This is a genomic window from Cellulosimicrobium cellulans, from assembly GCF_024124905.1.
Taxonomy (GTDB): domain Bacteria; phylum Actinomycetota; class Actinomycetes; order Actinomycetales; family Cellulomonadaceae; genus Cellulosimicrobium; species Cellulosimicrobium cellulans_G.
Window position 1 is genome coordinate 1 of record NZ_JAMXST010000006.1, and the last position, 115,343, is coordinate 115,343.

Consider the following 115,343-nt stretch of genomic DNA (forward strand, 5'->3'; position numbering starts at 1 on the left):
AGGAGTTCTGCAGGCTCTGGCCGGAGCCGGTGCGGATGGTCACGGTCCAGTCGGACGCGCCGGAGACCTGGAACGTGGTGTTGAAGCGGTCGCCCCAGGAGTCGCCCCGCGTCACGGTCACGGTGCACGTCTCGCCGCCGCCTCCCGAGCCCGACGAGCACGTGGCCGTCGGGAGCGTGGTGTTGCCGTTCGAGTACAGCGTGATGCCGAAGGCGTCGCCGTTCCCGTTCGGTGTCGCGGTGAGGGTGCCGCTCGTGCCGGAGACGGCCGCGTTCCAGGAGTTCTGCAGGCTCTGGCCGGAGCCGGTGCGGATGGTCACGGTCCAGTCGGACGCGCCGGAGACCTGGAACGTGGTGTTGAAGCGGTCGCCCCAGGAGTCGCCCCGCGTCACGGTCACGGTGCAGGAGCCGCCCGGGTTCTCCCCCGGGCCGCCGGGCGTCCCGCCGCCGCTGTTGAGCTGGTCGAGCACGGCGGTGTAGGCGGCCTTCTTGTTCCCGTTGCCGTCGAACAGCAGCGGGGTGCCGGACGCGCGCCACGAGTCGGTGTCCCGCACGCCCCAGACGGTGATGCCGGTGCAGCGCGACACGGCCATGCACGCCTGGACGACGCCGCGGTACTGCTCCGCCTGCGACGAGCCGGAGCCCTCGATGTCGAGCTCGGTGATCTGCACGTCGACGCCGAGGTCGGCGAAGTTCTGGAGGGTGGTGTGGTAGTTGCTCGGCACCGGGTTGCCCGAGTTGAAGTGGGCCTGGAAGCCGACGCAGTCGATCGGCACCCCCCGCGCCTTGAAGTCGCGGACCATGTTGTACACGGCCTGGGTCTTCGCGTGGCTCCAGTTGTCGGTGTTGTAGTCGTTGTAGCAGAGCTTGGCGCCGGGGTCGGCGGCGCGGGCCGCGCGGAACGCCGCCTCGATCCAGTCGTTGCCGGTGCGCTGCAGGTTCGAGTCGCGACGCGCGCCCGAGCTGCCGTCGGCGAACGCCTCGTTCACGACGTCCCACGCGTAGATCTTGCCGCGGTAGTGCGTCGCGACCTGCGTCACGTGGTTGAGCATCGCCTGGCGGAGCGCGGAGCCGGACATGTTCTGCATCCAGCCCGGCTGCTGCGAGTGCCAGGCGAGGGCGTGCCCGCGGACCTGCTTCCCCCGGCTCGTGGCCCAGTTGACGATCTGGTCGCCCTGGGAATAGTTGAACTGGTTCTGCGACGGCTCCGTCGCGTCCATCTTCATCTCGTTCTCGGCCGTGATCGTGTCGAACTCGCGGTTCGCGATGGTCGAGTACGTCGAGTCGGACAGCCTGCCCGCCGCGAGGGCGGTGCCGAAGTAGCGGCCGGACTCGGCGGCCGCCGCCTCGAGGGTGGAGCCGGCAGCCTGCGCGGAGCCCGCGCCGACGCCGGTGGTGATGAGCACGGCAACGAGCGCGGCCAGGGCGGCCGACCTCCTGCCGTTCGTGCTGCGCAAGGGTAGTGCTCGGGTCATCGTCGATCCTCTTCCTCCCGGGTGGACCACCGTTGGCCCACCAGCGCGAACAACGTGCGCACGTGACGCTAGTCACACGGCGGCGGGATGGCAATCGTTATCGATACCGTTTTACATGCTGGGACGGAGCACCGGCTTCTGGCTCGCTGGAAGCGGCTCGCCCCCTGCGGAGCCTCGTAGCGCGGCCCGGTCGACCCGAGCGTCGCGACGTCGACCCTCAGAGGGCCGATCTCGGACGCTCGGGTCGATCTCGCATCGCCTCGGCGAGCCCGGCCAGGCGGCGCTCCAGGAGGCGGCGGTCGCCCTCGCGGTCGACGAGCGCGAGGGCGCGACGCAGGTCGACGGCGGCCTCCGCGGGTCGGCCGGCGCGCTCGAGCAGCTCCGCGCGGACCGCGGGCAGCAGGTGGTACCCCGCGAGCGCGGGCTCGGCGGCGACGGCGTCGATCGCCGCGAGGCCGGCCTCCGCGCCGTGCACCTCGGCGACGGCGACCGCGCGGTTGAGCGCGACGACCGGCGAACCGGTGAGGTCGAGCAGCACGTCGTACAGGCCCAGGATCTGCGGCCAGTCGGTCGCCTCGGCGTCGGGGGCCTCGTCGTGCAGCGCCGCGACGGCGGCCTGCACCTGGTACGCCCCGGGCCGCCCGACGGCGAGCGCCGCCTCGAGCCCGGCCACGCCCTCGGCGATCTCGTCGTGCCGCCAGCGCGCGCGGTCCTGCTCCGCGAGGGTGCGCGTCGAGCCGTCGGGGCCGACGCGCTCGTCCCGGCGGGCGTGCTGGAGCAGCAGGAGGGCGAGCAGCCCGCGGGCCTCCGGCTCGTCGTCGAGCAGCCGTGCGGCCAGGCGCGCGAGCCGGACGGCGACGTCGGCGAGAGCACGCCGTTCGGCCGATCCCTCGACCACGTCGGAGGGCTCCGCCCAGGCGTCGTACCCCTCCGTGAAGAGCACGTACAGGACGGAGAGGACGCCGTCGACGCGCTCCGCCCGGAACTCGGCGGGCGGCACCCGGAAGGTCATCCCGGTCGCGTGGATGCGGCGCTTGGCCCGGACGAGGCGCTGCGCCATCGTCGCCTCGGGGACGAGGAAGGCGCGCGCGACCTGGGCGGTCGTCATGCCGGTCAGCGACCGCAAGGTCAGGGCGACGCGAGCCTCGGCGGGCAGCGCCGGGTGGCAGCACGTGAACAGCAGCCGGAGGAGGTCGCCGTCGGGGTCGTCCAGGTCCCACGCGTCGTCGTCGAGGCCGAGGGCGACCTGCTCGACGACGGGGTCCGGGCCACCGTTCCGGGACCCGGCGTCGACACGCTCGCCCAGGCGGCCCGCGGCGGCAACGCGCTCCGCCTCGACCCGTCGCCGGCGCAGGACGTCGATCGCGTGCCGGCGGGCCGTCGTCGTGAGCCAGGCGCCGGGCCGCTCGGGGACGCCGTCGCGGTCCCAGGTGCGCAGCGCGGTCGCGAACGCCTCCTGCGCGGACTCCTCGGCGAGGTCGAGGTCGCCCGTGCTGCGCGCGACCGCGCCGAGGACGCGTCCCCACTCGGTGCGGAACGCGTCCTCGACGGCGCGGCGCGGGTCCGTCACGACCGGCAGGTCAGGAGCCGTCGAGGTCCAGCGGCCACGCAGGGTGCAGCGCGATCGCCCCGCCGTACGCCATGGGGTGCTCGGACGCGATGGCGATCGCCGAGTCCAGGTCGGGCGCCTCGAGGACGTCGAACCCGGCGATCGTCTCCTTGGTCTCGGAGAACGGCCCGTCGGTGACGAGGACCTTGCCGCCGCGCACCCGGACGCCGACGGCGTCCTCCACGGGCCGCAGCCGGTCGCCCAGCACCGCGGCGCCGCTGCCGTAGTGGCGCCCGACCCACTCCTCGATCGGGGGTGCAGCCGCAGCCTCCTCGGGGCGCAGGTCGGGGTCGTGCGGCGTGCTGAGCACGAGCATGAGGTAACGCATCACAGGTCCTCCGCCCTCGTCGTCGCGGGCCGGCGGAGCGCCGTCGGCCCGTAGAGCACCACGTCGGCGGCGTCGATCCCGTCGCCCACGCCGCGCCGTCCGTCACGGTAGCGCGCGAGGTCCGGCGGCTGCTCCCGGTTCGCGGCGAGGATCGTCTCCAGAAAGGTCATCGTGCCTCCTCGGTCGTGCGGCCCGTGCGGCCGCTCACCAGGACGACGAACGACCGTCGCCGAGATCGACACCTCACGCGGACGAGTTCTGGGGAGCGGACTGCGGCGGGCGCTGGGCGCGAGATCGACCCGAGCGTCCGAGATCGACCCTCGGGAGGTCGATCTGAAGGCGGACGGGTCGATCTCGCGGGGGTGCGGTTCGGCGACGGGCTCACCCGCCCAGCGGGGGGTAGGAGGCCTTCGGGAGGTGGTAGGCGAGGTCGACGGCGGTGTCGATCGCCTCGTCGAGGTCGAGGCGGTGCTCGGCGACGAGGCGGGCGAGGTGGCCGGCGTCGATCCGGCGTGCGAGGTCGTGGCGGGCGGGGATGGAGCAGAACGCGCGCGTGTCGTCGACGAACCCGCTCGTGTTGTAGAAGCCCGCGGTGTCGGTCGCCGCCTCGCGGAAGCGGCGCATGCCGTCGGGGGTGTCGAGGAACCACCACGGGGCGCCGAGCCGCAGCGCCGGGTAGACCCCCGCGAGCGGGGCGAGCTCGCGCGAGAACGTGTCCTCGTCGACGGTGAACGCGATCATCCGGAAGCCCGGGTGGTGGCCGAACGCCTCGAGGACCGGACGCAGCGCGCGGACGTACTCGGTGCGCTCGGGGATGTCGTAGCCCCTGTCGGGACCGTACGCCTGCACGACGCCGGCGCAGTGGTCGCGCAGGACGCCGGGGTGGAGCTGCATCACGAGGCCGTCCTCGGCCGACATCGCAGCCATCTGGAAGAGCATGTGCGCCGAGAACGCCCGCGCCTCGGCCGCGGTGGCCTCGCCGCGCAGCGCGCGGTCGAGGACACGGGCGGCGTCGGCGTCGTCGAGGGGCGTGGTGTCCGCGGTGCGGTGGCCGTGGTCGGTCGCGCGGGCGCCGGCCGCGACGAACGCGGCGCGGCGCGCCCGGAGCGCGTCGAGGTAGGACCGGTAGTCGACGACGTCCGTCCCCGCGGCCGCGCCGAGCTCGGCCACCTGGGCGGCCCAGTCGGCGCGGTCGACGTGCAGGAGCGGGTCGGGGCGGAACGTCGGCACGACGCGCTCGCCCCAACCGTCCGCGGCGAGGCGCGCGTGGTCGGCGAGCGGGGACTGCGCGGGGTCGGTCGTCGCGAGGAGCTCGAGGCCGAACTGCTCGAAGAGCGCGCGCGGTCGGAACTCGGGTCGCGCGAGGCGGTCGACCAGGTGGTCGTAGAGCGCGTCGGCGGTCTGTGCCGACGGGCGCACCGGGGCGCCGAAGACCTCGACGAGCGCGTGCTCGGTCCAGTAGCGCGTCGGGGTGCCGCGGAACAGGTGCCAGCCCGCGCAGAACCGGCGCCAGATCTCGCGCGGGTCCGTCTCGGCGGGCGCGGTGCCGTCGGGAGCGCCGGGCACGGGCGCGACGCCGAGGTCCTGGACGCCGCGCACGCCCGGCGCGCCGTGCGGCGACGTGCTCTGCGCGACGAGCATGCGCACGAGGTAGTGGTCGGGCGTGACGAACAGCGCGGCAGGGTCGCCGAACGGGGTGTCGTCGGCGAGCAGCGCGGCGTCGACGTGCCCGTGCATGGAGACGATCGGGAGGTCACGCGTCGCCGCGTAGACCTCGCGGGCGAGCGGTCGGAGCACGGGGTCGGCGGGGAGCGCGCGGTCGGGGTGCAGGGACCACGGCGCCGTCGCGGTGGTCGGGTCCAGGTGGGCCGTGCTCGTCACGGGTTCCTCCAGAGGCATCGTTGCGAACGTTTGCATCGTACGCCACGGGATCTCTCGGAGCGAAAGCCGCGGGGCCGCTACAATCGTTCGCAGCCCCGAGTCTCCCCGCGGGGCCCCGAGCGCCGAGGAGGCAGCCGTGGTCACCGTCCGTGACGTCGCCCGCGAGAGCGGGGTGTCGATCTCCACGGTCTCCCGCGCCCTCGCCGAGCCCGAGCGCGTCGCCCCGGAGACGCGCGACCGCGTCGTCGCCGTCGCCCACCGCCTCGGGTACCGGCCCAACCGCGCCGCGAGCGGGCTGCGTGCCGGTCGCACCGGGGCCCTCGGTCTCGTCGTGCCCGACCTGGAGAACCCGTACTTCGCGTCTGTGACCAAGGGCGTGCAGGCGCGGGCGCGCCAGACGGGCCACGCCGTGTTCGTCGTCGACGCGGGGGAGGACCCCGCGCTCGAGACCGAGCTCGTGACCGGGCTGCGGTCCCAGACGGACGGGCTCGTGCTGTGCTCTCCGCGCGCCGCCGAGGCCGACCTGGACGCCGCGCGGGGGGTCCCCGTCGTCCTCGTCAACCTCCGGCACGACGGCGTGCCCTCCGTCTCCTCGGACGACGCGCACGGCGTCGTCCTCGCCGTCGAGCACCTGCGGGCGCTCGGGCACCGCCGCGTCGCGTACGTCGGCGGGCCCGACCGGTCGTGGTCCGACGCGCGCCGCCGCGCCGGGCTCGACGCCGTCCGCGAGCGCTACCCCGACGTCGAGACCGTCACCGTGGGGTCGTTCCGCCCCCGTGTCGAGGGCGGTCGTGCGGCCGCCGACCTCGTCGTCGCGTCGGGGGCGACGGCGGTCCTCGCCTACAACGACCTCGTCGCCCTCGGCCTCGTCGCGCGACTCCGGGAGCGCGGCGTCGACGTGCCGCGTGACCTCAGCGTCGTCGGGTTCGACGACACGTTCGTCGCGACCCTCGCGTCGCCCCCGCTCACCACGGTCCGCACCGACCTCGCGCGCCTCGGTGCCCGCGCCGTCGACCGCCTGGTCGCGGCGCTCGGCACGCGTCGCGGGGCCGTCGCCGACGCCGACGGGTCGCCGGAGCCCGCGACGGCGCCCGACGACGTCCTCCCCGTCGAGCTCATGGTGCGCGACTCCACGACCCTCGCCCCCGCGAGATAGAGCCTCCGGTCTCGGCGTAGAGCTCGCCGGGCTCTACCTCGCGACGGGAGCCGCTATCTCGCGCGCCACCGGGGTTCCATGGCGCACGACCGAGACGGGGCCGCCTCGCGCGCCGAGTGGCGCGCGGGACGGCCCCGGGACCGGAGCGGGCCGGTCAGCCGCAGGACGGCTGGCCGTGCTCCGGGGTCGCGACGGTCTCCCGCTCGTCGGAGGTGTCGGACGGACGGGCGGTGACGGTCACGGATCCGGCCGTCGGGTCCTCCACGCCCCGGACGGCGAACGACTGGTAGGCGTTCTTGCCGGGAGCGACGTCCGTGAACGTCTTGGACCCGTACGGCGTGTCGAGGACGACGTCCAGCGGGACGGTGTCCTCGTTGAGCGCGCGGACCGCGACGTACGGCGTGCCCGCGAGGCACCGGACCTCGGCGGTCGCGGTGATCGCGACCTCCTCCTGGCCGGGCTCCTCGACGCTGGAGAGGCGCTCGATCCAGATGTTGCGGAACCGGGGGTTGAGGCCGGGGTCGCCGTGGTCCTGGAGCTTGATGTACCCCGACGTCGGTCCCTCCGCCCGGCCGTTGCCGGTCTTGCCGGTGACGGCGACGTCGTCGTGCACGACCTGCCCGTTCCACACGAGCGTGAGCCGCGCGTCCTCGGTCTTCGTGCCGTCGGGGCCGAAGCGGGCTCCGCGGAACGTGATGTCGTACGTCTGCCACGTGCCCATCGGCGTCGCCGCGTTCACGTCGGGAGCCCTCTGGAGGTAGATCGCCCCGGCGTGGTCGTTCCGCGGCGGGTCGATGCCGAAGGACTCGAGAACCTGCACCTCGTACCGCTCCTGGATGTAGACGCCGCTGTTGCCGCGCGCCTGGCCCGTGACGTCGGGCGCGTGCTCGGGCTGGTACCACTCGACGTGCATCCGGAAGTCGTCGAACTTCTCCTGGGTGCGGATGTCGCCGCCGAACGACTCGACGGAGCCGTCGGCGATCGGCCACGTTGCGGGACCGCCGCCGTTGACGGCCGCCCACTGGTCGAGGTCGTCGCCGTCGAACAGCGTGATGCGCTCGGTCGGGGTGACGGTGAGGCTGTCGAGGTTGACGTGCCCGATGTCGTCGTCGTCGTGCCGGATCGTGATGGTGTTGGCGCCCGCGCGCAGCGGCACGGTCTCGACCTGGGTGGCCCAGGTGGACCACGCCACGGTGCTGTCGAACCAGACCTGCTTGAGCTTCTCGCCGTTGACGTAGAGGCTCAGGTTCCTCGGCAGCGGCGCGGGGTCGCTGTTCTGGCCGTTGGCGTAGCGGATCGCGAGGTCGTGCAGGCCGGCCTCCTCGGTGCGGACGGCGAACGTCGTCTGGGCGCCCGGCTCCCAGTTGCGGTCGACGAACCCGGAGCCCGAGTAGCCGGCGTGGTTGCTGTTCCACCCGGCGCCGCCGCTGATGTCCGCGGCCTCGGCCTCGTAGACCGGCGGGGCGACGGAGCCGTCGGGCAGGCGGGTGAGGGTGTACCAGGCCTCGGTGCTCCACAGCTCCTGGCCGGTCTCGGACGCGAAGGGGCGCGGGGAGTGGACGTTCACGACCCGCCCGGGCTTCAGCCCGTCGATCTGGAGCGTGACGGTCTTGCGGTCCTCCGACACGGTCGCGGAGGCGACGTCGAGGTCCTCCTCGTCGACCTTCGGGCCGCCGTACTGCGGGGTCGCGACGTAGCGCCACTGCGCGGCGGTGTACTTCGACGCGAGGTCCTGCGCCGTCTCCTCGGAGAGCGGCTGCGTGTACTCGATCTCGAACCCGCCCTCGACGGCGCGCATCGCGAGCATGTCGAACGCGTCGTTGCCGTCGTACGTGAGCTTCTGCAGCCCGTACGAGAGCTTGCCCGCCTGGCCCCAGTTGCCCGACCAGCCGATGCCGCCGACGTAGATCGCGCCGTCGGGGCCGACGCTCGTCCGGCTGACGCCCGACTCGAGGCCCTGCGTCATGCGGAAGACGGCGCCCTGCTCCTGGCCCGCGACGTCCTCGAGGTAGGCGCGCTGCAGGCCGCCGTACGTCACGTCGCCGATCGCGAGCTGCCCGGCGAACACGCCCTCGGTGAGCACGACCGGGTTGCTCGGCGAGTTCGAGATCTCGCTGTGCGGCATCCACAGGACCGGCTCGGTGACGGGCTGGTCGTCGTAGGGGCCGTCGGGGTTGGTGAAGTGGTTGTAGAACGCGCCCTCCTCGACGCGCACCAGCTTGGACGTCGGGATGCGGACGCCCTGGTTGTCGGTGACGTACATCGCGCCGTCGGTACCCCAGCCCAGCCCGTTCGGGGTGCGCAGGCCGCCCGCGACGTACTCGACCTCGCCGGTCTCCTTGCTGATCTTCATGACCGAGCCGCGGTTCTCCGCGAGCTGCGGGTCGAGCGAGTTGCCGCCCGGCACCATGGCGATGCCGGTGGTGACGTAGAAGTAGCCGTCCTCGTAGAGGAGACCGAACGCGAACTCGTGGTAGTTGCCGCCGAACGGCCAGGTCGCGAACGTGTCGTACTCGTCGGCGACCTCGTCGCCGTCGGTGTCGACGAGCGCCGTGAGGCCGTCCTTCTCGGACACGTAGATCGTGCCGTCGACGTACTTGAGGCCCATCGGCTCCGTCAGGCCCTCGGCGACCTTCGTGTAGGTCACGTCGTCCGCGCCGGTGTCGCCCTGGACGTGGTCGATCAGGTAGACCTCGCCGCGCTGCGTGAGCCGGTCGCCGCCCCACGTGGAGATGGCCAGACGGCCGTCGGGCAGCCAGTCCATGCCCGTCACCTGCGGCTGGAAGCCCTCGGGGCGCAGGTCGGTGAGCGTGTAGTCGGGGTGCACCTCGGTGAGCGGCAGGCCGTCGCCCGGTGCCTCGGTGATGCCCTCGCACTCCTTGCGGCCGGGCGACGTGACGCGCGTGACGTCGGCGTCGGTGCTCAGCACGGAGTTCGGGACGAGCACGTAGCCCGAGGCGCCCGGCGGCCGCCACTCGAGCTTGAGCCGCTGGTCGAACTCGCCGTCGAAGTGGTCGATGCGCAGCGCGCGGTAGCCCGCGTCGAGCTGGATCGACCCCTCCTTGGACGTCGCGCCGTGACGGCCCGGGTGGTCGACGACGAGCTCGTCGTCGAGCAGCAGTCGCGCGCCGTCGTCGTTCGTGATCCGGAAGTCGTACGTGCCGGCCTCGGGGACGTTCAGGTACCCCGTCACCTCGGTGACGAACTTGTCCGTGAGGCCGAAGTCGGCCGCCGTGGTCCAGTCGATGGTCGGCATGATCTTGTCGACGTTGGGCGTCTGCCCGGGCTTGAGCGTGCAGTAGTCGTCGAGGATGACCTGGACGTCGAAGACGCGCAGGGTCACGCCGGGCTCCTGCGGGCGGATGTCCGCCTGCGTCGCGGCGGGTGCCACGGCGGGTGCGGCGGTCGGCACCGCGGCCTGGGCCGTGAGGACGCCGGACGGCACGGCCAGGGCGGCGAGCGCGGCCACGAGGGCACGCCGTCTTCTGCGGCGGGGCCGGGGCGTGCCGTGCGGGGGTGGTGCGTCGGTCGAGGGGTGTTCCATCAGCCTGCCTCTCCGTCGAGGACCGTGCGTCGGACTGCGCACAGGGCGCGCATCGGTGCGCTGTGCCGTCACTATCCGGGCGCGCACGACGTCCGGGCAACGAGTTGCCACTTGTTGCCCGGCCCGGCGGCGGCCGCACCGCGGGCGGGTACGGTCAGGCCGGGCGGCCGGTCGAGCCGCGCTCGACGAGCTTCGCCGGGAGCAGCGTGGGCCCGGCGGCCGGCGCGGGCGACGTGCGGAGCTGGGCCAGGAGCCGCTGGACCGCGAACGACCCGAAGTGGCGCAGCGGTGCGGCGACGGTCGTGAGCGGCGGGGTGCAGAAGTCCGAGCCGAAGATGTTGTCGAACCCGACGATGCTCAGGTCGCGCGGCACCTCGACCCCGAGCCGGCGCAGGCCGCGCATCGCGCCGATCGCGATGAGGTCGTTGTACGCGACGGCCGCCGTGGCGGGGTGCTTGACGAGCGACTTGGCCGCGGAGAGCCCGCCGGCGAGGGTCGGCGCGAACGGGCCGATCCGCCGCGCCTGCACGTCGGTCTCGCGTGTCGCCTCGCGGAACGCTCGCCAGCGCATCCCGTCGGCCCACGACGCCTCGGGCCCCGCGACGTAGGCGAGGCTCGTGTGCCCGAGCCCGGCCAGGTGCTCGACGGCGCTGCGCATGCCCTGGGCGTTGTCCGTCAGGACGCTCGGGACGTCGGTCATGTGCCGGTTCATGACGACGGTGGGCCGCTGCTTCGCGGCGACCCGGATCGAGGAGTCCGAGAGCCGGGAGGTCGCGAGGATCAGACCTTCCACGAGGGGCAGCGTCCGGTCGAGCGCGCGGCGCTCCGCCTCGTCGGACTCGTGGGCGTCGACCATGAGCAGCGTGTACCCGGCGTCGCGGGCCGTCTTCTCCGCGCCGCGGATGATCTCGAAGAAGAAGGGGTTGGTCACGTCGGCCACGACGATCGCGAGCAGCGAGGTCCGGCCGCTCGGCAGGCCGCGGGCCAGCGGGTTCGTCCGGTACCCGAGCTCGTTGGCGACCTGGCGGATCCGCTCCGCGGTCTGCGCGTTGACGCGGCCGGGACGCGAGAACGTCCGTGACACGGTCGAGGGGGCGACGCCGGCCGCCTGGGCGACGTCGTAGATCGTCGGGCTGGCACCATTGCCGGCTGAGGTCATGCGGTCGGACTGTAACGGGCGTGACAGCGCCGGACAACAACCGGTTGTCACCCTCGTGTCGCGGCCGTGCCCCGTGACCAGCCGATACGCACGCCGTGGCCGCCTCGTGCCGCCCCTCGCGCCGCCCGACCGCAGGTCTCGTGGCAACCCACGGCAACCGACGGCAACTCCTTGACGGGCCCCGAACGGCATCCTCCAATGGCTCCGTGATCTCGCGTGCGAACGCGTCCCTGCGCCCGACGGCGGCACGTCGGCGGCCTGGACCTCGACCCTCCGGTGCCGTCCCGGTCGTGCCCGCCGGACGGCGTCGATGAGCCGCACCGATCAGGCGCCGTCGGTCGACCTCGCCGTCGACCGCGCCCGTGACGGCGAGGCCGCCGTCCAGGTCGAGGCGGCCGAGAGCGAGCTGCGCCGCCTCGGCCTGGAGGACCTGCGGGTCCACCACCACGGCGACCTCGCCCGGGTCGAGGCTCCCCACACGGAGCTGCCGGTCGTGGCGGCCGAGCCCTTGCGCGGGGAGGTCCTGCGGGCCGTCCGGTCGGCGGGCTTCCGGCTCGTCGCGCTCGACCTCGGCACTCCGGCGGACCCCGGCACCTGACGCGCCGGCGCGCCCTCCGCGCGCCCTGCCCGGACCGCGCCGACGCGGCCGGGCAGCCGTCGACGGCCCCGTCACGGAACCGTCGCCGGGCGTCGCCCGGCGACGCCGACCGGTGGCAACCGACGGCAACCACGCCCTCCCGCGCGCCTCGTGCCCGCGCACGACCCGGCACCCGCGGTCCGGTGCGCCTGGTGCCGCGGTCGCTCGTCCAGCGCTGTCAGGTGCAACAAATGGCAACTCGTTGTCCGTGCCATGGCCCGCACCTACTGTCCATGCCAGGCGCACGGAGAACGAGCTCCGTGCGCAGGACCTCGACCACCGTCCCGTACGACCCCGCGTCCTCGCCTCACCGGCCCCGCGCCGCCCTCCGCACGAGCCCCTCCCCGGGCCGGAGGCTGCGCCCCGGTGGCCGCACGGTGCCGGCCGCGTCGTCGCCCGGGAGCCACGAGCAGAAGGGAGGGCGGCACGATGTGGACGCTCTCGGGCTTCGCCGACGAGATATCGCCCGACGTCAAGACGCAGTGCGTCGTCGCCTCCGAGCTCGGGCTGGGGTTCGTCGAGCTCCGCAGCGCGTGGGGGACGAACGTGCTCGACCTCGACGGCGACCAGCGGGAGCGCGTCGCAAGCCTCCTGCGCACGCACGACCTCCGCGTCTCCAGCATCGGGTCTCCCGTCGGCAAGATCTTCGTCGACGAGGACTTCGAGCCCCACCTCGACCGGATGCGGCACGCCGCCCGCGTCGCACAGGAGCTCGAGGCCCCGTACGTGCGCGTGTTCTCGTTCTTCGTCCGCCCCGGGACCGACCCGGCGTCGTGGCGCGACGTCGTCCTGCGCCGGATGGCGGCGCTCGCCGAGGTGGCGCGCGCGGCCGGCGTCGTGCTGGTCCACGAGAACGAGAAGGACATCTACGGGGACGTGCCCGAGCGCTGCCTGGACGTCGTGGAGTCGGTGGGCTCGCCGCACCTGGCGCTCGCGTGGGACTCGGCGAACTTCGTCCAGGTGGGCGTGCGGCCCTTCACCGACGGCTACGCGCTGCTGCGCCCGTACCTGGAGTACGTCCAGGTGAAGGACGCGCTCGCGGCGACGGGCGCCGTCGTGCCCGCCGGGCGCGGTGACGGTGAGGTCCCGGAGACCGTGCGGGCCCTGCGCGACGACGGCTTCGACGGGTTCTTCTCGCTCGAGCCGCACCTGAGCGACGCCCACAGCCTCGGCGGGTTCTCCGGGCCGGAGCTGTTCACCGAGGCCTGGGAGGCGTTCACCACGATCCTCGACGCCGAGGCGGTGCCCTTCCGATGACCGACGCTCCCCGCCCGGGCACCCCACCCACGACCAGGACCACGACCATGGAGGACCGCACGATGACGACTGCCCAGGAAGTGCGACCGGCCAGCCAGGAGGCACGCCCGCCCGTCGGGGCGGCCCGGCGCCCCGGCCCGCGCACGCGCGGCACGACGTCGGCCGGCAGCCGGGTGGCGGCGGTCGCCTCGGCGGCCTGGCGCCCCGCGCTGGTGCTGCTCGCGCTGTTCGCCGTGTGGTGGTTCGTCGCGTGGCGCGAGCTCGTGCCGGCGTACCTGGTCCCGTCGCCGGGAGCCGTCTGGGACACGATGGTCGAGGACTGGGCCATGCTCGCCGAGCACACCTGGGTGACCACGATGGAGACGGTCGTCGGGTTCGTGCTCGCCTCCGTGATCGGCGTCGCGACGGCGGTCCTGCTCGTCTACTCGCCGACGGCCGAGAAGTCGCTGTACCCGCTCATCCTCTTCGCCCAGGTGATCCCCAAGATCGCGATCGCTCCGATCCTCGTGGTCTGGTTCGGGTTCGGCGCCGCCCCCAAGATCATCCTCGCGGTGCTCATCGCGTTCTTCCCGGTCGTGGTCTCGGCCGTCGCCGGGCTGCGGTCGATCGACCCGGAGCTGCTGGAGATGTCGGCGACCATGGGCGCGTCGCGCTGGAAGACCTTCCGCAAGATCCGCTTCCCGGGGTCGCTGCCCCAGCTCATGTCCGGGCTCAAGGTCGCCGTCACGCTCGCGGTGGTGGGGGCGGTCGTCGGCGAGTTCGTCGGCGCCGACCGCGGCCTCGGGTACGTGCTGCTCCTCGCGAGCGGCAACCTCGACGCGCCGCTCCTGTTCGCCGACCTCATCCTCATGTCGCTCATCGGCGTCGTGCTGTTCCTCCTCGTCGAGCTGCTGGAGCGGCTCCTCATCCCGTGGCACGCGTCGCGGCGCGGGAACCTCGTCCTCGCGTCCTCCTGACACGCCCCTGACCCACCCCAGAGTTCGCCGCCTCGACGACGAGGCGGCGCGAGCAGAAGGAGTCTTCCCATGCGTGGTGCACGTCTGACAGTCTCGCTGGCCGCGGCCGGCGTCGTGGTGGCGGGGACGGCGGCCTGCGGGCAGTCGGCCGACCCGTCCGGGCCCGCGGAGGGCGAGGGCGGCCTCACCGAGGTCACCGTCACCCTCAACTGGGTGCCCTACGGCGAGCACGCACCGTTCTACTACGGCGTCGAGCAGGGCATCTTCGAGGAGGAGGGCATCGACCTCACGATCCAGCCGGGCAACGGGTCGGGGAACACGGTCCAGCAGGTCGCGCAGCGCAACACCGACTTCGGCTGGGCCGACACGCCACCGCTCGCGAACGCCATCAGCTCGGGCATGCCGGTGCGCAGCGTGGGCGTGTTCCTCCAGACCGGGCCCAGCTCGGTGGAGTTCTTCGCCGAGCAGGGCATCACCGAGCCCGCCGACCTGGTGGGCAAGACGGTCGGCGGCACGCCGGGCGACGCGATGTACGGGACGTTCCCGGCCTGGCTGGAGCTCAACGGCGTCGACCCGGCCGACGTGACCGTGGTCAACGTCGACGCCGCGGGCAAGATCGCCGCGCTCATCGAGGGCAAGGTCGACGCGATCCAGGGGTTCCACCACGACCAGGCGCCGACGATCGAGAACCAGACCGGCGAGGAGGTCGACGCGCTGCCCTTCGCGGACTTCGGCATGAACCTGCTCGGTACCGGCCTGGTGGCCAACGAGAAGCTCATCGCGGACGACCCGGAGCTCGTCGAGGCGATGGTGCGCGCGACGTCGCGGGCGTTCCTCGCGGCGTCCGAGGACCCGGACGCGGCGGTCGCGGCCATGGCCGCGGGCGCCGAGCAGGCGCCCGACGAGGCGGTGCTGGCGGCCCAGCTCGCCGCGACGATCGACCTGCTGAACCTCGAGGACGCCCCCGCCCCCGGCGTGAACACCGAGGAGCAGTGGACGGACACCCTGACGTTCCTGTCCGAGAACACGGACTTCGACGGCGGCACGACCCCGACCGACTTCTGGGACGGCGCGTTCGGGGCGGACCTGTGACCGCGACCGAGCTCACCGCCCCCGTCGACGCGGTCGGCGCCGACCCCATCATCGAGGTCCGCGACCTCACGATGCGCTTCACGTCGAAGCGGTCCGAGACCGTGGCGCTCGACGACGTCTCCCTGAGCGTCCAGCCGGGCGAGTTCGTCACGATCGTCGGGCCGTCCGGCTGCGGCAAGTCGACGCTGCTGAAGATCGTCGCAGGCCTCACGGCCTACACCGAGGGCGAGGTGCGCCTGTACGGGCAGCCCGTCACGCGCCCGCAGCGCGAGATCGGGTTCGCGTTCCAGCGCTCGGCGCTGCTCGAGTGGCGCGGGGTGCGCAAGAACATCCTGCTCCAGGCGGAGATGCGGGGAATGGACAAGCGCCGGGCGCAGGAGCGTGCGGACGCGCTCATCGCCCTGACCGGGCTCACGGGCTTCGAGAAGGCGCTGCCGCACGAGCTGTCCGGCGGCATGCAGCAGCGCGTCGCGCTGTGCCGGGCCCTGCTGCACGAGCCGCGCGTCCTGCTCATGGACGAGCCGTTCGGCGCGCTCGACGCGCTCACGCGCGAGCAGATGAACATCGAGATGAACCGCATCTGGCGCGAGACCGGCACGACCATCGTGCTCGTCACGCACTCGGTGCCCGAGGCGGTGTTCCTCGGGAGCCGGATCGTCGTCATGAGCCCGCGCCCCGGACGGATCGTCGAGACCCTCGAGCCCGGCCTGCCCGACGAGCGCGACTACGGCACGACGCTCGTCGACCCCCGGTTCACGGGTGCCGCCGAGCGGCTGCGCGACCTGCTCGGCGCCAGCCACGTCGCCGAGTGAGCGCGTCCGTGCGGTCGGCTCCGGAGGACGCCGGACCCGTCGTCGGCGTCGGGATCGTCGGGATGGGCAGCATCGGCGTGCTGCACGCGCGGGCGCTGCGTGATCTGGCGCCGCGGGCGCGGCTCGTCGCGTACTCCGGGGGCGCGGTGCTCGACGACGACGTGACGCCGGCCGGACCGGCGGCGCACGTGGCGCCGGACGAGGTGGTCCGCCACGAGGGCGTCGACGTCGTGGCGATCTGCACGCCGAGCGGGAGCCACGCGCGCCTCGCGCTCGCGGCGCTCGCGGCAGGCAGGCACGTCGTCGTGGAGAAGCCGCTCGCGGTGACCGTCGAGGACGCCCTCCGCGTCGAGCGGGAGGCGCGCGAGCGGGGCCTGGTCGTCTCGATGGTCTCGCAGCGCCGCTTCGAGCCCCCGCACCAGGCGCTCCGGCGCGCGCTCGACGACGGCGCCCTCGGGGAGCTGCGCCTCGTCGCGACGCACGTGCCCTGGTACCGCGACGACGACTACTACGCCGCGGCGCGGTGGCGGTCGTCCACGGCGGAGGGCGGCGGGTCGCTCATGAACCAGGGCGTGCACAACGTCGACCTCCTGCGCTGGCTGTGCGGGCCGGTCGAGTCGGTCACCGCGCAGGCCGGGACGCTCGCGCGCGGGGGAGTGCTCGGCGAGGCCCCGGGGGACCTCGCCGAGGACACGACCGTGGCGACGCTGCGCCTCGCGTCGGGCGCGCTCGGCGTCGTCACGACGACGACGGCCACGCCCCCGGGCTTCCCCGCGACCCTCGCTCTCCACGGGTCGCGCGGCTCGGTGGAGCTCGCGCAGGACGAGGTCCTCCGGTGGGACGTGCCGGGCGTCCCGGCGCCCACGTCGGGATCCTCGGCGGGCGGCGCGGCCGACCCGCTCGCGATCGGGCACGCCGGCCACCGCGTGCAGTGGGAGCGGGTGCTCGCGGCCCTGGACGGCACGGCACCGCCACCGGTCGACGCCGCCGACGCCGTGGAGACCGTCCGGCTCCTGTGCGCGATCCGCGAGGCTGCCGCGACCGGGCGGGTCGTCCGCCCGGCCGACCTCGCGGGGCCCAGAGTGCCGACGCCGGTGCGGTGACGCCGTCGGCACGCGCGCCGTCCTGCGAACCCCGCTGCGAACGTTTGCAGACATCTGCGTACGGAGACCTCAGTACCCAGATCCGCCGTGACTACAATCGTTCGCATTCCCTGCTCCCCGGGGCTCGTCCCCGGTCCGACCATCCGGTGACACCGTCGCCGACCCGAGACCCCGCTGGAGGCCGCGTGACAGCCCCGACCGACGTCCCGAGCCGACCCGGCCCGACGTCGTCCGCTGCGACGCCGGCGGACGCCGCGCGATCGGCGCGACCGCGTCTGCGCCGCGCCGCCCGTCCCGCGTTCCCGCCGGCGCCTGTCCTCCCGACGCAGGTCGGGATCGTCCATCTTGGGATCGGCGCCTTCCACCGTGCGCACCAGGCGGTCGTCACCGAGGATGCCGTGCGCGCCACGGGCGAGACCTGCTGGGGCATCCTCGGCGTGACGCAGCGCTCCGCGTCGGTCCGCGACCAGCTCCGACCGCAGGACGGGGTCTACACCGTGCTGACCGTCGGGCCCGACGGCGCGTCCCCGCGCGTGGTGGGGTCGGTGACCGACGTCGCGTGGCCGGCCGAGGAGACGCCGCGCGTCCTCGCGGCGCTCGCCGCACCGACGACGCACGTCGTGACGCTCACGGTCACCGAGAAGGGGTACGCGCGCCGGGCCGACGGTCACCTCGACGTCGACGCGGTCGCGGGCGACCTCGAGGTGCTGCGCCGCGAGGAGGCGGCGACGAGCTCTCCGGGCGGGGGCGCGCCGGGCGCGGGCGTCCCGGGCGACGCCGCGGGGGAGGACGCCCACGGCGTCGCGGCGGCCAGCGCCGTCGGGCTCCTCGTGCGCGGGCTCGCGGCGCGGCGTCGGGCCGGGGGAGCGCCCCTGACCGTGCTGAGCTGCGACAACCTCGCCGACAACGGGCACGTGCTCGCCCGGCTCGTGGGCGAGGCGGTCGACGCCGCACTCCCGGGCGCCGAGGGAGATGCGCTGCGCGCCTGGCTCGCCGCGTCGGTGACCTTCCCGTGCAGCATGGTCGACCGCATCGTGCCGGCCACGACGCCCGCGCAGCGCGACGAGGTCGAGACGCTGCTCGGCGCGCGCGACGAGGGCCTGGTCGTGGCGGAGCAGTTCCTCCAGTGGGTGATCGAGGACCGCTTCGCCGGGCCGCGCCCCGCGTGGGAGCGAGGCGGGGCGACGCTCACGCGCGACGTCGCGCCCTACGAGCGCGCGAAGCTGCGCCTGCTCAACGGGGCGCACTCCTACCTCGCGTACGCGGGCTCGCTCGCCGGGCACACGACGATCGCCGAGGCCGTCGCCGACCCGGCGCTCGCCGCGGGCGCCCGGGCGCTCCAGGCCGACGCGCTCGCGACGCTCGACGCGCCGGACGGCGTCGACCTCGCCGCGTACGCGCAGACGCTGCTCGACCGGTTCGCCAACCCCGCGACGGGGCACACGACGCGACAGGTCGCGGCGGACGGCACGCAGAAGATCCCGTTCCGCTGGGGCGCGACGCTCGCCGACCTCCTCGCGGCGCGCCCGGACGCCCCGGTGCCGCAGGGCGTCGTGGCGGCGCTCGCCGCGTGGGCCGGGTACGTCGTCGCGGAGGTGCGCGCGGGCCGCACGGTGGACGACCCGCGCGGCGACGAGCTGGGCGCGGTGGTCGCGGGCGCGCCCGACGACGCGGCGGCCGTCCGCGCGCTCGTCCGCCTCCCCGGCCTGCTGCCCGCGGTCCCGGACGCGCGCCTGGACGAGATCGCCGACGGGGCCGTCGCCGCGGCCGTCGGCGCGAGCACGACCGGCACGACCGGCACGACGAACGAGGAGGCTGCGCCGTGAAGATGGGGTTCCGCTGGTACGGGGAGGGGAACGACACGGTCACGCTCGACCACGTGCGCCAGGTCCCCGGCGTGGAGACGATCGTGTGGAGCCTGCACGGCAAGCAGGCCGGCGAGGTGTGGGAGCAGGCGGAGATCGACGCCGAGGTCGCGACGATCACCGGGCTGAGCGACGAGGCCCGCGCGCGCGGGATCACCCGGACCTTCGACGCCGAGGTGGTCGAGTCCGTCAACGTGCACGAGTCGATCAAGCTCGGCAGGACCGTCCTCGGGCGCAGCCGCGACGAGGCGATCGAGAACTACGTGACGACGATCCGCCGGCTGGGCCGGGCCGGGGTGAAGGTCGTCTGCTACAACTTCATGCCCGTCTTCGACTGGCTGCGCACCGACCTGTGGCGCCCGCTGCCCGACGGCTCGACCGCGCTGTTCTTCGAGCGGGCCGTCGTGGACGCGCTCTCGCCGCAGAGCCTCATCGCCGACATGGAGGCGAACACGCACGGCCTCACGCTGCCCGGCTGGGAGCCCGAGCGGCTCGCGAGCTTCGCCGAGCTCGACGCCGCCTACGAGGGCGTGACGCGCGAGGACATGTACGCCCACTACCGGTACTTCCTCGACGCCGTGATCCCCGCGTGCGAGGAGGCCGACGTCAAGCTCGGCGTGCACCCCGACGACCCGCCCTACGACGTGTTCGGCTGGCCTCGCGTCGTGTCGACGAAGGACGACCTCGCGCGCGTGCTGTCCCTCCACGACAGCCCGTACCACGGCCTGACGCTGTGCCTCGGCAGCTTCTCGGCGAACCCCGACCAGGACGCGGTCGACGCCGTGCGCACGTTCATGGACCGCATCCACTTCACGCACGTGCGCAACATCAAGCACCTGGGGAACGGCGACTTCACCGAGGTCGCGCACCGCGCGTGCGAGGGCAGCGTCGACACGACGGGCATCATGCGCGCGTACGCCGAGGCGGGCTACCAGGGCTACGTGCGCCCCGACCACGGCCGGCACCTGTGGGACGAGAACACGACGAACAAGCCCCGCCCCGGCTACGGCCTGTACGACCGCGCGCTCGGCGTCCAGTACCTGCTCGGCGCCTGGGACGCGTTCCGGTACGACGCCTGACGGCTCGGCACGAGCTGCGGGACGCTCTGCGTCACGCCATCGTGATGATGGTCTTGCCGGTCGGCCGCTCGGCGGGGTTGAGCGCGTCGGGCGCCTCGGCGAGCGGGCGGACCGTGCCGATGGTGGTGCGGAGCCGTCCGGTGCGCACGCGCGCGACGATCTCGGTGAGCTGGGCCCGGTCCGGCTCGACGACGAAGAAGATCGACCGGCCGTCCTCGGGCTGCCGGGCCGGGGGCTCGGCGATCGTCACGAGGGTGCCGCCGGCCTGGACGAGGTCGGTGGACCGGGCGGCGACGTCTCCGCCGATGACGTCGAACACCAGGTTGACGCGTCCGACGGCGGCGAGGTCGTCGGCACCGAGATCGACGAACTCGTGGGCGCCGTGGTCGAGCGCCGCCGCGCGGTCGGCCGTGCGGCCGGTGCCGATGACGTAGGCCCCGGCCTCGCGCGCGAGCTGGGACGCGACGGAGCCGACGCCGCCGGCGGCCCCGTGCACCAGGACGGTCTGCCCCGCCTGGAGGCGGCCGTGCTCGAACAGGCCCTGCCAGGCCGTCAGGCCGGAGACGGGCAGGCTCGCCGCGGTCACGAAGTCGACGTCGGCCGGCAGCGGCGCGAGGTTCCGGGCCTCGACGGCGACGTACTCGGCGAGTGTGCCGTTCCTGGTCCAGTCGGCGAGCCCGAGCACGCGCTGCCCGACGTCGAGGCCGGTGGTGCCGTAACCGAGGCCGGTGACGACCCCGGCGAGCTCGTGTCCGGGGATGCTCGGCGTACGGTCACGCCCGGCACGGTCCGTCCACGTCGCCGGCCAGGTGAGCTCCCCGGGCGTGAAGCCGGAGGCGTGGACGCGGACGACGACGTCGTTCTCCGACGCGTGCGGCTCGGGTTGCTCGGTCAGCGCCATCCCTGCGGTTCCGGCGTCGGGGTCGGTCACGATGATCGCCTGCATAGGTGTGCTCCTGTTCGGGTGGAGGTGTGCACCAGATAGACGACGCTGCCCGGTCCCGTGTCAGGTGGGGCGCCAGGTCCGCAGCTTGTGGGGGTTCCACTGGACGAGGACCGCACGCACCGCGCCGCCGTCGGTGACCAGCTCCAGGACGCCGCTGGTGTCCCCGTCCCGGTCGAAGGTGAGGACGACCCCGGACGGGGTCTCGCGCAGCCGGAGCGTGGTCGGCGCCTGACGGGCCAGGACCCCGACGACGAACCGCGCGACCTTCTCGGCTCCGCGCACGGGGTTGAGGGCCGCGCGCGCGACGCCACCGCCGTCGGAGAGCAGGGTCACGTCCGGGTGCAGCAGCCTGAGCAGCTCGGCGACGTCGCCGGTGACGGCGGCGCGCTGGAACGCGGCGGTGAGCGAGGGGTCGGGGACGCCGCTCACGTCGCCGCCCGCTGCGATACGAGCGCGCGCCGACGACGCGAGCTGGCGGACGGCACCCGGCGAGCGGTCGAGCACGTCCGCGACCTCGGCGACGGGGACGTCGAACACGTCGCGGAGGACGAACGCGACGCGCTCCGCCGGCGTCATCGACTCCATCACCGTCAGCAGGGCCATGCTCACGGACTCCGACCGCACGGCGAGCTCGGCGGGGTCGCCGTCCTGGAGGGTCGGGGTGGCGTAGCGCCCGTCGGCCACCGGCTCGGGCAGCCACGGGCCGACGTACCTGTCGTGGCGCCGCGGCGCGCTCTTCAGGACGTCCAGGCACACGCGGCTCGTCGTCCTCGCGAACCACCCCACGCGGTTCGTCACCGCCTCGCGACCCGCGTCGTCGAGGCGGTACCAGCGGACGAACGCCTCCTGCACGGCGTCCTCGGCGTCGGCGACCGTGCCGAGCATCCGGAATGCCAGGCCGACCAGGCGGTTCCGGTCCACGTCCCTCGGTCCTGAGGTCTGCGACATGACAGCCATCATCCGCCGGACCGGCGCCTCGAGGCGCACGCGAGGGACACCCGGAGGGCGGACCCCGCGGGGGTTCACGGTCCGTGCGGCTAGGCGTCCCCGGCGGCGGACCGCGCCTCGCCCCAGCCGTACCAGCGCTCGACCTCGATCCACGCGCTGACGCGCGGGCTGTGCCGGTTCGCGTACTCGTGCCCCGTGTAGTGGCGAGAGATCCGGTCGATGTCGGCCAGGCCCTCGTCGGGGCTCAGCTCCGTGACACGTCCGACGAGCGTCACGTGCGTGTACCAGTTCTCGTCGAGCACGGTGAGCGAGACGCGCGGGTCCTTCCGCAGGTGCCGGAGGCGCACGCGCGACTCGTCGAGGTTGACGAGCACGCGGCCGTCGTCCTCCCAGACGTACCACGTCGCCGCGGTGACGGGTGCGCCGTCGGACCGCACGGTCGCCATGACGGCGGCGTTCGGGCGGCGCAGCAGCTCGACGAGACGGGACGGCAGCGGGGGTCGGGACACGACGGCTCCTCCAGGTCGGGACGGCGGGACGTCCCGACGCTACGGCACGCGAGGTCTTGTCAGCGCGTCCGGGGCGCGCCGCGCCCGGTTCACGAGACGCTCGGGGACTCGTCCCGGGCGAACGCGCCGACGTCGGGGTCGTAGCTCACGGTCCGCGACTGGTCGAGCTCGACGAGCACCAGGGCGTCGAGCCAGCGGCCCGGGGCACCGCCGCTACCGCCACGGCCCGGCGCCGGGAGATCGGCGGCGTCCGGTTCGTCCTGCACGTCGTGCACGACGACGACCGGTGCGCCGGGCAGGGGCACGCGGTCCGGCGGCGCGACGAGCAGGACCTCGACGCTCCGCTCCGCTCCCGGTGGTCCGTAGGCGACGGTCGCGTCGAACCGCGGCCGTCCGTCGTCGGTCCACGAACCCAGGTACCGCCGGTCGACGAGCGAGCCCGGCGTGCGGACCCCGTCACGCCGCAGCGCGCGCAGTCGCTCCTGGACGGCTCGGGCCTCGAGCTGCGCCGCGGCCGTCGCGAGGACGGCGACCACGCCCCACGCCAGTGCCCCGACGGCCACGCACGCGAGCGCGAGGAGCGGCTCGAACTCGAGGTCCCGTGCGAGGGGGTGCGCGACGTCGGCGAGGTCCAGCCCGACGACGGTACCCACCCCGAGGGCGACGCCGAGGAGCGCGGTGGCCCACGTCAGGCGCGACGCGACGCGGGCGGACCCGCTTGCGCCGAGGGCGACGGTGTGGACGCCGAGCAGGAGGACGCACGCGGGGAGCGCGACGACGGCGAGCGCGACCACGAGCCACCACGGAGCCGGGCGGCCTCCCGGCAGGGCGCCCGCGCCGAGCAGGCGGCCGGCGAGCAGTGTGAGGGCGGCCCCGGCGACGACCGCCACCAGCGCACCCGAGCCGAGGACCAGCCAGGTCAGGTAGCGCGACTGCGCGCGGGGCGAGAGGGGGGTCTCGACGACGGCGCGGCCGCGCCGGTCGCGGACGGCGAACGCCGGGATCCCGGGGCTGAGGAACCCCGGGTTGCCGGGCAGGCCCGTCAGCCCGGCCGCCGGCTCCGAGGCCGAGCCCCAGCTCGGGGCGTCCACCGGCGGGGCGGAGGCCGGTCCGTCGCGGCCGTCGAGGTCGTCGCGCGATGCGGTCATGGCAGCCCTCCTCTCTGGTCAAGAAAATCTCAAGTGCAGGGTAGGGGATGGTGGGCGAGATGTCACCGCCCCGGTGCGCGGCGGGGTCCGTCCGGGTCTCCCGACGAGGTCGTTCGGGCGCGGCGGCGCGTGACATGATCGACCTCATGCTCACTCCCGCCACCGGCGCGGCCGGGTCGCGCATCGCCGGCCTCGGTCACTTCCAGCCCGAGAAGACGCTGACGAACGACGACATCGCGCAGCTCGTCGAGACCAACGACGAGTGGATCCGCTCGCGCACGGGGATCGTCACGCGGCACGTCGCCGACGACGACACGACCGTCGCCGACATGGCCACCGCGGCCGCGCGCCACGCGCTCGCCGACGCGGGCGTCGACCCCGCCGAGGTCGACCTCGTCATCGTCGCCACCGCCACCGCGACCGACCGCTCGCCCAACACCGCCGGCCGCGTCGCCTATCACCTGCGCACCGGCGTCATGCCCGGGCAGTCGACGCCCGAGGAGGCGTCCGAGCTCGACCTGCGCGGCGTCGTCGGGCCCGCGGTGCTCGACGTCAACGTCGCGTGCTCCGGGTTCGCCCACTCCGTCGGCCTCGCGGACCAGGCGATCCGCGCGGGCTCCGCCCGCACCGCCGTCGTCATCGGTGCGGAGAAGCTCACCGCGTTCACCGACTGGACCGACCGCAGCACGTGCATCCTCACCGCCGACGGCGCGGGCGCCGCCGTACTGCGCGCGACGGACGAGCCCGGCGTCGGTCCCGTGACCTGGGGCTCCGAGCCCGACCTCACCCCCGCCGTGCTCATCGAGGCGCCGCAGGAGAAGTTCGCCCAGGACGGCCGCGCCGTCTTCAAGTGGGCCATCACGCGCGCCGCCGACCGCGCGCGCTCCGTCGTGGAGCGCTCCGGCGTCTCGCTCGACGACATCGAGGTGCTCGTCGCGCACCAGGCGAACCTGCGCATCATCGAGCCCCTCGCGAAGTCGCTCGGGCTGGAGTCCAAGATCGTCGTCACCGACATCGTCGAGTCCGGCAACACGTCCGCCGCGTCCATCCCGCTCGGGCTCTCCAAGTGGTGGCACGCCGGCAAGATCCCCGCCGGCGTCCCGGCGCTCCTCTTCGGCTTCGGCGGCGGGTTCGCCTGGGCGGGCCAGGTCGTGGAGACCCCGACCCGCTGACACCGGCTCGCGCCGCGCCCTGGTCCCGGGCTCCGGGTCGCCTCTGGTCGGGTCGCTGGGTCGCCTCCGGTCGAGTTCCGCGAGGGGCGGGGCGGGTCTACCATCCGCCGCTCGTCCCTCGCGGCTCCCGCCAGACCCGCCACGACCCGCCCCACCCCTCGCTCCACCCGACCTCCCCGTCCGTCTCACCAGGGTGAACGCGGACGTGCGTGCCGCGACGGAGCGCGGTGGTGCGGGGTCAGCGCGACGCGCCGGGGTGGTCGGCGCACGCCTCCCGCAATGGGGTGAGGCTGGCTCGCGGCTCGCGGCTCGCGGCTCGCGGCTCGCGGCTCACCGCAGCAAGGTCCGGCCCAGCACCGACGACGAGATGCGAGTTGTTGCCCTCTCTTCCGTCCGTGGAGGGGCAACAACTCGCATCTCATGAGCCGTCGGCCGTCGGCTGTGACGGTCGGTGGGTGGGCGCGTCGCCCTCGACTCGGCCCCTGCACCGGGTCGTGGGGGTGATCGTCGTGACCCGTCCGGAGCACTGCGGGCCTGGGCCCGACCGATCGCCTGAGGCGAGACCTTCTGCGAGGGCCGACGCCGGAGCGGAGGGTGGGGCGGGTCGTGGCGGGTCTGGCGGGAGCCGCGAGGAACGAGCGGCGGATGGTAGACCCGCCCCACCCTCCGCGGAGGTGTCGGGCCGGAGGTGACCGGTCGACGGACATCCGTGGAGGTGCCGGGCCGGGGCGACCGGAGGGGCGTACCCGGCTGTCGGCCGCCCAGGTCCGACGCCGGGCGGCCGACACGGGGCCGTGGCTTCCCCTTACGGGTAGCTGACGACCTTCGCCGGGACGGTCTCGACGCCGCTGGCGCGGGGGCCGACGCCGTTGATGACGTGCTCGTACGTGCCCACCCCGCCGAGCGAGACGGTCAGCAGCGAGTGCATCCGCACGCCCGGGGTGACCGGGACCTCGAACCCGTTGTCGGAGACGATCGACGCGTCGGACGTGAACACGCAGTAGGAGCCCAGGCCCCAGGCCTCGTGGTGCTGCACGTGGTCCGCGACCTTGTACGCCGCCCACCCGCGGATGCCGTCGTGGTTCCACGCGGCCTGGTTCGGCGGGTCGTAGGGGAGCTCGTTCTGGTAGAAGATCGTGCGCCCCCGCTCGCCGTTCCACAGGGTGTTGTACTGCTGGTAGTGCTCGACGAAGAGCCCGTAGCCGTCGACGTCGTCGCCGTTGACCACGAGGCCGTGGTCGGCGGTGTTGACGTCCCAGCCGATGCCCTCGCCGTGGTCGCCGCGCCACGACCAGATGTGGTCGACGATCGTGTCGTCCGCGTTGATGACGATCGCGCTCTCCACCTTGCCCGCGTGGGCGCCGCCGACGCGCACGAACACGTCGTGGATCGAGATCGGGTCGTCCGCGTGGTCCGCGGTCGATCCCTCGGTGCCGACGGTGAGCATCGACGGGGACTCGGTCGCCCCGGCGTCGAACAGGAGGCTCGCGACGCGGACGCCGTCGACGTCGCCGACCTGGAGCGCGGTCTGCCCGGCGGTGGGCACGATCGTGGCGTAGCCGAGACCGAGCACGATCGTGTCGGCGCGGTTCACCTCGATCGTCTCGTCGAGCTCGTAGACGCCGGGCGTGAGCAGGAGGTGCAGGCCCTGGTCGAGCGCGGCGTTGATGTGCTCGGCGGTGTCGCCCGGGTGCGCGACGTAGAAGTCGTCGAGCGGGATCGACGTTCCGGGCGTGGAGCCGTTCTTCCACGTCGCGCCGCGCGTGCCCTCGCGCAGCGACGGGACGAAGACGGCGTAGTCGTCGCCGTCGAGGTAGAGGTACGGCTTCTCGCGGATCGTGCCCGTGGTGTCGAGCGTGGTGACGGCGGGCTCGGGGAACGTCGTCGGCGGGGCGTTCTCGGTGCCGGAGAACACCATGTTCCACAGCGTGCCGTCCCAGCCGCCCGTGAGCGTCGAGTCGCGCGTGTACCACTGCTGCTGGGTGTAGCCCCGCACCTGGCCGTCGACGATCGAGTCGGCAGTGAAGCCGCCGGACGCCCACCCGTAGCGCGACGAGTGCAGCATGAGGTTGCCCTTGACGTGGATGCGACGCATGGGCGCCGCCTGCGAGACGGCCCAGCGCATGTCGCCGCCGGTCGGGGTGACGGCGAGGTTCTCGATGGAGCGCCAGAAGTTCTGCGTCGCGTTCCCCTCGAACCACTCCGCGTCGGCCCAGACGCCGCCGGTGATGTTCACGTCGTCGGGGTTCTTGCCGAGGCCGTTGACCGCGGTGTTGAACCCGACGTTGACGTGCACCGGGTAGGTGCCGGGCTCGAAGAGGAACTGGTCGCGGCGCAGACCGAACTGGCTCTCCTCCTGCGCGGCGTACGCCGCGTCGACGGCGGCCTGGATCTGGTCGACCGGGGTACCGGGGCCGAACACGTGCACGTTCGGCCCGAGGTCCCCGCCGCCCTCGATCGGCTCGCCCGTGCCGGGGTTCGGTGTCCCGTCAGCCGTGGTCAGCACGCGCAGCTCCCAGATCGAGTAGCCCCACCCGGTCCCGCGCTCGGTGCCGACGAGCCGGACGTAGCGGCCCGAGCCGGTGACGTCGAGAACCTGCGTGCCGCCGGTCCCGTCGGTCACGGTGCGCAGCGTGCGCCACAGGGTGCCGTCGTCGGAGGTCTCGACGCGGAAGCCCTTGCCGTAGGCGCCCTCCCAGTCGATCTCGATCCCGCAGACGGGCTTGATCGCGCCCAGGTCGACCTGGAGCCACTGCGCGTCGGAGAAGTCGCTGCTCCAGCGCGTGTCGGCCTTGCCGTCCACGGCGAGGCCCGCGGCGTACGCGCCCTCGGTGGACGACGCCGTCGCCGCCTTCCCGAGCGCGGCGTTCGTCGTGCAGTCGTCGCCAGGCCCGCCCGGGTCGACCGTCCCGCCGTCGGTCCCGGGCGTGCCGAACACCTGGAGCTCCCACAGCGAGTAGCCGTAGCCGGTGCCGCGCTCGGTGCCGAGCAGGCGCACGTAGCGCCCTGTCCCGGACACGGGCAGCGTCTGCTGCCCCCCGGCACCGTCGGTGACGGTGCGCAGCGTGCGCCAGGTCGTGCCGTCGTCGGACGCCTCGATGCGGAAGCCCTTGCCGTAGGCGCCCTCCCAGCTCAGGGCGACGGACGAGAGCGTCGAGACCTGGCCGAGGTCCACCTGGAGCCACTGGCCCTCGGCGAACTCGCTGCCCCAGCGGGTGCTCAGGTCGCCGTCGACGGCCCGTGCGGCGGCGTAGTCGCCCTGCACGCTCGATGCTGTCGCGGGCTTGCCCTGGGAGAGGTTGACGGGTTCCGCCGCGGCCGCGACGGGCGCGGCGGCCGCCACGAGCGGGGCCGCGACGCACGCCGCGGTCAGGCCCGCGGCGAGGGAGGCCAGGTGGTGCCTGGCCGGGGTTCGGAGGTGCATGGTCCTGCCTTCTTCGGTCGGTGGGCCGTGCCGGGGCACGGCCGTGCCCCGGGTGCGGCGCCGTCGTGGTCGACGACGCCGCACCCGTCGGGCGGTGGAGTGTCAGCCGACGAGCTGGTAGTTCTCGTCGAGCACGGTGCCGCGGTGCGGCTTGTAGAGGTCGTACCCGCGGGGGTTGCACTGGAGCCCGCCGTTGATGCAGTGCTCCACGAGGCGCTCCAGCACCTCGGGCTCCCAGCCGTTGATGAAGTCGTAGTGCCACGACTGGTCGGAGCCGCTGACGAGCCGCACGTCGGACATGTCACCGCTGACGGGCCACGCGATCTTGAACTCGATCATCGGGACCGCGATCGGGTGCGTCATGGGGCACTGCCCGTCCACGGGGTACGCCATGTGCGCGCCGTGGCCCATGTGCGCCGAGGCGTCGGGGGACAGGTGCATGCCGTCCCAGCAGCTCGGCGCCTGGTAGCGGATGTTGAGCTCGGTGCCCTCGGGGCAGTACGCCGGGATGTCCCAGCTCTTCGAGATGTCGCCGCACTCCCAGCCCTCGACGGCGCCCGGCGCGGTCCGGAACTCGTCGTACGTCGCCATCATGTCGCCCGCGACGAACCGCAGGCCGGGCGGGAAGGGCTTGACCTTCGTGTAGTCGTCGATCCCCGACTTGTAGTAGATCGTCATGGGGATGTCGGGCTCGATCGGGACGCCGTTCTTCTCGATCGCCGGGAACCAGTAGGACGAGTGGTCCTGCGGGACGGTGCAGGTCGACTCGGTGTCCTCGAACAGGTCCTCGGGCACCGTGAACGCGTCGGTCACGCGGTTGCCGACGAACGTGTGCAGGTGCGACTTCCCCGGCTGACCCGGGAAGACGATCGGGTCGTCGGGCAGGAAGTGCGAGAACGAGCAGTTCGCCTGGAACTCGTGGTGCGTGACCTCGTCGTCCCACTCCGGCGGCTCCTCGGGGTCCGGCGCGTCGCCGTCGCCGAACACCTGGAGCTCGTACAGCGAGTAGCCGTACTGGGTGCCGCGCTCGGTGCCGACGACCTGGACGTAGCGTCCCGTCACGTCGACGTCGAACGACTGCACGCCGCCCGTCCCGTCGACGACGGTCGCGACGGTCGTCCAGGACTGCCCGTCCTGCGACACCTGGACCGTGAAGTCCTTGCCGTACGCGGCCTCCCAGTCGAGGACGACGCGGTCGAGGTCGTGCGGCTCGCCGAGGTCGACGCGGAGCCACTGGTCGTCGCTCGGCTGGCTCGCCCAACGGGTGGACCGGTCGCCGTCGACCGCGAACCGGGGCCCCAGGCCGCCGGACTCGGAGCTCGACGCCGCCGTCAGCGCGCCCTGGGAGAGCAGGGTGTCCGGGGCGGCCGCGGCGCTCGTCGTGACGACCACCGAGGTCGACGCGACGAGGACGCCGGTCATCGTCGCGGCGATCCGGCGTCGGCGCGTCCCGGGGCGGCGGATGCCGTGCCGGGGAGGCGATAGCGTGGTGGTGCGTGTCGTGCCGTGCATGCTTCCTCCTTCGAGGTCGTCGCGCGCTGCGGAGCCTCTCGGGCAGGAGCGCGCGACGCTGCGCGGATGATGGGCACGCCCGGCGTCTGTCACCGGGCGCCGTGCCGGGTGGGGGCGGTTGCCGCCGCCCCCACCCGGACGTCTGTGGGTGTCAGCGCTGGTAGACGCCGAGCTCGAACAGGGAGTAGCCCCACGCGGTGCCGCGCGCGTCGAGCTGGAGCCGCACGTAGCGGCCGGTACCCGCGACGTCGAGGCTGTCGACCCCGCCGTCGCCGTCGGTCACCGTGCGGACCGTCGTCCAGGACTGCCCGTCGTTCGAGGTCTGGATCCGGTAGGCCTTGCCGAACGCCGTCTCCCAGACGAGCTGGACGTGCTGGAACGCCTGGACCGAGCCGAGGTCGACCGTCAGCCACTCGTCGTCGTTCCAGCTGCTCGCCCAGCGCGTGCTCTGGTCGCCGTCGGTCGCCTGGCCGGGGGACCAGTTGCCGTTCCAGGGGTCGAAGCTCGACGCCGTCGTGGTCTTGCCCTCCGCGATGTTCGTCCCGGCGACGGGCGGCGCCACGACGCGGAACGAGCGCGTCTCGACCCCGACGTTCCCCTTCCCGTCCTCGGCCCACACGTAGAGCTTCCACACGCCGAGCCGCGAGGGCGCGGTGACCGAGAACGTCCCCGGGCCCGTGCTCGTGAGCTCGGTCCAGGCGAGGCCGCCGGCGCCGTCGATGTACTTGCTGTTGAAGAACGCGACGTAGTTGATCGGGTCGCCGTCGGGGTCGGTCGCGGCGAGGTCGACGTCCAGCGTGGCGCCGGCGGTCACGGACGTCGAGCCCGGGATCGCCATGCCGGTGATGCGCGGCGCCGTGTTCATGCCCGTGAGGTCGACGCCCCACGTCTTGGCGATCGCGTGGTAGCCGAGGCGCTTGTTGTTGCCGGGCGTGACGTTGAACCACACCCCGCCGAAGTCGCCCTCGACGCCGTAGTGGAAGAACGTCGCGCCGAGCGCCTTGCCCTCGTGCTCCATGAGGCACTTCCAGGACAGCGGCAGCGCGCGGCTCTTCTCGATGTCGGTGGGCTCGTCCGGGACGCCGTTCACGTCGTCGGGGACCTCCCACTCGCCGGCCGCGCCGCCCTCGGTGAGGACGTACGGCTTCCCGTAGTCCCCGGCCTCCCACGCCGCGGCGATGCTGCACACGTCGCCGTACGCGTTGATGGAGAGCAGGTCCAGGTCGGGCGCGTGGTCGCGGATGTACGGCCACGCGCCGGTCCACGCGTCGGTGTTCGACGTCGGGTGGTTCGGGTCGATCGCGTGGATCGCGACGCTCACCTCGTTGACGAACGACGCGTAGGCGTTGCGGATCTCCTCGAGGTCCGTGCCGGAGTAGCAGTTCTGCAGGCCGAGGATCGCCTCGTTGCCGATGTTCCACATGAGCACGGCCGGGTGGTCCTTGTACTCCTGGACCCAGCGCAGGATGTCGGCCTTGGTGTCGTTCTTGTACGTCGTGTCGGTGCGGTAGTCGATGCAGCCGCCCGAGCCCGGGCCGCCGCCGGGCATGAGCCAGAAGCCCGCGATGACGCGGACGTCGTGCGCGGCCGCGGCGTCGAAGATGGCGCGCGAGTCGGCGCCCGTGCCCCAGGTGCGGGTCGTGTTGCCGTTGATGTCGGCGAGGCCCTGCATGCGCGGCCCGGTCTCCTCGGCGCTCGTGCCGCCCCACGTGAACCCGCGCACCGTGTACGGCTGCCCGTCCACCTGGAGGTCCCAGTCGCCGTTCCCGCCGACGACCTCGACGACGCTCGGCCCCGAGTCCTTGACCGGCACCGTCGGGTGGCCGGGGTGCACGTAGTCGGGGAACGGGTCGGTCGGGTCACCGGGGTCGGTCGGGTCGACCGGCCCCGAGCCGCCCGCCTCGCCGAACACGCGGAACTCGTAGAGCGAGTGGCCGTAGCCGCCCGGGCGGGCGGTCGACAGGACGCGCACGTACCGCCCCTCGCCGTCGACGTCGAGCACGTCGGTGCCGCCGTCGCCCTGGGTCGTGGAGTAGAGCGTGCGCCAGGCGGAGGCGTCGTCGGAGACCTGGACCTGGTAGGCCGACGAGTAGGCGCCCTCCCAGACGAGCTCCACACGGTCGACGCTCGCGTCCTGCTCCAGGTCGACCTGGAGCCACTGGGGGTCGCTCCAGGCGCTGGACCAGCGCGTGCCGAGGTCGCCGTCGACGGCGTTGCCCGCGGCGTACCCGGCCCAGTCGTCCTGGACGGACGACGCGGTGGCGGGCTTGCCCTGGGACAGGAGCACCGGCTCGGCGCTCGCGGTCGTCGCCGGCACGACCAGCGCCGCACCCGCGAGGGCGCCGGAGGCCAGCGTCGCGAGCGCGGCGCGAGCCGCTCGGCGTCTGCGGGGCCGCCCGGGGGCGGTGGGGGATGTGGTGCGCATCGTGTTCGTCTACCTCTCCGTCCGCCCCAGGTCGGCGTCGACCCGGGGCACAGTTCGTCGTCGAGCCGTGCCCCCAGCCGCGGCGCCGCGGCTGAGGTGTGAAGCAGGGAGAGCGCTCTTACCCGAGGCCCGAGTTTTCACCCGCTCGCGAGGGCTGTCAAGCGCAGGACCCTCTCGAGACGACGGGAATAACGGTATAAATGCCACGAAAACGGGCGCTAACTCTGACAAACTGGTCAGTAAGAAATGTCCCGCCAGCACGGGGCGCGGGCAGGACCGACCGCGGCAGGAAAGCGCTCTTACCCCTGCTATCGTCGGGAGCGTGAGCGAGGACGTGCAGCACCGGGCGCCGACGCTCGACGACGTCGCCCGGGTGGCCGGCGTGTCGCGCGCGACGGTCTCGCGCGTCGTCAACGGCAAGCGCAAGGTCGCGCCCGCCGTCCAGGAGGTCGTCCTGGAGGCCGTGGCGACCACGGGCTACGTGCCCAACCGGGCCGCGCGCTCGCTCGTCACGCGCCGCACGGGGACGGTCGCCGTCGTGGTCTCCGGCGCCGAGCCGGCCCCCGACGACGGGCTGCACCTCCCGCGCCTGCTCGCCGACCCGTTCTTCGGCCGCGTCGTGGGGTCGTTCGTGCGGTCCCTGCGTCCCCACGACGTCCACCCCGTGCTCATGCTCGCCGACGGCGACGAGGCGAGGCGGCAGGTCGTGTCGTACCTCCGGTTCGGCAACGCCGACGGCGCGCTCCTGGTCTCCACCCACGCCGACGACCCGCTCCCCGAGCAGCTCCTGGCCACGGGCAGACCCACGGTGCTCTTCGCCCGGCCGCCGCGGCCCCTCCCGGTGAGCTACGTCGACGTCGCGAACGCCGACGGCGCACGGCTCGCCGCGCACCACCTGCTGGACCGCGGCTGCCGGACGGTCGGCGTCGTCTCGGGGCCCCTCGACGTGCTCGCTGCCCGCGACCGCCTCGACGGTTTCCGCGACGCGATGGCGCGGCGGGGGCACGCGTACGTGCCGAGCGTCGAGGGCAACTTCACGGTCGAGAGCGGCGAGGCCGCGATGCTCGAGCTGCTGCGCGCCGCACCGGGGCTCGACGGCGTCTTCGTCTCGAACGACGTCATGGCGCAGGGCGCGGTCCACGCGCTGCGCGAGCAGGGCCGTCGGGTGCCGGACGACGTCGCCGTCGTGGGGTTCGACGACAGCCCCGCCGGCACGCTCACGCGCCCGGCCCTGACCACGGTGCGGCAGCCCGTGGAGGAGATGGCGGCCGAGATGGCGCGCCTCCTGCTGGAGCAGGTCGAGACCGGCGAGCCGCGGGTCACGTCGCGGATCTTCGACCCCGTACTCGTCGTGCGGGACTCGGCCTAGACCGGCGCATGTCACGATGCCAGGGCGCTCGTGCTCGCCGAACCACCCTCTCGTCCCGACGCGCAGCGACGCTCGGCCGACGCCGTGCGCCGGTCAATCGAACGTGACGCCTGTCAGCTCCTCCGAGACGGACCAGAGGGCGCGGCTCCCGCGGGGTCGCGTAGCGGGGCCCAGAGCTTCTGCTCCCCGGGCGGTCCGCCGGCGTTGCCCGGCCACTGCGGTCCGTAGAAGGCACCACTCTTCGCGTCGGGGGACGTCGCGGCCATGAGAGCGGGCAGGGCTGCCGTCTGCGTCGTCCCGACGAGCAGTCCGTGCGAGGACAGCCACTCGATCATGCGTCGGCCACGTGTCGCGGAGTCACGGGCGAGCTCGGGCCGTGCTGCGAGCAGGCTCGTCGGGGCGACACCGGGATGGGAGACGTTGCTCGTGATGCCCCAGTCCTGTGCCGTGCTGCGCCGGTCGAGCTCGAGCGCGAACAGCCCGACGGAGATCTTCGACTGCCGGTAGGCGCCCATCCCGTCGTAGCCCTGCTGCCACTGGAGGTCGTCCCAGCGGATCCTGCCGCTGCGTGCGGCGACGCTCGCCTGCGACGTCACCCGGGCCTGCCCGGTCCGCAGGAGCGGGAGGAGGTGGCCGGTGAGGGCGAAGTGGCCGAGGTGGTTGGTCCCGAACTGCAGCTCGAACTCGTCGGTGGTGACCTGCCGTGTGGGCGGTGTCATGACGCCGGCGTTGTTGACGAGCAGGTGGATCGGCTGCCCCTCGTCGAGCAGCGTCTGCGAGAACGAGGACACGGAGGTGAGGGAGGACAGGTCCATCTCACGCAGCGTCAGGCGAGCTGTGGGGTGTCCGGCTCGGATCCGCGCCGCCGCGGCCGCGCCCTTGTGCGGGTTGCGGACCGGCATGACGACGTCGGCCCCGGCGGCGGCGAGCCGGGTCGCGATCTGGAGACCGACGCCGTCGCTCGCGCCGGTGACGACGGCGCGCCGACCCGTGAGGTCGGGGACGGTGATCTCGTGGCTCGTGCGGGGCATGAAGACTCCTCGTTGCTGGACGCGGTCGGGCGCGCGGCGGACGGCCCAGGCCAGGTTCACCCAGGCGCAGCACGCTATCCACGGCCTGATGATCCGTGGCTCGGCAGCCCCAGGCACGTGACGATGGACCCATGATCGACAGAGCGGGGCTCGCCGACTTCCTGCGCACTCGCCGCGCCGTGCTGCAGCCCGAGGACGTGGGTCTGCCGCGCGGGTCGCGGCGCCGCACCGAAGGGCTGCGGCGAGAGGAGGTCGCGAGCCTGTGCCACATGTCCACGGACTACTACTCCCGGCTCGAGCGAGAGCGTGGCCCGCAGCCCTCGGAGCAGATGGTCGCTTCGATCGCGCAGGGCCTGCACCTGTCGCGCGCGGAACGCGACCACCTGTTCCGGCTCGCCGGGCATCGTCCGCCCGAGCCCGGGGCAGCCGGCGATCACGTGGACCCCGGGCTGCTGCGGATCATCGAGCGCCTGGAAGACACACCGGCAGAGATCGTCACCGAGCTCGGCGAGACGCTGTGGCAGACGCCTCCCGGCGTCGCGCTCGTCGGCGACCTTCGCCAGTACACGGGCCCCTCGCGAAGCATCGGGTACCGCTGGTTCACCGACGCGTCGGTGCGTGACCTCTACTTCCCGGAAGACCACGCCTTCTACTCCCGGATGTACGCGTCGGGGCTGCGTGGGGTGCTCGCCCTGCGGGGGCCGCAGTCGCGCGCTGCCCACCTGGCCCGGCTTCTCCTCGACCGCAGCGAGGAGTTCCGCACGGTGTGGGACCGGCACGAGGTGGGCGTGCGTCCACGCCAGGTCAAGCGGTACCTCCACCCACTCGTCGGACCGCTCGAGCTCAGCTGCCAGACCCTGCTCGATCCCGAGCAGTCGCACTCGCTGCTCGTCTACACCGCAGCACCTGGGAGCCGGTCCGCGGAACGCCTGCAGCTCCTCACAGTCCTCGGAGCAGCCCGAGCCTAAGACGTCGTGCGACACGACCGGCCCGCCTGCTGGACGAGTCTGGGCCCGGCCACCAGGGCGCGGGAGGCAGAATGGACCCATGCCTCTCGCCCCGCGCTACGTCGCCGCCGACGACCGTTACGACACCATGACCTACCGCCGGACGGGGCGCAGCGGCCTCGACCTGCCCGCGATCTCGCTCGGCCTGTGGCACAACTTCGGCGACGTCAACCCGTTCGAGACGCAGCGCGCCGTGCTGCGCCGCGCCTTCGACCTCGGGATCACCCACTTCGACCTCGCCAACAACTACGGCCCGCCGTACGGCTCCGCGGAGGAGAACTTCGGCCGCCACCTCGCGCAGGACCTCGGCGCGTACCGCGACGAGCTCGTCATCTCCTCCAAGGCCGGGTACGACATGTGGCCCGGGCCGTACGGCGACGGCGGCTCGCGCAAGTACCTCCTGTCCTCGCTCGACCAGTCGCTGACGCGCACGGGCCTCGACTACGTGGACGTCTTCTACCACCACCGCCCGGACCCGAGCACCCCGCTCGAGGAGTCCATGCGGGCGCTGCACGACGCCGTCCAGCAGGGCAAGGCGCTCTACGTCGGCGTGTCGAACTACTCGCCGTCCCGCACGCGCGAGGCCGCCGCGATCCTCGCCGACCTCGGCACCCCGCTGCTCATCCACCAGCCCAGCTACTCGATGCTCAACCGCCACGTCGAGGACCCGGCGCACGAGGACCCGTACGACGGCGTCCAGAGCGAGTCGCTGCTCGACGTCGTGGGCGACCTCGGCGTCGGCACGATCGTGTTCTCGCCGCTCCAGCAGGGCCTGCTCACCGACCGCTACCTCTCCGGCTCCGCGCCCGAGGGATCGCGCGCCGCCCGCCCCGACTCGCCGTTCCTGTCCGAGCAGAACCTCGACGAGGCGTACCTCGAGAAGGCTCGCGCGCTGAACGAGATCGCCGCCGGCCGCGACCAGACCCTCGCCCAGCTCGCCCTCGCCTGGGTGCTCCGCGACGACCGCGTCACGTCCGCGCTCATCGGCGCGAGCAGCGTGCGCCAGCTCGAGAACAACGTCGCCGCGCTCGCGGCACCCCCGCTCACCCCCGACGAGAAGGACGCCATCGAGTCCGCCCTCGCGAGATAGAACCGAACCGCCGGTCGCGAGGTAGAGCTCGCGGGGCTCTACCTCGGGTCCGGAGGTTCTACCTCGCGACCATGGGCGGGGTGCGGGTCGGCAGACGACGACGCCGCGGCGGCGCGCTCCAGGAGGAGCTGGCGCTCGTGGCGGGTCGGGGCGAGGGCAGCGGCGCGTTCGAGGACGTCCGCGGCCTCGGCGTGCCGTCCCAGCCGGGTGAGCAGGTCGCCGCGCACGGCGCCGTAGAGGTGGTGGCGGGCGAGGCGCGGGTCGTCCGCGACGGCGTCGAGCACGACGAGCGCGGCGTCGGGACCGTCCGCGTAGCCGACGGCGACGGCGCGGTTGAGCTCGACGACGGGGGAGGGCGCGACGGACGCGAGCGCGTCGTAGAGGGCGACGATCGCCTCCCAGTCGGTGTCCGCCCAGGCCGTGGCCCGTGCGTGGCACGCGGCGATCGCGGCCTGGAGGGAGTAGGGACCGAGCGGCTTCCCGGCGCGGGTGCCCAGCGCGAGCGCGCGGTCGAGCGCGGCGAGGCCGTGGCGGACGAGGAGGCGGTCCCAGCGTGCACGGTCCTGGTCCTGGAGCAGCACGGGCTCGCCGTCGGGCCCGGTGCGCGCGGCGAAGCGTGACGCCTGGAGCTCCATGAGCGCGACGAGCCCGTGCACCTCCGGCTCGCCCGGGAGCAGCCCGGCGAGCACCCGCCCGAGCCGCATCGCGTCGTCGGCGAGCTCGCGCCGTACCCACGCGTCGCCCGACGTGGCGGCGTACCCCTCGGTGAAGACGAGGTACACGACCTCGAGCACGGCGGGCACGCGGGCGGCGAGCTCGTCGGCCTGCGGGACGTCGAACGGGACGTTCGCCTCGGCGAGCGTCCGCTTCGCGCGCGAGACGCGCTGCCCGACCGTCGCGGAGGGGACGAGGAACGCGCGCGCGATCTCGTCCGTCGTCAGTCCTCCCACGAGGCGCAGGGTGAGCGCGACGCGGGAGTCGCGCGGGAGCACGGGGTGACAGGCGACGAGCACGAGCGCGAGCAGGTCGTCGCCCACGGGGTCCTCGACGATCGCGTCGGGGGCCGGGACCGACCCCACGAGGACCGCGCCGCCGTCGCCCGGGTGCGCGACCGCCGTCGTCCCTCCGCCGGACCGCGCACCGGGCGCGGCGAGGTCCGCCGCGAGCCGCGCGTACTTCTCGTCGCGCGTGCGCTCGCGGCGGACCAGGTCGACGGCGCGGCGGCGCGCCACGGTCGTCAGCCACGCGCCGGGGTTGTCCGGGACGCCCTGCTCGGGCCACTGCTCGAGCGCGGCGACGAACGCCTCCTGGGCGACCTCCTCGGCGAGGCCGACGTCGCGCAGGGTCCGCGCGAGGCCCGCGACGAGCCGCGGCGACTCGATGCGCCACACGGCCTCGACGGTGCGGGAGACGTCGGTCATCGTCGTACCCCTGTCATACCCCTGCCCGGAGCAGGGGCTCAGGAGCCCTGCTGCGCGCGGATCTGCTCGGCGAGGCGCTCGTCCTTCGCGCGCTGCTCGGGCGTGTACTCGGCGCCGAAGTCCTCGACCTCGAAGATCGGCCGGATCTCGAGGACCTCCTCCAGGCCCATGTTCGGGTCGCTGGGGCACTTGCGGGCCCACTCGACGGCCTCCTCGAGCGAGGAGACCTGCCAGATCCAGTACCCGGCGACGATCTCCTTGGACTCGGTGAACGGCCCGTCGACGACGGACGTCTCGCCGCCGCGGAACACGACGCGCGCGGCCTTGGCCGTGGGCTGCAGGCCCTGGCCGTCGAGCATGATGCCCGCCTTGACGAGCTCCTCGTTGTACGCGCCCATCTGGGCGAGCATCTCCTGGGTGGGGGCGATCTTGTCCTCGTCGGCCCCGTTGCCCGTGATCATGACCATGACGCGCATGACGTTCCTCCTCGGTGAGTGCCTCCTCGACCCTAGTGTCGTGAAGGCGAGTTCACCCTGACGTCGGACGGCGCCCCCGGGTTTTCGACACGCGTCGCCGACGAGTTTCGCCGAGGCGTCAGCGGAAGCGCTGGACGGCGAGCGGTGCGGCCTCCGCGAGCCCCCGCACGGCCGGGTGGTCGGCGCCCGGCGCGGTCCCGGCGAAGACGTCGCGCAGCGCGCCGGAGGCGACGAACGTCCCGTCGGCGAGCACGTGCACGGTGGGGCACATCCGCTCGACGAGCTCGAGGTCGTGCGAGACGAGCAGCACCGCGGTGCCGAGCTCGGCCGTCGCGGCGCCGAGGCGACGCACGACGTCGCCGCGCATGGCCGGGTCGACGGCGGTGAGCGGCTCGTCGAGCAGGAGGGCGCGCGGGCGCGTGGCGAGCGCGACGGCGAGCGCGACGCGCTGCTTCTCGCCGCCGGAGAGCGAGTGGATCGTGCGCGGGGCGTACCGCGGCTCGAGCGCGACGTCGCCGAGCAGGTCCTCGACGGAGCGGCCGCTCGGGCGCCCGGCCCTGCGGGCGTCCTTGAGGGCCGCGGACAGCGTGCGGTCGACGGTCCAGCGCGGGTCGATCCCGATCCCGGCGAGGCCGTCCTGCGAGACGCGCCGCACGTCGGCGGTGAACTGCTTCTTGTCCCGGCGCGAGAGCTTGGTGACGGTGCGGCCGGCGTACGTGACGTGGCCCGCGGTCGGGCGCACGAGCCCGACGAGCGCCCGCACGACCGTGGACTTGCCGGCGCCCGACTCGCCGACGATCCCGACCGGCGGGGTGCCCGGGACGACGTCGAGGTCGATGCCGTGCACGACGTCGGGCCCTCCGTAGCCGGCCGCGAGGCCGGTGGCGCGCAGGATCGGGGTGGTCGTCGTGCTCATGGGTCACCTTCTGGTCGTCGGGGCCGGGCGGGCGGTCCGGGGCCCCGCTCGTCCGACGAACGACGCTACCGCGGAGTTCCGTGGCGTCGCTCACGGTGCCCGTCGCCGCCCCGGCGGCCCCGCGACGCGGGGCAGGGTTCGGGCTCGGAGCCCGGGGCGCGGTAGCCTGGGGCACTCGACCAGGATCCTCGAGCCCAGGTGGTCCGTCGACCCGCACCGCGGCACCCCTGCCGGTGTGCGGCGACCCGGACGGAGGACCACGTGACCAGGACGGTCGACGAGCCGGAGCTGCTGGCGCCCGGCGAGGCGGTGGACCTCGACAACTGCGCACGCGAGCCCATCCACGTGCCCGGCATGATCCAGCCCCGCGGCGTGCTGCTCGTCGTGCGCGAGCACGACGGCGTGCTGCTCCAGGCGTCGGCGAACGTCGCGCGGCACCTGGGCGTCCCGGCCGAGGAGCTGGTCGGCCGACCGCTCGCCGACGCGCTGGGCGCGGAACCGGCACGCCGCGTGCTCGACCACGCCGCCAACGTCGGCGACCTCGCGACGCGCAACCCCGTGACGCTGGACCTCGACCGCTGGGACGGGGCGCCCGTCGCCGTGGACGCCGTGCTCCACCGGCCCCCGCTGCCCGTGGACGCGGCCGAGACCGAGCCGGTGCTCGTCGTCGAGCTCGAGACGGCCGCGGGCGCGCGCCCCCTCACGTTCCCGAACACCTACCTCGCCGTGCGGCACGCGCTGCGCGACCTGGAGCGTGCCGCGACCCTCGACGAGCTGTACGACGACGCCGCCCGGCACGTGCGCGAGCTCACCGGGTTCGACCGCGTGATGATCTACCGCTTCGACGCCGCGTACAACGGCGAGGTGGTGGCCGAGGCGCGCCGCGAGGACCTCAACGCGTTCCTCGGGCTGCACTACCCGGCGTCGGACATCCCGCCGCAGGCCCGGGCGCTGTACGAGAAGAACTGGATCCGGCTCATCGCGGACGTGGACTACGCGCCCCAGCCGATCGTGCCGGCGCTCCTGCCGACCACGGGCGCGCCGCTCGACCTCACGTACTCCACGCTGCGCAGCGTCTCGCCGATCCACCTCGAGTACCTGCGCAACATGGGCGTGCGCGCGTCGATGTCGATCTCGCTCCTGCGGGAGGGCCGGCTGTGGGGGCTCATCGCGTGCCACCACTACGCCGGACCGCACGAGCCGCCGTACGAGGTGCGCACGGCCGCCGAGTTCCTCGGGTCGGCGCTCTCGGTCCGGCTCGTCGCGCAGGCCGAGGACGAGCGCGAGGCCGAGGTGCGGCGCGCGGAGGGCGTCCTCGCCCACCTCGCCGCCGACAGCCGCGACGAGAGCGTCCCGATCGGCACCGCGCTGACCCGCTCGGGCTGGCTGCGGCGCCTCGTCCGGGCCGACGGTGCGGTCGTCGTCGCGGAGGGCGGCCTCATCAAGGTGGGCAGCACGCCCGACGAGGACGGGTGCCGCGCGCTCGTCGCCTGGGTGCTCGGCCACGGCGAGGACCTCGTCGCGACCGAGGCGCTGGGCCGCGACGCGCCGGAGGTCGCGGCGCTCGCGCCCGACGTCGCGGGAGTGATGGGCATCGTGCTCCCCGAGGGGCAGGTCGTCGTGTGGGTACGCGACGAGGTGCTGCGGCACGTCGACTGGGGCGGCGACCCGTACAACAAGGCGATCGCGCAACGCGAGGGCGCGACGGTCCGGCTGAGCCCGCGCAAGTCCTTCGAGCGCTGGCGCGAGGTCGTGCGCGGCCACAGCGCGCCGTGGACGGCGGACCAGACCGACGTCGCGACGTCGCTGCGGGGCCACCTGGTGGAGGCGCTGTACCTGCGCGGACGCAAGGCCGTGCGCGCGACGGAGGAGCTGCAGCGCAGCCTCCTGCCGGCGCTGCTCCCGGACGTCCCGGGCTGGACGCTCCAGTCGCGCTACGAGTCCGCCGGCACCGGCCTGGTCGGCGGCGACTGGTACGACGCCCTCGTGCTCCCGTCGGGCCGCCTCGCGCTCGTCGTCGGCGACGTCACGGGCCACGGTCTCCAGGCCGCCGCGACGATGGGCCAGCTCGGCACGACGCTGCGCGCCGCGCTCGTGAGCTCGGGCTCGGCGGTCGAGGCCGTGGCACGGCTGGGCGAGGTCGCCCGCTGGACCCTGCCGGGCGAGGTCGCGACGCTCGCGGTCGCCCTCCTGGACCCGGCGAGCGGCGTCGTCGAGCACGTGTCCGTGGGGCACCCGCCCCTGCTCGTCGTCGGGCCGGACGGCACGACGACGTGGGCCGAGCGCGCGAGCGTCCCCCCGCTGGGGATCGTCGACCGCGTCCCGACCGCGCACGTGCTCCAGGTCCCGCGCGGGGGAGCGCTCGTGCTCTACAGCGACGGGCTGGTCGAGCGTCGCGGCGAGTCGATCCGGGACGGCCTCGACCGGCTCGCGGCGGTCTTCGCGGCGGGCCCGGACGCGGACGTGGACGGCATCGTCACGGCGGCGCGCGACCCGCGCTCCGCGGACGACGCGACGCTGCTCCTCGTGCGCCGCGACGCCTGAGCGCGTCGCGGCGGGTCGACGGGCAGCCGACAGCGGTCAGCCGACGGGGAGGAGCGCGCTGCGCACCGAGGCGCCGCCGCGGAAGACCGGGACGTCGAACCGCGCCCACACGTGCTTCTCGCCGGTACCGGCCCGGAACCAGCCGACGGCCGTCGACGCCCGCTGCGCGAGCACGAGGCCGAACCCGCCCGCGCCCGGTGAGCGCCGCCCGGCCACGACCGGCGCCGCCGGAGAGTGGTCCACGACGTCCACGACGAGCTCGCGCCCGTCGCTGAGCAGACGGACGCGCGTGGGCGGCAGGCCGTGCCGCAGGGCGTTGGTGGCGAGCTCGCTCGCCACGAGGACGACGCGCTCCGGCGTCGCCTCGAGCGCGCGGTCCGGCGGGAGCGGCCCGCCGGTGAGCAGGCGGTGCAGGCCCTCGCGCAGCGTCGCGAGGTCACCCAGTCCCCGCAGCGGCCAGGACCCGATCTCGACGAAGCCGACCGGGACGGCGGCGTGCTCGACGCTCACGCGCCGTCCTCGCCGGTGCTGTCGTCCGCGATCTCGAAGAGGTCGACCACTCCGCTGAGCTCGAGCAGGTCCCGGACGCGGCGCGGGACGCGCTCCAGCACGGGCGACCCCGAACCGGCGGTGGCGGCGTGGTAGAGCAGGCGCAGGCCGCCCGAGTCCATGAAGGTCACGTCACCGAGGTCGACGTGGATGCGATCGTCCGCCGACTGCGCGAGCCGCAGCAGCTCGTCCTCGCGGCGGGCCTGGACCGCGGCGTCGATCTCGCCTCGCATGGTCCAGCGCGTGCCGCCGCTCGTCGTCATGACGTCGCCGCTCGTCGTCGGGGTCACCGTGATGTGCTCCTCCTCGTCCCGGCACGGTGCCGGGCACCCGGGACACGGTACGCGGACCTGCCGACGCTCGCTCTGCGATCCGGCGCGTGGCGCCGACCTTTCCGGATCCGGTCCGTGCGTCGGCGCACGTCCCGGCCCGCGGGACGGCGACGGGCCCGGTCGACGTCGCGGGGACGTCGACCGGGCCCGCACGGTGGGCCGGACCTCTCAGCAGGTGCGCGCGTCGAACGCGACCTCGAGCGGTGCATACCCGTCGACCGTCACGACGGCCGTCCCGGCGGGGACGGACGCGGCGCGCGACGCGAACGACTGGTACGCGTTCGTGCCCGGGGCGACTCCCGCGAACGTCCGCGTGCCGTACGGCGTCGCGAGCGTCACGTCGAGCGGCGCGTCGCCGTCGTTCGTGGCGCGGACCGCGACGTAGACCTTCCCGGCCAGGCACCGCGTCTCGGCGACGGCGGTGACCGGGGCGCTGCCCGCGTCGGCGGTCCAGCGCAGGGCGTACGCCTGCTCCGTGCCGTTCTCGGCGGTGACGCGCACGGTCGTCGTGCCGGGGACGGCGTCGGCGGCCTCGACCGCGACCGTCGCCCAGGGGTCGTGCGCGACCGCCGTGACGGCCGGCACCCCGCCCGCGACGGGCACGTCGTACGCCGTCACCGCGGGGTCGAACCCGGCGAGGGGCTCGCCGTCCACGGTGATGCCCGACGCCGTGGCGTCGGTCCCCGTGCCGGGCACCTTGGCGAGGACCTCGATCTCGGAGACGACCAGGTGCGTGTTCGCCCGCGCCGTGAGGACGACGCGCACGGACGACGTCCGCACGTCCGCGGGGATCTCGACCGCGGGCGCGGGGCCGTCGGGCGAGGCGTCCACGGTGACGGGCGCGCCGACGTCGGTCCACGTGCCGCCCACGAGGGCCTGGAGCCGGACGGACTGCGCCCAGCTCGCGCTGGACCCGTCCTTCCAGAACCGCGTCACGACGCCCGTGACGTCCCGGTCGGCGGGGAGCGTGACCGTGAGCGTGTCGGACGTCCGCTTGGTGCCCGACACCCAGTTCGACCACGCCTTGTCGGTGAGGTTGCCGTTCACGACGCCGCCGACGGCGTAGCCCGGCTCGGTGAACGTCGCGCTCGCGGTCGTGCCCGCGGCGAGCGCGCCGTTGGCGGACGCCGCCTCGGTCACCTGGACGCGGACCGTGGCCGGGAGCGTGGCGCCCGCCCCGGCGTCGGCCGTGCCGGAGAGCTCGACGACCCCGACGGCGTCGTACGCGTCCGCGGGGGCGTCGTCCCAGACCACGGGGCGCGGCACCTCGGCCCCGCCCGCCGCCACCGCGGTGACGGTCGCCGGGAGCGTCGGCGTGCCGCCCGCGTACGCCTTGGCGCGCGCGGGGAGCGTGGAGGTGAGCTCGTCGACGACGACGGTCGCCGTCGCGGCGACCTCGCCGCCGGTCGGCGTGGCCACGGTGCCCGTCACCTCGACGGTGCCGGGCTCGGCCCACGCGTCGTCGTCCGGCACGTCCCACGTCACGGGGAGCGCGCCGCGCGCCCCGTCGCGGTAGACGGGCGTGACGGTCGCGGGGAGCTCGGGCGCGGTGCCCGGCGTCGTGAACGCCTCGACCGGCTCGGTGCCCAGGACCGTCTCGTCGACGACCCGCCAGCGCTGGTTCACGCCGGAGTTCGCGAGGTACGTGCCCACGGGGGAACCGTCAGCCGTGGCCTGGCCGCCGACCTCGAGGAGGGTCTTCGAGGACGCGTTGACGAGCGTGAAGGTGCCGTCGCCGGTCGTCGAGAGGATCCACTGCGCGGCGAGCGGGGTGTCCGCGACGTCGGCGGGCGCGTCCTGGAGGACGGCGGACGTGTCGGCCGTGACGGCGAGCTGGCGGCCCGTGGCCGCGTTCGTCACGGCGTAGCGCGTGCGGTGCGTGCCGGAGCCCTCGGAGGCGCCGAGCGCCGTGAGCTCCCACGCCTGCTCCGCGACCGGCGCGTCGGTGCGGATCACGACGCCCGTGCCCGACGCCGACGGCGCGAGCGAGCGGTCCGCCTGCACGCCGTCGAGACGGTAGGCGTGACCGTCCTGGACGAGCGCGGCGTCGTCCGCGACGCCGGAGACGCCGTCGACGACGAACGTCGTCACGGACTCGGCCGGCACGACGAGCGTCGCGCTCGGACCGTCCGCACCCGTCTCGACGGCCACCGGCTCGCCCTCGACGAGGTAGCCGGCCGTGCTCGTGACCACGGGGGTGACGGTCGCATCGGACCCGACCGCACCGAACTTCGACAGGTCGAGCGTCACGGCGCGCTCGGCCTTCGTGGCGTTCACGTGCACGACCGTCGCGGACGTGCCGTCGGCCGACACCGCGGCCGTGCTGCTCGCGTCGTCCGAGCGGATCAGCGAGTCGCCCGGCTCGATGTAGTGCGTGAAGTTCTGGGTCGCCCAGTACTTCGTGTTCGTGTAGATCGGGCACGTCTCGAGCGTGTCCTCGGTCGTGCAGTCGAACGGGATCTGGATCTCGCCCCAGTTCATGCCGTTCGCGCTCTCGCCGCCCGGCGCCATGTTGGCGTAGTCCTCGACCGGCTGCCAGAACACCCACGCGCTCGGCTCGAGCTCGCGCAGGTCGTCGACGATGTGCTGCGCGCTGCCGAGGCCGGACTCCATGGTCTCGAAGTCCTGGCCCGTCGAGCTCCAGTTCCCGCCGACCTCGCTCATCCACAGCGGCTTGTCCTCGCCCTTGGCGATGTCACGGACCGTCGTGCGCTGGCCCGTGCCGTAGGTGTGGACGTTGAGCTGCGACACCTGGTCGCGGACCGCCTGCGGGTACGCGTTCCAGTTGGTCGCGAACGTGCCGGGGTTCGTCTCGTCCATCGCCGAGATGACGGCGTCGGTCGAGGAGCCCTCGAGCGCCGCGGCGAGCGCCGGGACGACCTTCGCCTGGAGCGCGGGGCTCATGTGGGCGCCCTCCTGGCGGCCCCCGGTCGGGTTGCCGTCGCTGCCGAGCTGGGTGCCCCAGTAGTTCGTGTTGGGCTCGTTGAACGGGTCGATCGTGTCGACCTCGATGCCGTGCGCGTCCTCGAGGCGCTCGGTCACGCCGACCAGGTACGCCGCGAAGTCGTCGATGCTCTCCGTCTTGAGCTGGTCCGCGGTCGAGCTGAACCCGCCCGAGACGTACCCGCTCACGGTCATGAACCACGGCGGGGAGTTGCTGAACGTCTCCCAGTGCGTGACGTCGTCCTTGATGCGGTCGACCCACCAGCGCTGCGTCGCGTCGGCGTCCTCGTCCCAGTGGTCCGGGTTCTCGGGGTCCCACCAGTCCACGTCGGTGCGCGTCGTGCCCTCCGGCGCCTTCCACCAGCCGTCGACGGCGCCGCCCGCGCGCAGGTAGTCCGGTACGTCGGGAGCGTTCCCGCCGCCGACGTTGTAGCGCGCGATGTTGAGGTTGAGGCCCTCGTCGCCGAACACCATGTCCGCGAGCTTCTCGCGGATCTCGTCCGGGTAGCCGCCCGTGGCGTTGGCGAACCACACGAGGCTCGTGCCCCAGCCCTCGAACGGCGCGCCCGCGTACGACGGGTCGGGCGTGACGGTGACGCCCGCGACGTCGGCCGCGGCCGACGTCGTACCCGTCGCGGCGACCGCGCCCAGGGGCGAGGCCTGCGCGGGCAGGGCCGCGAGCGCGCAGCCCGCGACGAGCGCCCCGGCGCCGAGGCCCGCGACGACGCGGGCCCCCGTCCGGCGGGCAGCCGGGCCGCCCGGGCCCGTGCGGCGAGGACCGGGTGGTCCGCCCCGCGTGGTCGTGTCGGTCTCGGTCGGGCTCATCCCTGAGCCACCTCCTTCGCGTCGCTGCGAACCGGTTGCTGCACCGGGTGCGGGTCGTTCCCGCGGGGTCTGTTCGGCCGAGGTAGAGGCGTGGTCATGACCACGCCTCTACCTCGCGCTACCGGGGCCCTACCTCGGCGGGGTCGGCTCGGCCGGGCGGCGGACGACGGCGACGCCGCGCGGCTCGAGCAGGATCGCTCCGGTCTCCGGGGAGCCAGTGCCCGACGGCGCGAGGCGGCGGCCTGCGAGGACGTCGCCCGCGACGTCGGGCACCTCGACCGGGCGCGCCGTGCGGTTGACGAGGAACCAGAAGTCGTCGGAGCCGTCCGTCCGCACCGCGAGCTCGACGTCGCCGCGGACGGTGGCGGGCAGCTCGCTGCGCACGCCCGCGTCGTCGAGCAGGCGCGCGAGCACGGGGACGAGGCCGAGGCGCCCGAACCGCGTGGAGACGTACGCGGCGGAGCCCGCGCCGTCCCCGGACCGGACCGTCCGCCGCGTCACCGCGGCGCGGCCCGCCTGCTCACCGGTCTTGTACCAGCCCAGCACCTCGACGTCGGGGTCGACGACGTCCACCGGCTCGGTCCACAGGGTGCCCTCGAGCTGCTCGCCCGCGAGCTCGACCGTCGCGCTCTCGCCGTCCAGCAGCGGGGCGAACTCCTCGACGCGCACGCCGAGCAGGTCGCGCAGCGCGCCGGGGTAGCCGCCGAGCCACGCGTGGTCGTCCTGGTCGACGACGCCCGAGAAGTACGTGGTGACGAGGTGGCCCCCGCCCTCGACGAACGCCGTGAGGCGGTCCCGGAGGTCGACGGGGACCACGTGCAGCACGGGCGCCACGACGACGTCGTACGTCGCGAGGTCCGTCGCCGTGGGCACCACGTCCGCCCGCACGCCGAGCGCGAGGAACGCCGAGTACCAGTCGAGCGCCTCCTGCCGGTAGCGCAGCCGGTCCGTGGGGTGGGAGTCGAGCTCGCTCGCCCACCACGAGTCCCAGTCGAAGACGATCGCGGCCCGCGCGGGCTTCTGCTCGCTGCCCGCGACGGGGGCGAGGTCGCGCAGGGTCGCACCGAGCGCGACGACGTCGCGGAACAGGCGTGAGCGCTCGCCGGCGTGCGGGAGCATGCCCGAGTGGTACTTCTCGGCGCCCGCCGCGGACTGGCGCCACTGGAAGTAGCAGACCGCGTCGGCGCCGTGCGCGACGTGGGTGAGCGAGTCCCGCGCGAGCTCGCCCGGCTTCTTCGCGACGTTGACGGGCTGCCAGTTCACTGCGCTCGTCGAGTGCTCCATGAGGAACCACGGGCGGTGCCGGGCGATGCCGCCCGTGAGGTTCGCGGAGAACGAGAGCTCGTCGAGGGCCTGCGGCCCGGGGAGCACGTAGTGGTCGTTGGAGACGAAGTCCAGCTCGTCCGCCCAGGCGGCGTAGTCCATGCCCTTCGTCTCGCCCATGACCATGAAGTTCGTCGTCACGGGGACGTCGGGCGTGACGCGGCGCAGGATCGCGGCCTCCGCGCGCAGGTACTCCCGCAGCGCGTCCGACGAGAACCGCTTGAAGTCGAGCTGCTGCGTCGGGTTCGGGTGCGACGCGGCCAGGCGGGGCGGCAGGATCTGCTCCCACGCGCTGTAGCGCTGGGACCAGAACGCCGTGCCCCACGCGTCGTTGAGCGCGTCGAGGGTCGTGTAGCGCTCGCGCAGCCACGTGCGGAACGCGGCGGCGGCGTCGTCGGAGAAGTCGTCGACGTTGTGGCAGCCCAGCTCGTTGGAGACGTGCCACGCGACGAGCGCCGGGTGGTCCCCGTACCGCTCGGCCATGCGCTCCACGAGGCGCAGCGCGTGCTCGCGGAAGACCGGCGACGTCGGGCGCCACTGCTGCCGGGCGCCCGGCCACAGGGTCTCGCCCGTGCGGGTCTGGGGCAGGATCTCCGGGTGCTTCGTCGTGAGCCACGGCGGCGGCGAGGCCGTCGCCGTCGCGAGGTCGACCGTGATGCCGTTCGCGTGGAGCAGGTCCATGACCTCGTCGAGCCACGCGAAGTCCCACGTGTGCTCCGTCGGCTGGATCCGCGCCCACGAGAAGATCGCGAGCGAGACCACCGTGACGCCCGCCTCGCGCATGAGGCGCACGTCCTCCGCCCAGACCTCGCGCGGCCACTGGTCCGGGTTGTAGTCCGCGCCGTAGGACAGGCCCGACGGCGCGTACGCGTCGGACGCTCCGACGGCCGCGCCCGGGGGCGTGTGCGGCCCGGGACGGCGCAGCCAGCGGAACGGGGTGGGGGTGGACATGCAGGCTCCTCAGGTGCTCGCAGAGCGGTCGGTGGCGGGTGGGGCCACCGGCGGGTGGCCGCGTGGTCGTACCGGGGGCACGACCACGCGGCCGTTCGGGGCAGGGCCGCCGGGCGCCCCGGCAGGCGCCCGGCGGGGATCAGGTCACTCGTTGACGGTGAAGCCCTGCTCGGTGCCGTACTTCGCCGACGCGTCCTGCCAGGCCTTCAGGCCGTCGGCGAGGGTCGTGCCCGAGACGTACGCCTGGCCCACGGTGTCGTTGAAGATCGAGTTCGCGTAGACCTGGAACGGCAGGTACGACCAGCCCTCGACGACGTCGGCAGCGGACTGCGCGAGGACCTCGTTGATCTTCTGGCCGCCGAAGTACTCGGACTCGTAGCCCTGGAACTCGTCCGACTCCAGCTCGGCCGTCGTGGCCGGGAACGCGCCGCCGTCGACGCGCGCCTGCACGCCGTCGCCCGCGTTCGCGTACTCGAGGAAGCCGTAGGCGAGCGCCTGCTGCGAGCTCGCCGCGGTCACGGACAGCGCGGAGCCGCCGTTCTCGGAGCTGGCCGACGCGCCCTCCTCCCACTGCGGGAGCGGGGCCACGCGCCACTTGCCGGCGCCGTCGGGCACGCCGGACTCGAGGTTCGCGGGCATCCACGCGCCGATCGCGAGCGTCGCGATCGTGCCGTTGCCGAGGCCCTGGTACCACTCGTCGCTCCACGAGCTGACCGGCGCGAGCAGGTCCTCGTCGATGAGCGTCTGCCACGTCTCGGCGAACTGCGTGCTGCCCTCGTCCGCGAGGTCGATGGTCACGTCCGTGCCGTCGACCTGGAACGGCTGGCCGCCGGCCTGCCAGATGAGCGACGTCGTGAAGCCCGCGTCACCCGTGTCGTTGGTGATGTACACGTTCGGGTCGGCCGCGTGCAGGGCGCGCGCCGCCTCGACGAAGCCGTCCCACGTCGTCGGCACCTCGATGCCGTGCTGCGTGAAGACCTCCTCGTTGTAGAAGAGGGCCATGGGGCCGGAGTCCATGGGGAGGCCGAAGATGCCCTCGCCCTGCTGGACGGCGCTCCACGGCCCCGGCGTGAACGTGCCGTCGAGCTCGTCGGCGCCCAGCGCGGAGAGGTCGGCCAGCGCGTCGGAGAGCGCGAACTGGGGGAGCGCGTAGTACTCGACCTGCGCGACGTCGGGCACGCCCTTGCCGGCCGCGATCGCGTTCTGGAGCGCGGTGTACTGGTCGTTGCCGGTGCCCGCGTTGACGAGCTCGACGTCGACGTTCGGGTACTTCGCCTCGAAGTCGGTGACGACCTGCTCGAGCGTGGGCTCCCAGGCCCACACCGTGAGGCTGCCGCCCTCCTCGAGAGCCGCGGCGACGTCGTCGGCCGAGGCCGCGTCCCCGCCGGAGTCGTTGCCGCCGCCGGAGCTGCAGGCGGCCAGGGCGAGCGCGACGACGCCGGTGGCGGCGACGGCACGCAGGGTGCGGGTGGTGCGGACGGACATGGGGGTTCCTCTCACTTCGTCGTCAGACGGATCGGGTGGTGCACACGCGCTGCGGGCGGCAGGGCATGGGGTCGGGGTCCGGTCACTCCTTGACGGACCCGGCGGCGAGGCCGGACTGCCAGTAGCGCTGGAGGAGCAGGAAGGCGGCGACGAGCGGGAGGATCGTCAGCAGCGAGCCGGTGATCACGAGGTCGAAGATCGCCTCGCCGCCGGCGGTCGCGGCCTGCGCGTTCCACGCGTTGAGGCCGAGCGTCAGGGGGTACCAGTCAGGGTCCTTGAGCATGATCAGCGGCAGGAAGTAGTTGTTCCAGGTCGCGACCATGGTGAAGAGCAGGACCGTGACGATCCCGGGCGCGAGCAGCGGCAGCGAGACCTGGAAGAACGTGCGGCCCTCGCTCGACCCGTCCATGCGCGCGGCCTCGAGCAGCTCCGTCGGGATCGACTCGGCCGCGAAGACCCACATGAGGTAGAGGCCGAACGGCGAGATGAGCGACGGGATGATGACGGCCCACGGCGTGTTCGTGAGGCCCATCTGGCTGAACATGAGGAACGTCGGCACGGCGAGCGCGGTGCCCGGCACGGCGACCGCGCCGATGACGGTCGCGAACACGCCGCGCTTGCCCGGGAAGTCGAATTTCGCGAGCGCGTACCCGCCGAGCACGGCGAGGAACGTCGCGCCGCCGGCGCCGAGCACCACGTACAGGAGCGTGTTCGCGAACCAGCGGCCGAAGATGCCGTCGTCGTAGGTGAGCGTGCGCGCGACGTTGTCGAACAGCGCGAAGTCGCCGCTGAACCAGAGCCCGAACGAGGAGAACAGGCTCGACTGCGTCTTGGACGCGTTGACGACGAGCCAGAACAGCGGCACGAGCGCGTAGAGCAGGACGATCCCGGTGAGGACGGTCATGAGAACGCTGCGGCGCGGGCGGGCGACGCGGTGCGGGGCGCGCGAGCGCAGGCGCACGGGCTTGCGCGTCGTGGTGCGCGGCGTCGTGCGGGCCGCGGCGGGGACCGCCGGGGTCGAGGGGGTCGTGGCGGTCATCGTCAGGCCTCCTTGCGCATGCCGCGCAGCTGGACGACGTAGGCCACGATCATCGTGAGGACGCCCATGATGATGGCGACGGTCGCCGAGTAGTTGTACTGCTGGCCGGAGAACGACAGCGAGTACGCGTACAGGTTCGGGGTGAAGTACGTCGTGATGGCGTTCGGCGCGAGGCTCTGGAGGATGCTCGGCTCGTTGAAGAGCTGGAACGAGCCGATGATCGAGAAGATGGTCGCGATCACGAGCGAGCCACGGATCGCGGGGATCTTGATGGCCCGCACGACCTGCCACTGGGACGCGCCGTCGAGCTCGGCCGCCTCGTAGAGCGAGGTGGGCACGACGCGCAGCGCCGAGTAGAAGATCAGCATGTTGTAGCCCACGAACTCCCAGGTCACGATGTTGCCGATCGACAGCAGCACCCAGTCCGGGGACAGCGGGTTGGGGATCGCCGTGCCGAGCGCGTCGTTGATGTTGGCGACGAGGCCGAACCGCGTCCCGTACATGAACCCCCACATGAGCGTCGCGACGACGGCCGGGACGGCGTAGGGGAGGAAGATCGAGATCCGGAAGAAGTTGCGCCCGTACAGGCGCCCCGAGTCGATCGCGAGCGCGACGAGCAGGGCGATGCCGAGCATGATCGGGACCTGGACCACGAGGAACAGGCCGACGCGCGACACGCCCGACCAGAACTGCGGGTCGGAGAAGGCGCGCGCGTAGTTGTCGAACCCGACGAACTGGGTGCCGCCGACCATCTGGGTGCGGAACAGGCTGAGGTAGATCGAGTAGGCGATCGGTGCCAGGAACACCAGCGCGAAGACCGCCATGAACGGGCCCACGAAGCCCCAGCCGGTCCACGAGCGCCGTCGGCGCCGGGCCGGGAGGGACGAAGGTGCGCCGACCGGTGGCCGGTGCCCCGCCACGGGTGGGGACGTCGTCGTCATGCTGGGGTCCTCGTCATCGGGGGACGGCGACGTCGGTCGTCGCCGGTGTTTGCGTAAACATGAGCATGGCACGAGGTTCGGTGTTTACGCAAACATCGCCTACGCTGGTCGGTGACCGGCCACGATGCCGGTCCGGCACGGGTACTGTGCCGACACCACGAGGACGAGGACGAGATGACCGACGGGCTCGACGACGAGACCCCCGCCCTGACGCGCACCGGGGGAGCTGCCGTACGCACGGCGCGGCGCGTCTCGATGGCCGACGTCGCGCGCGTCGCCGGGGTCTCCGCGCAGACCGTCTCCCGCGTCTCCAACGGGCACCCGGGCGTCGTCGAGACGACCCGCTCGCGCGTGCTCGAGGCCATGACCGAGCTCGGCTACCGGCCCAACAGCGCCGCCCGCGCGCTCAAGAGCGGGTCGTTCCGCACCATCGGCGTCATCCTCTTCTCGCTCGCGACCACCGGCAACGTCCGCACGCTCGAGGCCATCGCGACGTCCGCCGCCGCCGAGGGCTACGCCATCACCGTCATCCCCGTCGCCGCGCCCACGCAGGACGGCGTCCACGGGGCGTTCACGCGCCTCGGTGAGCTCGCCGTCGACGCGATCATCCTGCTCATGGAGGTCCACCTCCTCGACGTCGCACGGGTCAGCCTGCCGCCCGGCGTCCAGGTCGTCGTCGCGGACTCCGACGCCGGCGAGAGCTACGCCGTCGTGGACACCGACCAGGCCGACGGCACGCGCCAGGCCGTGCGACACCTGCTCGACCTCGGGCACCGCACCGTGCACCACCTCGCGGGTCCTGCGCTCTCGTTCGCGGCCGAGCGCCGGACCTCCGCCTGGCGCGCCACGCTCGAGGAGGCGGGCCGCGAGGTGCCGGCGATCGAGCGGGGCGACTGGTCGCCGTCGTCCGGCTACGAGGCCGGGCTGCGCCTCGCGCAGCGCGACGACGTCACCGCGGTCTTCGTCGCGAACGACCAGATGGCCCTCGGGCTCGTGCGCGCCCTGCACGACACGGGCCGGCGCGTGCCCGAGGACGTGAGCGTCGTCGGGTTCGACGACCTGCCCGAGTCGAGCGAGTTCCTGCCCCCGCTCACCACCGTCCACCAGGACTTCGCCGAGGTCGGCCGTCGGCTCGTCGAGCAGGTGCTCCGGCAGGTCCGCGAGGGAGTCCACGAGGCCGGCACCCGCCTCGTCCCGACCCGCCTCGTCGAGCGCGCCAGCACCGCCCCGCCCCCGGAGTAGTCCCCTGGTCTGCCGAGGTAGAGCCGTGGTCACCGTGCTCGACGGCGTGTGGTCGAGTTGGGTGGGCGGGGTGGGTGGTGGTGCCGCGTCTACCATCCGCCGCTCGTTCCTCGCGGCTCCCGCCAGGCCCGCCACGACGCGGCACCACCACCCACCCCGCCCGCCGTCGTCTCGCCCTGGTGTCTGCTCACGCGGGCGGCTACCCTGCGGTGCCCGTTCGCCTGCGCCGCGGCGGACGACCCGATCGCGTTGCGCTGCCCGGACGTCGTCATTTTCCCTGCTCATCCGATGCGTGTTGGTTTCAATGACGTCGGCGCTGAACGGGCGCTGCTCGCCGGGAACGGAAAACAGACACCAAGGCGGGCCAACCGGTGTGCATCGAGCCCACCTGTTCACGAGTGGGCACGGGTGGGAACGGCGCCGACGCCTTAGCATCGCCGCATGCCAAAGCGCGAACGCAGCTCGAACGGCGCCCGTCCGCTCCCGTTTGAGTTCAACCTGCTGACGCCGGCGTACGAGCCGGCGCACCACGAGATCTACCTGAGCCTGCTCGACGCTGCGCTCGCGGAGCCGGACGTCCGGAATGTTGCACTCTCCGGGGCATACGGCACTGGGAAGAGCAGCGTCCTCGTCGGGCTAACCGAGGCCTACTCCCAGGAGGAACAAGGTGTCCTCGCCAGGCTCACAAGGATCACAACGGCCAAGAGGCACAAGTCGCTGAACATCTCGCTGTCGAGCATGGGTCTTGACACCACAGCGGATCTGACGAACCAGATCCAGAAAGAGATCGTCAAGCAGATCCTCTACACCGTCGCGCCTGCGAAGGCGCCACGCTCCCGCTTCGACCGGACCTCTCGCGGACGGAAGCGAGACGGCCTGCTCCTGGCGGCGCTCGTCGGCGCTGCGGTAGCCGCGGCTGCCACGCTCGGGCGGAGTATTGGCTCGAGCGTCGTGCACGGGTTCTCGAACCCTACGCTCGCGTTCGTAGTCACGTTCCTGCTCTCCGGCGCCATCGCCTACCTAGTGCGGCGGATGATGGGTGGCCGCGTGTCGGTAGACCAGGTGGCGGCAGGACCAGCGAGCATCTCGCTCTCGCGGGCCCCGACCGCAAGCTACTTCGATCAGTACCTCGACGAGATCGTCTACTTCTTCGAGGTCACTCAGTACGACCTCGTCATCTTCGAGGACATCGACCGGTTCGACGACACAGGGATCTTCGAGGCGCTGCGCTCGCTGAACACGCTGCTGAATTCCGCGCCGCAACTCCGCCGCAAGCCGGTACGGTTCGTGTACGCGATGCGCGACTCACTGTTCCAAAAGCTCGAGGATGACCTGAAGGAACCGACGGCCCATCCGGACGAGGCCGCCAAGTCGCACAGCGGATATACGGCGACAAAACCGCATGACGTTGCAGCTCAGGACGTCCAGCGGGCCAACCGGACGAAGTTCTTCGACGTCGTGATCCCAGTCGTCCCGTTCATCACTCGGGAGAACGCCCGGGACATCATGACAAGGGCCTTTCGCGCCGATGGATTCGGCGTCAGCGATCGCCTACTGAACATCGTCGCCCGGCACATCGCGGACATGCGGCTCGTGACCAACATCCGCAACGAGTTCAAGGTCTTCCACCATCATCTCATCGCCGGCCCTCACCCGGTCCCCGAACTGGACGCGGACAAGCTGCTTGCGGTGGTCGTCTATAAGAACGTGCATCTGCAGGACTTCGAGAAGATCCGATTCGGCACGAGCAACCTGGACGTTCTCTATGAGCTCGGCCGAGACCTCGTCACCCACAACGTCAAGGAGCGGACGCAGCGCATCCAGGACCTGCGCGCCGCACTTGCCAACCAGGACGCTGCGACGTACCGCAGCGAGATGCTCGGCCGCCGGCTTCACATTGTGATGGGCGACCTCAGCGCGCAGATCACATCACCGCCGTACAACCAGGCCGTGCCGCAGGATCTCCTCACGTCGACAGAATTCTGGCGCGACGTATCCGCAGGAGTCAGCAAAGCATCTGTTGCGACGCGCCACGGGTCGTGGCCAATAACACCCCAGCTCGCGGGGGTGTTGCTGAACGAGCCGCTGACAGCAGAGCGCTGGGACACGCAGGCGCGTCCACAGATGGAGCGTGAACTCGCGAACCTCGAGCGGACCGTAGCCACGCTTTCCCGCGCGACCTGGAAAGTGCTCTTCGGGTCCCCGAGAACGCCAACCGCGTCCGGGGAGACGTTCACGGACGCAACGCGGCGCATCCTCGGGTCCGAACTCGCCGCCGACCTCGTGCAGCACGGCTACCTGGACGAGTACTTCAGCCTGAACATCGCCCCGTTCTACGCTGAGCAGGTCTCCCTCAACGCAATGAACTTCATCCAGCGGAACATCGACAGGGGCGTTTCAGACCTGCTGTACGAGCTGACCGACGCTGACGTCAGCGCAGTCTTGAGCGACCGCCCGAACGCGCTCGAGGACGTGGGCGCCTACAACGTCACCCTGCTCGACCACCTGCTCACAAAGGCGCCGCACCATGCACGCACCGTCATCACGAATGTCGCGAAGATGGGCGCGGAGGAGATCGGGATGCTGTCCGCATACGTCGAGTACGGAAGCATGCCCGGAGAGTTTGTCGAGCAACTCACGCCGTTGTGGTCTTCGATTCTCGCCTACCTGACCGAGGACGTCCGCGTTGATGTCCCGCGTCTTCGGGGCATGGTCGACGCGGCGCTCAGAGCCTGGAGCGACGAGGTCACCTATGAGCTCGGCTCAAGCGTGCGCTCGTTCATTGAAGCCGACTACCGTCAGCTGACTTCCCTCTGTGGTGCCAGTTCAAACCGCAGGGCGGCCGAGCTCGCGGTGAGCGCGGGCGTCATCTTCGCTGACCTCGACCCCGTCGGGGAAGAGGCGCTTGCGCCCATAAAAAAGGCGCGGGCTTACCCAGTGACCGCCTCCAACCTTGCTCGTGCCACAGGGCTCTCATCGTTCAGTCTCGATCGCCTCGCCGCAAATGACGACGTCGTGCACGCGACCGTCCTGGACCGCCTCAGTGAATATCTGCATGCGACAGGGAGCGAGCCGACCGTCGAGGACCCCGCCACGTTTGCCGACGTCCTGGGTGACGTCGCGAACCTCGACGAGGCACTCATCGGTGCCGTCGTGGCGCGGGCGAACCCGGAGTGCGTGCTTGACGATCTGACTGCCTCGCCACCGAGCACTTGGTCGGCGCTGGCATCACACGGACGCTTCGTGCCGAACGTCGCAAACCTGAACGCGTACATCTTGAGCCGGTCGGTCGACGCCCCGCTGGTAAGTCTGATGGAGACGAAGGGCCCGATCGTTGACTGGGATGAGTCTGAGACCTCAAGGGCCGTCGTGGTCGCTATTGTGGGAGCCTCCGAAGCGATCCCCGACCCGGCACAGCGAGTCGACCTAGTGTCGGAAGCCCCGGTCGCACGGCGCCTCGCCGGAAGTGAGATCCCGGACGAGCGGACAAGCATTGTGAGGATGCTCCTCGAGCACGACCTCGTTGACGACGCGCCAGCAACCTTCGCGCCCACCGCGCTCTCTGACCCCGACGCCTTCGCCTCCGCTGTCGCGGCCTCCGAGGAGTTCCGCACCTTCATGTCACCGGCTGTGCTGACGGTCGACCGCGTCGACGCGCTCATGCGTCACGACGAGGTCGACGACACGATCAAGCGCGCAGTCGTCGCCGACCTGCGCTCGTACCTCGCCGGTGCGCCCGCCAGTGCATGTGTCGCGCTAGCGGAGTACAGCCTGAGCCATGACTTGGTGCTGGACGAGGCGGAGCTCGCGACTCTGCAAGGCAGCATCCCCCCGTCCCTGATGGTCCGGCTCCTTGCCGGGTCCGACCTCGCCGGGGGCGAGCTTGTCCCTCATCTGCGTGCTCTGGGCGGGGTGTACGCAGACCTGGTCGAGCACGACGGTGGCAAAGTACAGCTGCCGGAGAACGAAGTTCACGCGCAGATTGCCAACCGGCTGAAGGCCGCCGCAATCGTCTCGCGGGTCCGGAGAGACGGGAAGGGGAACCTGAACGTGTGGCGACACGTCGAAACGAGCTAGCGAGAGCCGCGCGCAGAGCCAAAGGACTGCTCACTGGGGCGCAGCGCCCGCGATCTAGCTATGCGTTCTGTGGTCGGACCGCCGTTTACGAACCAGACCAACACGGTTGGTGTACCTGGCCTCCGTGTAGATCCCCGCCGCGCAGACAAGCTCGGGCCGCGGCCAGTCGCTGGGTGGGAGTCGCCCGTCCGCCGCCCGCTCACTGCCGGGCGAGCGCAGGTCGAGGTCGGCGCCGACTGTGCTACGGGCGTCGGGCGCGACGGCGAAGTGCGCCGACTTGCTGCGGGGCTCAAGCCCAGTTCGTCGGAGCCGCGGTTGCTGTCGGCGCCACCTCGTGTTCGCTCCGGTACGCCCGACGAGTCGTCCACGGATCTCCTTACGCTCAGACCTACTCGCGCGCGGGTGGGCGCAGCGAAGGCGGATTGGGGTGACTCTGGTCGCCTGGGCTTGGCTGGGTGCGGGAGCATCACGTCGCGATAGCCGCAGCAGGCCCGATGCGCGGCGATGATCGCCGGTCCGGCGCCCTCCACGACCGCCGTCGCCCGTTCCAGTAGCGGCGCCATCGACTCTGGCGCGATCGGAGCCGTCGAGTCCTCTCCTCGACCACGGTTCTCCCTCGGCGGAGGGTTCAGTCCTCGGCGACCCAGGCGCTCGGGTCCTCGACGACGCCGCGCAGGACCTCGCGCGCGCCGCCGGTGAGGGCGGCGTGGTCGCCGACCGGGGCGGGGACCAGGACGACGTCCGTCCACGGGGCGGCGAGGACGCGCGTGCGCAGCTCGGCGTCGGCCGCGCTGCGCAGGTAGGGCAGGAGCGCGGGGTAGATGCCGCCGAGCAGGACGGTGTCGATGTCGACGAGGTTCACGTAGTCGGCGAGCGCGCTGCCGAGCGCGGTCCCGGCCCGCTCGACGGCGGCGAGCGCGCCGGGCTCCGCGGCGTCGAGCGCGGCCACGAGCGCCTCGGTGGGCGCGTCGACGGGCAGCCCCGCCCCGCGCAGGAGCGCGTCCTTGCCCGCGTACTGCTCGAGGCAGCCGGTCGCGCCGCAGCGGCAGCGCGGGCCGCGCGGGTCGACGACGACGTGCCCGACCTCGCCGGTCCAGCCGTGGCGTCCGTGGAACAGCCGGCGGTCGACGACGATCGCGGACCCGATGCCGACGTCTCCGGACACGTAGAGGTAGGTCGACGGCGCCGCCTCGGGCGCGGGGTCGGACGCGTCGTCGGCCACGACGCCGTGGCTCGCCTGGGCGAGCGCGGCGAGCTTGGCCTCGTTGCCGATCTCGACGGGGACGTCGGGGCCGAGCCCGAGGAGCGGGCCGGGGTCGAGGTGGGACCAGCCGAGGTTGGGGGCGACCTCGAGCCGCCCCGCGCGCGTGTCGACGAGGCCGGGCAGGGCGAGGCGGGCGCCCGCGACGGTCATGCCGTCGGCGCGGACGCTCGCGAGGAGGTCCTGCGCGATGCGGCCGAGCCGCGCGAGCACGTCGGTGGGGTCGCTGTCGTGGAGGTCGTCGGGGTCGACGTGCTCGGCGACGACGGCGCCCGTGAGGTCGAGCACGCGGCCGCCGAGGTAGTCGACGTTGACCTCCAGGCCGAGCCCGACGATCGAGCGCGGCGCGGGGGCGAGGGGGACCGCGGGCCGGCCGGCGCGCTGCGGGGTCGCGGGCGGGAGCTCGGCGACGATGGCCGCGGCGACGAGGCGGTCCACCAGCGTCGAGACGGTCGCGCGCGTGAGACCGCTCGACGCCGCGATGTCGGCGCGCGAGCACGGCTCGGCGGACTCGAAGACCGCGCGGGCGACGAGAGCGAGGTTGTGCTCGCGCAGCGTGGCCTGCCGGGCTGCTGGGGGACCCGTGCGGGTCGCGACGCTGCGGTTCACGGTCTTGACCTTACCGACCCGGGCGGATAAGTTCATCCGTACGACATAAATAGGCCGTCGGCGCGAGGACAGCGCCGCGGCCCTCTCGACGAGGAGACCACCGTGGCCGACGAGACCACCCGGCACGACGCAGACATCAACTTCTCCTTCGGTCTGTGGACCGTGGGCTGGACCGCGCAGGACCAGTTCGGCAGCGCCAGCCGTCCCGCGCTCGACCCGGCCGAGTCGGTGCGCCGCCTGGCCGACCTCGGCGCGTGGGGCTTCACGTTCCACGACGACGACGTCGTGCCCTTCGGCGCCGACGACGCCGAGCGCACCAAGCGCCTCGACTCCGTGCGCCAGGCGGCGCAGGAGACGGGCCTGGTCATCGAGATGGTGACGACGAACCTGTTCAGCCACCCCGTGTTCAAGGACGGCGGTCTCACGTCGAACGACCGCGGCGTGCGTCGCTACGCGCTGCGCAAGGTGCTGCGCAACGTCGACCTCACCGCCGAGCTGGGCGCCAAGACGTTCGTGATGTGGGGCGGCCGCGAGGGCACCGAGTACGACGGCGCCAAGGACCTGCACTCCGCGCACGAGCGCTACGCCGAGGGCCTCGACCTCACCGCGGCGTACATCAAGGAGAAGGGCTACGACCTCAAGATCGCGCTCGAGCCCAAGCCGAACGAGCCCCGCGGCGACATCTTCCTGCCGACGATCGGTCACGCGCTCGGCCTCATCGCCAAGCTCGACAACGGCGACATCGTGGGCCTCAACCCGGAGACGGGCCACGAGCAGATGGCCGGCCTCAACTACACGCACGGCCTCGCCCAGGCGCTGTGGGCGGGCAAGCTCTTCCACATCGACCTCAACGGCCAGCGCTCGATCAAGTTCGACCAGGACCTCGTGTTCGGCCACGGCGACCTGCTCTCGGCCTTCTTCACGGTCGACCTGCTCGAGAACGGCTTCCCGAACGGCGGCCCCACGTACACGGGCCCGCGCCACTTCGACTACAAGCCGTCGCGCACCGAGAACGAGGTCGGCGTGTGGGACTCCGCGCGCGCCAACATGGAGACCTACCGCCTGCTCGCGCGCAAGGCCGCGGCCTACCGTGCCGACTCCCGCGTCCAGGAGGCGTTCGCGCACTCCGGCGTGTTCGAGCTGGGCCAGCCGACCCTCGCCGAGGGCGAGTCCGTGGCCGACCTGCTCGCGGACCGCAGCGCGTACGAGGAGTTCGACGTCGACGCCGCGGCGAACCGCGACTTCGGCTTCGTGCGCCTCAACCAGCTCGCGCTCGAGCACCTGATCGGCTGAGGTGACGACCGACGCCAGGACGTCCGACGCCGGCGGCGAGCGCACGCTCGTCGCCGGCGTCGACACGTCCACGCAGTCCTGCAAGGTCGTCGTGCGCGACGCCGCGACGGGCGCCCTCGTGCGCACCGGCTCGGCCAAGCACCCCGACGGCACCGAGGTGCACCCCGACGCGTGGTGGGCCGCGTTCCGCGAGGCCGCGTCCGCGGCGGGCGGGCTCGACGACGTCGCGGCGCTCGCCGTCGGCGGCCAGCAGCACGGGCTCGTCGCGCTCGACGCGGAGGGGAACGTCGTCCGCGATGCGCTCCTGTGGAACGACACGCGCTCGGCCCCGGCCGCGCGCGACCTGATCCGCGAGCTCGGCGAGGCCCGCCTCGCCGAGGGCGTCCCCGACGCCCACGACCGGGTCGAGTCCGCGACCGAGGCGGGCGCCCAGGCGTGGGCCGACGCGATCGGGTCGGTGCCGGTCGCGTCGCTCACGGTGACGAAGCTGCGCTGGCTGCGCGACGCGGAGCCGGAGAACGCGGCGCGCGTCGCCGCCGTCGCGCTGCCGCACGACTGGCTCACGTGGCGCATCGCGGGGTACGGCCCGGTGGGCGACGAGTCCGCGCCGCTCGGCCCGGACCTCGACGCGCTCGCCACCGACGCGTCCGACGCGTCCGGGACGGGGTACTACGACGCGACCCGCGACGACGGGGACGACGGCCGGGGCGCGTACCGCCTCGACCTGCTGGAGCTCGCGTTCGGCCGGACCGACGTCGTGCTCCCGCGCGTGGTCGCTCCGTCCGCCGTGGCGGGCGTCGCGCACGCGTCGGTCGCAGGGAGCGCGGTCGAGGGCGGCACGCTGCTCGGCCCCGGCGCGGGCGACAACGCCGGTGCCGCGCTCGGCCTCGGCATGGTCGCGGGCGACGTCGCGGTGTCGATCGGGACGTCGGGCGTCGTGTCCGCCGTGACCGACGACCGCACGGCGGACGGCTCCGGCCTCGTCAACGGGTTCTCCGACGCGACGGGCCGGTACCTGCTGCTCGCGGTGACGCTCAACGCGAGCCGGGTGCTCGACGCGGCGCGCGCCGTCCTCGGCGTCGACCACGCGGGGCTGTCGCGGCTCGCGCTCCAGGCGCCTCCCGGCGCGGACGGGCTCGTGCTCGTGCCGTACCTGGAGGGCGAGCGCATGCCCAACCGCCCCGACGCGTCGGGCACGCTGCACGGGATCCGGCTCGGCACGTCGACGCCGGAGCACCTCGCGCGCGCGTACGTCGAGGGCATGCTGTGCGGCCTCGCGGACGGGCTCGACGCGCTGCGGGCGCTCGGCGTCCGGGTCGAGCGCGTGCAGCTCATCGGCGGCGGCGCGCAGTCCGAGGCGGTCCGGCGCATCGCGCCGCAGGTCCTGGGCCTGCCCGTCACGGTCCCCGAGCCGGGCGAGTACGTGGCCGACGGCGCCGCGCGCCAGGCCGCGTGGGTCCTCGCCGCGCACGAGGCGGGCGGCTCCAGGGAGGACGTCGCGCCGCCCTCCTGGGCCGCGTCGTCGGCCACGGTGGTCGAGGCCGACCCGGTCCCGGCGATCCGCGACCAGTACGCGGCGGTCCGCGACCTCGTCTGACACGACCTCGTGACAGCAGGGAAGGGCCCGGCCCCCGTGAGGGGGTCGGGCCCTTCGTGCGCCCACGACGCGGGGCGGGAGCGGTCAGAGCACGCGGACGACGGGGCCCGTCACTCCGGCCTTGCGGCCCACCGCGGCGGCGCCGGTCACGCCCCAGACCGGGCCCTCGATCGTCACCGACGCGACGCTCGTCGTGGAGACCGAGCGGTTGAGGTTCATCCCGTAGGCGGAGCCGTAGACCTCGAGCAGGACCCAGTCGCACGTGCCCGCGCTGACGGTGAAGACGTTCCCGGTCCGGGTCACGTCGAACGAGCACACGCCGCCGTCGTAGGGGGTCGCGCTCGCCGAGGGCGCGATCGCGACGGCGGCCGCAGCGAGGGCGGAGACGGCCAGGGTGCGCAGTCGGATGGTTCGCATGGAGCTCCTTTGCTCAGGTGTGGGGGCCGGGATCGGCTCGGCCACAGTTCACCGTGGCGCGGCCCTGCCAGCAACTCGTGGACTACGTAACTTTGACCTCCAGCAGGTACGTGCTTTCCCTTACGCGCCGCCGGCGAAGCCCGTCTGCCGCCACGCCTCGTAGACGGCGATCGACGCCGCGTTGGTGAGGTTGAGCGAGCGGCGCCCGGGCAGCATGGGGATCTTGAGCTGGTCCGTGATCCGCTCGTGGGCGAGCACGTCGGCGGGCAGACCCGTCGGCTCGGGGCCGAACAGCAGGACGTCGTCCGGCCGGTAGGTGACGTCCGTGAACGACGTCGTCGCGCGCGTCGTGAACGCGAAGACCCGGCCGGGGAGGGTCGCGAGCGCGGCGTCCAGGTCCGCGTGCACCTCGACGGCCGCGAGGTCGTGGTAGTCGAGGCCCGCGCGGCGCAGCCTGGGCTCGTCGAGGTCGAACCCGAGCGGCTCGACGAGGTGCAGACGCGCCCCGGTCACCGCCGCGAGGCGGATCGCGTTGCCCGTGTTGCCGGGGATGCGCGGCTCGTGGAACACCACGTGGGGCAGGGTCGACGGCGATCGGGCGGCCGGGTCGGCGACGTGCGGCCGCCAGTCGGTGCGGGGGTCGGGGGTCTCGTTCACGCACCGATTCTCGCAGCGTCGCGCGTCACGCCCCGAGCGCGGCGGCCTTGCGGCGCAGCAGGTCCTGCTCGCGCGCGTTCGGGCACAGCCGCACCGCGAGCTCGTACTCCGCGCGCGCCTCCTCGACGCGGCCGAGGCGGCCGAGCAGCTCGGCGCGCACGCTCGGCAGGAGGTGGAACCCGGGCAGACGGTCGGTCGCGACGAGCTCGTCGACGATCCGCAGCGCCGGCGCCGGGCCGTGCGCCATCGCGACGGCCACGGCCCGGTTGAGCTCCACGACGGGCGACGGCGCGAGCCGTCCCAGCGCCTCGTAGAGGAGGACGACGCGGTCCCAGTCCGTCTCCTCGACCGACGCGGCGACCGCGTGGCACTCGGCGATCGCGGCCTGGAGGCCGTAGGCGCCGCGCCCGTGACCGGGCGACCCGACCGCGTCGGCGCGGGCCAGCGCCGCGCGACCGCGCCGGATCGCGGACCGGTCCCAGCGCCGTCGGTCCTGGTCCGCGAGCAGCACGGGGTCGCCGTCGGGCGTGGTGCGGGCGGGGAACCGCGCGGCGGTGAGCTCGAGGAGCGCGACGAGCGAGTGGGCCTCGTGCTCGTCCGGGACCAGTCCGGCGAGGACGCGCGCGAGCCGGAGCGCCTCGTGCGCGAGGTCGGGGCGCAGCCAGTCCTCGCCGGTCGTGGCCGTGGACCCCTCCGTGAAGATCACGTACAGCACGTGGAGCACGGAGCCCAGGCGCTCGCGCCGCTCGTCGGCCGGCGGCACGCCGAACGGCACGCCGGCCGCGGCCAGGGTCTTCTTGGCGCGTGTGATGCGGGCCTGGACCGTCGCCGTCGGCACGAGGAACGCGCGCGCGACCTCGTCGCTCGAGAGGCCCCCGACCACGCGCAGGGTGAGCGCGACGCGCGCCTCCGGCGAGAGCACCGGGTGGCACGCGACGAACATCAGGGCGAGCACGTCGTCGTCGACCTGGTCCGGGTCCCAGAGCAGGTCGGTGCCTGCGCCGTCCGCGGGGCCCGACGGCGGGCCGCCGGTGACGACGGCGCCCTCGCCCAGTCCGTGGGCGAGCGCCGCGTAGCGCTCGTCGAGGGCGGCACGACGGCGGAACGCGTCGATCGCGCGGCGCCTGCCGACCGTGAGGAGCCAGCCCGAGGGGTGGCGCGGCACGCCGTCGCGGGGCCAGGCGACGAGCGCCTCGGCGAGCGCCTCCTGCGCGAGGTCCTCGGCGAGCGCGAAGTCGCCGGTGTACCGCGCGAGCGCCCCCACGATCCGTGCGGACTCGATGCGCCACACGGCCTCGACCGCGCGCCGGCCCGGGTCGGCCTCCTGGCTCTGGCCGACACCCGGACCGGCGCCCGTGCCGGGTGCGCTCACAGCTGGCCGGTCGCCTCGCGCCACGCCCGCTCCTTGCGGATCCACTCGTTGTCCTGCGGGAACTCGTCGATCGTCGTGACGCGGCGGACCTCGACCTTGGCCCCGGGGCCGGAGTACGGGAGCCGCTTGGCCCACTCGACGGCCTCCTCCTTCGACGCGACGTCGAGGACGTAGTAGCCGCCGAACAGCTCCTTGGTCTCCCCGTACGGGCCGTCGGTCACGACGGGCACGTCGGACGAGAGGTCGACGACCACGCCCTGCGCGGCGTCGTCCAGACCCTCGGCCGCGAGCAGGACGCCCGCCCGGATCAGCTCGTCGTTGAACCGCCCGACGGTCTCGAGCATCTCGTCGAACGAGACGTCCTCGAACGCCGCCTGGCTCTCGTCGCTGCCACGCATGATGAGCATGTACTTCATCGTCGTCTCCTGGTGTCGGCGGGCCGGACCTCCCGACCCTCTCATCCTCAGGTCGAACGGGAACCCGCGGGATCGACACGTGCGCCCACGACGTCCCGGAGGGTGTCGAGGACGGCCCGGGCCGGGGGCGTGCCCACGACGGCGTCGCGCAGCACGGCGTGGATCGAGCGCACGGGAGCCGGCCGGACGACGGGGACGGCGACGAGCCCGGGCGGCAGGTGCGCGGCGCCGAGCGCGGGCAGGACCGTGACGCCGACCCCGGCCCCGACGAACGCGATCGCCGTGGGGTAGTCGTGCGCCTCGACGTGGAAGGGCGGGCTGAACCCGGCGGCCATGCACGCCTCGACGAGGTTGCGGCGGCACCAGCCGCGCGCGAAGTCGTTGTCGACCCAGCGCTCGCCGCGCAGCTCGACGAGCTCGACCTCGTCGCGGTGCACCAGGGGGTGGTCGTCGCGCAGCACGACGACGTACGGGTCGTCGAGCAGGTGGTACGCGCGGAAGCCGCCGCCGGGGTCGAACCCGCGCGGCGCGACCACGAGCTGGACGTCGGCCCGCGAGTCGGGGTCGTCCGGGATGGTCTCGCTCAGCTCCAGGTCGAGGCGGACGCCGGGGAAGTCGGTCGTGAGCCGGCGCACGACGTGCGGCAGCCACGCGGCGCCCACGGAGGCGAAGTAGGCGAGGGAGAGCGAGCCGGTCCGTCCCGCGCGCAGGTCCGCGACGACGGCCTCCGCCTCGCCGAGGCGCGCGAGCACGCCGTCGGCCTGGGCGGCGAGCGCGAGCCCCGACGCGGTGGGCCGCACGCCGCGGCCCGCGCGTTCGAGGAGCGTCAGGCCCGTCTCGCGCTGCAGCGCGGCGACGTGCTGGCTCACGGCCGACGGCGTGTACCCGAGCGCGGTCGCGGCGGCCTGGACCGAACCGCTCGCGACGACGGAGCGGAAGATGCGCAGGCGGTGGACGTCGAGCATCCCTCCACGCTACAGCGAGACTGAATCGAGCGGAAGGAACACGTGCTGGTGCTGAACGGTGGGGCGCGCGACCATCGAGGACGTGACCGCACCCGAGACCGCAGCCCCGTCCGTCGTCTCCGCCGCGCCGGCCGGCGGCCCGCCCGCGGCAGCCCCCGCCGCCGCGTCCGGACGCCGCGGCGCCGCCCTCGTCGTCGCGGCCGTCGCCGTCACCGTGGTCCTGTGGGCCTCGGCGTTCATCGGCGTGCGCGCCGCCGGGCACGACTACGACCCCGGCGCGCTCGCGCTCGGCCGCCAGCTCGCGGGCAGCATCGGGCTGACCGTGATCGTCGCCGTGCGGTGGATGCGCAGCGGGCACCGGCCCGTGCTCCCGCGGGGCAGGGTGCTCGTGGGCGTCCTCGCGTGGGGCGTGGGGTGGTTCAGCCTCTACAACCTCGCGCTCAACGCCGCCGAGCGTCACCTCGACGCGGGCACGACGGCGCTGCTCGTCAACGTCGCGCCCGTCCTCGTCGCGGTCCTCGCCGGCGTCCTGCTCGGCGAGGGCTTCCCGCGCCGCCTGCTCGTGGGCATGGCCGCGGCGTTCGCCGGGGTCGCGGTCATCGCGGCGGCGACGTCGTCGGGTGAGCGCGACGTGCTGGGCGTCGCCCTCGGGCTCACGGCCGCCGTCCTCTACGCCGCGGGTGCGACGTCGCAGAAGCGGCTCCTCGCGCGCGTGGACGCGCTGACCATGACGTGGGTCGGGTGTCTCGCGGGCACCGCCGCCCTCCTGCCGTTCGCCCCGGCGCTCGCAGCCGACGCCGCCACCGCGCCGTCGTCGTCGACGTGGGCGGTCGTGCTGCTCGGGCTCGGCCCGACCGCCGTCGCGTTCACGACCTGGGGCTACGCGCTCTCGCGGCTCGGCGCGGGCCGCGCCGCGGCGACGACGTACCTCGTCCCGCCGCTCGTCGTCGTGCTGTCCTGGCTCGTGCTCGCCGAGGTCCCCGCGGTCGTCACCCTCGCCGGTGGCGCGCTGTGCCTCGCCGGGGTCGCGGTCGCGACGCTGCCCGGCCGTCCCCGCAGACCGGGCTCCGTCGCGCGGGGCTGACCCGGGGCTCCGTTCCCGCGGGACCCGCGGCGTAGGGTGGACGCATGATCACGCAGAGCTGGTGGTGGCTGCCCCCGCAGCCGTGACCAGTCCTGCCCCCGTCCCGAGCTGCGCGCCGCAGCCGGGACGTCGTCACGTCCGGGCCCACCCGACCGGGACGCGGCGCGCGGCTCCCCGCCGAAGGAGAGCCACCATGACCACGACCCTCGCCCCCGCCGGGGCGACCCGCCCCGCGGACGGAGCCACGCCGTCGTCGACCGCGTCCGTCGCCGCCGCGCGCGAGCGGTCCGCGCAGATCGAGGCCCGCCTCGCGACCGACCCGTCCGGGTACCGCGTCCTCACCGGCGACCGTCCGACCGGCGCGCTGCACCTCGGCCACTACCTCGGCACGCTCGCCAACCGCGTGCGGCTCCAGGACGACGGCGTGGAGGTCGTGCTCGTCGTCGCCGACTACCAGGTCATCACCGACCGCGACGACGCCGGCGACCTGCCCGCGACCGTGCGGGAGGTCGTGCTCGACTACCTCGCCGCAGGGATCGATCCCGCGCGCACGACGATCTTCGCGCACTCCGCGGTCCCGGCCCTCAACCAGCTCCTGCTGCCGTTCCTCAGTCTCGTCACGACGGCCGAGATCGAGCGCAACCCGACCGTGAAGGCCGAGGCCGTCGCCGCCGCGGCCCGGCAGGGGCGGCCCATGAGCGGCCTGCTGTTCACCTACCCCGTGCACCAGGCCGCCGACATCCTGTTCTGCCACGGCAACCTCGTGCCCGGCGGGCAGGACCAGCTCCCGCACGTCGAGCTCACGCGGACGATCGCGCGCCGCTTCAACCAGCGCTACGCCGCCGCGCGGCCGTACTTCCCCGAGCCCGACGTGCTGCTCGCGCCCGCCCCCACCGTGCTCGGCACGGACGGGCGCAAGATGAGCAAGTCCGCCGGGAACGCGCTGGAGCTGCGCGACGACGTGGACGCCACCGCGCGCTTCGTCCGCCGCCACCGCACGGACTCCGAGCGACACGTCACGTACGAGCCCGAGCGCCGCCCGGAGGTCGCGAACCTCCTCACGCTCGGCGCGTTCGCGGCCGGGACGACGCCGGAGGCGCTCGCGGACGAGGTCGGCGCGGCGGGCGCGGGGCGGCTCAAGCAGGTGGTGACCGACGCGCTCGTCGAGCACCTGCGCCCCCTGCGGGCCCGACGCCGGGCCCTGGCCGCAGGCGACGGCCCCGACCCCCTCGGCGTGCTCCGCGAGGGCAACGCCCGCGCGAACGCGATCGCCGACCGCACCCTCGCCGACGTCCGCGACCTCATGGGCACGGCGTACTGACGGCCACCCGTGCCGTGCCGGACGATGCGCTCCGGTTCGAGTGCTGCACGCGGGAGTGCAGCGCTCGAACCGGGGCGCATCGGTCGTGCCGACGATCTCCTCCCGGTGTTAGGCCTCCAGGCCGGCCCGGTCCACCCTGCGGTGGAAGCGCATGCCCGCGAGGCCGCCGAGGACGGCGCCGACGAGGCTCACCACGGCGGCCGCGACGAGGGCGATGACACCACCGGTCGTGAGGTCGCTCGTGCTCACCGGGATCTGGGGGAACGTGTTGAGCTGCGACAGCACGTTGTACCGACTTCCTGCCACGAGTCCCAGGAGGGCGAGCACGATCGCGACGACCACGGCCCACAGCCACACGGCGAGGCCCTGCTTCGCGCCGTCGAAGCGCGCCATGCGACCCGCGACGTAGCCGCCGCAGTAGTAGGCGACGAACAGCACGACGACCAGCACGATGCCGCCGACGATGCCGATCGTCTCGGCGTTCTCGCTCGCCTGGTCGACGACCTCCTGGGCATCGGTGGTACCGGAGAGGCCGAAGGCCGCGCCGGCGGCGGCGGCCAGGGCCGTGAGCAGGACGGCGGTCCCGGTGGCGGTGAGCCACCCGAAGAAGGCCGAGCCGATCTTGATGCCGCCGTACTCCTCCCTCTCGCGCGCCACGACGGCGTCACGGTCGCGGGCGAGGGACTCGTCCGTGCCGCGAGGGTCCGTGCCGCCACGATCTGTGCCGCGAGGATCTGTGTCGCGAGGATCTGTGCCGTGGGGGTCGGCGCCGCGGGGGCCGTGGCCCGGGCGGTCGTCCTGGGGCGGGGTCGCCCCGTAGCTCGTGCTCATGACCGGCGCTCCTCTCGAGGGTTTCTGCCGGGCGACGACTCGGCGCCGGCGCCCTCGCCCGGGGGCTGCGGAGGCTGCGGCAGCTCGTCGGCGGGCACCGTCTCGGCGACGTACTCCGTGACGACGTAGCGGCGCAGTCGGTACGTGCCCTCCGGGCCGGCTCCGGGGTCGCTCCGCCGGCCTCCGGAGACGAGCGGCGCGTCGTCCCCGGGTGGGCCGGCGGCGTGCCTGCCGACCCCGGCCTCGGCGCTCTCACCCACCCGGTCGTGCTCGGACGTGCCGGCCTCCCGCGCGGAGGGCGCGTCGTCCGGAGCGGACGCTCGGCCGTAGTAGCGGTAGAGCTCCGTCTCCTCCTCGTGCGAGAGGTGTCCTTCGGAGTCGTCGACCCGGGGAGCGTCCTTGACGGTGTCCTTGGTGTACGGGACGCGGACCACGTCGCCCTGGACGTCCGCGTCCGCGAGGGGGACGAAGGACTCGGCGGTGCCGAACAGGCCGGTCTTCACCGTCACCCACGCGGGCTCGCCGGTGCGGTCGTCGAGGAACACCTGGCCGACCTTGCCGACCTTCTCACCGGCCTGCGAGACGACGGTGCCGCCGGAGAGCAGCCTCTCGATCTGGTCCGTGCTGATCATGGTGGGTCCTTCGGTCGGTGCTGCACCGAGGCCCGTCTGCTGGAGCCGACATCTCCATCGTGCGAGCGTGCACGGGCGCACGCACGCGGGCGGCGACCGCCCTGCGCCCCGTCCCCGGTGGTGGGGGACGCGACGCCGGGCGGCCCGCGCGTCAGGCTCCGAGCCGGTCCCGCAGCCGGGCGAGCTGCGCCCACAGCTCGTCGGGCACGCGGTTGCCGAACGTGTCGAAGAACTCCGCGGTCAGCTCGGCCTCGGCGAGCCACTGCTCGGGCGAGACGTCGAACAGGGCGTCGAGGTCGCCGTCGTCCATGTGGAGGCCGCCGAGCTCGAGCGCGCCCGGCGCGGGCAGCAGGCCGACGGGGCTCTTCACGGCGCCGGAGTCGGTGCGCACGCCGCGCGACCGGTCGACCTGCGCCGCGATCCACGCGAGGACGCGCGAGTTCTCGCCGAACCCGGGCCAGAGGAAGCGGCCGTCGGCGTCCTTGCGGAACCAGTTGACCTGGAAGATCTTCGGCCGCTTGTCGGGGTCGAGCGAGGCACCGACGCGGAGCCAGTGCGCCCAGTGGTCGGCCATGTTGTAGCCGCAGAAGGGCAGCATCGCGAACGGGTCGCGGCGCAGCGCGCCGACGGTGCCCTCGGCGGCGGCCGTCTGCTCGGAGGAGATGGTTGCGCCCATGAACACGCCGTGCTCCCACCCGTACGCCTGCGCGACGAGCGGCACGTTGGTCGCGCGGCGCCCGCCGAACACGATCGCGTCGATCGGGACGCCCTCGGGGTCCTCCCACGAGTCGGCGATCGTCGGGCACTGCGCGGCAGAGACGGTGAACCGCGAGTTCGGGTGCGCGGCGGGGCGGCCGGCGTCCGGCGTCCAGTCCTGGCCGGTCCAGTCGATCAGGTGCGCGGGCGGCTCCGGGGTCAGGCCCTCCCACCACACGTCGCCGTCGTCGGTGAGCGCGACGTTCGTGAAGATCGTGTCGCGCGCGAACGTCTCGACCGCGGCCGGGTTGGTCTCGACGCCGGTGCCGGGCGCGACGCCGAAGAAGCCGGCCTCGGGGTTGATCGCGCGCAGGCGGCCGTCGGGGCCGGGCCGCAGCCACGCGATGTCGTCGCCGATGGTCTCGACGGTCCAGCCGGGGATGGTGGGTCGCAGCATCGCGAGGTTCGTCTTGCCGCACGCCGACGGGAACGCGGCGGCGAGGTGGTAGGCGCGGCCCTCGGGCGACGTCGCGCGGATGAGCAGCATGTGCTCGGCGAGCCAGCCCTCGTCGCGCGCCATCGCGGACGCGATGCGCAGCGCGAAGCACTTCTTGCCGAGGAGCGCGTTGCCGCCGTACCCCGAGCCGTAGGACCAGATCTCGCGCGTCTCGGGGAACTGGACGATGTACTTGGTGTCGTTGCACGGCCACGGCACGTCGTCCGTGACGGCGCCGGTGTCGTCGACGAGCGGGGCGCCGACCGAGTGGACCGCCGGGACGAACGGGGTGCCGGCGTCGATGAGGTCCATGACCTCCTGGCCGACGCGCGTCATGATCCCCATGCTCACCACGACGTACGGCGAGTCGGTGACCTCGATGCCGACCTGCGAGATCGGCCCGCCGACCGGACCCATCGAGAACGGGACGACGTACATCGTGCGGCCGCGCATCGATCCCTCGAACACGCCGCGCAGCTCGGCGCGCATGGCCTCGGGCTCGCGCCAGTTGTTCGTCGGTCCGGCGTCGACCTCGGCGCGCGAGCAGATGAACGTCCGGGACTCGACGCGCGCGACGTCGCTCGGGTCGGAGCGCGCGAGGTAGCTGCCCGGGCGCAGCTCGGGGTCGAGGGGGAGCAGGGTCCCGGCGTCGACGAGGAGGTCGATGAGCCGTCGCTTCTCCGCTGCGGAGCCGTCGCACCACACGATCGCGTCGGGCTCGGTGAGGTTCGCGATCTCGCGCACCCACGCGCGGGCGTCGCGGGGGCGCGGGTCGCCGCTCCCGAACGCGGAGACCGAGCCGGACGTGGCACGCAGCCCGACGAGGTCGGTCTCGACGTCGTCGAGCAGGGCGGCGGACCGCGTGCGGCGCGGGTGGACGGTGCGGGCGGCTGTGCTCATCGGGGGCGCTCCCAAGGGTCGGCGGTGGCCTCGTGCTCCTTCCACCTTCGGGCCCCAGCGGTCAGGATTTCCAACCAGGACGCGGTGAAGAATCGCTGATCTTGACATATCGTCAAGTCATGGCCACCTCACCGCCCACGGATCCGCCGAACGGCCGCTCCGGCGGTCGCGCCCGCGAGGAGGCGGCGCCCGGGCCGCAGACGGACCTCCTCACGCTCGGCCGCCGCCTGCGCCACGTCCGCACGACCCGCGGCCTCACGCTCGACGCGCTCGGCGCCGCGGTCGGCACCGCCCCGAGCCTGCTGTCGATGATCGAGAACGGGCGCCGCGAGCCGCGGCTGTCGCTCCTGCAGCACCTCGCCCAGGCGCTCGACGTCTCGGTGACGGACCTGCTCACCGACGAGCCGCCGTCGCGCCGGGCCGCTCTGGAGATCGCGCTCGACCGCGCGCAGCGCGGTCCGCTGTTCGCCGGGCTGGGCCTGCCGGCCGTGAAGGCGAGCCAGAAGCTCCCGCTGCCCGTCCTGGAGCACCTCGTCGGGCTGCACGCCGAGCTCCAGCGCCGCGCGACGGAGGCCGTCGCGACCCCCGAGGAGGCGCGCCGCGCGAACACGGAGCTGCGCCTCGAGCGCCAGGCGCGCGACAACTACTACCCGGAGATCGAGGAGCTCGCCGAGGACATGGCGCGCAAGGCCGGGTACACGGTCGGGGCGCTGACGCACCGCACGGTCGCGCGCATGGCGGAGCAGCTCGGCTTCACGATCTGGCACGTCGACGACCTGCCGCACTCGACGCGCACCGTCACGGACCTGGAGAACGGGCGCATCTACCTGCCCCCCGCGTCCATCCCCGGCGGCCACGGCCTGCGCTCGCTCGCCCTCCAGGCGATCGCGCACCGCGTGCTCGGGCACGAGCGGCCGCGCTCGTACGCGGAGTTCCTGCGCCAGCGCGTCGAGATCACGTACTTCGCGGCGTGCTGCCTCATCCCGCAGAGCGCGGCGGTCGACTTCCTGGAGCGGCGCAAGCGCGAGAAGGACCTCGCGGTCGAGGACCTGCGCGACGCGTTCGGCGTGACGCACGAGGCCGCGGCGCAGCGCTTCACCAACCTCGCGACGGTGCACCTCGGCATCCCGCTGCACTTCCTGCGCGTGGGCGACGACGGCGCGCTGTTCCGCGGCTACGAGAACGACGGGCTCCCACTGCCGGCCGACGTGACCGGTGCGATCGAGGGCCAGATGGTCTGCCGCAGGTGGGCCGTCCGGGAGGCGTTCGCGCGCCGCGACCGCGCGCAGGAGTCGTACCAGTACACCGACACGCCCGCCGGGACGTTCTGGTGCTCCACGCAGACCGGCACGACGACGACCGGCCAGTTCTCGATCGCCGTCGGGGTCCCGTTCGCGTCGGCCAAGTGGTTTCGCGGCCGGGACACGACCGTGCGGCGCCAGTCGTCGTGCCCCGACGAGTCGTGCTGCCGCCGCCCCGCCGCCGACGCGGCGAGGCGCTGGGAGGACGCGTCGTGGCCGAGCGCCCGCATGCACCAGCACGTGCTCTCCGCGCTCCCGTCCGGCGCGTTCCCGGGCGTCGACGCGACAGAGGTCTACGCGTTCCTGGCGAAGCACGCCCCGTCGTGACCGTCAGGTGGGTCACGTGGGGAGGGGGCCGCCTCGGGCGGCGAGGCGGTCGCGCAGGCGGGCGAGGACGTCGCCCGTGCGCAGGCCGTCGTGCTCGAACTCGTTGGTCACCCACGTGCGGACGTTGCCCACGCGGGCCGCCGTGTCGAGCGAGAGGCCCGCGTCGACGAACATGTCGTCGAAGTACACCGCCGCCTCGACGGGCACCTCGTTGCGGGCGAGCACGTCGAGGTCGTACAGGTCCGGCCAGTCGTCGCGCGCGGCGAGCGCCTCCGCCGCGGCGCGGAAGGGACGCAGCGCCGCGACCTCGTCGAACATCCAGGGGTAGATCATCTCGCCCGTGAGCAGCAGCGGCCGGGCCGCCGGGTCGAACGCGGGGTCCTCGGCACGCACCGCCTCGGCTGCCCAGGCCGTGGGTCCGGTGCCGGACTGCGCGTAGATCGACTCGTGCAGGACGGCGTAGAGCGGGTTGGTGCGGAACGACGTCGCCGCGGCGACCTCCGCGAGGAAGGTGTCGGTGAGCTCGTCGGGCCCGTCGGCGTCGAACGCCTCGTCGACGACCCAGTGGATGCGCTCCGGGCCGGGCTTCATCCCGAGGTCCATGCCGAGCGACTGGAGCCGGCGGACGGTGAGCACGTCGCCGTCGGGCAGGCGCACGTCGCCCACGGCCAGGCGGTCCGCGGCGCGCGCGAGCCGGGCCGCGTCGTCGGGGTACCGCTCCCGGTAGGCGGCGTTCTTCGCGACGACGCGCGGCTGGGTGCGGCGGTAGACCTCGCGCGCGTCCGCCGTCAGGCCCGGCAGGCCGCCCGTCACGTAGCACGCGTCGAGGGCCTCGGGCGCTCGGGACAGGTAGGTCATGGTGAGGAAGCCGCCGTACGACTGCCCGAGCGACGACCAGCGCCGGCCGCCGTAGACCGTGCGTCGCACGTGCTCCGCGTCCGCGACGATCGCGTCGGCGCGGAAGTGCGACAGGTAGTCGGCCTGGGCGGCGCCCGTCCCGCGGGCCGTGAGCGCCGCGCCCCGCACGGCCGACGAGCGCCCGGTGCCCCGCTGGTCGAGCAGCACCACCCGGTGCGTCTCGAGCGCCGTGCCGACCCAGCCGTCGGGGCCGGTGGGGCGCGGCCCCTTGCCGCCCGGGCCGCCCTGGAGGAAGACGAGCAGCGGCAGGTCGTCGCGACGGCGCACGGGGTCGACGAGCTCGCGCACGAACAGCGTCAGGCGGCGCGGGTCGCCGTCGTCGCCCCAGACGAGCGGCACCGCGAGCTCGCGGTCGGTGACGTGGATGCCGGGGACGGTGTAGCTGGTCTCGCGCAGGACGCTCACGCGCCCCACCCTAGCCAGCGTCGTGGCGCACGGTGACGACGACCTTCCCGAGGGCGCGCCCCTCACCGTGCAGCGTGAGCGCGGCGGGCACGTCCGCGAGGGGGAACGTACGGTCGACGGGGATCTCGACGGCGCCGGCGGCGCACAGGTCGGCGAGCGGGGCGAAGTGGCGCGGCCCCTGGCGCACGAAGAGCACGCCGAGCCGGGCACCGGACAGCGCTCCCAGGACGGGCCCGACGGTGAGCATGCGGAGCAGCGTCCGCAGCGTGCCTCCGACCATCAGGCACCGACCTCCGCGGGCGAGCGCGCGCCGGTAGGCGAACACGGACCGGTGCGCGACGAGGTCGACGACGAGGTCGTAGGGGCCGGTCCGCGTGAAGTCGGTCTGACGGTAGTCGATCACCTCGTGCGCACCCAGCCGCCGGAGGAAGTCGAGCTTGCCCGCGTTGTCCACCGCGGTGACGCGCAGGCCTCGCGCGACGGCGAGCTGGACCATGAGGCTCCCGGAACCGCCGCCCGCGCCGTTGACGAGCACGCGAGCCTCCGGAGCCGCCGGCGCGAGGGCCTGGAGCGCGATGGCGCCCGCCTGCGGGATCGTGGACGCCTGGACGAAGGTGAGCCCCGGCGGCTTGTGCGCCACCGCCTTCTCCGGCATCGTCACGAGCTCCGCGAACCCGCCGCGGCGCGGGAGGTTGTCGCCGTAGACCTCGTCGCCCGGGCGGAAGCGCGTGACGCCGTCCCCGACCGCGACGACGCGGCCGGCGACGTCGGAGCCGAGGACCCGGGTGCGTGGCGCGCGGAGCCCGTCGAGGCGCGCGTAGCCCGGGCTGCCCCGCAGGGCCTCCCAGTCCGACAGGTTCACGGACGTCGCGACGACCTCGACGAGCACCTCGCCCTTCGCCGGCACTGGCTCCGGCACGTCACGGAGGTGCAGCTCGTCGACGTCGCCGTACCGCTCGTAGACCCACGCGCGCACCCGACCACCGTAGGGACTCCCGCGGGCGGGAGCCACCGCGGCGCGGGGAATGCTCTGGGCCGGCCGGGTCCGCGGGGCTAGCGTGGCGAGGTGCTCCCTTTCACCCGGGCCGTGACCGCCCTCCAGGACGCCGTGGACGCGCTCGGCGACGAGCACTGGGAGCGGCCGTCGGGCTGCACCGGCTGGCTCGTACGCGACCTCGTGTGCCACCTGACCATCGGTGCGCAGGACGTCCTCGTCACCCTGGTGACCCCGCAGGACGCCGCGCCGACCGTCGACGCGGTCTCCTACTGGCGGGTCGGCGACGGCGAGGAGCACCCCGACCCCCACGGCCGCCTCGTCGCGCGGCTCGCGGCGGCGTACGGGCGGCCGGGCGCGCTCCGGCACCACGTGGACGACCTCCTCGCCGCCGCGGGCCGGGCGGCCGAGCTCGCGGACCCGGGTGCGCGGGTCGGGACGCAGGGCGAGACCCTCACCGTCCGCGACTTCCTCGACGCGTACGTCCTGGAGTGGACCGTGCACCACCTCGACCTCGTGGCGCACCTGCCGGCCGCGGCCGACCCGCCGGCCGAGACGCTCGCGGCGTCCAGCGCGCTGCTCGAGGCCCTCCTGGGCGCGCCGGTCCCGCCGTCCCTCGCCGACCCGGACGCCTTGCGCGTCGTGACGGGCCGCCGCGCACCCACGGCCGCGGAGCGCGAGGACCTGGGCCCCCTGGCCGCCCGCCTCCCCGTCAGCCTCGGCTGACCCGGCGCCCTCGTCGCCTCTCCGGTCGTGGGGAGACGGGTCCCCGCACGAGAGGCGACGCCGAAGGAGGGGGTGGGTCGTGTCGCCGTGGCGACACCACCCCACCCCCTCCGGACGGGACTTCCGTCGTGACGGGGACTACTGCTCCACGTCCTCGTCCACCCACTCGAACGTCTTCGTCACGGCCTTCTTCCAGTTCCGGTAGAGGCGCTCGCGCTCGGAGTCGTCCATCGACGGGCTCCACCGCTTGTCCTCGGCCCAGTTGTCGATGACGTCCTGCTCGCCCTTCCAGAACCCGACGGCGATGCCCGCGGCGTACGCGGCGCCGAGCGCGGTGGTCTCGGCGACCTTGGGGCGCACGACGTCGACGCCGAGCTGGTCGGCCTGGAACTGCATGAGCAGCTCGTTGGCGACCATGCCGCCGTCGACGCGCAGCTCGGTGAGGTCGACGCCGGAGTCGGCGTTCATCGCGTCCAGCACCTCGCGCGTCTGGTAGGCGGTCGCCTCGAGCGCGGCCCGCGCGATGTGGTTGCGGTTGACGTACCGCGTGAGGCCGACGAGCGCGCCGCGTGCGTCCGAGCGCCAGTACGGGGCGAAGAGACCGGAGAACGCGGGCACGAAGTACGCGCCGCCGTTGTCCTCGACCTTGCCCGCGAGCCACTCGACGTCGGGCGCGTCCTCGAACATGCCGAGGTTGTCGCGCAGCCACTGGATGAGCGAGCCCGTGACGGCGATCGAGCCCTCGAGCGCGTAGCGGACGGGCTGGTCGCCGATCTTGTAGCAGACGGTCGTGAGCAGGCCGTTCTGGCTCATGACCTTCTCCGTGCCCGTGTTGAGCAGCATGAAGTTGCCGGTGCCGTACGTGTTCTTGGCCTGCCCGACCTCGAAGCACGCCTGGCCGAACGTCGCCGCCTGCTGGTCGCCGAGGATGCCCGCGATCGGCACGCCGGGGAGCAGGCCCTGCTGGCGGCCGTGCCCGTAGACCTCGGAGGAGGACTTGATCTCGGGGAGCATGGACAGCGGGATGCCCATGTCCGCGGCGATGTCCTCGCGCCAGGAGAGCGTGTCGAGGTCCATGAGCATGGTGCGCGACGCGTTGGTCACGTCGGTGACGTGCACGCCGCCGTTGACGCCGCCCGTGAGGTTCCACAGCGTCCACGTGTCGGTGTTGCCGAACAGCAGGTCGCCGGCCTCGGCCTTCTCGCGCGCACCCTCGACGTTGTCGAGGATCCACTTCACCTTGGGACCGGAGAAGTAGGTCGCGAGCGGGAGGCCGACGATCGACTTGTACTTCTCGGGGCCGTCGGAGCCGCCCAGCTCGTCGACGATCTTCTGGGTGCGGGTGTCCTGCCAGACGATCGCGTTGTAGACCGGCTTGCCCGTGGTCCTGTCCCACACGACCGCGGTCTCGCGCTGGTTGGTGATGCCGACCGCCGCGATGTCGTGGTGCGTCACGTTGGCGCGGGTGAGCGCGAGGCCCACGGCCTCGCGGACGTTGTTCCAGATCTGCTCCGGGTTGTGCTCCACCCACCCGGCGCGCGGGAAGATCTGGTCGTGCTCGAGCTGCCCGGTGGAGACGATCTCCCCGGAGTGGTTGAAGACGATGGCCCGGGAGCTCGTGGTCCCCTGGTCGATGGCGAGAACGTAGTCGGCCATGGTGCGTTCAGTCCTTCACGTCGGTGTGGGTTCGGGTTGGTGTGGGTGCCCGGCGCCCGACGGCGGCGGGTCGCGTGACCGGGGAGGCCCCCGGCTCCCCGGTCACGCGGGGGAGAGGTCCGGCTCGTCCGGGTCGGTCAGATCCAGGCGGCGCCGAGCAGGCCGGCGAGGACACCGCCGACCAGCGGACCGGCGACGGGGACCCACGAGTAGGCCCAGTCGCTCGAGCCCTTGCCCCGGATCGGCAGCAGCGCGTGCGCGATGCGGGGACCGAGGTCACGGGCAGGGTTGATGGCGTACCCGGTGGGACCACCGATGCTCGCGCCGATCGCGACCACGACGAGCGCGACGGCGAGCGGTCCCAGACCCGACGGCGTCTTCCCGGACGCCACGACGAAGAACACGAGCACGAAGGTCGCGATGACCTCGGTGATGAAGTTCCACGCGTAGGAGCGGATCTCGGGGCCGGTGGAGAACACGGCGAGCTTGGTGGCGCTGGGGGCGTCCTCGTCGAAGTGCTTCTTGTACGCGAGGAACGCGACCACGGCACCGATGATCGCTCCGATCATCTGGGCGCCCCAGTACATGAACATGTTGCCCACGGTGGGCTCGATGGTCGCCGTGACCATCCCCTCCGGCCCGGTGACCGAGTAGAACGGCTCCTGAGCGGTGAAGAGGCCGATCGTGACGGCCGGGTTGAGGTGGGCGCCCGACTTGTAGGCCACGTAGACGGCGGTGAAGACCGCGAGGCCCCATCCGAAGTTGATGAGGAGCCAGCCGCCGTTGAAGCCCTTGGTCCTCGGCAGGACGACGTTCGCGACGACGCCCGCTCCGAGGAGGATCAGGGTCGCCGTGCCGAGGATCTCGGACCAGAAGGCGTTCATGAGGAGTTGATCCATCGTGCTCTCTCTTTCGTGGTGGACTTCTCTGTCTCAACCGTCCCGGCGCGCCTGAGCGTCGGGTCCTCGGGTCGGTCCGCCGTCGGCGTGCGCCCCGTGAGGTCGGTGTGCGAGGCCTGGTCGGGCGCCGTCCCCTGCCGGACGGCGCCCGAGGCGCGCTCGCGAGCGGTGTTCTGCTGTCAGGTGGTGCGGAGCGGCTGGAGAGGCGACACGTCGTCGACCTCGAGCCGGGTGCGCTCGGCGGAGGCGTCGTCGGGCTCCTGCTCGGCGGCGGCCTCCGCGTTCGCGCGGTCGGTGTAGCTGGCGATCTCGGCGGCGCGGGTCGCGTCGTCCCACCCGAGCAGCTCGCCGACGAGGTCGGCGATCTCGGGCAGCGCGGCGAGGCCGCGGTCGGCGACCTCGTAGTTGAGCCGGGTGCGGTGCAGGAGCAGGTCCTCGAGGTGCAGCGAGCCCTCGTGGGAGACGCCGTACGCGATCTCGGCCCGCAGGTACGCGGGCGCGTGCTCCAGCGGCGTCGCGAGGTCCGGCCGGGCCTCGCACAGCTCGACGATCTCGCGGAGGTTGGACCCGTACCGGTGCAGCAGGTGGTCGACGAGAGCGGGCGTCCAGCCGTAGCGCGAGGCCCACGGCCGCGCCTGCCGTCGGACGGCGTCGAGCCCGACGGCGCCCAGGAGCGGGATCTTCTGCGTGATGGAGGGCAGGGCGCTCGCACGCTGGCCGATCGCGAAGTCGACGGCGTCCTTGGCCATCACGCGGTAGGTCGTGAGCTTGCCGCCGGCGATGACGGTCAGCCCCGGGGTGGGGGAGGCGACGGTGTGCTCGCGCGAGACCTTCGCGGAGCTCGTCCCCTCCTTGGTGCCCGGCTGCAGGAGCGGGCGGAGCCCGGCGTAGGTGCCGATGATGTCGTCGCGCGTGAGCGGGTGGGCGAGCACCGCGTTCGCGTGGTCGAGCACGTAGTCGATGTCGGCCGACGTCGCGACGGGGTGCTGGAAGTCCTGCTCCCACGGGGTGTCCGTGGTGCCGATGATCCAGTAGCGCGACCACGGGATGATGAACAGGACCGACTTCTCGGTCTGCAGGATCAGCCCGACCTGGCCCTTGATCCGCTCGCGCGGGACGACGATGTGGACGCCCTTGGACGCGAGGACCCGCAGCCCGCCCTCGCTGCCGGCGAGCGCCTCGGTGTCCTCGGTCCAGACGCCGGTCGCGTTGATGACGGCGCGGGCCCGGACGGTGATCTCGGTCCCGGTCTCGAGGTCCTGGAGCACGGCGCCGTTCACCGCGCCCGTCGATCCCTTGGTGAGCGAGACGACCTGCGTGCGCGAGGCGGCGTGCGCGCCGTAGGACGCGGCCGTGCGCACGAGCGTCGTGACGAGGCGTGCGTCGTCGACGGAGGCGTCCCAGTACTGCACGGCGCCGATCGCGGCGTCGTGCGCGAGGTCCGGGAACTTCTTCTCCATGCGGCTGCGCGACAGGTGCCGGTGGATCGGCATGGCGCGCCTGCCGGGTGCGAGGCTCGCGAGCGTGTCGTAGAGCGCGATGCCCGCGCCGACGTAGGCGCGCTCCCACACGCGGTGCTCGAGCGGGTAGAGGAACGGGACCGGCCGCACGAGGTGCGGGGCGATGTCCTTGAGCAGGAGGTCGCGCTCGGTCAGCGCCTCCTTGACGAGGTGGAAGTCGAGCATCTGCAGGTAGCGCAGGCCGCCGTGGACGAGCTTGCTCGACCGGCTCGAGGTCCCGGCCGCCCAGTCCTGCGCCTCGACGATCGCCGTCGACAGCCCGCGCGTCACGGCGTCGAGCGCGATCCCCGCGCCGGTGACGCCGCCGCCGATCACGAGGACGTCGAGCTCCGCGTCGGGGGTCGTGCTGGCCTCGAGCACGGCGAGCGCCTGCCGGCGCGACTCCGCGGTGAGTCTCGTGGATGCCATCCGTCTTCCTCTCTCGTCCCTCGGTGCTGCGGGCACGCCGCGGGACGATGCGCCCACGGTGCGCTCACAGCGACGGTCCCACGCCCGACCAGGGTGCGCGAGCGGTAGCCGCCGTGCGCGCGCCGGGTCCCGGCGCGCTGGCACGCTCTCCAGGTCACCACGCGCCGAACGGACGCGCAACCGTGGTGCACAAACGTGCAGAATGGAGGTCGAGCGAAGGGAGACGGGCATGGTGGACCGGGAGCAGGACGTCCTGCGGGCGGCCTCGATGTACTACCTGCAGGACATGAAGATGGAGGCCATCGCCAAGCACCTGCACACGTCGCGGTCCACCGTGTCGCGGCTCGTGAAGCGGGCCCGGGACACGGGGCTGGTCGAGATCTCGCTGCGGCCGGCGCGGAGCCGCGGGCCCGGGCTGGGCCAGCACCTCTCGAGCACGTGGGGCATCGACGCGTACGTCGTCCCGGTGCCGGACCAGGCGCCGCAGGTCGAGCGGCTGGAGCAGGTCGCGCTGACGACCGCGCGCCTGCTGTCGACGTGGTTCGACTCCGACATGATCCTCGGCATCGCGTGGGGGACCACGCTCTCGGCCATCTCCCGGCACCTGCCGCGCAAGCCGACACGGGGGAGCGCCGTCGTCCAGCTCAACGGGGCCGCGAACACGCGCACGTCGGGCGTGCACTACGCGGGCGACCTCATCGCGGGCTTCGGCGCCGCCTTCGACGCGCACGTGCACCATTTCCCAGTGCCGGCGTTCTTCGACTACGCCGAGACCAAGCGGGCGATGTGGCGCGAGCGGTCGGTGCGACGCGTGCTGGACGTGCAGCACCGTGCGGACATCGCGCTCTTCTCCGTCGGGGCCGTGGCGGGTGGCGTGCCGTCGCACGTGTACTCGGCGGGCTACCTCGAGCCGGACGACATCGCGGTCCTGGACGCCGAGGGCGTGGTCGGCGACGTGTGCACGGTGTTCCTGCGCGCGGACGGCACCTACCGCGACATCGCCCTCAACGGTCGCGCGACCGGCCCCGCGCCGGAGGAGCTGCGGCGCGTGCCGCGGCGCGTGTGCGCGGTCGCGGGGGACAACAAGGTGGCGCCGCTGCGCGCCGCGCTGCGCGCGGGGGTCGTCACCGACCTCGTCGTCGACGAGATCACGGCGGCGCGGCTCGTCGGGGGCGCCTGAACCCACGGAGGTATGCGGCGCAGTGCATGACTATGCATCGAGCCCGCGATCCGCGTACAGTGACGCGGTGCCCACGACCTCCGCCGTCCGCGTCCGTCCCGCCCTGCCCGCGGACGTGCGCGCGGTCCGCGCGCTCGTGCAGCCCTACGCGGAGGACCGGATCCTCCTGGCCAAGGAGCTGGTCGGGTACTACGAGGCGGTCCAGGAGTTCGTGGTCGCCGAGGTGGACCCGGCCGCGACGAGCGCCGTCGGCGAGGCCGACGACGAGGACGCGCCGCGCGTCGTCGGGTGCGGCGCGCTGCACGTCATGTGGGACGACCTCGCCGAGATCCGCACCCTCGCCGTCGACCCCGCGTGGCGCGGGCACCGCGTGGGGCACGCGCTCGTCGTCGAGCTGCTGGCGCGGGCCCGCGCGCTCGGGCTCCGTCGGGTGTTCTGCCTGACGTTCGAGGTCGACTTCTTCCGGGCGCACGGCTTCCGCGCGATCGAGGGGACCCCCGTCTCGCACGAGGTGTACGCCGAGCTCCTGCGCTCGCACGACGACGGCGTCGCGGAGTTCCTCGACCTCGCGCGCGTGAAGCCCAACACGCTCGGCAACACGCGCATGCTGCTCGACCTCGACGACCTCGACGGCGGCGGCACCGCGGACGCGACGCTCAGCTGATCGGCACGGTCGACGCGCGGGTCACCACGCGGCACGGGAGCTCCTCGACCCCCGGGCGCACGGTCCCGTCGATCGCGGCGAAGAGGCGCTGCGCCGCGACGCGCCCGAGCCGCTCGAGGTTCATGTCGACGCTCGTGAGCTGCGGGCGCGCGTTGGTCGTCAGCACCTCCCAGTTGTCGAAGCCGATGACCGACACCTCGCCGGGCACGTCGCGACCGAGCTCGCGCAGCGCGTCGAGCACGCCGCGCGCGATCTGGTCCGAGCCGCAGAAGAAGGCGTCGACGTCGCCGTGCTGCTCGACGATCATGCGCGCGGCGCCGCGTCCCCAGCCCTCGCTCCACGAGCCGAAGAAGGTCTGGCCGCCGACCAGCTCCAGGCCGGCGGCGGCGACCGCGGCCTCGGCGCCTGCCGCGCGGTCCTGCGCGGCCTTGTAGCCGGGGTCGCCCGAGACGTGCGCGACGCGCCGGCGCCCGCACGAGAGCAGGTGCTCGACGGCGAGGCGCCCGGCCCCGACGTTGTCCGCCGTGATCGAGACGTCGGACGGGTCCTCGGACGGCGCGTAGGCGTAGACCACCGGGACCGGGATGTCCGCGCTCAGCGGCGGCCGCGGGTCGGTGCGCGAGCCGACGACGATGAGCCCGTCGACGCGCCGCGAGAGCAGGGCGCGCACGTGGTGCTGCTCGCGGATGGCGTCGCCGCGCGCGTCGCACAGGAAGACCGACACGCGGCCCGCGCCGAACGCGTCCTCGGCGCCCATGAGGACCGGGATCGAGAAGCGTCCCTCGAGGTCGCTCGTGAGCAGCCCGACCGTGCCGGTGCGGCCCTTGAGCAACCCGCGCGCGAGCGCGTTGGGGGCGAAGGACAGCCGCTCGGCGGCCTCCAGGACGCGCAGGCGCGTCTCCGCCTTGACCTGGTCGCGCCCGTTGATCGCCTTGGACGCGGTCGCGATGGACACGCCCGCGAGGCGCGCGACGTCGGTGAGGGTCGCCGCGCGCGGCGTGGCGCTCCCGCTCTGGGTCGTCATGAGGCCGTTCCCCCTCCTGCCGGTGCGCTGCGCTGCGCCCTCGACGATCGAGCCGTGATCGAACTGTAACCCGCTGCCCTGCTTGACGAGACTACCGCGCTGCCATACATTCAGAAAACCTTTTCGGTTGGTTTCGGTGCTGACGACCTCGCGAGCACGTGGCTCACGGATGACGCCAGGACATCGAACACTAGCCGCCTGAGGGGAGGGTCGGCCACGTGGAGCGCGCCGCAGCGCGACACGGGGACCGAAAACGTGTTCGCCCACAGCGCGGGCACGGGGCACAGGTGCAACGGCTCGAAGACGAGTACGAGGAGACACGAGATGAAGAACCACCGCGGGGCCTCGTGGAAGAGGTCCGTGGCCACGACGACGCTCGCCGGCCTCGTCGCGCTCGGGCTCGCCGCGTGCGGCGGGTCCGGATCGGGCGGCGACGACGCCGCGACGGGCGGGACGGGAGAGGGCGGCGTCGAGGGGGTCGACGACGGCAGCACGCTCACGCTGTGGACGCGCGCGCCGCTCGAGAAGCAGGCGAAGCTGCTCGTGGACGCGTACAACGCGAGTCACGAGAACCAGGTCGAGCTGACGATCGTTCCCAACGACGACTACGTCGCGAAGGTCGGCGCCGCCGCGGGCAGCGGCGGGCTGCCCGACCTGTTCGCAGCCGACATCGTGTACGTGCCGAACTGGGTCGAGCAGGGGCTCTACCAGGACGTCACGGACCGCATCGACCAGCTCGACTTCGCGGACCAGATCAACCAGGGCCACCTCGAGGCCGGCACGTACGAGGACGAGGAGTACGTGCTGCCGTTCGTGCTCGACATCTCGGTCCTCTTCTACAACAAGGACCTCTACGAGCAGGCCGGCCTCGACCCGGAGGCCGGGCCGACGTCGCTCGAGGAGTTCGCCGAGCAGGCGAAGGCGGTCGACGCGCTCGGCGGCGGCGTCGACGGCACCTTCTTCGGCGGCAACTGCGGCGGGTGCCTCGTCTTCACGTGGTTCCCGTCGGTGTGGGCCGCGGACGAGGACGTGCTCAGCGCGGACGGCACCGAGTCACTCCTCGCGAGCGACACCGCGCAGGACGTCTACGCCGTGTACAAGGACCTCGTCGACTCCGACGCCGTGGGCGCCGGCACGCGGGACGAGACCGGCGCGACCTGGGTCGCCCCCTTCCAGGAGGGCAAGATCGGCGTCATGCCGTACCCGGCGACGCTCCTGTCGACGGCGGACGAGACGGTGGACGTCGGCGTCGCACCGATCCCGGGGCCGGGCGGCGGCGAGTCGACCTTCGTCGGCGGCGACGGCATCGGCATCTCCAAGGACAGCGAGCAGTCCGACCAGGCGTGGAACTTCCTCTCCTGGATGATGTCCGAGGACGCCCAGGTCGAGGTGCTCGCCAAGAACGGCGACGTCGTCTCGCGCGCCGACCTGGTCGACAACGAGTACTCGTCGGCCGACCCGCGCGTCGTGACGATCAACGAGATCGCGAGCAAGGGCCGCACGCCCGTCGCCCGCAACTTCCAGCAGGCGTTCAACGCGCCGAACAGCCCGTGGCTCACGCTCGTGCGCAACGCGGTGTTCGGCGACGCCTCGAGCATCGAGCCGGACAACGAGGAGATCACCGCGGTCCTCTCGCAGTGACCGGTCCGGCGTGATCGTCCCGAGCGACCACCCCGCGTGACCACAGCGCCCGCCGCCGCGCCCACCCGTGCGGCGGCGGGCCGGGTCCGGCTTCCCTCGCCCTGTTCCAGGAGACCTCTCATGTCCGTGCAGTCCGCGTCCTCGACGCCGCCCTCGCCCGCGCCGCACGGCGCGGCGTCGCCGGGCCCCGCCGCGAGCGACCACCGACCGCCCCGCGGCACCCTGACCGCGAGCGCCGGGCGGCGCCGCCGTCGGCCGGGGCGCTCGCAGGCCGCCCGCGGGTGGGCCTACGCCGCGCCCACCGCGGTGTTCGTGCTCGTGTTCTTCGTCCTCCCCGTCCTGCTCGTCGGCCAGATGTCGGTGTCCGACTGGCCGCTGCTCGCCGGCAACCGGGGCCCCAACTTCCCCGACAACTTCCGCGACGCGGTCGACAACCGGTTCTTCTGGGACTCGATCGTCTTCACGCTGAAGTACACGGTGATCGCGACCGTGCTCCTCATCGCCCTGGGGCTCGGCTTCGCGCTCCTGGTGCAGGAGTCGAGCCGGTGGAAGAGCTTCCTGCGCACCTCGATCCTCGTGCCGAGCGCGCTGGGCCTGGCGTCCGCGTCGCTGCTCTTCTACGCGCTGTACTCGCCGCAGGTCGGGCCGATCTCCCCGCTCCTGGAGCGGCTGGGGATCGTCGACGAGCCGGTGTCGTTCCTCGGCTCGCCCGAGGGCGCGCTGTGGTCGACGGTCTTCCTCATCGTCTGGCGCTTCGCCGGGTTCTACATGCTCCTGCTCATGGTGGGGCTGCAGGGGATCCCGCACGAGGTCTACGAGGCCGCGCGCATGGACGGCGCGAACCGCTGGCAGACGTTCGGGCGCGTGACGCTCCCGCTGCTGCGCCCGTCGCTCGCGCTGTGCACGATCATGTGCGTCACCGGCTCGCTGCTCGCGTTCGACCAGTTCTACATCCTCACCAAGGGCGGCCCGGACAACAGCACGATCACCGTGGTCCAGCTCATCTACAACATCGCCTTCCAGGGCCAGAACGACCTGGGCGTGGCCGCCGCGCTGTCGATCATCGTGCTCGCCGCCCTCGTGCTCATCAACGTCGCGCAGGTCCGTGGCATGCGCGCACCCGAGGAGAAGTGACATGACCGTCACCGCACCCGCTCCCGCACCCGCGGCGCGACCCGCTCCCACCGGCCGGCCGGCCCCGCGCGCCCGCATCGCCGGCGTCCTCACCCGCACCCCGTACTGGGTGCTCACCGGGGGCCTCGCCATCGTCTTCCTCTTCCCGCTGATCTGGGCGGGCGTGGCCTCGTTCTCGCCGCAGCCCGGCAGCAACCAGGTCGACGGCTGGGGCTTCGGGAACTACGTGACCCTGGCGAACTACCAGGCGGGCATCGGGCAGTACCTCCTGAACTCCGTGGTCGTGTCCGGGCTCACGGTGCTCTTCACCCTCGGGGTGTCGCTGCTCGGCGGCTTCGCCTTCGCGCGGTTCCGGTTCCCCGGCCGCGACGTGCTGTTCCTCGTGACGCTCGCGATCCTCATGGTCCCGTACGCGACGCTGCTCATCCCGCTCTACGTGCTCCTCAACACCATCGGCCTGCAGAACTCGTTGCTCGGCCTCGCGCTGGTCCTCACCATGTTCCAGCTCCCGTTCGCGACGTTCATGATGCGCATCGCGTTCGAGTCGGTGCCGCGCGAGCTGGACGAGGCCGCGATGGTCGACGGGTGCTCGTCGTTCGGCGCCCTGTGGCGGGTCCTGCTGCCGGCGGTGAAGCCGGGGCTCATCACCGTCGGGCTGTTCGCCTTCCTCGCCGCCTGGAACGACTTCGTGGCACCCCTGATCCTCATCACCGACTCGACGAAGGCGCCGCTGCCGCTCGCGGTGGCGAACATGCGCCAGCAGGTCATGGGCATCGTCGACTACGGCGCGACCCAGGCAGGCGTCGTCGTCCTCGCGGCCCCGTGCATCGTCCTGTTCCTGCTCCTGCAGCGCCACTACGTGCGCGGCTTCATGTCCGGGGCGCTGAAGGGATGACGACCCACGCCCCCGACCCGACCCCCGTCCGACCGACCGACCCCACGACGCCCGGCGTCGTCCCACCACGACGACCCGACGAACCACGAGGCGACGCCGTCGCCTCCGGAGGTGCTGCCATGACCACGACCCCGACCGTGCCCCGGACGACGGGGACCGGTGCCCGCCCCACGGACGGCGGACGGCCGGTCGTCCCCGCGACCGGGCGGCTGCAGCCGCTCGGCCTGGCGCAGGTGCGCATCACGGGCGGGTTCTGGGCCGAGCGCCAGGAGGTGAACCGCACCGCGACCCTCGCGCACATCGAGCACTGGCTCGAGGCCGAGGGCTGGCTGTCGAACTTCGACGCCGTCGCGCGCGGCGACGTCGCGACGACCCGCCGCGGCCGGGAGTTCAGCGACTCCGAGGTGTACAAGCTGCTCGAGGCGATGGCGTGGGAGCTCGGCCGCCGACCCGACGACGACCTCGAGCGCCGCTTCGCCGCGATCGTGCGGCGCGTCGCGGCGGCGCAGGCGCCGGACGGCTACCTCTGCACGCGGTTCGGCAGCCCTGGCCAGGACGCCCGGTACACGGACCTCGAGTGGGGCCACGAGCTGTACGTCCAAGGGCACCTCATGCAGGCCGCCGTCGCGCGCGCCCGCACCGGCCACCCCGAGGACCTGCTGGTCGAGGTCGCGCGCCGGTCCGCGGACCACGTGTGCGAGGCGTTCGGGCCCGACGGCATCCACGGGGTGTGCGGGCACGCCGAGATCGAGGTGGCGCTCGCGGAGCTCGGCCGCGCGCTCGACGAGCCGCGGTACGTGCGGCAGGCGGCGCTGTTCGTCGAGCGCCGCGGTCAGGGCACCCTCGCGGACATCGAGTGGGGCCGCTCCTACTACCAGGACGACGTCCCCGTGCGCGAGGCCACCGTCTTCCGCGGTCACGCCGTGCGCGCCAACTACCTCGCCGCGGGCGCGATCGACGTCGCCGTCGAGACGGGCGACGACGCGCTCGTGGCCGCGGTCGCCCGGCAGTGGGAGCGCACGCAGGCCGCCCGCACCTACGTCACGGGCGGGCAGGGGTCGCACCACCAGGACGAGGCGTTCGGCGACGACTTCGTCCTCCCGCCCGACCGCGCGTACTCCGAGACGTGCGCGTCGATCGGCTCGGTCATGGTCGCGTGGCGGCTCCTGCTCGCGCAGGGCGACCCGCGCTACGCCGACGTGGTCGAGCGCACGCTCTTCAACGTCGTCGCGACGTCGCCCGCGCACGACGGCCGCGCGTTCTACTACGCGAACACGCTGCACCAGCGCGTCCCCGGCGAGCCGGCGGCCCCGGACCAGGTGAGCAAGCGCGCCGAGTCGTCGCTGCGCGCGCCGTGGTTCGAGGTGTCGTGCTGCCCGCCGAACGTCGCGCGCACGTTCGCCAGCCTCGCGGGGTATCTCGCGACGGTCGACGACGGCGGCGTGCAGCTCCACCAGTACGCGCCGAGCGAGGTCCGCGCGACGCTGCCGTCGGGCGAGCCGGTCACGCTCGACGTCCAGACCGGCTACCCCGCGGACGGGCGCGTGCGCGTGCGCGTCGTGGAGGCGCCCGAGCGCTGGGCGCTCACCCTGCGCGTGCCCGCCTGGTCCGGGTCGGGGCGGCTCGTGGTCGACGACGGCCCGGCCCGCCAGGTGCCCGCGGGGACCGTCGCGGTCCCCGACCTGCGCGCGGGCAGCGTCGTCACGCTCGAGCTCGACGTCGCGCCGCGGTTCCTCGTGCCCGACGAGCGCGTGGACGCCGTGCGCGGCTGCGTCGCCGTCCAGCGCGGCCCCGAGGTCCTGTGCGTGGAGTCCGTCGACCTGCCGGGCGGGCGCGACGTCGCCGACCTGCGCGTCGACGTGGCCGTGCCCCCGCGCGAGGAGGACGGGCGCGTCGTCGTGCGCGGGCTGCTCGTGGACCCGGCGACGGCTCCGTGGCCCTACACCCCGCTCCGCGGCGGGGCGCCCGGGCGGACGGGCGCCGACCGCCCGGGCGAGGAGCCGGTCGCGACGTCGGCGGAGGTCCCCGTCGACGTCCGGCTCGTGCCGTACCACGACTGGGCCGAGCGCGGCCCGTCGACGATGCGGGTCTGGCTGCCGACCCTCTGACCCGGCGCCGGGGCCCGTGGCGGGTCAGGCGGGGAGGCGGTAGAGGTCGTCGACCTGCTCGACGAGCCCGTCCTCGACGAGGCTCGCGACGCAGCGGTCGAGCTGCGCGGCGTCGTGCCACACCTCGGTCACGACGCCGCGCGGCACCGGTCCCGGCGCGTCGCGCAGCACGGCCATGACCCGACCCCGCACCTGCCGGTCGGTGCCCGCCCAGGCCTGCGTGCGCCGTCGTCCCGCGTGCTCGTCGCCCGGGCGCCCGGCGAGGCGCCACGCGCACGCGTCGCGGACGGGGCAGACGCCGCAGCGCGGCGTCCGGGCCGTGCACACGAGCGCGCCGAGCTCCATCGAGGCGGCGGCCCAGAGCACCGCGTCCGCGTCGTCAGCCGGGGCGAGGGCGGCCGCCCTCGCGCGCTCGGCGGCCGTGTACGACGGCGCGGGCAGGGCGTCCCCGCCGACGGCCCGCGCCAGGACGCGGCGCACGTTCGTGTCGACGACGACGGCGCGTCGGCCGTGCGCGAACGCGGTCACCGCCGCGGCGGTGTACTCGCCGACGCCCGGCAGCGCGCGCAGGGCGTCCTCGCCGTGCGGGACCTCGCCGCCGTGCCGCTCGACGACCGCCCGGGCGCACTCCTGCAGGCGCAGCGCGCGGCGGGGGTAGCCGAGGCGGCCCCAGGCGCGCAGCACGTCCGCCGTCGACGCCGCCGCGAGGTCCGCGGGCGTCGGCCAGCGATCCATCCACGCGCGCCACGCGGGCTCGACCCGGACCACCGGCGTCTGCTGGAGCATGACCTCGCTCACGAGGACGCCCCACGCGGTGCGGTCCGCGGCGCGCCACGGCAGGTCGCGCGCCGTCTCGCCGAACCAGCGCCCGACGGCGTCGTGCAGGTCGGCGTGCGGGTGCGGTCCCGCGGCAGCGGTGGTGACGGCGGCGGCGACGGGCGGTCGGGCCGGGCGCGCGGCCGGGGCGGTCATGACGGCGGTCGTCCCTCTCGGTCGTCGGTCGGCCCCGTGCCGCCGGCGGGCCGGCGGTCGTGGCCGAGGCGGGCGCCGACGGGTGGGCGGAGGGACCCATTCTGCCCCGACCTGGGCGGTCGTCGGCGCGGCAGCACCGGGCGGGGCACCGGTCGCCGCTACCGTGGTCGCGACCAGCACCTGCACGACGGAGGACCCGTGAGCACGCCGCGGACCGACCGCGCCCCGAGGCCGGGCGCCAGCCCCCGCAGCGGGCCGGGCGACCGGCCCACGCGCGGGGCGCTGCTCCGACGCCGCGTCGTCGCGCTCGCGCTGCTCGTCGGCCTCGTGGTGGGACTCGTCCTGCTCGGGCAGGTCGTCGTGCGGGCGGTGCAGCCGCTGCTCGCCGGCGACGAGCCCGCGCAGGAGGGCAAGTCCGCGCCGCCGACCCCGGAGGCGGCCGGCCCGCCGCAGGACTGCACGGCGGCATCTCTCGAGCTCGGGCTGACGGCGAGCGCGGCGGAGTACGAGCCCGGACGCGCGGTCCAGCTCACCGTGACGCTCCGGCAGTCCGGCGGCCGCCCCTGCCTCGTCGACGGCTCCGACGCCGGACGTCAGGTGCAGATCTACTCCGGCGACGAGCTCGTCTGGTCGTCGGCCGACTGCGGCACGACGGAGCGGCTGCTGCTCATGAGCACCGGGGACGAGGACCCGTCGAAGCTCGTGCGCTGGGACCGGCACCGCTCGGCCGAGGGGTGCGCGCCCGACCAGCCGGAGGTCGGGCCGGGCACGTACACCGCGGTCCTGAGCATCGCGGGCGTCGACGGCGCGACGAGCGAGCCCGTGACGTTCACGCTGCTCGAGCCGCCCCCGCCGTCCCCGGACCCCGCGGACACGACCGCCCCGGAGGACGGGACCGCGCCGCCGGCGGACGGTGCGACGCCGCCCGCGGACGGGACCGCCCCGCCGGCGGACGGTGCGACGCCGCCCGCGGACGGGGCCACCGCGCCGGCGGACGGGACCACCCCGCCCGGCGACGGCGCCTGACGGGCGGGTGCGGGGCGGTCCCCGGCGGCGAACTCTGGCCGTCGTGGCGGGACACATCCTGCTGCCGTGCACACCCGGGGCGCGTGAAATCGATGGACACCACCTTTCGGTAGCGCCCCGGGTCGCCCGCTCCTCCTGGCTGTGAGATTGCGTCGCACGGGGCGCTGATGGCGTCGTACCAACGATCATCGGGCGCCGCACCGTTCCGTGGTGCTCCGGCGGCCGAGGCAAAGTCGAGACCGAAAACCATTGCGGGCGGCCCTTCGTGGCTGGTTGACTGGCTCGCGTCTGGCGACCTCACCGCGGAGGTGCCCGGGGCCCCGGCCCCGGGCGCGAGCGCTCCACGGGGCGGCGCGAGGCGGCACGACGATCAGGGTCCCGCGCCCCGCAGCGGGGCGGGCGGACGAGGCAGTCCGCCCGTGCGAGGCGAGGCCCGTCGTCGTCCCGAAACCTGTTTTCCGGTTCCCGATGGAGAGGACTTGGTGATGTCGGGGAGAGCGTGGAGAAGGGTCGTCGCCTCGGCGATGACAGGTGCGATGGCCGTGACCGGCGTCGCGCTGGCACCGGGGGCGCAGGCCGACGTGGTGCCGGGCAACGAGAGCGACGTCGGTGTGTACACCGACGGCACGACCGACTCGATGGACATCGGTGACCCGGTCTACTCGAACCTGGACCAGGTCGCCGCGGCGCTGGAGCCCGGGGTCCCGTGGACCGCGGGCTCGATGCACGGGTCGATCTTCGAGAAGGACCGCGCGGCGGGCGGCACGGACTACTACCTGGACCGCGTGCTCGGGGTCAGCGGGACGTCGGGCAACACCGTGCTGCAGACGCGCGGCCGCTCGCTGTACCTGCGGGGCAACAGCAACTGGGCGGTCATGGGCTTCGCGGGCTCCGCGTTCGCGGGCGGACCCAACAACCTCGGCAACCTCTACACCGTCACGGTCCCGGGCCAGACGATCACCGAGGTCGGGGCGCAGCGCTTCAACGCGCCGAGCCACGCGAAGGCGCGGTACACGGTCGGGACGACGGGCGTCACCGCCGACCTCAAGAAGCTCATCACGTACGACAACGTGGCGCTCTCGGCGATCACGTTCACCAACCCCGGCGCGAGCGACGTGACGTTCACGGTCCGCGCGGCGTCGCCGCTGGCGACCACGTCGACGGACGCGGCCGACGAGCTCACCGGGACGCGGACCCTGACGAGCGGCGCGAACAACGGTCTCGTCGACACCCCGTGGTCCGAGGTCACGGTCGGCCTCAAGGCGCCCGGGTTCGAGCGCGTGGGCACCAACCTCGACCGCGAGGTGACCGTCCCGGCGGGCGGTTCGGTCGACCTGTCCGTCCTCGGCGTGCTGTCCAGCGACACGCTCCCCGAGTCGGTCGAGAGCTTCCACGAGTACGCCGCGCTGTCGCCCGCGGAGGCGTTCCGCACCGGCGTGACGGAGTTCAACCGGCAGTGGGCGCAGGACATCCCGTACATCGACGTCCCGGACGAGGCGATCGAGAAGGCGATCGTCTACCGCTGGTGGGGCGAGCGGTACAACAGCCTGGACGCGAACGAGCCGGGCTACGTGTACCAGTACCCGACGACGATCGAGGGCGTGAACCTCTACCAGAACTCGGTGGCGCTCACGCAGCCCATGCACCTGCAGGACACCAAGTGGATCCGCAACCCGTACCTCGGGTACGGCCAGATCCTCAACATCGGTGAGCTGTCCGGGTCGTCGGCGTTCCTCGACAGCCCGGGCCACACGAGCTGGAACAACCACTACTCGCAGTACCTCGGCACCGCAGGCCTCGAGGCCTACAACGTGCACGGCGGCGGTCCGGCGGTCGCCGAGCGCTTCGCGACGTACTTCGAGGGCGACGGCGTCGGTCAGCTCGAGCACTACGACGGCAACGACGACAAGCTCATCGCCTACGACACCAACTACATGCCCGGCAACGACTCCGACGCGATCAGCTTCGGCTACCCCAAGGTGAACGCCGGGGCGCCGGGAGCGCGGACGATCGAGCGCCCGGAGTCCGCGTACGTGTGGGGCGCGTTCGACGCCGCGCGCCAGCTCTACGCGATGGCGGGCACCGACCCGGCGAAGGTCGCCGAGATGGGTGACACGGCCGACGAGATCCGGGACGCGATCCTCGGCCGGCTGTGGAGCGAGGAGACGCGCATGTTCCTCGCTGGCACGTCGCACGGCGCGACGTCGGGCGGGAACCAGAACCCGCTCAGCGAGGCCGAGCGCGACCTCATCCCGGCGAAGGAGTCGAACCTCTACGACGTCTACGCCGAGAACCTCATCCCGGTCGAGGACGCCGAGAAGTACGTCGACGGCTTCCGCTTCCTGCGGTACGGCGACAACTTCCCGATCTTCCCGTTCTACACGGCCAACCAGTACGACCGGGCGAAGTACGGCATCGGGGGCTCGAACAACTTCTCCAACATCAACTTCACGGTCCAGTACCGCGGCGTGCGGTCCGCGCTGCGGCACTACGACCCCGACCACACGTACGTCACGCCCGAGTACGCCGCGAAGCTCCTCGACTGGATGGCGTGGAGCATCTACCCGAACGGCAACGCGCTGGTCCCGAACCAGGCCGAGTACTACTCGAGCTGGAACGCGAGCACGCAGACGTTCAACCGCAACAACCCGAACCACGTGATGCTCGGCAACATGAACTACATCTACGTCGAGGACATGGGCGGCATCCAGCCGCGGTCCGACGACAAGATCGAGCTCTGGCCGATCGACCTCGGGTACGACCACTTCATGGTCAACAACCTGCGGTACCACGGCAAGGACGTCACGATCGTCTGGGACGAGGACGGCTCGCACTACGGCCTCGGCGAGGGCTACAGCCTGTTCGTCGACGGCGAGCGCAAGGCCGCGGCCGACGCGCTCGGCCGGTTCGTCTACGACCCGGCGGCCAACGAGGTCGTCGAGTCCGACGAGGGACTGGCCGTCGAGGTCGTCGACGACCAGGGCGCCGACCTGCCGACCGCGGTCGACACCCCGATCGAGGACGAGCGCGTCGTGGCCTACCTGAAGACCGCGGGCATCGACCTCACCGAGGAGGCGGTCAACCTCGCGCGCGGGGCGGAGCTCTCGTCGTCGGCCACCCAGCAGGGTGCGCGCCCGACGCCGTGGCGTCAGTTCCACACGCCGGGCTGGAGCACGGGGTCGATGAACTACACCCCGGGCGCCATCACGGAGACCGAGCGTCCCGTGTCCCTCGCCGCGGTCACCGACGGCACGACCGTCAACGAGCCCTACTGGGGCAACTACGGGACCGAGGGCGACACGGGGTACGTCGAGCTCGACCTCGGCGAGCCCACGACGTTCGACAACGTCAAGGTCTGGTTCGTCAGCGACCGGCAGGCGGGCGGGTACCGCGAGCCGGTCCGGTACTCGATCCAGGTGCCCGACGGCTCGGGCGGCTGGACCTCGGTGCCGGACGCGTTCAAGGCGCCGAAGATCCCCGGCCCCAAGTTCAACGAGGCGCTCTTCGAGGCCGTGACGACCGACAAGGTCCGCGTCGCGTTCACGAACACGCCGAGCTACTGGACGGCGATCTCGGAGATCCAGGTCTTCGACTCCGGCCGCGAGGTGCCCGAGGTCGTCAACGACGCCCCGACCGTCACGGTGAACGTCGACCGCTCCAAGGACGGCAACCTGTCCACGACGCTCGTCGGCACCGTGACCGACGACGGCATCCCCGACGACGGCACGCTCACCTCCGGGTGGACGACCGTCGCCGCCCCCGACGGCGCGAGCGTCATCTTCGGCGACGCCGACGCCCTGACCACGACGGTGACGGGCACGGTCGCGGGGGAGTACACGTTCCGCCTCACCGCGTCCGACGGCGAGCTCACGACCGAGCGCGACGTCCAGGTCGAGCTCACCGAGAAGGCGACCTCCGCCGAGTTCGGCGCGCTCGCGACGATCACGACGAGCGGGTCGGCGTCGTGGGAGAACCCGCTGCGCGTCAACGAGTCCTCGACGCCCGGCAGCTCGAACCCGGGTGCGGGCAACGGCTGGGGCACGTGGGGCCAGCCCGCGAACGGGACGAGCGCGCAGACCGCCGCGTGGATCCGCTACGCGTGGCAGTCGCCGGTGCTCGTCGCCTCGACGGACATCTACTGGTACGACGACAACGGCGGGACGCGCATGCCGCGCGCGGACACCTACACCGTCGAGCACTCGCAGAACGGCACCGACTGGACCCCCGTGACCCTGACCGACGGCTCGACGTACGCGGGCGCGCTCCAGCGCAACACGTACAACCACCTGGAGTTCGAGCCCGTCGAGGCCAGCTACCTGCGCGTCCGGATCACCGGCGTCCAGACCGGCGGCGCCGGCACCGGCATCCTGCGGTGGCGCGTCAACGGCGACACCGTGGACTCCGTGGCGAGCCCGGTGATCGTCCGGACCGTCACGGGCGAGGTCCCGACGCTCCCCGCCTCGCTCGACGTCGTCTACTCGAGCGGCCGCCGCGGCGCGGTCGACTTCACCTGGCAGCCGATCACGCCGGCCATGGTGGCGGAGACCAACGTCGAGCCGTTCACCGTCTACGGCACGAACACGACCTACGGCCTGATCGCCGAGGCCCAGGTCTACGTGCGGCCGGAGAACTCCCAGGGCGGCATCTCGATCCAGGGCGCCGAGCAGTTCGAGCAGAGCGTCGCCGTCGGCGAGCAGCCGTGGCTGCCCACGAAGGTCCTCGTGTCCTACAACGACGGCTCGCGCGACAACCAGGCGATCGGCGTCGAGTGGGACTACGACGAGTCGGTCGTCCAGACGCCGGGCGTGTACGTGATCCAGGGCGACCTCGTCCTCCCGGACTACGTGAGCACCGCCGGCACCACCACGACGACGCTCACGCTCACCGTGGGCGACGGCGTCCCGGCCGGCCCGGCGGTCACCGTCACGGCCGAGACCCGCTGCCTCGCCGGCAAGGTCTACGTCGCGGTCCGGGCGCTCAACGACGACGACGTGCCGCTCACGGTCCGTCTCGACACCCCGTTCGGCACCAAGACGTTCAACGGCGTCGAGCCCGGCAAGAACGCCTACCAGTCGTTCGCGTCGCGCACGACGTCGGTCGAGGCCGGCGCGGCCACGGTCGTGGCCACCGACGCCGAAGGGAGGTCGACGACGGTCACCGCGCAGTACGACGCCGCCACCTGCGGCTGACCCGCACCCTGCGCGTCGCACCACGTCTCGCCCCGGTCCGTCCCCACGGACCGGGGCGAGACCCGTCTGCGCGAGGGAGAACCCCGCCCCCCGCGAGGTAGAGCCCTGGTTCCGCGAGGTAGAGCCGAGGTCGCGCGAGGTAGAGCCGTGGTTCCGCGAGGTAGAGCCGCGGTAACCCTGCCCGACGGCGTGTGGTCGCCTTGGGTGGGCGGGGTGGGTGGTGGTGCCGCGTCTACCATCCGCCGCTCGTTCCTCGCGGCTCCCGCCAGGCCCGACCACGACGCGGCACCACCACCCACCCCGCCCGGCGTCGTCTCGCCCTGGTCGTCGCTCACCTCGGACGACCGCCCGCGGTGTCAGGTTTGCTTGCACCACACCCCACCCATCACACCTACTGCGCGGTCCCGCTCCGCGCAGTCCCCTCTGCGCCGTCGCGGTCCAGCCGTAGCGGCTGCCTGATAGCGCAGACGCTGCGGCGAGCGCTTCTGAGCGCCCGACGGGCGCCGACCGCCGGCTCGGCGAGTACCGTCGGAGCGGTCCAGCACCGGCGGACAGGCGACTCGCCGCAGCAGGCAATCCACCGCCGTGGGCGGCCCGACCGCGGTGGGCGACCGGACGCCGTCGGCCCGCTCCAGCCGCGGCGGGCGCCCCGACCGCGGTGGGCGACCGGACGCCGTCGGGTCCGATCCCGCCGCGGCGGGTGACCTGAACGTGATGGGCGACTGGTCGCTTGCGCGACCACCTCGTGCGGCGAGCCTCGAAGTGGGCGACGCACCTCCGTCGGGCGGGACCATGGTCTATCTCGCGGGACCGGGGAACTGCCTCGCGGGACCGGGGCTCTATCTCGCGGGACCGGGGCTCTACCTCGCGGGACCAGAGGTCTACCTCGCACGACCACGGTTCTGCCTCGCGCGGACTGGTATCTCGGCCGGCCGGGGTTCTCTCGACTGGGGCCGGGCGGGTCAGCGGCGGGCCAGGGCCCAGCGGAAGGCGTTCTGCAGGAGATAGGTGCTGTCGGGGCGGCGGAAGGGGCGGGCGGCGGCGAGGACGTCGGGGCGGAGCTCGGCGCGCAGGTCGTCCGACTCGCCGAACATGATCGCGGCGACGACCTCGTCCGCGTCCGCGAGCACCATCGGCGCGTCTGCCACGCCCTCGGCGAGGACGGTGAAGCCATGCTCGGCCAGGAGCGCGCCGAGGTGGCCCTCCTCGCGGCTCTCGTCGCTCGGCTCGTGGTCCTCGCCGGCGACGGCCCGCTCGAGGACGGTGAGGTCGTTGCGGTCGTCCTCGGCCCAGGTCGCGACGGCGACCAGGTCGCCGACGCGCCGGCACTCGCTCAGCGTCCTGGCGACGTCGGTGAACGCGAGGGCGTTGACGAGCGTGACGAGGTCGAACGCGTCGTCGGGCCAGGGGAGGTGCTCGGCCTGGGCGACGCGGAGGTCGGCACCGGGGCTGTGCCGGCGTGCGACGTCGATCATCCCGGCCGCGGCGTCGCAGCCGGCCGCGTCCGCGCCGCGGGCGAGGGCCAGGGCGACGAGCTCGCCGGTGCCGCACCCGACGTCGAGCACGCGCGAGCCGGGCCCGACGCCCGCGGCGTCGAGGATCGCCTGCTGGGCCGGGGCCGCGGCGGGCGCCCACCAGCGCGCCCAGGCGTCGGCCAGTGCCGACCACTCGTCGACGTGGTCCACGGTCCCCCTCCGTGCGGGCTCGTCGGTCGGACGGTCAGGTGGGTCAGACGTAGCGCTCGAGGATGCTCGACTCCGCGAGCCGCGACAGACCCTCGCGCACGGCGCGGGCGCGCTGCTCGCCGACCCCGTCGACGGTCATGAGGTCGTCGATGCTCGCGGCGAGGAGCTTCTGCAGCCCGCCGAAGTGGGCCACGAGGCGGTCGATGATCGTGGCCGGCAGGCGCGGCACCTTGGACAGCAGGCGGTACCCGTGCGGCGCGACCGCGGCGTCGAGCGCGTCGCCGCCGCCCGGCAGGTCGAGCACGCGGCCGATCTGGCCGAGGTCGAGCAGCTGCGTGGAGTCGAGGCCGCCCAGGGCCTTCTGCACGTCCGCGAGCGAGCGGTCCTTGCGGCCGAGGTCGACGTAGTCGCGGATGACGAACTCGCGGTCGGACCCGATGCCGCCGATGAGCTCGTCGAGCTGGAGCGCGAGGAGGCGACCGTCGGTGCCGAGCTCGATGACGTACCCGGCGATCTCCTCGGAGATGCGGGCGACCATCTCGAGGCGCTGCACGACCGCGCACACGTCGCGGACGGTGACGAGGTCCTCGATCTCGAGCGCGGAGAGCGTGCCGGACACCTCGTCGAGGCGCGCGCGGTACCGCTCGAGCGTCGCGAGGGCCTGGTTGGCGCGCGACAGGATCGTGTCGGAGTCCTCCAGGACGTGGCGCTGCCCGCCGACGTACAGGGCGACGATCCGCATCGACTGGCTCACCGAGATGACCGGGAAGCCGCTCTGCTTGGCGACGCGCTCCGCGGTGCGATGCCGCGTCCCCGACTCGGTCGTCTCGATCGTCGGGTCCGGCAGGAGCTGCACGGCGGCGCGCAGGATGCGGTTGGCGTCGCGGTCGAGCACGACCGCGCCGTCCATCTTCGACAGCTCGCGCAGGCGCGTCGCCGAGAAGCCGACGTCGAGCTGGAAACCGCCCGAGCACATCTCCTCGACGACCTTGTCCAGGCCCAGCACGATGAGCGCGCCCGTCCGGCCGCGGAGGATGCGTTCGAGACCGTCACGGAGCTCGGTCCCGGGTGCCACGGCGGCAAGGGTCTCCCGGAGCATCTCGTCGGGGTGCGCGGGGGGATTGGCCACGAAGGAATCCTACGCTGTACGGCTCTGCCGGCCGCGGGGACCCGCGGCCTCGCGCCACAAAGAGGTCACGATCCGGTCTCGGGTCCACGGGGGTCACGTGCGCGCGAGCTCGACCGCCTCGCCGAGGTGGCGCGCGGGGAGGATCCTCATGCCCTCCACGGGGCGCGGGAACGACCCCCGCGGCACGACGGCGCGCGTGAAGCCGAGTCGTGCGGCCTCCGCCAGGCGTCGGTCGAGGCCCGTGACGGGACGGATGTCGCCCGCGAGGCCGACCTCCCCGAACGCGACGGTGCCCTGGGGCAGCGCCTCGTCCTCGCGCGCGGAGAGCACGGCGAGGGCGATCGTGAGGTCGGCGGCGGGCTCGGTGACCTTGGCGCCGCCGACGGTCGACGCGTAGACGTCCTGGTCGACGAGCCGCACGCCCGCGTGGCGGTGCATGACGGCGAGGATCATGGCGAGGCGGCTGGAGTCCACGCCGCTCGTGGTGCGGCGCGGGTTCGTCAGGGAGCTCGGCACGACGAGCGACTGGATCTCGAGGGCGAGCGGTCGCCGCCCCTCGAGGGTCACGGTGACGCACGTGCCGGGGGAACCGGCCCCGGTGTGCGAGAGGAACAGCCCGCTCGGGTCGGCGAGACCGACGATGCCGTTCTCGGTGAGGTCGAAGCAGCCGACCTCGTCCGTCGGGCCGTAGCGGTTCTTGACGGCCCGCACGAGCCGCAGGCGCGAGTGCCGGTCGCCCTCGAACTGGCACACGACGTCGACCAGGTGCTCGAGCGTGCGCGGCCCGGCGACCGAGCCGTCCTTGGTGACGTGCCCGACGAGGATCACCGGGAGGTCGCGGGCCTTCGCCGCGGCGATGAGCGAGGCCGCGACCTCGCGGACCTGGCTCACGCCGCCGGGCGCGCCCTCGACCTGGGCGGACGCGATGGTCTGCACGGAGTCCACGACGAGCAGGTCGGGCTCGGTCGCCTCGATGTGACCGAGGACGGTCGCCAGGTCGGTCTCCGACGCGAGGAGGAGGCCCGGCGCGAGGGCGCCCACGCGCTCCGCGCGCAGCCGCACCTGCCCGGCGGACTCCTCGCCCGTGATGTAGAGGACGCGTCGCGGCGTCGGCGTCGGGCGCGCGGCGGCGGCGGCGCGCTCGCCGACCGGGCGCACCGTCGGCAGGTCCGACCCGCCGGCGGCGACGTTGCTCGCGACGGCGAGCAGGAGCGTGGACTTGCCCACTCCCGGCTCCCCGGCGAGCAGCACGACCGCGCCCGGCACGATGCCGCCGCCGAGCACGCGGTCGAACTCCGAGACGCCCGTGGGCGTGGCGCGCGCCGCCTCGACGCTGATCTCCCCGATCGGCCGCGCGGGGGAGCGGGTCGGCGAGACCGGGGTGGTGCGCGGCCCGGAGGCCGCGGGGGCGTCCTCGGTCACCGTGCCCCACTCCTGGCACTCCCCGCAGCGGCCCACCCACTTGGTCGTGGTCCAGCCGCACTCGGAGCAGCGGTAGGCGGGGCGGGAGCGCTTGGCGGCCGCGGAGCGGGCCGCGGTGGTCGACGACGTCACGCGCCCAACCTAGCCACGGCCGCCGACACCGGCGCGACGCCGCGACGGGAACGCCCTCGCGCGGGATGCTGGGCGCATGCGCAGGCTCCCGCACGACAGCCCGTGGTGGACGCTCATCCTCACGGTCGCGTCCACCACGGCGTGCCTCACCGTCTACTACGGGGTGCCGCTGCCCACCGACGAGGCCCCCGAGGTCGTCCAGCTCGTGGTGTTCGCCGTCGGGCTGGTGCTGCTGTGCGCGCTCCTCGTGGTCCAGGTGCGCCGCCAGCTCCGCGCGTGGGGGACGCCGAGCGTCCGGGTCCAGTCGGTCATGGGGCTGCTCCTGCCGGTGGTCACGTTCTTCGCCCTCGCCTACTACCTCATGGCCGACCAGTTCGTCGGCATCGAGAACCGCACCGACGCGCTGTACTTCGCCGTGGTGACGCTCGGGACCGTCGGGTACGGCGACGTCCACCCGGTCGGCGAGGCGGCGAAGATCGTGGCGATGGTCCAGATCGTGCTCGACCTCGTCGTGGTCGGTGTGCTCGTCTCGATCGCCACGTCGCGCGCCCGCGCCCGGGCGGAGCACCGGCACGAGCACGAGCACGGGCCGCGCACCGAAAACCGGCCCGGCTGAGTTTCTTCCTCCGCGCGGCGGGCGCTGCCGGCCCCGACCCGTCCGCGCGCAGCATCCTGCGGTTCGGAGCGCTCCGCACGGGCGCGCACGCACTGCCGTCTGAGAACGTCCGGCAGCAGATGACCGAAAACCATTGCGATCGTATTTCTGTCTGTGGCAGGGTCGGCACCGGACGACCGGCTCGACGACGAGAGGTGCACGCCCGTGACGACGCGAGCGCGACGACGGCCCGCACGTGACACCCCTGAGGTGCGCGCCGCCGTCGGCCCGCCCGGCAGGGCCGCCATCCCGCGCACGACGACGGTGCCGTGACGACGGCGGTGACGCGTCCGACCCCCGCCCCGCGGGGGCGTCACCGCCCGTCAGCCGGGCACACGGCCGACCTGCCCGCCGGCACGGGCTCCACGACCGTGCGCCCCGGGGGCCGAGGGAACTCCCGGGGTGCACGACCTCCACGCAGAACCTCTGGCCCGCTCCCTTCAGGTACGAGAGCGGCCCGACCGTCAGGAGAGCAGCCCATGACCGACAGACCGACCACCCGACCGTCGCGCGGGCGCAGCCCCGCCCGCGGCGCGCTCGCGACCGTGCTCAGCGCCGGCCTGGCGCTCACCGGGCTCGCGGCCACCGCGGCTCCGGCCGCCGCCGCGGAGCCGTACACGTTCACGAGCACCGAGAACCCGATCCTCGGCGACGGCAGCTACTACTCGGCCGACCCGGCGCCGCTCGTCGTCCCCGCGGGCGCGCCCGGCAACGAGACGGGCGAGGACGAGCTGTACGTCTACACGGGCCACGACGAGGCCGGCCCGACGCGCAACGACTTCGTCATGAACGAGTGGGGTGCGTTCGTGACGAGCGACGTCGACGCGGGGGAGTGGACGCACCACCCGTCGCTCATGCGGCCCGAGGACGTGTTCGACTGGGCGACGCCGGGCCGCGCGTACGCGGGGCAGGTCGTCCAGGGCGTCGACGGGCGCTACTACTGGTACGTCCCCGTGAACGAGGCGGACAGCCCGGCGAGCGACGCGTTCGGCATCGGCGTCGCGGTGTCCGACACCCCGACGGGCCCGTGGACCGACCACGTCGGCGCGCCGATCATCTCGCAGCGCGTCCCGACCCCGAACACGATCCACAACATCGACCCCACGATCCTGGTCGACGGCGAGGGCGACGACGCCCGCGTCTACGTCTGGTGGGGCAGCTTCTCCAACCTGCGCATGCTCGAGCTCGCGCAGGACATGAAGACGCCCGTCGGTCAGGTCCGCACGGTCACCGGGCTCACCGGGTTCTTCGAGGCCGCGTGGGCGTTCGAGCGGAACGGCACCTACTACATGGCGTACGCGGGGAACAACGCCGGGCCGACGTCGTCGTGCACCCCGGCGAACTACCACGCGTGCATCGCGTACGGGACGGCGACCTCGCCCGAGGGGCCGTGGACCTACCGCGGCACGGTCCTCGCCCCGGTCTCGTCGACGACGAGCCACCCGGGCATCCTCGAGTTCGACGGCGAGTGGTGGATCGCCTACCACACGGCCGACGCCGAGGGCGGGAACCACTTCCGGCGCTCGGTCGCGATCGACCGCGTCGAGTGGGACGACACGCAGTCGCCGCCCCGCATGAAGCAGGTCGTCACGACGCCCGCGAAGGTCAAGGACACGACGCCGCGCGCGAACGTCGCGCAGGAGGCGACGGTCACCGTCTCCAACGAGCCCGTCCCGACCCAGTACTGGAAGAAGGCGCTCAACGACGAGATCGTGCGGCCCAACCCCTTGCCCCCGGACATGTGGGGCACGTGGACCGGGAACAACCCGCCGCAGCAGTGGGTGCAGTACACGTGGGACCAGCCGATGCGTCTCGCCGGGTCGCAGATCGAGTTCTGGAACGACCAGCCGCAGGGCACGGGCGTCGGCGTCGCCGCCCCGGCGTCGTGGCGCATCCAGTACTGGGACGCCTCCGACGGCGGAGCGTGGGTCGACGTGGCGAACCCCAGCGCCTACGGCACCGGGACGAGCGGGTTCCAGACCACGACGTTCGACCCGGTCACCACGACGCAGGTGCGCGCGGTCTTCGACGCCTCGACGAACGGCAGCACGTACTCGGCCGTCGCGGTCGAGGAGTGGAAGGTCCTGGCCGAGCAGCCCGCCGCCGTCGAGCCGACGGGCGTGACGGTCGAGGTCGGGGAGACCGACCTGCCGGGCACGGTGCCGGTGACGTTCCCCGGCGGGGAGACGCTGCAGGTCCCCGCCTTCTGGGACGAGGTCGCCGCGGACGACGTCGCCGCCCCCGGCACGTTCGACGTCGAGGGGTCCGTGCTCGGCTACGCGGGCGGTCGCGTGCGCACCGAGGTCACGGTGGTCCCCGCCGAGCCGGCCGAGGGTGACGAGACCGCTCCGACGCTGACGCTCACGCCGCTGGGCAGCGCCGGCAGCGACGGGTGGTTCCGCTCCGACGTCCGCGTCCGGGTCGACGGTGCCGACGACTCCGGCGGGCGCGTGGTCCTCACGACGACCGTGGACGACGGCGCGCCCGTCACCACGGAGCCGACCCGGTCGACCGAGGTCGCGGTCGTGGGCGACGGCGAGCACCGGGTCGTCGCGACGGCCGCGGACCGCGCGGGCAACGTCTCGCCGGAGGCGGCCCTCGACGTCCGGATCGACCGCGTGGCGCCCGTCAGCACGGGCGTCCTCGACCCGGCGGCGCGCACGGTGACGGTCACCGCGACCGACGCGACCTCCGGGGTCGCGCGCGTCGAGTACGCGATCGGGACCGGCGCGTGGCAGCCGTACGGCGGTCCCGTGGCTGCCCCGGACGCGAACCAGCACCGGGTGTCGTTCCGCGCGGTCGACGCCGCGGGCAACGCCGAGACGCCGAAGGCCGTGACGGTCCCCGCGGACGTCTCCGGACCGCTCACGGGCAACGTCGCGCCGATCGCCACGGCGAGCGCGTCGTACACCGCCGGGTGGAACAGCGTCGGCGCGCTCAACGACGGCGCCGACCCGGCGAACCCGAGCCAGGCCCAGATCTGGGGCACGTGGTCCGGGACGCGGCCGGCGACGCAGTGGGTCCGGTACGACTGGTCGCGCCCGATCCGCCTCACGGGCGCGGAGCTGAAGTTCTGGCGGGACTCGGACCCGGGGAGCGGGGACGGCGTCGTCCGTCCCGACTCCTGGGTGCTGGAGTACTGGGACGACGCGGCGCAGGCGTGGGCCCCCGTGGCGAACCCGTCCGGGTACGGCACGAGCACGACCGCCTTCAACACCGTGACGTTCGACCCGGTCACCACGTCGCGCCTCCGGGCGACCTTCGCGGCGAACGGCAACGGGACGACGTACTCGGCGGTCGCCGTCACCGAGTGGCGCGCGTTCGCGGACGACCCGGGCACGGGCGGCCCCGAGCCCGAGCTCCCGGTGACGGTCACCGCGCAGGCGCGCTGCCTCGCCGGCAAGGCCTACGTCGCCGTGGTCGCCACCCACGACCACGACGCGCCCGTCGACGTCGTCGTCGAGACGCCGTACGGGACGCGGTCGTTCCCGGCGGTGGAGCCGGGCAAGAGCGCCTACCAGTCGTTCGCCGTCCGCGCGACGACCGTCGAGGCGGGCGCCGTGGTCGTGCGTGCGACCGGCACGGTCGACGGCACGGAGGTGACGACGGAGACCGGGGCGGAGTACGCCGCCCTGGGCTGCGGGTGACGATCCCGACCCCGCCCGGCGCATGACGGGCGGGTGAACCCGTCCGCGCGTGCCCGACACCCCGCGTCAGCGCGAGGGGTCGGGCACGCGCGCGTCCTACTCTTGGCCGCAGGGGCCCCGGCCGAGCGGACCGGGCCGCGAGGACCGAGAGCAGCGGAGGTAGGCGCGATGAGCCAGTCGCCCGGCGGGAGCCCGACGGGACGAGCGCCCGCACCCGCGCGACCGGGGCAGGGCCCCGCGCGACCGGGGCAGGGCGCGGCCGCGCGCCGCCCGGGCGACGCGGTGGGCGCGAGCGACCGTCGCCACTCGCGGCCCTCCTCGGCGGCCGTCTACCGCCGCCGACGGCTCGTCGTGCTCGTCGGCCTGGTGCTCGTCGTCGGTCTCGTGGTCGCGCTGCTCGCCTGGGGCTGGCCGGGGTTCGCCCGGGCCGACGCGGAGCCCGCGCCCACGGTGACCGTGACGGCTGACCCGCCGACCCCGACGCTCGAGCCCGTCGCGCGCACGGGGACCTCCGCGTTCGCCCAGGCGCTCCCGGACACGGTGCTCGACCTGGTGCTGCGCAGCGACGCGGCGACGGACGCGTGGTCCACGGCGCGGGCCCTCGAGGCGTACGAGCTCGTGTACGCGGACGGCGAGGGCGACGACGCCACGACGGTCACGGTGGTCGCCGGGCAGTGGCCGACCGTCGCGGAGGCGGAGACCGCGGCGAGCGACCTCGTCGCAACGGCCGGCGAGCCGACGGACACGGGCGACGTCGAGGTCGCGGGCGAGGTCGCCGGCACGTACGCGGTGACGCCCGCCGCCGACGGGCAGGCGACCGTCACCTGGACCAACGGCACCGCCGTCCTCCAGGCCACCGGGCCCGCCGACGTCGTCACCGAGGTGTACTCCGCCTATCCGCTGTGACCCCGCTCTGACCCCGACCCGACGCGGTCCGGACGCCGTCCGAAGCCCTGCGGGCGCCCTCCCCCCGGGGCGTACGGCGCGCGGCGGTCGCCCCCGCGGTCCCGCGCACCCGCCGGGTGCGCAAGAATGCCCTCACCGACCACCGGGAGCTGATCGCCCATGACCGACCGTCCGACTCCGTCCGTCCCTGAGCGACCGCTCGCCGTCCTCGGCACGGGCGTCATGGGCGAGACCGTCCTCGCGGGCGCGCTCGCGTCGGGCTGGGACCCCGCCGACGTCGTCGCGACGGTGCGCAGGCCGGAGCGGGCCGAGGAGCTCGCGGCGCGCCACGGGGTCCGGACGACCCAGGACAACGTCGAGGCCGTGCGCGGCGCCGGCGTGGTGGTCGTCGCGGTCAAGCCGAAGGACGTCGCCGCGCTGCTCGACGAGGTCCACGACGCCGTCGGCGCCGGGGCCGTCGTGGTGAGCGTCGTCGTCGGGCTGCCCACGTCCTTCTACGAGGACCGGCTCCCGGCGGGCACCGCCGTCGTGCGGGTCATGCCGAACACGCCGTCGGTCGTGGGCGCCGGGGTGAGCGCCGTGAGCGGCGGCGCCGCCGCGGACGACGACGACGTCGCGCTCGTCGAGCGCCTGCTGTCCGCGACGGGGCTCGTCGTGCGCGTCGCGGAGAAGGACCAGGACGCGGTCGGGGCGCTGTCGGGCTCCGGCCCGGCCTACGTCTTCTACGTGATCGACGCGCTCGCCGAGGCAGGGGTCCTGCTGGGCCTGACGCGCGCCACGGCGCTCGAGCTCGCGACCGCCACGGTGCACGGCGCCGCGACGATGCTGCGCGAGACCGGCGAGCACCCGGCGATCGCGCGCGAGAAGGTCTCCTCGCCCGGCGGGACGACCGTCGCCGCGCTGCGACGCCTCGACGCGGGCGGGGTGCGCGCCGCGTTCCTCGACGCTCTCGAGGCCGCGCGCGACCGGTCGGCCGAGCTCGCCGCAGCGCTCGCGGCCGCGCCCGCGCCGCGCCGCGACCCCGAGAGGGCCGGGTCGTGAGCGACGGGCCGTCGCCGCGCACCCGCCCGCCCGCGATGTCCGACGTCGCGCGGCTCGCGGGCGTGTCGCACCAGACGGTCTCGCGCGTGCTCAACGACCACCCCAGCGTGCGGCCGGAGACGCGCGACCGGGTCCTCGACGCGATCGCGACGCTCGGCTACCGCCGCAACAGCGCGGCCCGCGCGCTCGTCACGATGCGCTCGGGGACGATCGGCGTCGTGACGACGGGCTCCGCGCTGTACGGGCCGACGTCGACGCTCATCGCGGTCGAGGAGGCGGCGCGCGAGCAGGGGTACTTCGTGAGCGTCGCGACGATCCGGCGCTACGACGCCGACACGATGCACCGCGTGCTCGAGCACTTCATGGACCAGGGCGTCGAGGGCATCGTCGTCATCGCGCCGCAGACCGACGTCGCGGCGGCGGTCGACTCGTTCCGCGCCCCCGTGCCGGTCATCATGATCGCGGCGCGCGACCGCCCGGGCGAGGGCGAGGCCGCCGAGGTCGTGCGCCCGAGCGCCGGGGCGCTCGGCGCGCCGGGCGCGATCCTGTCCATCGCGGTCGACCAGCGGCTCGGCGCGCGGCTGGCCACCGAGCACCTGCTCGGCCTCGGGCACCGCACGGTGCTGCACCTGTCCGGCCCGCTCGACTGGTTCGACGCGCGCGAGCGCGAGACGGGCTGGCGCGCGGCGCTGGAGCAGCACGGCGCGCCCGTGCCCGAGCCGGTGCGCGGCGACTGGTCCTCCGACCGCGGCTACGCCGTCGGGAAGGAGCTCGCGGACGCGGTCCGCGCGGGCGACGGGCCGACCGCGGTCTTCGCCGGCAACGACCAGCTCGCGCTCGGCCTGCTCCGGGCGTTCTGGGAGCAGGGCGTTCGGGTGCCGAGCGACGTCTCGGTCGTCGGGTTCGACGACGTCGCGGGCGCGGGGCACTTCATCCCGCCGCTGACGACGGTGCGCCAGCCGTTCGGCTCGCTCGGGCGCCGGTGCATGGGGATGATGATCGACGCCCTGTCCGGCGCGACCGTCCGGCCCGTCTCCATCCCGCCCGAGCTCATGGTCCGCGAGAGCACGGCGACGCCGCGCGGCTGACGTCGCGCGCTCCGACCGCGAGGCATCTGCGAGCACCCGCTCCGGGGGAGTTGGCCTCACTGGTTGTGAGCGCTAACATTCGAGAAGACACACGACCGAGCGCGACGCCGCGACGAGGAGAAGCAGCAATGGTGCAGCAGGACGAGGCCGGTCGCCGTCGGGCGGCCGTCGTGGCAGGGGAGACCGCGCTCGGGATCGAGCTCGGGTCGACGCGGATCAAGGCGTGCCTCGTGGACGGCGACGGCACGCCGCTCGCGAGCGGCAGCCACGCGTGGGAGAACAGGTTCGAGGACGGCACGTGGACGTACTCGCTCGACGCCGTCGAGGCCGGGCTGCGCGACTGCTACGCGCGCCTCGTGGACGACGTCGAGTCGCGGTACGGCGTGCGGCCCACGACCTACGGCGCGCTCGGCGTGTCCGCGATGATGCACGGCTACCTCGCGTTCGACGCGGACGGGGAGCTGCTCGTCCCGTTCCGCACGTGGCGCAACACGTCGACCGGGCCGGCCGCCGCCGAGCTCACGGAGCTGCTCGGGTACAACGTCCCGCTGCGCTGGTCGGTCGCGCACTGGTACCAGGCGATCCTCGACGCCGAGCCGCACGCGGCCCACGTCGCGTCGCTCACGACGCTCGCCGGGTACGTCCACCGGCGGCTCACGGGCCGCCACGTGCTCGGCGTGGGCGACGCGTCCGGCATGTTCCCCGTCGACCCGGCGACGCGCGACTACGACCAGGCACTCCTCGCGCTCGTCGACGAGCGCGTCGCGACGCACCGCGCAGGCCCGAAGCTCGCGGAGCTCCTGCCCGAGGTCCTCGTGGCCGGCGACGACGCGGGCCGGCTCACGGCCGAGGGCGCGGCCTGGCTCGACCCGTCGGGCGCGCTGGCCCCCGGGGTGCTGCTGTGCCCGCCCGAGGGCGACGCGGGCACGGGCATGGTCGCCACCAACGCCGTCGCACCGCGCACCGGCAACGTCAGCGCGGGCACGAGCATCTTCGCGATGGTCGTGCTCGAGCGCCCGCTCGGCGGCGTGCACCACGAGCTCGACCTCGTGACGACGCCCGCGGGCGACCTCGTCGCGATGGTCCACTGCAACAACGGCGCGAGCGAGCTCGACGCGTGGGCGGGCCTGCTCGGCGAGATGGCCGCGGCCGTCGGCAGCGACGCGGGACCGGACGACGTGTTCGGCGCCCTCTTCCGTGCCGCGCTGGACGGCGACGCGGACGGCGGCGGGCTGCTGGCCTACAACTACCTCGCGGGCGAGCCGATCACGGGCCTCGCGGAGGGGCGGCCGCTCGTCGTGCGCACCCCCGGGAGCCGGCTCACGCTCGCCAACTTCGCGCGCACGCAGGTCTACGGCGCGTTCGGGACGCTCGCGCTCGGCATGCGGGTCCTCGCGGCGGAGGGCGTCGCGATCGACGGGATGCTCGCGCACGGCGGCATGTTCCGCACTGCCGGCGTCGCCCAGCGCATGCTCGCCGCGGCGATCGACGCGCCGGTGAGCGTCGGGCGCACGGCGGGCGAGGGCGGCGCGTGGGGCATCGCGGTGCTCGCCGGGTTCGCACGCGACCGGGCGTCGGGCACCGCGTCCGGGTCTGCCGACGGCGTCGCCGGCCACGACCTCGGCGCGTACCTGCGCGACCACGTGTTCGCGTCCGCGCAGATCGAGACCGTCGCGCCCGACCCGGCCGACGTCGCCGGGTTCGCGGCCTACCTCGACCGCTACGCCGCGGGGCTCGCCGTCGAGCGCGCCGCCGTGGCGGCACTGCCCGCCCGCACCGAAGGAGAGGACCCCGCATGACCACGCCCACCCCGGCCGCGGACGTCACGGCACCCGCTGAGCCTGCGGTGCCCGCCGTGCCTGCGCACCTGCGCGAGGCCGTCGACGCCGCCAAGGAGCGCGTCGCGGCGCTGCACGCCGAGCTCCCGCGGTGGGAGCTCGTCGTCTGGACCGCGGGCAACGTCTCCGAGCGGGTCCGCGACACCACGCGTCCCGACGGCTCGGGCGACCTGCTCGTCATCAAGCCGTCCGGCGTCGCGTACGACGACATCACCCCCGAGGCGATGGTCGTGTGCGACCTCGACGCGGCCCTCGTCGAGGGCGACAGGTCGCCGTCGTCCGACACGGCGGCGCACGCCTACGTGTACCGGCACCTGCCGGAGGTGGGCGGGGTCGTGCACACCCACTCGACGTACGCGACCGCCTGGGCCGCGCGCGGCGAGCCCGTCCCGTGCGTCCTGACGATGATGGCCGACGAGTTCGGCGGCGACATCCCCGTCGGGCCGTTCGCGCTGATCGGCGACGACTCGATCGGGCGCGGCATCGTCGAGACCCTGCGCGACTCCCGCAGCCCCGCGGTCCTCATGCGCAACCACGGCCCGTTCACGATCGGCACGGACGCGCGCGCGGCGGTCAAGGCGGCCGTCATGTGCGAGGAGGTCGCCCGGACCGTGCACGTCAGCCGGCAGCTCGGCGAGCCCACGCGCATCGCGCAGGACGACGTCGACTCGCTCTACGCGCGCTACCAGCACGTCTACGGGCAGCAGCCCGCGCCCGGCCCGCGCTGACCACGGGTCGGCGCCGGGCCCCGGCCGTCCCGACACACCCGGCACCCACGGCGCGACGCGCACCCGGCGCGCGGACGACGACCCAGCACGACGCAGGACGACAGCAGCACGACACAGCACGACCACCCGGGACGGGACCGCAGCGGTGCGGCGCCCGCCTCACGACACGAGAGATGTGGACCGACATGAGCAAGCCCTACGCGGACCGCGAGATCTGGTTCCTCACCGGGAGCCAGGACCTGTACGGAGAGGAGACGCTGCGGCAGGTCGCCGAGCAGTCCCAGGAGGTCGCGCGCGCCCTCGACGCGTCGCCGGACGTCCCGGCGACCGTGGTCTGGAAGCCCGTGCTCAAGGACGCCGGCTCGATCCGGCGCGCGATGCTCGACGCCAACGCGGACGACCGCGTCCTGGGCGTCGTGACGTGGATGCACACGTTCAGCCCCGCGAAGATGTGGATCGGGGGCCTCGACCAGCTCCGCAAGCCGCTCCTGCACCTGCACACGCAGGCGAACGTCGAGCTGCCGTGGGACACGATCGACTTCGACTTCATGAACCTCAACCAGGCCGCGCACGGCGACCGCGAGTACGCGTACGTCGCGACGCGGCTCGGGGTGGCCCGGACGACGGTCGTCGGGCACGTCTCGAACCCGGCCGTCACCGCGCGCGTCGGCTCGTGGGTGCGCGGCGCCGCCGGCTGGGCGGCGACGCACGAGCTGCGCCTGGCTCGCTTCGGCGACAACATGCGCAACGTCGCGGTGACCGAGGGCGACAAGACCGAGGCCGAGCTCCGGTTCGGTGTGAGCGTGAACACGTGGGGCGTGAACGACCTCGTGCGCGCGGTCGAGGAGGTCTCCGAGGCCGACGTCGACGCGCTCGTCGCCGAGTACGAGGACCTCTACGACGTGGTCCCCGAGCTGCGCAAGGACGGCGACCGGCACGCCTCGCTGCGGTACGCGGCCCGGCAGGAGATCGCGCTCGAGACGTTCCTCGAGTCGGTCGGCGCCAAGGCGTTCACGACGAACTTCGAGGACCTGGGCGACCTGCGCCAGCTCCCCGGCATCGCCGTCCAGCGCCTCATGGCCAAGGGCTACGGGTTCGGCGCCGAGGGTGACTGGAAGACCGCCGTGCTCGTGCGCGCCGCGAAGGTCATGGGCGAAGGCCTGCCCGGCGGGGCGTCGCTCATGGAGGACTACACGTACGACCTCACGCCCGGCAGCGAGAAGATCCTCGGCGCGCACATGCTCGAGATCTGCCCGTCGCTCACGACCTCGAAGCCCCGGGTCGAGATCCACCCGCTGGGCATCGGCGGCAAGGAGGACCCGGTCCGCATGGTGTTCGACGCCGACCCGGGCGTCGGCGTCGTCGTGTCCCTCGCGGACATGCGCGACCGGTTCCGCCTGACCGCCAACGTGGTCGACGTCGTGGCGCCCTCGGCGCCGCTGCCGCACCTGCCCGTGGCGCGGGCGGTGTGGGAGCCGCGCCCCGACTTCGCGACCTCCGCCGAGGCGTGGCTCACCGCGGGCGGCGCGCACCACACGGTGCTGTCCACCGCAGCCGGCATCGACGCGTTCGAGGTCTTCGCGGACATCGCCCGCACCGAGCTCCTGGTCATCGACGAGGCCACGACGCGCCGAGGCTTCCGCGACCAGGTCCGGTGGAACCAGGTGTTCTACCGCGTCGCGCAGGGCCTCTGAGCCCGTCCCGCCCTGACGCCGAGAGAGCGATCCCGGCCGAGACAGCGGCCTGCGGCACCAGTTCGCGCGCCGTTCGCGCGCCGTCGCGGCCGTTCGCGCGCCGTTCGCGCGCCGTCGCGGCCGTGCGTCGCTCTCTCGGCGCGGTGGGGGCTCTTGGTCGGTGCGGTCGTGACCGAACCGTGACGGGGGGTCGCTTCCCCTCGGCGCGTGTGAGCGCTAACATCGTCTCTCGGGAGGGTGTGAGCGATCACATCCGCAGGTCTGGGGCTCGGTGCCTCGGCAGGCTCCGCACGGACGGCACGCCGCAGTGTCGGGCGGTGACCACAACGGTTACCGAACGGTTATGCGGAATGCCGGGTCGGGGCTTGCGGGAGAGGTGCTGACACCGCTAGACATTGACACAAGCAAACATGTATCAACAAGAGTCAACAGCCCGACGGTGGGCTGGCACGACCCGACGACCCTCGGCACGGCGCCGAGGTCGCATCTCAAGGAGGAGAGCATGTTCAGCACGACCAAGGCGCGCACGCGTCTGACGGGTGTCCTCGCCGGCGTGGCGGTCCTCGCGCTCGCGGCGTGCAGCAGCGGGGGCGGCAGCACGGACGACAGCAGCAACGACGCGGGTGGCGACGGCGGCAGCGGCGACACGATCGTCGTCGGCTTCTCGCAGGTGGGCGCCGAGTCCGGCTGGCGCGCGGCGAACACCAAGTCCATCCAGGACACGCTCACGGCCGAGAACGGGTTCGACCTCAAGTTCTCCGACGCGCAGCAGAAGCAGGAGAACCAGATCCAGGCGATCCGCTCCTACATCGCGCAGGGCGTGGACGTCATCGCGTTCTCCCCGGTCGTCGAGTCCGGCTGGGACGCGGTGCTCGAGGAGGCCAAGCAGGCCGGCATCCCCGTGATCCTCACGGACCGCGCCGTGGACTCCGCGGACGACACCCTCTACGAGTCGTTCATCGGCTCCGACTTCGTCCTCGAGGGCGAGATGGCCGGCGACTGGGTCTCGGAGAACGTCGCGACCGAGCCCATCAACGTCGTCGAGCTCCAGGGCACCACCGGCGCGGCGCCCGCGATCGACCGCAAGACCGGGTTCGAGAACGCCACGAAGGACAACCCGAACGTCACGATCATCGACTCCCAGACGGGCAACTTCACGCGCGCCGAGGGCAAGACGGTCATGGAGGGCTTCCTCCAGGCGCACGACGACATCGACCTCGTCTACGCGCACAACGACGACATGGGCCTCGGCGCCATCGAGGCCATCGAGGCCGCGGGCCTCGTCCCGGGCGAGGACATCAAGATCGTCACCGTCGACGCGGTGAAGGACGGCATGCAGGCGCTCGCCGACGGCAAGATCAACTTCATCGTCGAGTGCAACCCGCTCCTCGGCCCGGACCTGGCGGAGATCATCAAGAAGGTCGTCGCGGGCGAGGAGGTCGAGAAGCGCATCGTCGTGGAGGACCAGTCCTTCACGCAGGAGCAGGCCGTCGAGGCGCTCCCGACGCGCGAGTACTGACCGGCTCGGCGGCCCTCTCGGAGCGATCCGCGAGGACTCCCGCCCGGCGGGGCCGGTCCACGCCGACCGGCCCCGCCACCACGGACGGGTCGCGCGCCGGGAGAGCACGTCTCCCCGGCGCGCGGCCGACGCACCACCGCCGGCATGCCGACGTCGCCGGCGTCCTGAGGCGACCCGGGGCCCGGCAGCCCCGTCGCCACCGCTGCACGGAAGGTCACCCATGACTACCGCCGTCCCCGACGGTCGACCCGTCGTCGAGATGACCGGGATCTCGATCGAGTTCCCGGGCGTCAAGGCGCTCGACGGAGTCGACCTCACGCTCCGGCCCGGAGAGGTCCACGCCCTCATGGGCGAGAACGGCGCCGGCAAGTCGACGCTCATCAAGGCGCTCACGGGCGTCTACTCGATCGACTCCGGTCGCATCGTCGTCGACGGCGCCGAGCACACGTTCTCCGGCCCGGGCGAGGCCCAGGCCGCCGGCGTCTCGCCGGTGTACCAGGAGGTCAACCTCTGCGAGAACCTCTCGGTCGCCGAGAACATCATGCTCGGCCACGAGCCGCGCCGCCTCGGCGCGATCGACTGGCGCACGACGCGCCGACGCGCGGGCGAGATGCTCACCCGCCTCAACCTCGACATCGACCCGGCCTCGTCGCTCGCGGCCCACTCGCTCGCCGTGCAGCAGCTCGTCGCGATCTGCCGTGCGCTCGTCGTCGAGTGCAAGGTCCTCA

At 73.5% G+C, this 115,343-nt stretch carries 83 protein-coding genes and 1 pseudogene (1 of these 84 running past the window's edge); 40 read left to right on the forward strand and 44 right to left on the reverse strand.

The window, feature by feature from the left end; translation table 11 throughout:
• The 5 genes from NHH00_RS18155 to uxaC all read right to left on the reverse strand — a co-directional run.
• Positions 1 to 1,474, reverse strand: a 1,474-nt coding sequence (locus NHH00_RS18155; RefSeq protein WP_253054952.1) for an endo-1,4-beta-xylanase, incomplete at its 3' end; no start/stop codon positions are given.
• A gap of 217 nt (positions 1,475 to 1,691) precedes the next feature.
• Positions 1,692 to 3,044: an RNA polymerase sigma factor gene (locus NHH00_RS18160; RefSeq protein ID WP_253054954.1), complete on the reverse strand. Its 1,353-nt coding sequence runs from the start codon at positions 3,042 to 3,044 to the stop codon at positions 1,692 to 1,694.
• Between the two features lie 10 nt (positions 3,045 to 3,054).
• Positions 3,055 to 3,411 carry a YciI family protein gene (locus tag NHH00_RS18165; protein ID WP_253054956.1) on the reverse strand — a complete coding sequence of 119 codons (357 nt, stop codon included), beginning with the start codon at positions 3,409 to 3,411 and terminating at the stop codon, positions 3,055 to 3,057.
• Positions 3,411 to 3,581: a hypothetical protein gene (locus tag NHH00_RS18170; RefSeq protein WP_253054958.1), complete on the reverse strand. Its 171-nt coding sequence runs from the start codon at positions 3,579 to 3,581 to the stop codon at positions 3,411 to 3,413. Before NHH00_RS18170 ends, NHH00_RS18165 begins: the two co-directional genes overlap by 1 nt.
• A gap of 211 nt (positions 3,582 to 3,792) precedes the next feature.
• Positions 3,793 to 5,292, reverse strand: coding sequence for a glucuronate isomerase (gene uxaC, locus NHH00_RS18175; protein ID WP_253054959.1), 1,500 nt, complete (start codon positions 5,290 to 5,292; stop codon positions 3,793 to 3,795).
• Between the two features lie 136 nt (positions 5,293 to 5,428).
• On the opposite strand from uxaC, the gene NHH00_RS18180 reads away from it, so the two are divergent.
• A complete protein-coding gene (locus tag NHH00_RS18180) occupies positions 5,429 to 6,448 on the forward strand; it encodes a LacI family DNA-binding transcriptional regulator (RefSeq protein WP_253054960.1) in 1,020 nt (339 codons plus the stop codon).
• A 154-nt stretch (positions 6,449 to 6,602) separates the two neighbouring features.
• On the opposite strand, the gene NHH00_RS18185 is transcribed toward NHH00_RS18180, so the two are convergent.
• Entirely contained in the window at positions 6,603 to 9,992 is a 3,390-nt protein-coding gene (locus tag NHH00_RS18185) for a family 16 glycoside hydrolase (protein ID WP_253054961.1), read from the reverse strand.
• A 154-nt stretch (positions 9,993 to 10,146) separates the two neighbouring features.
• The gene (locus tag NHH00_RS18190) at positions 10,147 to 11,151 is read right to left on the reverse strand and encodes a LacI family DNA-binding transcriptional regulator (protein ID WP_253054962.1); all 1,005 of its coding nucleotides are present in this window, start codon (positions 11,149 to 11,151) and stop codon (positions 10,147 to 10,149) included.
• 310 nt (positions 11,152 to 11,461) lie between these two features.
• Between NHH00_RS18190 and NHH00_RS18195 the strand changes: the two genes are divergently transcribed.
• The 8 genes from NHH00_RS18195 (at position 11,462) to NHH00_RS18230 (ending at position 19,952) form a co-directional block, all read left to right on the forward strand.
• Positions 11,462 to 11,749 (forward strand): hypothetical protein, encoded by a 288-nt coding sequence (locus tag NHH00_RS18195; protein WP_253054963.1) that lies wholly within the window; start codon positions 11,462 to 11,464, stop codon positions 11,747 to 11,749.
• A gap of 468 nt (positions 11,750 to 12,217) precedes the next feature.
• Positions 12,218 to 13,045 (forward strand): sugar phosphate isomerase/epimerase family protein, encoded by an 828-nt coding sequence (locus NHH00_RS18200; protein WP_253054964.1) that lies wholly within the window; start codon positions 12,218 to 12,220, stop codon positions 13,043 to 13,045.
• A 62-nt stretch (positions 13,046 to 13,107) separates the two neighbouring features.
• Positions 13,108 to 14,001, forward strand: coding sequence for an ABC transporter permease (locus NHH00_RS18205; protein WP_253054965.1), 894 nt, complete (start codon positions 13,108 to 13,110; stop codon positions 13,999 to 14,001).
• 69 nt (positions 14,002 to 14,070) lie between these two features.
• A complete protein-coding gene (locus tag NHH00_RS18210; RefSeq protein WP_253054966.1) occupies positions 14,071 to 15,093 on the forward strand; it encodes an ABC transporter substrate-binding protein in 1,023 nt (340 codons plus the stop codon).
• Entirely contained in the window at positions 15,090 to 15,905 is an 816-nt protein-coding gene (locus NHH00_RS18215) for an ABC transporter ATP-binding protein (RefSeq protein WP_253054967.1), read from the forward strand. The genes NHH00_RS18210 and NHH00_RS18215 overlap by 4 nt, the downstream gene beginning before the upstream one ends.
• A complete protein-coding gene (locus NHH00_RS21180; protein ID WP_253054968.1) occupies positions 15,902 to 17,008 on the forward strand; it encodes a Gfo/Idh/MocA family protein in 1,107 nt (368 codons plus the stop codon). Before NHH00_RS18215 ends, NHH00_RS21180 begins: the two co-directional genes overlap by 4 nt.
• 185 nt (positions 17,009 to 17,193) lie before the next feature.
• Positions 17,194 to 18,834, forward strand: coding sequence for a mannitol dehydrogenase family protein (locus NHH00_RS18225; RefSeq protein ID WP_253054969.1), 1,641 nt, complete (start codon positions 17,194 to 17,196; stop codon positions 18,832 to 18,834).
• Between the two features lie 2 nt (positions 18,835 to 18,836).
• The gene (locus NHH00_RS18230) at positions 18,837 to 19,952 is read left to right on the forward strand and encodes a mannonate dehydratase (RefSeq protein WP_253055125.1); all 1,116 of its coding nucleotides are present in this window, start codon (positions 18,837 to 18,839) and stop codon (positions 19,950 to 19,952) included.
• A 31-nt stretch (positions 19,953 to 19,983) separates the two neighbouring features.
• On the opposite strand, the gene NHH00_RS18235 is transcribed toward NHH00_RS18230, so the two are convergent.
• From NHH00_RS18235 to NHH00_RS18250, 4 genes are all read right to left on the reverse strand, one after another.
• Positions 19,984 to 20,898, reverse strand: a complete 915-nt coding sequence (locus NHH00_RS18235) for an NADP-dependent oxidoreductase (RefSeq protein ID WP_253054970.1) — start codon at positions 20,896 to 20,898, stop codon at positions 19,984 to 19,986.
• 60 nt (positions 20,899 to 20,958) lie between these two features.
• On the reverse strand, positions 20,959 to 21,819 hold the full coding sequence (locus tag NHH00_RS18240; RefSeq protein WP_253054971.1) for a sigma-70 family RNA polymerase sigma factor: 861 nt from the start codon (positions 21,817 to 21,819) through the stop codon (positions 20,959 to 20,961).
• Between the two features lie 116 nt (positions 21,820 to 21,935).
• Positions 21,936 to 22,355: a PPOX class F420-dependent oxidoreductase gene (locus NHH00_RS18245; protein ID WP_253054972.1), complete on the reverse strand. Its 420-nt coding sequence runs from the start codon at positions 22,353 to 22,355 to the stop codon at positions 21,936 to 21,938.
• Positions 22,356 to 22,444: 89 nt separating this feature from the next.
• Positions 22,445 to 23,503 (reverse strand): hypothetical protein, encoded by a 1,059-nt coding sequence (locus NHH00_RS18250; protein WP_253054973.1) that lies wholly within the window; start codon positions 23,501 to 23,503, stop codon positions 22,445 to 22,447.
• Positions 23,504 to 23,649: 146 nt separating this feature from the next.
• On the opposite strand from NHH00_RS18250, the gene NHH00_RS18255 reads away from it, so the two are divergent.
• Positions 23,650 to 24,675: a 3-oxoacyl-[acyl-carrier-protein] synthase III C-terminal domain-containing protein gene (locus NHH00_RS18255; protein ID WP_253054974.1), complete on the forward strand. Its 1,026-nt coding sequence runs from the start codon at positions 23,650 to 23,652 to the stop codon at positions 24,673 to 24,675.
• 805 nt (positions 24,676 to 25,480) lie between these two features.
• Here NHH00_RS18255 and NHH00_RS18260 read toward each other — a convergent pair.
• From NHH00_RS18260 to NHH00_RS18270, 3 genes are all read right to left on the reverse strand, one after another.
• Positions 25,481 to 28,099, reverse strand: a complete 2,619-nt coding sequence (locus NHH00_RS18260) for a discoidin domain-containing protein (protein ID WP_253054975.1) — start codon at positions 28,097 to 28,099, stop codon at positions 25,481 to 25,483.
• A gap of 102 nt (positions 28,100 to 28,201) precedes the next feature.
• Entirely contained in the window at positions 28,202 to 29,611 is a 1,410-nt protein-coding gene (locus NHH00_RS18265) for a DUF1996 domain-containing protein (RefSeq protein ID WP_253054976.1), read from the reverse strand.
• A gap of 151 nt (positions 29,612 to 29,762) precedes the next feature.
• Complete coding sequence (locus tag NHH00_RS18270; protein WP_253054977.1) at positions 29,763 to 32,036, reverse strand: discoidin domain-containing protein; 2,274 nt, start codon at positions 32,034 to 32,036, stop codon at positions 29,763 to 29,765.
• Positions 32,037 to 32,358: 322 nt separating this feature from the next.
• Between NHH00_RS18270 and NHH00_RS18275 the strand changes: the two genes are divergently transcribed.
• A complete protein-coding gene (locus NHH00_RS18275; RefSeq protein ID WP_253054978.1) occupies positions 32,359 to 33,405 on the forward strand; it encodes a LacI family DNA-binding transcriptional regulator in 1,047 nt (348 codons plus the stop codon).
• Between the two features lie 93 nt (positions 33,406 to 33,498).
• On the opposite strand, the pseudogene NHH00_RS18280 reads toward NHH00_RS18275, so the two are convergent.
• A pseudogene (locus tag NHH00_RS18280) lies at positions 33,499 to 34,436 on the reverse strand (SDR family oxidoreductase).
• Between the two features lie 131 nt (positions 34,437 to 34,567).
• On the opposite strand from NHH00_RS18280, the gene NHH00_RS18285 reads away from it, so the two are divergent.
• Both NHH00_RS18285 and NHH00_RS18290 read left to right on the forward strand, forming a co-directional pair.
• The gene (locus NHH00_RS18285; RefSeq protein WP_253054979.1) at positions 34,568 to 35,404 is read left to right on the forward strand and encodes a helix-turn-helix transcriptional regulator; all 837 of its coding nucleotides are present in this window, start codon (positions 34,568 to 34,570) and stop codon (positions 35,402 to 35,404) included.
• Between the two features lie 79 nt (positions 35,405 to 35,483).
• The gene (locus NHH00_RS18290) at positions 35,484 to 36,533 is read left to right on the forward strand and encodes an aldo/keto reductase (RefSeq protein ID WP_253054980.1); all 1,050 of its coding nucleotides are present in this window, start codon (positions 35,484 to 35,486) and stop codon (positions 36,531 to 36,533) included.
• 38 nt (positions 36,534 to 36,571) lie between these two features.
• Here the strand turns inward: NHH00_RS18290 and NHH00_RS18295 are convergent, their stop codons facing one another.
• The 3 genes from NHH00_RS18295 to NHH00_RS18305 form a co-directional block, all read right to left on the reverse strand.
• A complete protein-coding gene (locus NHH00_RS18295) occupies positions 36,572 to 37,954 on the reverse strand; it encodes an RNA polymerase sigma factor (protein WP_253054981.1) in 1,383 nt (460 codons plus the stop codon).
• A 38-nt stretch (positions 37,955 to 37,992) separates the two neighbouring features.
• Positions 37,993 to 38,430 (reverse strand): YciI family protein, encoded by a 438-nt coding sequence (locus NHH00_RS18300; protein ID WP_253054982.1) that lies wholly within the window; start codon positions 38,428 to 38,430, stop codon positions 37,993 to 37,995.
• 118 nt (positions 38,431 to 38,548) lie between these two features.
• Complete coding sequence (locus NHH00_RS18305) at positions 38,549 to 39,346, reverse strand: ABC transporter ATP-binding protein (RefSeq protein WP_253054983.1); 798 nt, start codon at positions 39,344 to 39,346, stop codon at positions 38,549 to 38,551.
• A gap of 261 nt (positions 39,347 to 39,607) precedes the next feature.
• Here NHH00_RS18305 and NHH00_RS18310 point away from each other — a divergent pair, with 261 nt between their 5' ends.
• Positions 39,608 to 41,890 carry a SpoIIE family protein phosphatase gene (locus NHH00_RS18310; RefSeq protein WP_253054984.1) on the forward strand — a complete coding sequence of 761 codons (2,283 nt, stop codon included), beginning with the start codon at positions 39,608 to 39,610 and terminating at the stop codon, positions 41,888 to 41,890.
• A gap of 36 nt (positions 41,891 to 41,926) precedes the next feature.
• Here NHH00_RS18310 and NHH00_RS18315 read toward each other — a convergent pair whose 3' ends face one another.
• The 7 genes from NHH00_RS18315 to NHH00_RS18345 form a co-directional block, all read right to left on the reverse strand.
• A complete protein-coding gene (locus tag NHH00_RS18315; RefSeq protein ID WP_253054985.1) occupies positions 41,927 to 42,400 on the reverse strand; it encodes an ATP-binding protein in 474 nt (157 codons plus the stop codon).
• Positions 42,397 to 42,729: an STAS domain-containing protein gene (locus tag NHH00_RS18320; RefSeq protein ID WP_253054986.1), complete on the reverse strand. Its 333-nt coding sequence runs from the start codon at positions 42,727 to 42,729 to the stop codon at positions 42,397 to 42,399. Before NHH00_RS18320 ends, NHH00_RS18315 begins: the two co-directional genes overlap by 4 nt.
• Before the next feature lie 210 nt (positions 42,730 to 42,939).
• Positions 42,940 to 46,539, reverse strand: a complete 3,600-nt coding sequence (locus tag NHH00_RS18325; RefSeq protein WP_253054987.1) for an Ig-like domain-containing protein — start codon at positions 46,537 to 46,539, stop codon at positions 42,940 to 42,942.
• A gap of 129 nt (positions 46,540 to 46,668) precedes the next feature.
• Positions 46,669 to 48,813, reverse strand: a complete 2,145-nt coding sequence (locus NHH00_RS18330; protein WP_253054988.1) for a beta-galactosidase — start codon at positions 48,811 to 48,813, stop codon at positions 46,669 to 46,671.
• A gap of 144 nt (positions 48,814 to 48,957) precedes the next feature.
• A complete protein-coding gene (locus NHH00_RS18335; protein WP_253054989.1) occupies positions 48,958 to 50,298 on the reverse strand; it encodes an ABC transporter substrate-binding protein in 1,341 nt (446 codons plus the stop codon).
• Positions 50,299 to 50,380: 82 nt separating this feature from the next.
• On the reverse strand, positions 50,381 to 51,337 hold the full coding sequence (locus NHH00_RS18340; RefSeq protein WP_374615270.1) for a carbohydrate ABC transporter permease: 957 nt from the start codon (positions 51,335 to 51,337) through the stop codon (positions 50,381 to 50,383).
• A gap of 2 nt (positions 51,338 to 51,339) precedes the next feature.
• Positions 51,340 to 52,278: a carbohydrate ABC transporter permease gene (locus NHH00_RS18345; protein WP_253054990.1), complete on the reverse strand. Its 939-nt coding sequence runs from the start codon at positions 52,276 to 52,278 to the stop codon at positions 51,340 to 51,342.
• 174 nt (positions 52,279 to 52,452) lie between these two features.
• Here NHH00_RS18345 and NHH00_RS18350 point away from each other — a divergent pair, with 174 nt between their 5' ends.
• Together NHH00_RS18350 and NHH00_RS18355 are read left to right on the forward strand one after the other, a co-directional pair.
• On the forward strand, positions 52,453 to 53,520 hold the full coding sequence (locus NHH00_RS18350) for a LacI family DNA-binding transcriptional regulator (RefSeq protein ID WP_253054991.1): 1,068 nt from the start codon (positions 52,453 to 52,455) through the stop codon (positions 53,518 to 53,520).
• Between the two features lie 441 nt (positions 53,521 to 53,961).
• On the forward strand, positions 53,962 to 57,597 hold the full coding sequence (locus NHH00_RS18355; RefSeq protein WP_253054992.1) for a YobI family P-loop NTPase: 3,636 nt from the start codon (positions 53,962 to 53,964) through the stop codon (positions 57,595 to 57,597).
• A 628-nt stretch (positions 57,598 to 58,225) separates the two neighbouring features.
• Here the strand turns inward: NHH00_RS18355 and NHH00_RS18360 are convergent.
• Positions 58,226 to 59,467: an ROK family protein gene (locus tag NHH00_RS18360; protein WP_253054993.1), complete on the reverse strand. Its 1,242-nt coding sequence runs from the start codon at positions 59,465 to 59,467 to the stop codon at positions 58,226 to 58,228.
• 102 nt (positions 59,468 to 59,569) lie between these two features.
• Here NHH00_RS18360 and xylA point away from each other — a divergent pair, with 102 nt between their 5' ends.
• Positions 59,570 to 60,760: a xylose isomerase gene (gene xylA / locus NHH00_RS18365; protein WP_253054994.1), complete on the forward strand. Its 1,191-nt coding sequence runs from the start codon at positions 59,570 to 59,572 to the stop codon at positions 60,758 to 60,760.
• Position 60,761: 1 nt separating this feature from the next.
• Positions 60,762 to 62,357, forward strand: coding sequence for a xylulokinase (locus NHH00_RS18370; protein WP_253054995.1), 1,596 nt, complete (start codon positions 60,762 to 60,764; stop codon positions 62,355 to 62,357).
• 84 nt (positions 62,358 to 62,441) lie between these two features.
• On the opposite strand, the gene NHH00_RS18375 is transcribed toward NHH00_RS18370, so the two are convergent.
• The 5 genes from NHH00_RS18375 to NHH00_RS18395 form a co-directional block, all read right to left on the reverse strand.
• The gene (locus NHH00_RS18375) at positions 62,442 to 62,774 is read right to left on the reverse strand and encodes a hypothetical protein (protein ID WP_253054996.1); all 333 of its coding nucleotides are present in this window, start codon (positions 62,772 to 62,774) and stop codon (positions 62,442 to 62,444) included.
• 120 nt (positions 62,775 to 62,894) lie between these two features.
• A complete protein-coding gene (locus NHH00_RS18380) occupies positions 62,895 to 63,356 on the reverse strand; it encodes a tRNA (cytidine(34)-2'-O)-methyltransferase (RefSeq protein WP_253055127.1) in 462 nt (153 codons plus the stop codon).
• A gap of 100 nt (positions 63,357 to 63,456) precedes the next feature.
• On the reverse strand, positions 63,457 to 64,803 hold the full coding sequence (locus NHH00_RS18385; RefSeq protein ID WP_374615274.1) for an RNA polymerase sigma factor: 1,347 nt from the start codon (positions 64,801 to 64,803) through the stop codon (positions 63,457 to 63,459).
• Complete coding sequence (locus NHH00_RS18390; protein ID WP_253054997.1) at positions 64,800 to 65,219, reverse strand: YciI family protein; 420 nt, start codon at positions 65,217 to 65,219, stop codon at positions 64,800 to 64,802. The genes NHH00_RS18385 and NHH00_RS18390 overlap by 4 nt, the downstream gene beginning before the upstream one ends.
• Positions 65,220 to 65,266: 47 nt before the next feature.
• On the reverse strand, positions 65,267 to 66,184 hold the full coding sequence (locus NHH00_RS18395; protein ID WP_253054998.1) for a LysR family transcriptional regulator: 918 nt from the start codon (positions 66,182 to 66,184) through the stop codon (positions 65,267 to 65,269).
• Positions 66,185 to 66,266: 82 nt separating this feature from the next.
• On the opposite strand from NHH00_RS18395, the gene NHH00_RS21185 reads away from it, so the two are divergent.
• Together NHH00_RS21185 and trpS are read left to right on the forward strand one after the other, a co-directional pair.
• A complete protein-coding gene (locus NHH00_RS21185; RefSeq protein WP_253054999.1) occupies positions 66,267 to 67,268 on the forward strand; it encodes a DMT family transporter in 1,002 nt (333 codons plus the stop codon).
• A 193-nt stretch (positions 67,269 to 67,461) separates the two neighbouring features.
• Positions 67,462 to 68,589: a tryptophan--tRNA ligase gene (gene trpS, locus NHH00_RS18405; protein ID WP_253055000.1), complete on the forward strand. Its 1,128-nt coding sequence runs from the start codon at positions 67,462 to 67,464 to the stop codon at positions 68,587 to 68,589.
• A gap of 108 nt (positions 68,590 to 68,697) precedes the next feature.
• Here the strand turns inward: trpS and NHH00_RS18410 are convergent, their stop codons facing one another.
• The 3 genes from NHH00_RS18410 to NHH00_RS18420 all read right to left on the reverse strand — a co-directional run bounded on the left by NHH00_RS18410 (position 68,698) and on the right by NHH00_RS18420 (position 72,144).
• Positions 68,698 to 69,246, reverse strand: a complete 549-nt coding sequence (locus NHH00_RS18410; protein WP_308202346.1) for a hypothetical protein — start codon at positions 69,244 to 69,246, stop codon at positions 68,698 to 68,700.
• A gap of 170 nt (positions 69,247 to 69,416) precedes the next feature.
• Positions 69,417 to 70,052 carry a PRC-barrel domain-containing protein gene (locus tag NHH00_RS18415; RefSeq protein ID WP_253055001.1) on the reverse strand — a complete coding sequence of 212 codons (636 nt, stop codon included), beginning with the start codon at positions 70,050 to 70,052 and terminating at the stop codon, positions 69,417 to 69,419.
• A 151-nt stretch (positions 70,053 to 70,203) separates the two neighbouring features.
• The gene (locus NHH00_RS18420) at positions 70,204 to 72,144 is read right to left on the reverse strand and encodes a phosphoenolpyruvate carboxykinase (GTP) (RefSeq protein WP_253055002.1); all 1,941 of its coding nucleotides are present in this window, start codon (positions 72,142 to 72,144) and stop codon (positions 70,204 to 70,206) included.
• Positions 72,145 to 72,263: 119 nt separating this feature from the next.
• On the opposite strand from NHH00_RS18420, the gene NHH00_RS18425 reads away from it, so the two are divergent.
• Complete coding sequence (locus tag NHH00_RS18425) at positions 72,264 to 73,772, forward strand: XRE family transcriptional regulator (RefSeq protein WP_253055003.1); 1,509 nt, start codon at positions 72,264 to 72,266, stop codon at positions 73,770 to 73,772.
• A gap of 12 nt (positions 73,773 to 73,784) precedes the next feature.
• Here the strand turns inward: NHH00_RS18425 and NHH00_RS18430 are convergent, their stop codons facing one another.
• Positions 73,785 to 75,086, reverse strand: a complete 1,302-nt coding sequence (locus NHH00_RS18430) for an alpha/beta fold hydrolase (protein ID WP_253055129.1) — start codon at positions 75,084 to 75,086, stop codon at positions 73,785 to 73,787.
• 19 nt (positions 75,087 to 75,105) lie between these two features.
• The gene (locus tag NHH00_RS18435) at positions 75,106 to 76,071 is read right to left on the reverse strand and encodes an NAD(P)-dependent alcohol dehydrogenase (RefSeq protein WP_253055004.1); all 966 of its coding nucleotides are present in this window, start codon (positions 76,069 to 76,071) and stop codon (positions 75,106 to 75,108) included.
• A 90-nt stretch (positions 76,072 to 76,161) separates the two neighbouring features.
• On the opposite strand from NHH00_RS18435, the gene NHH00_RS18440 reads away from it, so the two are divergent.
• Positions 76,162 to 76,815 carry a maleylpyruvate isomerase N-terminal domain-containing protein gene (locus tag NHH00_RS18440; RefSeq protein ID WP_253055005.1) on the forward strand — a complete coding sequence of 218 codons (654 nt, stop codon included), beginning with the start codon at positions 76,162 to 76,164 and terminating at the stop codon, positions 76,813 to 76,815.
• Between the two features lie 138 nt (positions 76,816 to 76,953).
• On the opposite strand, the gene glpK is transcribed toward NHH00_RS18440, so the two are convergent.
• The 3 genes from glpK to NHH00_RS18455 form a co-directional block, all read right to left on the reverse strand.
• Entirely contained in the window at positions 76,954 to 78,471 is a 1,518-nt protein-coding gene (gene glpK, locus NHH00_RS18445) for a glycerol kinase GlpK (protein ID WP_253055006.1), read from the reverse strand.
• A 137-nt stretch (positions 78,472 to 78,608) separates the two neighbouring features.
• The gene (locus NHH00_RS18450; RefSeq protein ID WP_253055007.1) at positions 78,609 to 79,370 is read right to left on the reverse strand and encodes an MIP/aquaporin family protein; all 762 of its coding nucleotides are present in this window, start codon (positions 79,368 to 79,370) and stop codon (positions 78,609 to 78,611) included.
• Positions 79,371 to 79,549: 179 nt separating this feature from the next.
• Positions 79,550 to 81,298 (reverse strand): glycerol-3-phosphate dehydrogenase/oxidase, encoded by a 1,749-nt coding sequence (locus NHH00_RS18455; RefSeq protein WP_253055008.1) that lies wholly within the window; start codon positions 81,296 to 81,298, stop codon positions 79,550 to 79,552.
• A gap of 229 nt (positions 81,299 to 81,527) precedes the next feature.
• On the opposite strand from NHH00_RS18455, the gene NHH00_RS18460 reads away from it, so the two are divergent.
• The gene (locus NHH00_RS18460; protein WP_253055009.1) at positions 81,528 to 82,478 is read left to right on the forward strand and encodes a sugar-binding transcriptional regulator; all 951 of its coding nucleotides are present in this window, start codon (positions 81,528 to 81,530) and stop codon (positions 82,476 to 82,478) included.
• Between the two features lie 67 nt (positions 82,479 to 82,545).
• Positions 82,546 to 83,142, forward strand: a complete 597-nt coding sequence (locus NHH00_RS18465; protein ID WP_253055010.1) for an amino-acid N-acetyltransferase — start codon at positions 82,546 to 82,548, stop codon at positions 83,140 to 83,142.
• Here the strand turns inward: NHH00_RS18465 and NHH00_RS18470 are convergent.
• Positions 83,135 to 84,166: a LacI family DNA-binding transcriptional regulator gene (locus tag NHH00_RS18470; RefSeq protein WP_253055011.1), complete on the reverse strand. Its 1,032-nt coding sequence runs from the start codon at positions 84,164 to 84,166 to the stop codon at positions 83,135 to 83,137. The genes NHH00_RS18465 and NHH00_RS18470 overlap by 8 nt on opposite strands.
• A gap of 324 nt (positions 84,167 to 84,490) precedes the next feature.
• Here NHH00_RS18470 and NHH00_RS18475 point away from each other — a divergent pair, with 324 nt between their 5' ends.
• The 4 genes from NHH00_RS18475 to NHH00_RS18490 all read left to right on the forward strand — a co-directional run bounded on the left by NHH00_RS18475 (position 84,491) and on the right by NHH00_RS18490 (position 89,944).
• A complete protein-coding gene (locus NHH00_RS18475) occupies positions 84,491 to 85,807 on the forward strand; it encodes an ABC transporter substrate-binding protein (RefSeq protein WP_087471202.1) in 1,317 nt (438 codons plus the stop codon).
• Positions 85,808 to 85,927: 120 nt separating this feature from the next.
• Positions 85,928 to 86,941: a carbohydrate ABC transporter permease gene (locus NHH00_RS18480; RefSeq protein WP_253055012.1), complete on the forward strand. Its 1,014-nt coding sequence runs from the start codon at positions 85,928 to 85,930 to the stop codon at positions 86,939 to 86,941.
• A 1-nt stretch (position 86,942) separates the two neighbouring features.
• The gene (locus tag NHH00_RS18485) at positions 86,943 to 87,836 is read left to right on the forward strand and encodes a carbohydrate ABC transporter permease (RefSeq protein WP_253055013.1); all 894 of its coding nucleotides are present in this window, start codon (positions 86,943 to 86,945) and stop codon (positions 87,834 to 87,836) included.
• Positions 87,837 to 87,955: 119 nt separating this feature from the next.
• Positions 87,956 to 89,944 (forward strand): glycoside hydrolase family 127 protein, encoded by a 1,989-nt coding sequence (locus NHH00_RS18490; protein WP_253055014.1) that lies wholly within the window; start codon positions 87,956 to 87,958, stop codon positions 89,942 to 89,944.
• A gap of 24 nt (positions 89,945 to 89,968) precedes the next feature.
• Here the strand turns inward: NHH00_RS18490 and NHH00_RS18495 are convergent, their stop codons facing one another.
• On the reverse strand, positions 89,969 to 90,916 hold the full coding sequence (locus NHH00_RS18495; protein ID WP_253055015.1) for an A/G-specific adenine glycosylase: 948 nt from the start codon (positions 90,914 to 90,916) through the stop codon (positions 89,969 to 89,971).
• Between the two features lie 198 nt (positions 90,917 to 91,114).
• On the opposite strand from NHH00_RS18495, the gene NHH00_RS18500 reads away from it, so the two are divergent.
• Together NHH00_RS18500 and NHH00_RS18505 are read left to right on the forward strand one after the other, a co-directional pair.
• Entirely contained in the window at positions 91,115 to 91,942 is an 828-nt protein-coding gene (locus NHH00_RS18500; RefSeq protein ID WP_253055016.1) for a hypothetical protein, read from the forward strand.
• A 536-nt stretch (positions 91,943 to 92,478) separates the two neighbouring features.
• Positions 92,479 to 97,131, forward strand: a complete 4,653-nt coding sequence (locus NHH00_RS18505) for a galactose-binding domain-containing protein (RefSeq protein WP_253055017.1) — start codon at positions 92,479 to 92,481, stop codon at positions 97,129 to 97,131.
• A 962-nt stretch (positions 97,132 to 98,093) separates the two neighbouring features.
• On the opposite strand, the gene NHH00_RS18510 is transcribed toward NHH00_RS18505, so the two are convergent.
• From NHH00_RS18510 to NHH00_RS18520, 3 genes are all read right to left on the reverse strand, one after another.
• Positions 98,094 to 98,816: a class I SAM-dependent methyltransferase gene (locus NHH00_RS18510; RefSeq protein ID WP_253055018.1), complete on the reverse strand. Its 723-nt coding sequence runs from the start codon at positions 98,814 to 98,816 to the stop codon at positions 98,094 to 98,096.
• A 43-nt stretch (positions 98,817 to 98,859) separates the two neighbouring features.
• The gene (gene disA / locus NHH00_RS18515; RefSeq protein WP_155098121.1) at positions 98,860 to 99,915 is read right to left on the reverse strand and encodes a DNA integrity scanning diadenylate cyclase DisA; all 1,056 of its coding nucleotides are present in this window, start codon (positions 99,913 to 99,915) and stop codon (positions 98,860 to 98,862) included.
• Between the two features lie 123 nt (positions 99,916 to 100,038).
• Positions 100,039 to 101,499: a DNA repair protein RadA gene (locus NHH00_RS18520; protein ID WP_253055020.1), complete on the reverse strand. Its 1,461-nt coding sequence runs from the start codon at positions 101,497 to 101,499 to the stop codon at positions 100,039 to 100,041.
• Positions 101,500 to 101,575: 76 nt separating this feature from the next.
• Between NHH00_RS18520 and NHH00_RS18525 the strand changes: the two genes are divergently transcribed.
• From NHH00_RS18525 to NHH00_RS18570, 10 genes are all read left to right on the forward strand, one after another.
• Positions 101,576 to 102,115, forward strand: a complete 540-nt coding sequence (locus NHH00_RS18525; protein ID WP_253055021.1) for a potassium channel family protein — start codon at positions 101,576 to 101,578, stop codon at positions 102,113 to 102,115.
• Between the two features lie 518 nt (positions 102,116 to 102,633).
• The gene (locus NHH00_RS18530; RefSeq protein WP_253055022.1) at positions 102,634 to 105,801 is read left to right on the forward strand and encodes a family 43 glycosylhydrolase; all 3,168 of its coding nucleotides are present in this window, start codon (positions 102,634 to 102,636) and stop codon (positions 105,799 to 105,801) included.
• 168 nt (positions 105,802 to 105,969) lie between these two features.
• The gene (locus NHH00_RS18535) at positions 105,970 to 106,707 is read left to right on the forward strand and encodes a hypothetical protein (protein WP_253055023.1); all 738 of its coding nucleotides are present in this window, start codon (positions 105,970 to 105,972) and stop codon (positions 106,705 to 106,707) included.
• 159 nt (positions 106,708 to 106,866) lie between these two features.
• On the forward strand, positions 106,867 to 107,748 hold the full coding sequence (proC, locus tag NHH00_RS18540) for a pyrroline-5-carboxylate reductase (protein ID WP_253055024.1): 882 nt from the start codon (positions 106,867 to 106,869) through the stop codon (positions 107,746 to 107,748).
• 35 nt (positions 107,749 to 107,783) lie between these two features.
• On the forward strand, positions 107,784 to 108,836 hold the full coding sequence (locus NHH00_RS18545; protein ID WP_253055130.1) for a LacI family DNA-binding transcriptional regulator: 1,053 nt from the start codon (positions 107,784 to 107,786) through the stop codon (positions 108,834 to 108,836).
• A gap of 128 nt (positions 108,837 to 108,964) precedes the next feature.
• The gene (locus tag NHH00_RS18550) at positions 108,965 to 110,635 is read left to right on the forward strand and encodes a xylulokinase (protein ID WP_253055025.1); all 1,671 of its coding nucleotides are present in this window, start codon (positions 108,965 to 108,967) and stop codon (positions 110,633 to 110,635) included.
• On the forward strand, positions 110,632 to 111,402 hold the full coding sequence (locus NHH00_RS18555) for an L-ribulose-5-phosphate 4-epimerase (protein ID WP_253055026.1): 771 nt from the start codon (positions 110,632 to 110,634) through the stop codon (positions 111,400 to 111,402). Before NHH00_RS18550 ends, NHH00_RS18555 begins: the two co-directional genes overlap by 4 nt.
• A gap of 185 nt (positions 111,403 to 111,587) precedes the next feature.
• Positions 111,588 to 113,096 carry an L-arabinose isomerase gene (araA, locus tag NHH00_RS18560; protein WP_253055027.1) on the forward strand — a complete coding sequence of 503 codons (1,509 nt, stop codon included), beginning with the start codon at positions 111,588 to 111,590 and terminating at the stop codon, positions 113,094 to 113,096.
• Between the two features lie 502 nt (positions 113,097 to 113,598).
• Positions 113,599 to 114,615 (forward strand): ABC transporter substrate-binding protein, encoded by a 1,017-nt coding sequence (locus NHH00_RS18565; protein ID WP_253055028.1) that lies wholly within the window; start codon positions 113,599 to 113,601, stop codon positions 114,613 to 114,615.
• 220 nt (positions 114,616 to 114,835) lie between these two features.
• A protein-coding gene (locus NHH00_RS18570; protein ID WP_253055029.1) for a sugar ABC transporter ATP-binding protein crosses the window boundary here: on the forward strand, positions 114,836 to 115,343 show its 5' portion. 1,034 nt of this gene lie beyond the right edge of the window; only the first 508 of its 1,542 coding nucleotides appear in the window; the start codon lies at positions 114,836 to 114,838; its stop codon lies beyond the right edge, outside the window.

Coding starts and splice junctions, on each gene's coding strand:
- NHH00_RS18505 (WP_253055017.1), top strand. CDS start 92,479: ATGGCCGTGACCGGCGTCGCGCTGGCACCGGGGGCGCAGGCCGACGTG.
- NHH00_RS18485 (WP_253055013.1), top strand. CDS start 86,943: ATGACCGTCACCGCACCCGCTCCCGCACCCGCGGCGCGACCCGCTCCC.
- NHH00_RS18200 (WP_253054964.1), top strand. CDS start 12,218: ATGTGGACGCTCTCGGGCTTCGCCGACGAGATATCGCCCGACGTCAAG.
- NHH00_RS18205 (WP_253054965.1), top strand. CDS start 13,108: ATGACGACTGCCCAGGAAGTGCGACCGGCCAGCCAGGAGGCACGCCCG.
- NHH00_RS18555 (WP_253055026.1), top strand. CDS start 110,632: ATGACCACGCCCACCCCGGCCGCGGACGTCACGGCACCCGCTGAGCCT.
- NHH00_RS18330 (WP_253054988.1), bottom strand. CDS start 48,813: ATGTCCACCCCCACCCCGTTCCGCTGGCTGCGCCGTCCCGGGCCGCAC.
- NHH00_RS18230 (WP_253055125.1), top strand. CDS start 18,837: ATGGGGTTCCGCTGGTACGGGGAGGGGAACGACACGGTCACGCTCGAC.
- NHH00_RS18545 (WP_253055130.1), top strand. CDS start 107,784: ATGTCCGACGTCGCGCGGCTCGCGGGCGTGTCGCACCAGACGGTCTCG.
- NHH00_RS18340 (WP_374615270.1), bottom strand. CDS start 51,337: ATGACCGCCACGACCCCCTCGACCCCGGCGGTCCCCGCCGCGGCCCGC.
- NHH00_RS18355 (WP_253054992.1), top strand. CDS start 53,962: ATGCCAAAGCGCGAACGCAGCTCGAACGGCGCCCGTCCGCTCCCGTTT.
- glpK (WP_253055006.1), bottom strand. CDS start 78,471: ATGGCCGACTACGTTCTCGCCATCGACCAGGGGACCACGAGCTCCCGG.
- NHH00_RS18325 (WP_253054987.1), bottom strand. CDS start 46,539: ATGAGCCCGACCGAGACCGACACGACCACGCGGGGCGGACCACCCGGT.
- disA (WP_155098121.1), bottom strand. CDS start 99,915: ATGCTCCGGGAGACCCTTGCCGCCGTGGCACCCGGGACCGAGCTCCGT.
- NHH00_RS18525 (WP_253055021.1), top strand. CDS start 101,576: ATGCGCAGGCTCCCGCACGACAGCCCGTGGTGGACGCTCATCCTCACG.
- NHH00_RS18350 (WP_253054991.1), top strand. CDS start 52,453: ATGACCGACGGGCTCGACGACGAGACCCCCGCCCTGACGCGCACCGGG.
- NHH00_RS18255 (WP_253054974.1), top strand. CDS start 23,650: ATGCTCACTCCCGCCACCGGCGCGGCCGGGTCGCGCATCGCCGGCCTC.
- araA (WP_253055027.1), top strand. CDS start 111,588: ATGAGCAAGCCCTACGCGGACCGCGAGATCTGGTTCCTCACCGGGAGC.
- NHH00_RS18565 (WP_253055028.1), top strand. CDS start 113,599: ATGTTCAGCACGACCAAGGCGCGCACGCGTCTGACGGGTGTCCTCGCC.
- NHH00_RS18195 (WP_253054963.1), top strand. CDS start 11,462: ATGAGCCGCACCGATCAGGCGCCGTCGGTCGACCTCGCCGTCGACCGC.
- NHH00_RS18285 (WP_253054979.1), top strand. CDS start 34,568: ATGATCGACAGAGCGGGGCTCGCCGACTTCCTGCGCACTCGCCGCGCC.
- NHH00_RS18470 (WP_253055011.1), bottom strand. CDS start 84,166: ATGACGACCCAGAGCGGGAGCGCCACGCCGCGCGCGGCGACCCTCACC.
- NHH00_RS18455 (WP_253055008.1), bottom strand. CDS start 81,298: ATGGCATCCACGAGACTCACCGCGGAGTCGCGCCGGCAGGCGCTCGCC.
- NHH00_RS18475 (WP_087471202.1), top strand. CDS start 84,491: ATGAAGAACCACCGCGGGGCCTCGTGGAAGAGGTCCGTGGCCACGACG.
- NHH00_RS18270 (WP_253054977.1), bottom strand. CDS start 32,036: ATGCGCACCACATCCCCCACCGCCCCCGGGCGGCCCCGCAGACGCCGA.
- NHH00_RS18395 (WP_253054998.1), bottom strand. CDS start 66,184: ATGCTCGACGTCCACCGCCTGCGCATCTTCCGCTCCGTCGTCGCGAGC.
- NHH00_RS18210 (WP_253054966.1), top strand. CDS start 14,071: ATGCGTGGTGCACGTCTGACAGTCTCGCTGGCCGCGGCCGGCGTCGTG.
- NHH00_RS18170 (WP_253054958.1), bottom strand. CDS start 3,581: ATGACCTTTCTGGAGACGATCCTCGCCGCGAACCGGGAGCAGCCGCCG.
- NHH00_RS18375 (WP_253054996.1), bottom strand. CDS start 62,774: ATGCGAACCATCCGACTGCGCACCCTGGCCGTCTCCGCCCTCGCTGCG.
- NHH00_RS18420 (WP_253055002.1), bottom strand. CDS start 72,144: ATGAGCACAGCCGCCCGCACCGTCCACCCGCGCCGCACGCGGTCCGCC.
- NHH00_RS18295 (WP_253054981.1), bottom strand. CDS start 37,954: ATGACCGACGTCTCCCGCACCGTCGAGGCCGTGTGGCGCATCGAGTCG.
- NHH00_RS18345 (WP_253054990.1), bottom strand. CDS start 52,278: ATGACGACGACGTCCCCACCCGTGGCGGGGCACCGGCCACCGGTCGGC.
- proC (WP_253055024.1), top strand. CDS start 106,867: ATGACCGACCGTCCGACTCCGTCCGTCCCTGAGCGACCGCTCGCCGTC.
- NHH00_RS18235 (WP_253054970.1), bottom strand. CDS start 20,898: ATGCAGGCGATCATCGTGACCGACCCCGACGCCGGAACCGCAGGGATG.
- NHH00_RS18460 (WP_253055009.1), top strand. CDS start 81,528: ATGGTGGACCGGGAGCAGGACGTCCTGCGGGCGGCCTCGATGTACTAC.
- NHH00_RS18190 (WP_253054962.1), bottom strand. CDS start 11,151: ATGACCTCAGCCGGCAATGGTGCCAGCCCGACGATCTACGACGTCGCC.
- NHH00_RS18335 (WP_253054989.1), bottom strand. CDS start 50,298: ATGTCCGTCCGCACCACCCGCACCCTGCGTGCCGTCGCCGCCACCGGC.
- NHH00_RS18425 (WP_253055003.1), top strand. CDS start 72,264: ATGGCCACCTCACCGCCCACGGATCCGCCGAACGGCCGCTCCGGCGGT.
- NHH00_RS18495 (WP_253055015.1), bottom strand. CDS start 90,916: ATGACCGCCCCGGCCGCGCGCCCGGCCCGACCGCCCGTCGCCGCCGCC.
- NHH00_RS18490 (WP_253055014.1), top strand. CDS start 87,956: ATGACCACGACCCCGACCGTGCCCCGGACGACGGGGACCGGTGCCCGC.
- NHH00_RS18185 (WP_253054961.1), bottom strand. CDS start 9,992: ATGGAACACCCCTCGACCGACGCACCACCCCCGCACGGCACGCCCCGG.
- NHH00_RS18300 (WP_253054982.1), bottom strand. CDS start 38,430: ATGCGCGTCATGGTCATGATCACGGGCAACGGGGCCGACGAGGACAAG.
- NHH00_RS18250 (WP_253054973.1), bottom strand. CDS start 23,503: ATGACCGCATCGCGCGACGACCTCGACGGCCGCGACGGACCGGCCTCC.
- NHH00_RS18530 (WP_253055022.1), top strand. CDS start 102,634: ATGACCGACAGACCGACCACCCGACCGTCGCGCGGGCGCAGCCCCGCC.
- NHH00_RS18290 (WP_253054980.1), top strand. CDS start 35,484: ATGCCTCTCGCCCCGCGCTACGTCGCCGCCGACGACCGTTACGACACC.
- NHH00_RS18450 (WP_253055007.1), bottom strand. CDS start 79,370: ATGGATCAACTCCTCATGAACGCCTTCTGGTCCGAGATCCTCGGCACG.
- NHH00_RS18260 (WP_253054975.1), bottom strand. CDS start 28,099: ATGCACCTCCGAACCCCGGCCAGGCACCACCTGGCCTCCCTCGCCGCG.
- NHH00_RS18165 (WP_253054956.1), bottom strand. CDS start 3,411: ATGCGTTACCTCATGCTCGTGCTCAGCACGCCGCACGACCCCGACCTG.
- NHH00_RS18390 (WP_253054997.1), bottom strand. CDS start 65,219: ATGAAGTACATGCTCATCATGCGTGGCAGCGACGAGAGCCAGGCGGCG.
- NHH00_RS18550 (WP_253055025.1), top strand. CDS start 108,965: ATGGTGCAGCAGGACGAGGCCGGTCGCCGTCGGGCGGCCGTCGTGGCA.
- NHH00_RS18305 (WP_253054983.1), bottom strand. CDS start 39,346: ATGAGCACGACGACCACCCCGATCCTGCGCGCCACCGGCCTCGCGGCC.
- NHH00_RS18415 (WP_253055001.1), bottom strand. CDS start 70,052: ATGATCAGCACGGACCAGATCGAGAGGCTGCTCTCCGGCGGCACCGTC.
- NHH00_RS18535 (WP_253055023.1), top strand. CDS start 105,970: ATGAGCCAGTCGCCCGGCGGGAGCCCGACGGGACGAGCGCCCGCACCC.
- NHH00_RS18480 (WP_253055012.1), top strand. CDS start 85,928: ATGTCCGTGCAGTCCGCGTCCTCGACGCCGCCCTCGCCCGCGCCGCAC.
- NHH00_RS18265 (WP_253054976.1), bottom strand. CDS start 29,611: ATGCACGGCACGACACGCACCACCACGCTATCGCCTCCCCGGCACGGC.
- trpS (WP_253055000.1), top strand. CDS start 67,462: ATGACCACGACCCTCGCCCCCGCCGGGGCGACCCGCCCCGCGGACGGA.